The sequence below is a fragment of the uncultured Veillonella sp. genome (genome assembly GCF_963522475.1).
Taxonomy (GTDB): domain Bacteria; phylum Bacillota; class Negativicutes; order Veillonellales; family Veillonellaceae; genus Veillonella.
The window spans coordinates 57,672-154,806 of the sequence record NZ_CAUQYW010000004.1; the positions used below are offsets into that span (position 1 = coordinate 57,672).

94 protein-coding genes, 5 tRNA genes, 1 pseudogene and 1 riboswitch (1 of these 101 running past the window's edge) are annotated in these 97,135 nt (G+C 36.3%); of the genes and pseudogenes, 3 read left to right on the top strand and 97 right to left on the bottom strand.

The genetic code is table 11. From position 1 onward, the window contains the following. From RWP19_RS03520 to RWP19_RS03765, 50 genes and pseudogenes are all read right to left on the bottom strand, one after another. Positions 1–27, bottom strand: partial view of a glutamine synthetase gene (locus tag RWP19_RS03520; protein ID WP_314356491.1) — the 5' portion only. It extends 1,878 nt beyond the left edge of the window; the window shows 27 of its 1,905 coding nt (coding positions 1–27); it begins with the start codon at positions 25–27; the stop codon falls past the left edge of the window. Positions 28–253: 226 nt separating this feature from the next. Next, positions 254–697, bottom strand: coding sequence for a GatB/YqeY domain-containing protein (locus tag RWP19_RS03525; RefSeq protein ID WP_295208677.1), 444 nt, complete (start codon positions 695–697; stop codon positions 254–256). Positions 698–778: 81 nt separating this feature from the next. Then, on the bottom strand, positions 779–958 hold the full coding sequence (rpsU, locus tag RWP19_RS03530; RefSeq protein WP_004695751.1) for a 30S ribosomal protein S21: 180 nt from the start codon (positions 956–958) through the stop codon (positions 779–781). Positions 959–1,115: 157 nt separating this feature from the next. Next, a complete protein-coding gene (locus RWP19_RS03535; protein ID WP_195185744.1) occupies positions 1,116–1,460 on the bottom strand; it encodes a histidine triad nucleotide-binding protein in 345 nt (114 codons plus the stop codon). 11 nt (positions 1,461–1,471) lie between these two features. Beyond that, positions 1,472–2,767, bottom strand: coding sequence for a tRNA (N(6)-L-threonylcarbamoyladenosine(37)-C(2))-methylthiotransferase MtaB (gene mtaB / locus RWP19_RS03540; RefSeq protein WP_314356493.1), 1,296 nt, complete (start codon positions 2,765–2,767; stop codon positions 1,472–1,474). A gap of 24 nt (positions 2,768–2,791) precedes the next feature. Next, positions 2,792–3,523, bottom strand: coding sequence for an RsmE family RNA methyltransferase (locus RWP19_RS03545; RefSeq protein WP_314356495.1), 732 nt, complete (start codon positions 3,521–3,523; stop codon positions 2,792–2,794). After that, entirely contained in the window at positions 3,520–4,383 is an 864-nt protein-coding gene (locus RWP19_RS03550; RefSeq protein WP_314356497.1) for a 50S ribosomal protein L11 methyltransferase, read from the bottom strand. The genes RWP19_RS03545 and RWP19_RS03550 overlap by 4 nt, the downstream gene beginning before the upstream one ends. Positions 4,384–4,438: 55 nt before the next feature. Then, the gene (dnaJ, locus tag RWP19_RS03555; protein ID WP_105085588.1) at positions 4,439–5,596 is read right to left on the bottom strand and encodes a molecular chaperone DnaJ; all 1,158 of its coding nucleotides are present in this window, start codon (positions 5,594–5,596) and stop codon (positions 4,439–4,441) included. 16 nt (positions 5,597–5,612) lie between these two features. Next, complete coding sequence (dnaK, locus tag RWP19_RS03560; protein WP_314356499.1) at positions 5,613–7,454, bottom strand: molecular chaperone DnaK; 1,842 nt, start codon at positions 7,452–7,454, stop codon at positions 5,613–5,615. A gap of 28 nt (positions 7,455–7,482) precedes the next feature. Beyond that, a complete protein-coding gene (grpE, locus tag RWP19_RS03565) occupies positions 7,483–8,028 on the bottom strand; it encodes a nucleotide exchange factor GrpE (RefSeq protein WP_119208672.1) in 546 nt (181 codons plus the stop codon). Next, positions 8,028–9,057: pseudogene (gene hrcA, locus RWP19_RS03570) on the bottom strand (heat-inducible transcriptional repressor HrcA). The gene grpE and the pseudogene hrcA overlap by 1 nt, the downstream one beginning before the upstream one ends. A 397-nt stretch (positions 9,058–9,454) precedes the next feature. After that, the gene (locus tag RWP19_RS03575) at positions 9,455–10,057 is read right to left on the bottom strand and encodes a nitrite/sulfite reductase (protein WP_105094347.1); all 603 of its coding nucleotides are present in this window, start codon (positions 10,055–10,057) and stop codon (positions 9,455–9,457) included. A gap of 81 nt (positions 10,058–10,138) precedes the next feature. Beyond that, positions 10,139–11,323 carry a radical SAM family heme chaperone HemW gene (gene hemW, locus RWP19_RS03580; protein WP_314356501.1) on the bottom strand — a complete coding sequence of 395 codons (1,185 nt, stop codon included), beginning with the start codon at positions 11,321–11,323 and terminating at the stop codon, positions 10,139–10,141. Positions 11,324–11,327: 4 nt separating this feature from the next. Continuing rightward, positions 11,328–13,127 (bottom strand): translation elongation factor 4, encoded by a 1,800-nt coding sequence (lepA, locus tag RWP19_RS03585; RefSeq protein WP_314356502.1) that lies wholly within the window; start codon positions 13,125–13,127, stop codon positions 11,328–11,330. 38 nt (positions 13,128–13,165) lie between these two features. After that, a complete protein-coding gene (gene mnmA / locus RWP19_RS03590) occupies positions 13,166–14,227 on the bottom strand; it encodes a tRNA 2-thiouridine(34) synthase MnmA (RefSeq protein WP_119206401.1) in 1,062 nt (353 codons plus the stop codon). Between the two features lie 199 nt (positions 14,228–14,426). Beyond that, positions 14,427–15,665 (bottom strand): methionine gamma-lyase family protein, encoded by a 1,239-nt coding sequence (locus tag RWP19_RS03595; protein ID WP_314356503.1) that lies wholly within the window; start codon positions 15,663–15,665, stop codon positions 14,427–14,429. Further along, a complete protein-coding gene (gene miaA / locus RWP19_RS03600) occupies positions 15,662–16,591 on the bottom strand; it encodes a tRNA (adenosine(37)-N6)-dimethylallyltransferase MiaA (protein WP_314356504.1) in 930 nt (309 codons plus the stop codon). Before miaA ends, RWP19_RS03595 begins: the two co-directional genes overlap by 4 nt. Continuing rightward, positions 16,588–17,400: a class I SAM-dependent methyltransferase gene (locus RWP19_RS03605; RefSeq protein WP_314356505.1), complete on the bottom strand. Its 813-nt coding sequence runs from the start codon at positions 17,398–17,400 to the stop codon at positions 16,588–16,590. The genes miaA and RWP19_RS03605 overlap by 4 nt, the downstream gene beginning before the upstream one ends. 1 nt (position 17,401) lies before the next feature. Next, entirely contained in the window at positions 17,402–19,465 is a 2,064-nt protein-coding gene (mutL, locus tag RWP19_RS03610) for a DNA mismatch repair endonuclease MutL (protein ID WP_314356507.1), read from the bottom strand. Further along, on the bottom strand, positions 19,465–22,098 hold the full coding sequence (gene mutS / locus RWP19_RS03615) for a DNA mismatch repair protein MutS (protein ID WP_314356508.1): 2,634 nt from the start codon (positions 22,096–22,098) through the stop codon (positions 19,465–19,467). The genes mutL and mutS overlap by 1 nt, the downstream gene beginning before the upstream one ends. A gap of 2 nt (positions 22,099–22,100) precedes the next feature. Then, positions 22,101–23,417, bottom strand: a complete 1,317-nt coding sequence (gene miaB, locus RWP19_RS03620) for a tRNA (N6-isopentenyl adenosine(37)-C2)-methylthiotransferase MiaB (protein ID WP_314356509.1) — start codon at positions 23,415–23,417, stop codon at positions 22,101–22,103. 8 nt (positions 23,418–23,425) lie between these two features. After that, positions 23,426–24,301: an Asp23/Gls24 family envelope stress response protein gene (locus tag RWP19_RS03625; protein ID WP_295209294.1), complete on the bottom strand. Its 876-nt coding sequence runs from the start codon at positions 24,299–24,301 to the stop codon at positions 23,426–23,428. Positions 24,302–24,316: 15 nt separating this feature from the next. After that, the gene (locus RWP19_RS03630; protein ID WP_314356510.1) at positions 24,317–25,144 is read right to left on the bottom strand and encodes a PHP domain-containing protein; all 828 of its coding nucleotides are present in this window, start codon (positions 25,142–25,144) and stop codon (positions 24,317–24,319) included. Positions 25,145–25,261: 117 nt separating this feature from the next. Continuing rightward, positions 25,262–26,980, bottom strand: a complete 1,719-nt coding sequence (locus tag RWP19_RS03635) for a proline--tRNA ligase (RefSeq protein WP_314356511.1) — start codon at positions 26,978–26,980, stop codon at positions 25,262–25,264. Further along, positions 26,974–28,059 carry a flavodoxin-dependent (E)-4-hydroxy-3-methylbut-2-enyl-diphosphate synthase gene (gene ispG / locus RWP19_RS03640; RefSeq protein WP_314356512.1) on the bottom strand — a complete coding sequence of 362 codons (1,086 nt, stop codon included), beginning with the start codon at positions 28,057–28,059 and terminating at the stop codon, positions 26,974–26,976. The genes RWP19_RS03635 and ispG overlap by 7 nt, the downstream gene beginning before the upstream one ends. 18 nt (positions 28,060–28,077) lie before the next feature. Continuing rightward, entirely contained in the window at positions 28,078–29,094 is a 1,017-nt protein-coding gene (gene rseP / locus RWP19_RS03645) for an RIP metalloprotease RseP (protein WP_314356513.1), read from the bottom strand. Positions 29,095–29,102: 8 nt separating this feature from the next. Beyond that, entirely contained in the window at positions 29,103–30,248 is a 1,146-nt protein-coding gene (locus RWP19_RS03650; protein WP_314356514.1) for a 1-deoxy-D-xylulose-5-phosphate reductoisomerase, read from the bottom strand. A gap of 18 nt (positions 30,249–30,266) precedes the next feature. Beyond that, positions 30,267–31,091: a phosphatidate cytidylyltransferase gene (locus RWP19_RS03655; RefSeq protein WP_314356515.1), complete on the bottom strand. Its 825-nt coding sequence runs from the start codon at positions 31,089–31,091 to the stop codon at positions 30,267–30,269. A gap of 3 nt (positions 31,092–31,094) precedes the next feature. Next, positions 31,095–31,859, bottom strand: coding sequence for an isoprenyl transferase (locus tag RWP19_RS03660; protein ID WP_314356516.1), 765 nt, complete (start codon positions 31,857–31,859; stop codon positions 31,095–31,097). Beyond that, entirely contained in the window at positions 31,840–32,091 is a 252-nt protein-coding gene (locus RWP19_RS03665; protein ID WP_295258661.1) for a hypothetical protein, read from the bottom strand. The genes RWP19_RS03660 and RWP19_RS03665 overlap by 20 nt, the downstream gene beginning before the upstream one ends. After that, positions 32,091–32,651 carry a ribosome recycling factor gene (frr, locus tag RWP19_RS03670; protein ID WP_005386731.1) on the bottom strand — a complete coding sequence of 187 codons (561 nt, stop codon included), beginning with the start codon at positions 32,649–32,651 and terminating at the stop codon, positions 32,091–32,093. Before frr ends, RWP19_RS03665 begins: the two co-directional genes overlap by 1 nt. A 5-nt stretch (positions 32,652–32,656) precedes the next feature. After that, the gene (pyrH, locus tag RWP19_RS03675) at positions 32,657–33,382 is read right to left on the bottom strand and encodes a UMP kinase (RefSeq protein WP_024066541.1); all 726 of its coding nucleotides are present in this window, start codon (positions 33,380–33,382) and stop codon (positions 32,657–32,659) included. Positions 33,383–33,444: 62 nt separating this feature from the next. Then, on the bottom strand, positions 33,445–34,125 hold the full coding sequence (gene tsf, locus RWP19_RS03680; protein WP_314356518.1) for a translation elongation factor Ts: 681 nt from the start codon (positions 34,123–34,125) through the stop codon (positions 33,445–33,447). 115 nt (positions 34,126–34,240) lie between these two features. Beyond that, positions 34,241–34,954 (bottom strand): 30S ribosomal protein S2, encoded by a 714-nt coding sequence (gene rpsB, locus RWP19_RS03685; RefSeq protein ID WP_295287291.1) that lies wholly within the window; start codon positions 34,952–34,954, stop codon positions 34,241–34,243. Positions 34,955–35,219: 265 nt separating this feature from the next. Next, positions 35,220–35,870 (bottom strand): ribulose-phosphate 3-epimerase, encoded by a 651-nt coding sequence (gene rpe / locus RWP19_RS03690; protein ID WP_314356519.1) that lies wholly within the window; start codon positions 35,868–35,870, stop codon positions 35,220–35,222. Between the two features lies 1 nt (position 35,871). Then, on the bottom strand, positions 35,872–36,735 hold the full coding sequence (gene rsgA / locus RWP19_RS03695; RefSeq protein WP_314356520.1) for a ribosome small subunit-dependent GTPase A: 864 nt from the start codon (positions 36,733–36,735) through the stop codon (positions 35,872–35,874). Between the two features lie 7 nt (positions 36,736–36,742). Continuing rightward, positions 36,743–38,668 carry a Stk1 family PASTA domain-containing Ser/Thr kinase gene (gene pknB, locus RWP19_RS03700; RefSeq protein WP_314356560.1) on the bottom strand — a complete coding sequence of 642 codons (1,926 nt, stop codon included), beginning with the start codon at positions 38,666–38,668 and terminating at the stop codon, positions 36,743–36,745. A 27-nt stretch (positions 38,669–38,695) separates the two neighbouring features. Then, entirely contained in the window at positions 38,696–39,397 is a 702-nt protein-coding gene (locus tag RWP19_RS03705; protein ID WP_295209380.1) for a Stp1/IreP family PP2C-type Ser/Thr phosphatase, read from the bottom strand. Then, the gene (gene rlmN, locus RWP19_RS03710) at positions 39,390–40,436 is read right to left on the bottom strand and encodes a 23S rRNA (adenine(2503)-C(2))-methyltransferase RlmN (RefSeq protein ID WP_314356521.1); all 1,047 of its coding nucleotides are present in this window, start codon (positions 40,434–40,436) and stop codon (positions 39,390–39,392) included. The genes RWP19_RS03705 and rlmN overlap by 8 nt, the downstream gene beginning before the upstream one ends. A gap of 18 nt (positions 40,437–40,454) precedes the next feature. Continuing rightward, the gene (rsmB, locus tag RWP19_RS03715; protein WP_314356522.1) at positions 40,455–41,810 is read right to left on the bottom strand and encodes a 16S rRNA (cytosine(967)-C(5))-methyltransferase RsmB; all 1,356 of its coding nucleotides are present in this window, start codon (positions 41,808–41,810) and stop codon (positions 40,455–40,457) included. Continuing rightward, positions 41,803–42,585 carry a DUF116 domain-containing protein gene (locus RWP19_RS03720; protein WP_314356523.1) on the bottom strand — a complete coding sequence of 261 codons (783 nt, stop codon included), beginning with the start codon at positions 42,583–42,585 and terminating at the stop codon, positions 41,803–41,805. The genes rsmB and RWP19_RS03720 overlap by 8 nt, the downstream gene beginning before the upstream one ends. Continuing rightward, the gene (gene fmt / locus RWP19_RS03725) at positions 42,569–43,579 is read right to left on the bottom strand and encodes a methionyl-tRNA formyltransferase (protein WP_314356524.1); all 1,011 of its coding nucleotides are present in this window, start codon (positions 43,577–43,579) and stop codon (positions 42,569–42,571) included. The genes RWP19_RS03720 and fmt overlap by 17 nt, the downstream gene beginning before the upstream one ends. Then, complete coding sequence (gene def, locus RWP19_RS03730; protein WP_005386746.1) at positions 43,572–44,060, bottom strand: peptide deformylase; 489 nt, start codon at positions 44,058–44,060, stop codon at positions 43,572–43,574. The genes fmt and def overlap by 8 nt, the downstream gene beginning before the upstream one ends. 13 nt (positions 44,061–44,073) lie before the next feature. Beyond that, positions 44,074–46,257 carry a primosomal protein N' gene (gene priA / locus RWP19_RS03735; RefSeq protein ID WP_314356525.1) on the bottom strand — a complete coding sequence of 728 codons (2,184 nt, stop codon included), beginning with the start codon at positions 46,255–46,257 and terminating at the stop codon, positions 44,074–44,076. Between the two features lie 60 nt (positions 46,258–46,317). After that, complete coding sequence (gene metK, locus RWP19_RS03740) at positions 46,318–47,508, bottom strand: methionine adenosyltransferase (RefSeq protein WP_295209396.1); 1,191 nt, start codon at positions 47,506–47,508, stop codon at positions 46,318–46,320. A gap of 53 nt (positions 47,509–47,561) precedes the next feature. Beyond that, positions 47,562–47,662: riboswitch (SAM riboswitch) on the bottom strand. A gap of 148 nt (positions 47,663–47,810) precedes the next feature. Further along, entirely contained in the window at positions 47,811–49,004 is a 1,194-nt protein-coding gene (coaBC, locus tag RWP19_RS03745) for a bifunctional phosphopantothenoylcysteine decarboxylase/phosphopantothenate--cysteine ligase CoaBC (protein WP_314356526.1), read from the bottom strand. Positions 49,005–49,057: 53 nt separating this feature from the next. Then, positions 49,058–49,273 carry a DNA-directed RNA polymerase subunit omega gene (gene rpoZ, locus RWP19_RS03750; protein ID WP_295209403.1) on the bottom strand — a complete coding sequence of 72 codons (216 nt, stop codon included), beginning with the start codon at positions 49,271–49,273 and terminating at the stop codon, positions 49,058–49,060. Positions 49,274–49,277: 4 nt separating this feature from the next. Continuing rightward, positions 49,278–49,907, bottom strand: a complete 630-nt coding sequence (gene gmk, locus RWP19_RS03755) for a guanylate kinase (RefSeq protein WP_314356527.1) — start codon at positions 49,905–49,907, stop codon at positions 49,278–49,280. An 8-nt stretch (positions 49,908–49,915) separates the two neighbouring features. Continuing rightward, entirely contained in the window at positions 49,916–50,185 is a 270-nt protein-coding gene (gene remA, locus RWP19_RS03760; RefSeq protein ID WP_005386753.1) for an extracellular matrix/biofilm regulator RemA, read from the bottom strand. A 14-nt stretch (positions 50,186–50,199) separates the two neighbouring features. Then, on the bottom strand, positions 50,200–51,081 hold the full coding sequence (locus RWP19_RS03765; RefSeq protein WP_314356528.1) for a YicC/YloC family endoribonuclease: 882 nt from the start codon (positions 51,079–51,081) through the stop codon (positions 50,200–50,202). Between the two features lie 127 nt (positions 51,082–51,208). On the opposite strand from RWP19_RS03765, the gene RWP19_RS03770 reads away from it, so the two are divergent. Further along, the gene (locus tag RWP19_RS03770; protein WP_314356529.1) at positions 51,209–52,924 is read left to right on the top strand and encodes an NFACT family protein; all 1,716 of its coding nucleotides are present in this window, start codon (positions 51,209–51,211) and stop codon (positions 52,922–52,924) included. Between the two features lie 40 nt (positions 52,925–52,964). On the opposite strand, the gene RWP19_RS03775 is transcribed toward RWP19_RS03770, so the two are convergent. From RWP19_RS03775 to RWP19_RS03835, 13 genes are all read right to left on the bottom strand, one after another. Beyond that, entirely contained in the window at positions 52,965–53,432 is a 468-nt protein-coding gene (locus tag RWP19_RS03775) for a hypothetical protein (protein ID WP_005386756.1), read from the bottom strand. 11 nt (positions 53,433–53,443) lie between these two features. Continuing rightward, positions 53,444–53,935: a pantetheine-phosphate adenylyltransferase gene (coaD, locus tag RWP19_RS03780; RefSeq protein ID WP_314356530.1), complete on the bottom strand. Its 492-nt coding sequence runs from the start codon at positions 53,933–53,935 to the stop codon at positions 53,444–53,446. Between the two features lie 4 nt (positions 53,936–53,939). Then, positions 53,940–54,491 carry a 16S rRNA (guanine(966)-N(2))-methyltransferase RsmD gene (rsmD, locus tag RWP19_RS03785; RefSeq protein WP_295202633.1) on the bottom strand — a complete coding sequence of 184 codons (552 nt, stop codon included), beginning with the start codon at positions 54,489–54,491 and terminating at the stop codon, positions 53,940–53,942. A 67-nt stretch (positions 54,492–54,558) separates the two neighbouring features. Further along, entirely contained in the window at positions 54,559–55,557 is a 999-nt protein-coding gene (locus tag RWP19_RS03790; protein WP_295210804.1) for an NAD(P)H-dependent glycerol-3-phosphate dehydrogenase, read from the bottom strand. Between the two features lie 3 nt (positions 55,558–55,560). Then, positions 55,561–56,157 (bottom strand): glycerol-3-phosphate 1-O-acyltransferase PlsY, encoded by a 597-nt coding sequence (plsY, locus tag RWP19_RS03795; protein ID WP_314356532.1) that lies wholly within the window; start codon positions 56,155–56,157, stop codon positions 55,561–55,563. After that, positions 56,157–57,491: a ribosome biogenesis GTPase Der gene (gene der, locus RWP19_RS03800; RefSeq protein ID WP_060924659.1), complete on the bottom strand. Its 1,335-nt coding sequence runs from the start codon at positions 57,489–57,491 to the stop codon at positions 56,157–56,159. The genes plsY and der overlap by 1 nt, the downstream gene beginning before the upstream one ends. 113 nt (positions 57,492–57,604) lie before the next feature. Continuing rightward, a complete protein-coding gene (locus RWP19_RS03805; protein ID WP_314356533.1) occupies positions 57,605–59,503 on the bottom strand; it encodes a bifunctional 4-hydroxy-3-methylbut-2-enyl diphosphate reductase/30S ribosomal protein S1 in 1,899 nt (632 codons plus the stop codon). After that, entirely contained in the window at positions 59,494–60,114 is a 621-nt protein-coding gene (locus tag RWP19_RS03810; RefSeq protein ID WP_295210441.1) for a 1-acyl-sn-glycerol-3-phosphate acyltransferase, read from the bottom strand. The genes RWP19_RS03805 and RWP19_RS03810 overlap by 10 nt, the downstream gene beginning before the upstream one ends. A gap of 1 nt (position 60,115) precedes the next feature. Continuing rightward, on the bottom strand, positions 60,116–60,790 hold the full coding sequence (cmk, locus tag RWP19_RS03815; RefSeq protein WP_314356534.1) for a (d)CMP kinase: 675 nt from the start codon (positions 60,788–60,790) through the stop codon (positions 60,116–60,118). An 8-nt stretch (positions 60,791–60,798) separates the two neighbouring features. Then, positions 60,799–62,046 (bottom strand): NAD(P)/FAD-dependent oxidoreductase, encoded by a 1,248-nt coding sequence (locus RWP19_RS03820; RefSeq protein WP_314356535.1) that lies wholly within the window; start codon positions 62,044–62,046, stop codon positions 60,799–60,801. Then, positions 62,043–62,771: a pseudouridine synthase gene (locus RWP19_RS03825; RefSeq protein ID WP_295993019.1), complete on the bottom strand. Its 729-nt coding sequence runs from the start codon at positions 62,769–62,771 to the stop codon at positions 62,043–62,045. The genes RWP19_RS03820 and RWP19_RS03825 overlap by 4 nt, the downstream gene beginning before the upstream one ends. Position 62,772: 1 nt before the next feature. Then, a complete protein-coding gene (gene scpB, locus RWP19_RS03830) occupies positions 62,773–63,282 on the bottom strand; it encodes an SMC-Scp complex subunit ScpB (RefSeq protein ID WP_314356536.1) in 510 nt (169 codons plus the stop codon). Positions 63,283–63,295: 13 nt separating this feature from the next. After that, positions 63,296–64,021 (bottom strand): segregation/condensation protein A, encoded by a 726-nt coding sequence (locus RWP19_RS03835; protein WP_314356537.1) that lies wholly within the window; start codon positions 64,019–64,021, stop codon positions 63,296–63,298. 166 nt (positions 64,022–64,187) lie between these two features. Between RWP19_RS03835 and RWP19_RS03840 the strand changes: the two genes are divergently transcribed. After that, positions 64,188–66,020 (top strand): phosphoethanolamine transferase, encoded by a 1,833-nt coding sequence (locus RWP19_RS03840; RefSeq protein ID WP_295210453.1) that lies wholly within the window; start codon positions 64,188–64,190, stop codon positions 66,018–66,020. A gap of 94 nt (positions 66,021–66,114) precedes the next feature. Here the strand turns inward: RWP19_RS03840 and RWP19_RS03845 are convergent, their stop codons facing one another. From RWP19_RS03845 to RWP19_RS04010, 34 genes are all read right to left on the bottom strand, one after another. Beyond that, positions 66,115–66,570, bottom strand: a complete 456-nt coding sequence (locus tag RWP19_RS03845) for a DUF523 domain-containing protein (RefSeq protein ID WP_399553579.1) — start codon at positions 66,568–66,570, stop codon at positions 66,115–66,117. A 132-nt stretch (positions 66,571–66,702) separates the two neighbouring features. Further along, a tRNA-Leu gene (locus tag RWP19_RS03850) sits at positions 66,703–66,791 on the bottom strand. 16 nt (positions 66,792–66,807) lie between these two features. Beyond that, positions 66,808–66,882, bottom strand: a tRNA-Cys gene (locus RWP19_RS03855). 12 nt (positions 66,883–66,894) lie between these two features. Next, a tRNA-Gly gene (locus RWP19_RS03860) sits at positions 66,895–66,969 on the bottom strand. Between the two features lie 7 nt (positions 66,970–66,976). Continuing rightward, a tRNA-Phe gene (locus RWP19_RS03865) sits at positions 66,977–67,052 on the bottom strand. A gap of 5 nt (positions 67,053–67,057) precedes the next feature. Beyond that, positions 67,058–67,133: transfer RNA gene (locus RWP19_RS03870), tRNA-Asp, on the bottom strand. 50 nt (positions 67,134–67,183) lie between these two features. Then, on the bottom strand, positions 67,184–67,780 hold the full coding sequence (locus RWP19_RS03875; protein ID WP_314356539.1) for an MBL fold metallo-hydrolase: 597 nt from the start codon (positions 67,778–67,780) through the stop codon (positions 67,184–67,186). Between the two features lie 13 nt (positions 67,781–67,793). After that, on the bottom strand, positions 67,794–69,281 hold the full coding sequence (locus RWP19_RS03880) for a TrkH family potassium uptake protein (protein WP_314356540.1): 1,488 nt from the start codon (positions 69,279–69,281) through the stop codon (positions 67,794–67,796). A 12-nt stretch (positions 69,282–69,293) separates the two neighbouring features. Then, positions 69,294–70,634, bottom strand: coding sequence for a Trk system potassium transporter TrkA (gene trkA, locus RWP19_RS03885; protein WP_314356541.1), 1,341 nt, complete (start codon positions 70,632–70,634; stop codon positions 69,294–69,296). A gap of 5 nt (positions 70,635–70,639) precedes the next feature. Next, entirely contained in the window at positions 70,640–71,548 is a 909-nt protein-coding gene (locus RWP19_RS03890) for a S1-like domain-containing RNA-binding protein (protein WP_314356542.1), read from the bottom strand. A 1-nt stretch (position 71,549) separates the two neighbouring features. Beyond that, positions 71,550–71,912, bottom strand: coding sequence for a ribosome silencing factor (rsfS, locus tag RWP19_RS03895; protein ID WP_005386808.1), 363 nt, complete (start codon positions 71,910–71,912; stop codon positions 71,550–71,552). Between the two features lie 12 nt (positions 71,913–71,924). Further along, positions 71,925–73,046, bottom strand: a complete 1,122-nt coding sequence (locus tag RWP19_RS03900; RefSeq protein ID WP_314356543.1) for an LCP family protein — start codon at positions 73,044–73,046, stop codon at positions 71,925–71,927. A 12-nt stretch (positions 73,047–73,058) separates the two neighbouring features. Next, positions 73,059–73,628, bottom strand: coding sequence for a bis(5'-nucleosyl)-tetraphosphatase (symmetrical) YqeK (gene yqeK, locus RWP19_RS03905; protein WP_314356544.1), 570 nt, complete (start codon positions 73,626–73,628; stop codon positions 73,059–73,061). A 3-nt stretch (positions 73,629–73,631) separates the two neighbouring features. Beyond that, complete coding sequence (nadD, locus tag RWP19_RS03910; protein ID WP_314356545.1) at positions 73,632–74,246, bottom strand: nicotinate-nucleotide adenylyltransferase; 615 nt, start codon at positions 74,244–74,246, stop codon at positions 73,632–73,634. 139 nt (positions 74,247–74,385) lie between these two features. Beyond that, complete coding sequence (locus RWP19_RS03915) at positions 74,386–75,645, bottom strand: glutamate-5-semialdehyde dehydrogenase (RefSeq protein ID WP_314356546.1); 1,260 nt, start codon at positions 75,643–75,645, stop codon at positions 74,386–74,388. A gap of 9 nt (positions 75,646–75,654) precedes the next feature. Then, entirely contained in the window at positions 75,655–76,776 is a 1,122-nt protein-coding gene (gene proB, locus RWP19_RS03920) for a glutamate 5-kinase (protein WP_314356547.1), read from the bottom strand. 66 nt (positions 76,777–76,842) lie between these two features. Next, positions 76,843–77,127: a ribosome assembly RNA-binding protein YhbY gene (yhbY, locus tag RWP19_RS03925; RefSeq protein ID WP_024066152.1), complete on the bottom strand. Its 285-nt coding sequence runs from the start codon at positions 77,125–77,127 to the stop codon at positions 76,843–76,845. Between the two features lie 8 nt (positions 77,128–77,135). Then, positions 77,136–78,407: a GTPase ObgE gene (gene obgE / locus RWP19_RS03930; protein ID WP_295207603.1), complete on the bottom strand. Its 1,272-nt coding sequence runs from the start codon at positions 78,405–78,407 to the stop codon at positions 77,136–77,138. Between the two features lie 17 nt (positions 78,408–78,424). Next, positions 78,425–79,564: a S41 family peptidase gene (locus RWP19_RS03935; RefSeq protein WP_314356548.1), complete on the bottom strand. Its 1,140-nt coding sequence runs from the start codon at positions 79,562–79,564 to the stop codon at positions 78,425–78,427. Position 79,565: 1 nt separating this feature from the next. Next, positions 79,566–80,771, bottom strand: a complete 1,206-nt coding sequence (locus RWP19_RS03940; RefSeq protein ID WP_399553578.1) for a murein hydrolase activator EnvC family protein — start codon at positions 80,769–80,771, stop codon at positions 79,566–79,568. Further along, positions 80,771–81,658: a permease-like cell division protein FtsX gene (ftsX, locus tag RWP19_RS03945; protein WP_295207594.1), complete on the bottom strand. Its 888-nt coding sequence runs from the start codon at positions 81,656–81,658 to the stop codon at positions 80,771–80,773. Before ftsX ends, RWP19_RS03940 begins: the two co-directional genes overlap by 1 nt. Then, positions 81,648–82,334 (bottom strand): cell division ATP-binding protein FtsE, encoded by a 687-nt coding sequence (ftsE, locus tag RWP19_RS03950; protein WP_314356550.1) that lies wholly within the window; start codon positions 82,332–82,334, stop codon positions 81,648–81,650. Before ftsE ends, ftsX begins: the two co-directional genes overlap by 11 nt. Positions 82,335–82,348: 14 nt before the next feature. After that, a complete protein-coding gene (locus tag RWP19_RS03955) occupies positions 82,349–83,281 on the bottom strand; it encodes a transketolase family protein (protein WP_314356551.1) in 933 nt (310 codons plus the stop codon). Next, positions 83,281–84,117 carry a transketolase gene (locus tag RWP19_RS03960; RefSeq protein ID WP_314356552.1) on the bottom strand — a complete coding sequence of 279 codons (837 nt, stop codon included), beginning with the start codon at positions 84,115–84,117 and terminating at the stop codon, positions 83,281–83,283. Before RWP19_RS03960 ends, RWP19_RS03955 begins: the two co-directional genes overlap by 1 nt. A gap of 33 nt (positions 84,118–84,150) precedes the next feature. Then, on the bottom strand, positions 84,151–85,251 hold the full coding sequence (csaB, locus tag RWP19_RS03965) for a polysaccharide pyruvyl transferase CsaB (protein ID WP_314356553.1): 1,101 nt from the start codon (positions 85,249–85,251) through the stop codon (positions 84,151–84,153). Beyond that, complete coding sequence (locus tag RWP19_RS03970) at positions 85,244–87,286, bottom strand: DUF5693 family protein (protein WP_314356554.1); 2,043 nt, start codon at positions 87,284–87,286, stop codon at positions 85,244–85,246. The genes csaB and RWP19_RS03970 overlap by 8 nt, the downstream gene beginning before the upstream one ends. Positions 87,287–87,298: 12 nt before the next feature. Further along, positions 87,299–87,994: a DUF2993 domain-containing protein gene (locus RWP19_RS03975; RefSeq protein ID WP_314356555.1), complete on the bottom strand. Its 696-nt coding sequence runs from the start codon at positions 87,992–87,994 to the stop codon at positions 87,299–87,301. A gap of 8 nt (positions 87,995–88,002) precedes the next feature. Continuing rightward, positions 88,003–89,110, bottom strand: a protein-coding gene (gene prfB, locus RWP19_RS03980; RefSeq protein ID WP_295257555.1) for a peptide chain release factor 2 whose coding sequence is annotated in 2 segments (ribosomal slippage) — positions 88,003–89,052 and positions 89,054–89,110 — 1,107 coding nt in all. Because the reading frame shifts where the segments join, the coding sequence is not laid out codon by codon here. A gap of 121 nt (positions 89,111–89,231) precedes the next feature. Continuing rightward, positions 89,232–91,667, bottom strand: coding sequence for a preprotein translocase subunit SecA (secA, locus tag RWP19_RS03985; RefSeq protein ID WP_314356556.1), 2,436 nt, complete (start codon positions 91,665–91,667; stop codon positions 89,232–89,234). Positions 91,668–91,883: 216 nt separating this feature from the next. Then, positions 91,884–92,411 carry a ribosome hibernation-promoting factor, HPF/YfiA family gene (gene hpf / locus RWP19_RS03990; protein ID WP_295207568.1) on the bottom strand — a complete coding sequence of 176 codons (528 nt, stop codon included), beginning with the start codon at positions 92,409–92,411 and terminating at the stop codon, positions 91,884–91,886. Positions 92,412–92,647: 236 nt separating this feature from the next. After that, positions 92,648–92,845 (bottom strand): cold shock domain-containing protein, encoded by a 198-nt coding sequence (locus RWP19_RS03995; RefSeq protein ID WP_178885080.1) that lies wholly within the window; start codon positions 92,843–92,845, stop codon positions 92,648–92,650. 519 nt (positions 92,846–93,364) lie between these two features. Continuing rightward, on the bottom strand, positions 93,365–94,084 hold the full coding sequence (locus RWP19_RS04000; RefSeq protein WP_314356557.1) for an amino acid ABC transporter ATP-binding protein: 720 nt from the start codon (positions 94,082–94,084) through the stop codon (positions 93,365–93,367). Further along, positions 94,081–94,737, bottom strand: a complete 657-nt coding sequence (locus RWP19_RS04005) for an amino acid ABC transporter permease (protein ID WP_314356558.1) — start codon at positions 94,735–94,737, stop codon at positions 94,081–94,083. The genes RWP19_RS04000 and RWP19_RS04005 overlap by 4 nt, the downstream gene beginning before the upstream one ends. Before the next feature lie 11 nt (positions 94,738–94,748). Continuing rightward, positions 94,749–95,555, bottom strand: coding sequence for a basic amino acid ABC transporter substrate-binding protein (locus RWP19_RS04010; RefSeq protein ID WP_314356559.1), 807 nt, complete (start codon positions 95,553–95,555; stop codon positions 94,749–94,751). Between the two features lie 902 nt (positions 95,556–96,457). Between RWP19_RS04010 and RWP19_RS04015 the strand changes: the two genes are divergently transcribed. Continuing rightward, positions 96,458–97,060 (top strand): HD-GYP domain-containing protein, encoded by a 603-nt coding sequence (locus RWP19_RS04015; protein WP_295207556.1) that lies wholly within the window; start codon positions 96,458–96,460, stop codon positions 97,058–97,060. Positions 97,061–97,135 lie beyond the last annotated feature (75 nt).

Consider the following 97,135-nt stretch of genomic DNA (forward strand, 5'->3'; position numbering starts at 1 on the left):
ATACAATAATTCATTAGTAGTAGACATTTGAGTTCCTCCTAAAACTTATAAAAAAGACTCCAACAAATAGACATATGTATTCATATATCTATTGCGGAGTCTTCATTGACTAATTATTTTGTTGAATTCATAGTATCATATGTTAAAAATATGTGTCAATAACTTTCTATAGAATTTCATTAATCTCTTAAAATTTTATATAAAATTATATGTGCATATCAATCTTATATAATACTTAGTACTTATAAAACTATTAACTAAGTAATTCTTTCACGATGTTATTTACTACCTTACCATCAGCACGACCTTTAGTTTTTGGCATTACATGTTTCATAACATTCCCCATATTTACAGCATCGCCACATGCAGCAATCGCTTCTTTTACAACTGTACGAATTTCGTCTTCTGTTAATTGTGCAGGCATATATTTTTGTAAAACTGCCATTTCCTCTTTAACATGTGTTACTAAATCTTCACGGCCTGCTTTTTCAAACTCAGTTAAAGAATCTTGACGAGTTTTCATTTCTTTCGCCAATATACCAAGAATACCATTATCATCAAGCTCCACTTTATCATTAATTTCTGTATTCTTAATAGCACTATTAACCATTCGAATTACAGATAGAGCCGTTTTACCTTCTTCACGCGCTTTCATAGCAGCTTTCATATCTTCTTTTAATTGATCTTTTAAGCTCATAGTTCCTCCTATTTTATATATAAAGAAACCCTAATTCTGGATTTCATGAAGCCATGAAAAGGCAGAATTAGGGTAATCATCTTATGCTCTGAATTTGCGTTTTCTTGCTGCTTCAGATTTTTTCTTTCTTTTTACGCTTGGTTTTTCGTAGTGTTCGCGTTTTCTTACTTCAGACAAAACACCCGCTTTTTGGCAGGAGCGTTTGAATCGACGAAGAGCACTTTCAAGCGTTTCGTTTTTACCGACTTTGATTTCAGACATCTATATCCCTCCCTCCAAAAATAATCTCGGGAAGTGCTGATAATTTACATACGCACATATAATATTATATGTATAGGTATAGATGTTGTCAATATTTTCCGGTATATTTTATAGGAATTTTAATAAGTATTATGAAAAGAATATATTATACTCAATTTTAAGCTTCTGGCCAGCCCATTTCTTCGCCACCTAAAAGATGTGCATGCATATGGAATACCGTTTGACCTGCTTTTGCGCCAGTATTAAAGATCAAACGATAACCATCTTTAGAAATACCTAGTTCTTTTGCTACATCACGTACAAATGGCAATAAACCTTCTACATAGTCTTCATTTTTTTCAGTAAGATGAGCAATGTTAGCTACGTGATTTTTTGGCACAATAAGAACATGTACTTTTTTCACTGGTTCAATATCATAAAATGCATAAAATTTATCGTTTTCTAATACTTTTTTAGATGGAATTTCACCATTAATAATTTTACAGAAAATGCAGTCACTCATACGATAACTCCTTATTCAATAATTAAATAATTATCTTCTAAACCTACAACAGTGCCTCCGATAAGATCACCAATATTATGTACCCCATCAGATTTAACTTTACCATTTACATACTCATTTGTTAAGCCCATATAGTATCCATTCTCTTCTTTTTCGATGAGAATCTCACCAGGCTTACCAATGCGAGATTTTGCGTATGCTTCATAACCAGATTGGCTAAGACCATTCAAAAGTGCTACACGAGTTTTTTTAACGGCTTCTGGTACTTGATCAGTCATAGTAGCTGCAGGTGTACCCTCACGAATAGAGTATGGGAAGGCATGAATATGGGTAAATCCAATTTCGCGTACTGTATTTAATGTTTCTTCAAAGTCTTCATCTGTTTCTTGAGGGAAACCTGCAATAATATCAGTTGTAATTGATAAATCTTTAATACGAGAACGTAAACTTGCAATCAAGTCTTTATATTCTTGTAATGTATAGTGGCGTTTCATCAACTTTAAAACGTGATCAGAACCAGCTTGTAGCGGTAAATGCAAGTGTGGACATACACGTTTATTAGTAGCCATTAATTCTACTAACTCATCAGAAACCTCTACTGATTCAATAGAGCCGAAACGAATACGGTATAAATTAGGTATTTCTAACAAGGCTTTTACTACATCGGCCAATGTAGGGCGACCTGGTAATTCTACACCGTAATTTCCTAAATGTATACCTGTTAATACGATTTCGTGGAATCCATGTTCTACTAAGCGTTTCGCTTCTTGTACAATATCATCCACTTTACGAGATTTCAATTTTCCTCGAGTATAAGGAATGATACAAAAGGCGCAATAGTTATTACAGCCTTCTTGAATTTTCATGAAAGCACGAGCTTTATCAGACTCATTGCCATATAATGGCATTTCTTCAAAGTTAGACTCATTCATGATATCCCGTACAGCATTGATTTGACGTTCTGTAGATTCTAATTGTTCTACTAGCTCAACAATTTTAGAGCGATTATTTGTACCGATAACAAGATTAACACCATCGATAGCAGCAATCGCATCTGGATCAAGTTGAGCATAACAACCAGTTACAATAACATAAGCCTTTTCATTTTGACGCTTTGCCTTACGAATCAATTGACGGGATTTCTTTTCCCCCATATTCGTAACAGAACATGTATTAATAACATATATATCAGCTTTTTCATCGAAGTCTACAGCTTCGTAATTATTTTGTAGAAATAAACCTTTCATGGCATCAGTGTCATACTGATTAACACGGCAGCCCAAGGTTGTAAAAGCAACGGTTTTCATTGCACCTCTCTATTCTTGTTTAATTTAAAGTTCTAATTCATACTGAATCATTGCTAATGATCCAATAGCGGCTGTTTCAGCACGCAAAATAGTATTGCCTAGCGATACTGATTTGCCACCACTATCTATGATAGCATTGATTTCCTTCTCTTGATAGCCCCCCTCTGGACCAATACAGATAAGAATATCAGTTATAGTTTGATTATTTTGTACTGATTGTAGTGCATTCTTAATAGTATGACCATCTTCATTTTCATAGGCTACCAATTTTAATGTATCAGCTTCGATTGCTAATACTTGTGAAAGCGTTTCACCTACTACAAGCGTTGGCAGTTGATTACGACCACACTGTTGAGCTGCTTCTAGCATGATTTTTTCCCAGCGAGTAGCTTTTGTTTGTAATTTCTTGTTATCATATTTAGTAACACAATTGGCGGTAGATACAAGATAAATGGTATCTACATTTAATTCTGTGGCCTTCTGTAATACCCACTCTAGTTTTTCACCTTTTAATAAAGATTGAACAAGAATAGTACGATATGATGATACGTTTGAATCTAAATATTCAATAAGTTTAGCTTGAGCTTTACCATCTACTTCTTCTGTAATTTGATATGTACCACATCGATTATCACTGCCTGTTACAGTAATGGGTTTCTCCATATTATGACGAAATACATGTAACACATGATGCGTCACATCTTTCGGTAATTCTATTCTTTCATCTAATGGTGTAGGAATAAAAATCTTTTTCATCGCTTTTCTAGCGCAAATGTATGCCAAGGCCCTGCAATGCGCTCCTCAATAATATGCCAATTTGCCTCAATATATGGCATAATCTCATCATACCGATCATCTATAATGCCACTTATAATTAAAATCCCCTTATCCTCTAGTTTTTTACCAATTTGAGGTAGTAGTATTTTAAGTGGATCCACTGTTAAGTTAGCTAAAATTAATTGGGCAGTACCATTAAAAACACTATCCAAATTACCACAAATAATCTCTGCAGATACATGATTATTATCACAGTTAATATGAGCTTGATTGGCAGCATATTCCTCAATATCAATCCCAACCAAATGCTTGATCCCTAAATGTGCTGCTACCAATAAGAGAATACCCGTTCCTGTACCAATATCTAAACAAGTAACTTGATTAAGATCCATGGATTCACTATAAGATTTCAATAGTTCGGCACATGTACGCGTTGTATCATGAGAGCCAGTACCAAAGGAAATATCGGAATCAATTTCTATAATCGTTTTATTGTCGACGTTATCATATTCTTGCCAAGCAGGTTTAATAATCAAATTAGGTAAAATTTCTGTAGGTTCAATATATTGCTGCCAAGAATTAAGCCATGTAGATTCATCTAATATATTTGTATCAACGGATGTGACACTAATATTTGCTTCTGTAAGACGATTTTCTAAGTCTAACTTAATTGTATTAGAGTCCAATGATGGATCTGCATACATAGTAAATTTAATTAAATTTGGATGATTTTCTACATCTTCTTCTATAATTCCATTGTCTGCATAATCGTCAAAAAGAGTAGTCACCTCATCGGTGGCTACTCTTTCACAGACAATGGATACTTCTATCCACTGCATATATGCTCCTTTATAGGGAATGTGACGGAACAAACCATTCCTTCACATGAGCTGTTCATTTAGTCAAAACGTCCTTAATTTTTTCAAAAAGACTTTTGCTCACTTGTAAGTTATTTACATCTTCGTTACTTTCATTTGCAAAGCGTAATAACAATTCACGTTGAGTATCTGTCAACTTCTTAGGCGTTTGGACAGTTACCACAATATGTTGGTCCCCTCGTTGTTTAGGGTTACGCAAATATGGAATACCTTTGCCCTTTACGCGGAATGCCGTTCCCGTTTGAGTACCTTCCGGAATCTTTAACTCTACTTTACCATCTAAGGTGTTAACTTGTATAGTCGCACCTAATGCAGCTTGAGCAAAGCTAATATTTACACGGCTAATAACGTCATTACCATTTCGTTCAAATTCCTTATGAGGACGAACAAAAATATATACATAAAGATCGCCTTTAGGGCCACCTAAAATACCTGGTTCACCTTCATTAGCAACGCGTAAGCGAGAACCACTATCTACACCTGCTGGAATTTTAATAGAAATCTTGCGTTTTGCAAGCATTTCACCTGTACCACGGCATTTAGAACAAGGTTTTTCAATACTTTTACCAGTACCATGACAGCGAGAACAAGTGCGAACGGACTGCATACGTCCAAATGGAGTATTTTGAATAACCGCTTCTTGACCAGAACCATGACAATTTGGACAAGTATCGACACGAGATCCTGGTTCACCACCAGTACCATGACAATGATCACATTCTTCATGACGATGCACTTCTATTTCCATAGATTTACCAAAGGCCGCATCTTCAAAGGAAATATCGATATCTTCGCGCAAGTCATTACCTTTTTGAGGGCCTTGTTGTTGGCGTCCACCGCCAAACATTCCACCGAAAATATCGCCAAAGATATCACCAAAGCCCCCAGCTTGACCACCGAAACCGCCAAAGCCACCTTGGAAGCCACCGGCGCCAGCGCCGCCTCCTTGTTTGAAAGCGTCGTGGCCGAATTGGTCATATTGAGCTTTTTTAGTTTCATCAGACAATACTTCGTAAGCTTCGTTAGCTTCTTTAAACTTTGCTTCCGCTTCCTTTGGATTATCTTTATTTACATCTGGATGGTATTGGCGTGCCTTTTTACGGAAGGCCTTTTTGATTTCATCTTGAGAGGCATTTTTACTGACCCCTAAGATGTCATAATAATCACGTGCCATTAGTTACCAACCCTTCTTATTTCTTATCGTCATCCACTACTGTGTAATCAGCATCAACTACATTGTCGTCAGCTTTTGTTTGTTGTTGACCTTGTTCTGCACCACCAGCTGCTTGTTGAGCTTGTTGTGCTGCTGCATACATTTGTTCAGCTAATTTATGTAATGGTTGTTCCAAAGCTTCACTGTCTTTTTTGATATCTTCGATGTTACCTGCTTCGATAGATTTTTTCAATTTATCTTTTGCTTCTTCAACTTCTTTCAACAAAGCTGTGTCGCCTTTACCATCAAGTTCTTTCAATGCTTTTTCAGCTTGGTATACCAAGGAATCTGCATTATTTTTAACATCTAATTCTTCTTTTCTAGCTTTATCTTCTGCTGCATGTGCTTCAGCTTCTTTAACCATGCGATCGATTTCGTCTTCTTTTAATCCACTAGAAGAAGTGATTGTAATTTTTTGTTCTTTTTGAGTACCCAAGTCTTTTGCTTTTACATGTACGATACCGTTAGCATCGATGTCGAATGTTACTTCGATTTGAGGGACCCCACGAGGAGCTGCTGGAATACCATCCAAGTTAAAGCGACCCAATGTTTTATTATCTGCTGCGAACTCACGTTCACCTTGTAATACATGAATATCTACAGATGGTTGGTTATCTGCTGCAGTGGAGAATACTTGAGATTTAGATGTAGGAATTGTAGTGTTACGATCAATGATACGAGTAAATACACCGCCCATTGTTTCGATACCAAGAGACAATGGAGTTACGTCAAGTAACAATACATCTTTAACTTCACCTACTAATACACCACCTTGAATAGCAGCACCGATAGCTACACATTCATCTGGGTTAACGTTTTTAGTTGGTTCTTTACCCAATACTTTTTTAATAGCTTCTTGTACAGCTGGGATACGGCTAGAACCACCAACTAACAATACTTTATCGATATCGGATGCAGATAAACCAGCATCGTTCATAGCTTTACGAGTAGGTTCAATTGTAGCTTGTACCAAATCAGCAGTTAACTCTTCGAATTTAGCACGAGTCAATGTTACATCCAAGTGTTTAGGACCAGTAGCATCAGCTGTAATGAATGGCAAGTTAATATTTGTGCTAGCCACGCCAGACAATTCAATTTTTGCTTTTTCAGCAGCTTCTTTTAAACGTTGATCAGCTAATTTATCATTGGATAAATCGATACCTGTTTCTTTTTTGAACTCTTCGATAAGATAGTTCATGATACGTTGGTCGAAGTCATCACCACCAAGATGGTTATTACCAGATGTTGCTAATACTTCGAATACGCCATCGCCAAGTTCAAGAATGGATACGTCGAATGTACCACCACCAAGGTCAAATACAAGAACTTTACCATCTTCATCTTTATCTACGCCATATGCAAGAGCAGCTGCTGTAGGTTCGTTGATGATACGAAGTACTTCAAGGCCTGCAATAGAACCAGCGTCTTTAGTAGCTTGACGTTGAGCATCTGTAAAGTATGCAGGAACTGTGATAACTGCTTGTTTAACAGGTTCACCCAAATATGCTTCTGCATCAGCTTTGATTTTTTGAAGAATCATGGCAGAAATTTCTTGAGGAGTATAAGACTTACCTTCTACAGTTACTTTGTAGTCTGTACCCATGTGACGTTTAATAGAAATGATTGTGTTCTCAGGGTTAGATACAGCTTGACGTTTAGCCAATTGACCAACTAAACGTTCGCCATTTTTTGCAAAACCAACAACGGAAGGAGTTGTACGAGCGCCTTCTTGGTTAGTGATAACCGTAGGTTCGCCGCCTTCCATAACCGCAACACAAGAGTTTGTAGTACCTAAATCAATACCAATTACCTTTGCCATAATATATGCCTCCTAAAACCTTTATAATCTATTCAACAACTTTTACCATTGCTGGACGAATACAACGACCATCAACAGTATAGCCAGTTTGCAATACTTCACATACCGTATCAGATTCATATTCATCTGACGGCACTCGCATAATCGCTTGATGGAAATTTGGATCAAATGGTTTGCCCACCGCATCGATAACGGCTAAACCGTGTTTAGATAACATAGCCATCAAGTTTTGATGAATCATGATAAATCCATCAAGGAATACCTTTGCATCACCTTCTACTGGACTTTGAACAGCTCGTTCAAAGTTATCTAATACAGGAAGTAAATCTGTAAGTACATCCCCTTTAACATATCCTGCAAGTTGCTCTTTTTCTTGATTAGTACGACGTTTGAAGTTATCGAAATCCGCTTGTAAACGCTTATAGCGATTATCAAAGTCTGCTTTGAGCTCCTCTAATACTTGAGCTGCATCTGCCACAACTTCTTCAGCTTCCTCAACAGTTGGTTCCTCTACATTCGTAGCTTCCACTGTTTCGTCCACTGTTTCTTGTTTAATGTCTTGTTCTTCAGCCATTATATGCCCTTTCTATTTTTGTTCTTTTACCATAGATTCCATCATATGTTTCATATGAGACAACATACCAATAATACGACCATACTCCATTCGTGTTGGACCAAGAATAGCAAGAGTACCGATAGGCTGATCTTGATTTGTAAAATCAGCTTGTACCACACTCATTGATTGAAGTGCTTCGGTATCATTTTCATTGCCAATCTTTACCTTTACAGGTGTAGGTGAATCATCTTTTAATAGTTGTCCCAATTGATTTTGTTCTTCCACTAATGAAAGCAAGGGTTGTACCTTTTCAACAGACTTAAACTCTGGTTGATTTAACAACTCTGTGGTACCTACAGAATAGAACAACTTACGTTTATTAATTGCTCGTAATAATGTTTCTGAAAGGATCATCAGAATCCCTTGGGGACCTTCCATATGAATCAAAAGTGTTCCTAATGCTTCAGCCGTTACATGACCAATACTTATATTCTGTAAAGCATTGCTAAATTGTATAGCTAAACTTTGTAATATATCAGGCGAAACACCTTCACTAAAGTACATTAATTCATTATCAAGAGCACCAGTTTCAGTAATGACAACCATGACAGCTTGATGTGAATCGAGCGGCAATACATGAATGTATTTAATTAATGCTCTATCATGGGCTGGAGCTAAGAATAAACTCATGCTATGGCTAACTTGTGATAATAATTTAGCCATGTTTAAGAAAAGTTCACTCGTCGATCCATTGGAATGTTTCCATAACATTTCAATTTTTTCAGCATCCTGTAATGGAACAGGTTGTCGACACAACATAGAGTCAACATATAAGCGATAGCCTTTAGCTGAAGGAATACGTCCCGCCGATGTATGAGGTTGCTCCAAATAGCCTAACTCCTCTAAATCGGACATTTCATTTCTTACTGTTGCTGGACTAATACCAAGATTATAATTCTTTGCAATCGTCCTAGAACCTACCGGTTCAGCAGATTTAACGTAGTCCTCAATTATGGCTCGCAAGATGCGCTGTTTTCTTTCATCCATAATGACACCTCTTGTTAGCACTCATAAACTTTGAGTGCTAATCGCATGTATAATATTATCACATTTGAAAAAATTGTCAAGCGAAAAAATCCTTAAAAAGCCAAATAATATCTATTTAGTCAAAAAGACAATTGAATATTTTTAATTAATTAGTCAAAAAATCAAAGTGTAATAATAAAAAAACACTTATACTATCTACATTTATGTCATATCATAAAATCTAAATGTAGAATATGATAGTCTAATAAAATTTTTATTATTAAACCCATAAAACAGTATAAGTGTTTATATATGTAATAATTTTATTGTTACTAAAATCCAGAAAAAACAAATGACTCTCTAGATAAACACACAGATTAAGAATCTATAAAACAATTAGCACTTAAAAAATAGCAACTTATAGTTCTACACCTTCTAATGGATTACCTAGTCGTTCTAATAGTTTTCCCATACGCTCACGGGGCTCTCCATGTTCCGCATACCAATCTACTAAGATATCTACAGCTTTTTTGGATTGCTCAACAGTAAGCTTTCTGGCCAAAATTTTACCAGCCTCTGGTCTCATGCCCGTATTACCTCCAACAGCCAGCATAAAACCTTGGGATGTACCAATAAAGGCAATATCTTTTACCATTGCATCTGGACAATTTCGACCACAGCCACTAATGCCGATTTTACACTTGTGAGATGTTTTGCGGCCGTAATGTTTTCTCTCTACATAATCAGCCAATTCTTTAGTTTCCATTTGGCCATTTTTACAATAACCTTTACCTACACAGGCGATTAAGGAATTAACACCTCTATGAATAACAGTAGTTACCCCTTCAGGCAGTTCAGAGATAAGCTGTTCTTTATCATCTTTTTCTATACCTGTAATTTGAATACCTGTTACAACATGACGGAAGGATCCACCATATTTTTCAGCCAGTTCTATGCATGCTTTCATTTGATCTAATGTAAATTCATTATGTAAACCGTGTAATATTACAGATGTCTTCATCGTTCCTCCTCAAATCTAGCATGCTTATTCATCATCATCCTATTTATACTAACATATTAGATTTTGAGAAACTGTGAGAAATTACTCAGCAATAAATTGACTAAAAACATAATTCCCATGCTTGGCACCTTCAAAGGTTAAATGATAACTACCATTTTGATACTCCAATAGACCTTTAGCAACTAAATCTTTTATGGCAGTACCAAATAAATCATGAACAGATATACCAAATCTATTTTCAAACTGTAACTCATTAAGTCCCCATTTAGTACGAAGTGCTAAGAAACAAAAGTCTTCTTGAGACCGCTCTACAGTAATCGTCTCTGTATCGATAGTGGGCATAATATATCGATCAACGGACTGTATATAAGGCATTACATTGCGGTTGTTACTACGACGAACTCCATCATAGAAGGAATGCGCACCTGCACCAAAGCCTAAATAGTCTACATAGTGCCAATATTTTAAATTATGACGACTATAAGAATTATCCTTAGCGAAATTGGAGATTTCATATCGTTCAAAACCTAGTTCTTTTAAACCTTCCATCATCGTGTCATACATGGATTCATCAATGCTTTCACTAGGAATAGAAATGAGGTTCTTTTTAACTAAATGATATAAATATGTGCCTTCCTCAACTTGCAAACCATACGTAGAAATATGATTAATTGGTAAGTCTTTCAAGATATTTAAATTATGTTGAATATCGTCTAAAGTTTGTCGTGGCAAACCATAAATCAAATCAATATTAATATCTGTAAAACCTGCCTCTTTAGCATCATATACAGCTTGTTTAGCCTTTTCTCCATTATGACTACGATGTAGCATGGTAAGCGCCTTATCATCAAAGGTTTGAACACCAAAACTAATGCGATTAAAGCCCAGTATAACTAATTTAGTTAAGTAATCTAGATCAACTTCACCAGGATTGGACTCGATTGTCATATGACAGTTTTCACTGATGGTAAATGTACTTTTTATTTTATCAATAATCATCTGTAGCTGTTGAAACGATAATTCTGTAGGTGTACCGCCACCAAAGTAAATTGTATCAATCGATTTAGATGTGGATTCTGGATGTTCCGAGGCCCAGAGATCCATTTCTTGTACTAATGCATATACATAGGTTTCGTAATAATCTTGTAAATTTTGATAGGCAGGAAAATCACAGTACATACATTTCTGTTTACAAAAAGGGATATGGACATACAAGCCCATATCCCCAAGTGTAGACAGATTCAAAGCATTAAAATCTGTTTTCATTATATTAGTCCTCAACCTTGAGAATAGCCATGAATGCTTCTTGTGGAATCTCTACAGAGCCCACTGATTTCATGCGTTTCTTACCGGCTTTTTGTTTTTCTAAGAGTTTACGTTTACGAGAGATATCGCCACCATAACATTTTGCTAAAACGTCTTTACGCCAAGCCTTTACGGTTTCACGAGCCACAATTTTCGTGCCCACCGCTGCTTGAATTGGAATTTCAAACATTTGACGAGGAATCAATTCTTTTAATTTTTCAGCTAACGCACGACCACGTGCAGCAGCACGGTCCTTATGTACGATAATAGACAATGCATCCACAGGATCACCATTTAATAGAATATCCATCTTAACCATTGGAGATTGTTTATACCCAATTAACTCATAGTCAAGAGATGCATAACCCTTGGTAGCAGATTTCAATTTATCAAAGTAGTCGTAAATAATTTCACTCAAAGGCAAGTGATACACAACCGATACACGTGTTTCATCCAAATATTCCATGGATTGATATTCACCACGTTTATCTTGGGATAACTCCATAATAGTACCAACAAAGTCTTTAGGCACAATTGTAGTAGCTTTAACATATGGTTCTTCAATGTAATCGATTTCAGTAGGTGGTGGTAATTTAGCAGGGTTATCCACTTCAAACATTTCCCCATTCGTCTTATAAACCTTGTAGTTTACAGATGGAGCTGTTGTAATAAGGGATAAGTTATATTCACGCTCTAATCGTTCTTGAATTACATCCATATGTAACAGACCAAGGAAGCCACAACGGAAACCAAAACCCAATGCTAAAGATGTTTCAGCTTCATATTCTAAAGCAGCATCATTAAGCTGTAACTTTTCTAATGCATCACGAAGATTTTCATAGTCTTTAGAATCTGTTGGATACAAGCCACAATATACCATGGATACGGCTTTGCGATAGCCTGGTAATGGTTCTGGTGCAGGATTATCAGCTAATGTTACCGTATCACCTACGTGACAGTCTGCTACATTCTTAATACTTGCCGCAATACATCCTACAGAACCACATGGTAATTCCTGAACAGGCACAAGATTTGGTGTAAAGATACCGAGCTCTGTTACATCAAAATCCTTTTTGTCGTGCATCATACGAATCGTATCTTTAGCCTTTATAGACCCTTCTTTTACACGAACGTACGCAATAGCACCTTTATAGGCATCAAAACGACTATCAAAGATTAGTGCTCGTGTAGGTTCATGAGATTTATCTGGTGGAGATGGAACTTTATTTACGATGGCTTCCAAAATATCAGGAATACCAATACCAGATTTAGCAGAACATAATACTGCTTCTGATGCGTCTAAACCAATGATATCTTCAATTTCATGTTTAACCCGATCAGGATCGGCAGAAGGCAAATCTATTTTATTGATGACGGGAATAATTTCAAGATCATGTTCTAAAGCGAGATATACATTCGCCAACGTTTGAGCCTCTACACCTTGTGCAGCATCTACTACCAGTAATGCACCTTCACAAGCTGCAAGAGAACGAGATACTTCATAGCTGAAATCCACATGGCCAGGAGTATCGATAAGGTTTAAAGTATACTCTTCTCCATCTTGTGCTTTATACAAAATTCGAACAGATTGCGCCTTAATAGTAATACCGCGTTCTCGTTCCAAATCCATGGAGTCTAGAACTTGCGCTTCCATTTCTCGTTTTTGTAATGTGCCAGTATATTCAATTAATCTGTCGGCAATGGTAGATTTACCATGGTCAATATGAGCTATAATACAGAAGTTTCTAATCTTTTTCGTTGACATACTATGTAAACAAGTTCAAGGAACTTGTATTCTCCTTTCTAACATACGCGATCGATAACAGCACCTCCTAATAGTTGAGTGCCATTATAAAAGGCTACGGACTGACCTGGTGTAATAGCCCGTTGTGGTTCTTCGAAGATAACTTCCATCGTATCATCATCTAAGATACGTGCAGTACAAGGTGAAGGATTTGCTGCATAGCGAATTTTACCTTCTGCTTTTAATTCTTTATGAATTGTATCATCCAGGAAATTATAGAACTTACAAATCATACGATTCGTAAAAAGTCGATCATTAGGACCTACAATGACTTCATTGCGTTCACCATTAAAACCAATTACATATAATGGATGCTTATATGCAATCCCAAGCCCCTTACGTTGACCTATAGTGTAGTTAAATAAACCATTATGCTTACCTAATACCTCACCATCTTCAGTAACGATATTACCAGACTTTGGTTTATCTTTCATTTCTTCTACTACAAGCTTTTGATAGTTCCCATGAGGCAAGAAGCAAATATCTACACTATCTGGTTTTTTAGCTACTGGCAAATCATATTCAGCAGCTAATTTACGTGTTTCAGTCTTACATTGGCCACCTAGTGGGAACATGAGGTGACTCAAAATGCGTTGGTTCATATTGTACATAACATAACTTTGGTCTTTGGTAGGATCAACGCCTTTATGTAATTCATATAAACCTGTTTCTTCATTATAATTAACCTGTGCATAATGGCCAGTAACCATATGTGTTGCACCAAGTTCAAGGGCTCGATTGAGCATCAAATCAAATTTGATATTTTTATTACAGAATACACAAGGATTTGGTGTACGACCATAGGCATATTCTTTTACAAAATAATCTACTACATTATCGTAGAATACATCACGAGCATCAATAACATGATGCTCAATACCAAGAAAATCACACATCTTCTTAGCATCTGTTACAGCAAGAGGCACTGAATCATAAGGTGTACCACTCACCCACAACCATAGGGTAATACCAAATACTTTATAGCCTTGTTTTAGTAGCATTGCAGCAGTTAAAGAACTATCTACGCCGCCACTCATAGCTACAGCGATAACTTTTTCCATACTTTCTCCTTTTAATGATCTCTTGATCATAAAACTAATCAGGGTGAAAGCCTGACGTGTAAAACACTAGTTCGGTGTAAAAGTCCGAGTAGTATTGCTATGAAATTATAGCAACTTATATTATAGCCTAGAATTAGGTATATTGAAAAGATTTGAAATAAAAAGAATCCCTTTCATTAAAAGAAAGAGATCCTTTTTATTATCTATGTTTTAGTAATTCTTCTGCAGCACCTAAAATACCTAGCATAGAATGTTCAAATACAAGTCCACCTTGCATGAAAATCGTATACGGAGAACGAACAGGACCATCTGCACTTAATTCAATAGAAGAGCCTTGAACAAAGGTACCACCGGCCATGATGATTTTATCTTCGTACCCAGGCATATCACCAGGAATAGGATGTACGTGAGCGTCTACGGGAGAATATGCTTGCATACCTACACAGAAGTGCTCCATTTCTTCTCCATTTTTTAGATTAATAGCTTGAATTAAATCATAGCGATCAGCATTTACCTTAGGGAAGACATCATATCCTAACAATTCACCTACTGCAGCTGTATATACAGCCCCTTTAAGAGCTTGTAATACTACATGAGGAGCCATAAACAAGCCTTGGAAGAATAAACGGTAACCAGGCGCATAAGAGCCCATATGATCACCAAGTCCTGGAGCAGTTAGTTGATACGCTGCATCTTCAACTAAGTCTTCACGACCTACGATATAGCCACCTGTTGGTGCTAAACCGCCCCCTGCATTTTTAATGAGCGAACCAGCCATAATATCTGCACCAGCTTCTAAAGGTTCTTGCAGTTCTGTAAATTCACCATAACAATTATCTACAAAACAAATAGTATTCGAGTTTTTAGCTTTTACAGCATCTACAATAATCTTAATATCTGCAATAGATAACGGTTCACGTGTACTATAACCACGAGAGCGTTGAATCACTACTACTCGCGTATTGTCATTAACAGCATTAGCGATGGCTTCTACATCATACGTATTATCTTTTAAAGGCACCTCAGTGTAGGTAAACCCCTTTTCTACGAGAGATCCACGGACCTCACGAGATGCACCGATAACAGATTGCATCGTGTCGTAAGGAGCCCCTACTGCATAGATAAACTCAGTACCCTTAGATCCATTACCCATTAATGCAATAAGAGTTGTTGCTAATGCATGAGTGCCAGATACGAAATGAGGACGAACAATAGCCTTTTCACCTTTAAATACATAGGCGAATACTTCATCTAACTTCTCGCGGCCCACATCGTTATAACCATAACCAGTAGTACCTGTAAAATGATAATCAGATACTTGGCACTCTTTAAATGCTTCTAGTACTTTTTTAGTATTGGCTAACGCAATAGGTTCAAACTTTTTAAATTCAGGTTCAGCCATCTCAAGGGCTTTACTACGTATTTCTTCTAATGTCATGCTAATCCTTCTCTACGAATTAATTCCATAGCTTTATTAAATATAAAATCTTTAGATGTATTATTATCAATATGAATCCATTCAATATATGGCATGCGCTTATACCAAGTAATTTGGCGCTTTGCAAAATGACGAGTGTTTTTCTTAATCAAATCTCTACATTCATCAAGGTTAATAGTACCATTTATATAGTCTACAACCTCTTTATAACCAATCCCCTTAAAGGCTTGGCAATCAGGATTTACACCAGACTTAACAAGTTCTTCTACTTCTTCAATCAAACCTGCATCAAACATCATATCAACGCGTAAATTAATGCGTTCATATAACTGATCACGATCTCTCATAAGACCAATAACAGGCCCTTGATAAGATACACCATCTTTTGTCTGATTACGTAACGAATCTACATCACCATGATGCAATATTTCAATAGCTCGGAACAAACGATGCTTATCATTATATTGAATTTCTATATTATGTTTTCTTCCTAATGTGAAAGCATATTCTCGTAATCCATCAATACCTTTAGTATTAAATAGCTCATCTAGTTCTGATCGTAAACTTTCATCAGGCTTAACATCATTAAAGTTATAGTTCTCTAATAACGATTGAACATATAACCCAGTACCACCAGACAGAATAGGTAGAATATTCCTGTCATTTAGTCTACCAATTATCTCTTTAGCTTGATTTTGGAAAATAGACACTGAATATGAATCATTTGGTTCTAATATATCGATAAGATGATGTTTAACACGGTTAAGTTCATCCACCGATGGTTTAGCGGTACCAATATTGAGTTGTTTATATACTTGGTAAGCATCACCAGAAATAACCTCAGCATGTAGCTGTTCTGCTAAGTCCAAGGTAAGATCTGTTTTGCCTACTGCCGTTGGTCCAACAATGGTAATTAAGGGATTCACATTAACTCCTTCATATATACACCATAGCCTATACGACTATATTTTCCGCCCACCCATTGATGCGGTGGATAGTTTTGAAAGACCGAACTAAATGGTCGTTCTTTAATAATAACACCATACGTGGCAACACGCATAGCCTGTGACAAAATTATATCATCTATATGACTTTCCACAGTATGTCCCCGAAGAGGTTTGAATTGAGGACTTTCCTCTACAGGAACTTCAAACATAGGATCAAAATAAATAATATCAATACTATTGTCAGGTAGGTTTGGTAAATAGTGCTCAAAGGTATCATGATTTACTTTAATACGTCGCAATGCATTTGTTACACTATCATCACTATGAATATAATGAGCTAAACCATGACTAGTGGCAAGCCATATAGGTAAAGACCCTTCTAGGCCAGTTATTTGAGCCTGTGGATAACCATAACTCACTACAATACTGTCACTACAAAGACCAATTGTACAGTCTAAAAACGTAAATCTATCTCTATTAGATAATCCTTTTTTATCTAATATGACTTGTACCGCATTAACTAGATGATCACCTTCACCGCGTTGTAAACGTAATATACGTAATTGAGCCATAGACAAATGAAAGGTATGTTGTTGATTTTCTGGGAAATGAATCGTTAATCCTGAACCAGCAAGAACCGCAATATATTCGCATTGATACTTACCGAATAAGGCTGGTATCGATGTTTTACCTCGTTTAATATATATCATATGCATAGAGGAAGCCAGTGCTTTGGCTTCCTCCTGAATGGCCTCATTAGATTTTTGAGATGTGGTTAGTATATTCATATTAAGACCGTAAGAATAATTTACCTAATTCATCAGGTGTAAACTTGATTATCGTTGGACGACCATGAGGACATACGTACGGCTTCTCAGTACTAAAGAGATCCTCAATTAAGGTAGTCATTTGATACATATTTAAATTATGACCTGCCTTGATGGCCCCTCTACAAGATGCATACGCTAGCATTTCATGTCGCAACTGAGCCTTAGTAGGATGTTGATGATCATGTAAGTAAGAAAATACATATTGGAGAATTTCAAAAGCTTTCGATTCAACTAAATCTACAGGAGCGCCTACAAGTTTTATCTTAGTAGGGCCACCTAGCTCTACATCAAATCCAAGATCAAGTAAGGTATCTCGTTCTTCTTCTACCAAATTCATTTCATCATCTGTAGCCTCATTATATTGAGGCACAAGGATAGATTGCATAGGAATGGATTCAGAAGACTTACAAAGCTTATCATAACGTACACGTTCATGAGCCGCGTGTTGGTCTATTATATAGAGGTCATCACCCTTTTTAGCCAAAATATAACAAGAAGCGACTTGCCCCATAGGTAAGAATCCAGAATTTTGAATGGTACGCTCCTCTGTATTTTCTTCACGAATATCTTGAGCTAAAGACTTAAATTTCTCAACGTCTTCCTTCGTATAACTAGTATATTCAGTAGGAACAGCATCGAAGCTTTCGTCTGTAAAGGACGACTGTTCATAAGTAGCCTTTGGTAGAGGTGGTGTAAAACCCTTAGTTTTAAGACTCTCTACAAACTGTGTAGTCTCACCGCGCATGACTTCATATCCTTTAGTACGGCGACTACCAAATACTTTGTCATAATCTACAGCAGTAGCTATATGCTCAGCAGACTGCATCTCATCTTGTACGACAGAAGGTATTCTATACGAATCATACGTACTACTGCCATGATGAGATAAACTACCATAAGAACTAGAATTAGTAACTGTAGCATTAATCTTAGTATTTACGTCATTACTATTGGTTTCATTATTACGGAAATCAGCTCCATAATTAATTGTGCAATTCATATAAGAGGATGATTCTCGTTCGTATCGCTCATATAGTGGATTATTTAAGGCGTTTAAAATACCATGATAAACTGCTTTAAATATAATCTTATCATCAGAGAATTTTACTTCACTCTTCCGTGGATGAACGTTAATATCAACCATACCAGCAGGTACAGTAATATTAAGTACCACTAAAGGATGACCGTTTTTAGGTAATAATGCATGGTAAGCATTATCTATAGCTTTCATAATAGTTTTATCTGAAATCACTCGATTATTGACGATAATAGTCTGCCAAATTCTCGTACTTTTAAGAAGTGTCGGTTTGCTTACTACACCATCAATATAGATAGAGTCACTTTCATATGCAACAGAGAAAATATCATCTTTTGTTTTATAGCCATATAATGCAGCTACTGTATCACCAATATTGCCGTTGCCAGGAGTAATAATAGCCACACGGTTATCTACGATGAGTTTAAAAGATATGTGCGGATTACTAAGGGCTAACTTTCCAACAATATCTTGAATCTTAGAAGATTCTGTACGTTCTGTTTTCAAGAATTTACGACGCGCTGGCGTATTATAGAACAAATCTCTAATCTCAATTGTTGTACCAGGTGCCGCGCCGTAGGGAATACAATCGGTAAAAGTACCACCATCTACGATAATGCGTGTGCCCAAATCAAAGTTTGCTTTACGTGTAGTCAAAGAAAAATGAGATACAGAGGCAATACTAGCTAAAGCCTCTCCACGGAACCCTAAGGATGCAATATCAAATAAATCCTCTACATGCTGAATTTTAGATGTAGCATGGCGTAAGATTGCTAACCGTGCATCCTCTTCAGTCATACCAATACCATTATCAGTAATACGCATATACGCTACACCACCATCTCCAATTTCTACCTCTATATTAGTAGCAGAAGCGTCAATGGAATTTTCAATGAGCTCTTTAATAACTGATGCGGGGCGCTCAACGACTTCACCAGCAGCTATCTTATTGATTGTAGTTTCATCCAAAACATGAATGGTAGCCATTATTTCCCGCCTCCTTTACGAGCCTCCTCTTGTAGTTCATATAATTTATTTAATGCTTCAATCGGTGTCATGCTCATTACATCTACTTCTAGCAAGCTATCAACTACTGAATGAGTAAACAGATTGCCCAGTGGGGAATCATTCACTTGTTTAACAGATTGTTTAAGTACATTATTAGGTTGACCGCCAATGACACGGTTATTTAAATCACTAGCATCATGACTTTGATCTTCCAAAGATTCCAAAATTACTTCTGCCCGTTTTAATACGGAGTTCGGTAGTCCTGCCAATCTTGCTACATGAATACCATAACTACGGTCTGCACCACCTCTGATGATGCGGCGCAAGAATGCAACATCCTTACCTTTTTCTTTTACAGCCACAGTGTAATTCTTTAATTTACTATAGCTTTCTTCTAAACCAATTAGCTCATGGTAATGGGTAGCAAATAATGTCTTACCGTGAATATGCTTACAAATATACTCAACTACGGCTTGGGCAATACTTAAACCATCAAATGTACTCGTGCCACGACCAATTTCGTCGAGAATAATCAAGCTATTATGAGTAGCATTTTCTAAGATATAGGCTACCTCTTTCATTTCCACCATAAAAGTACTTTGACCAGTAGAAATATCATCACTAGCACCTACACGTGTAAAAATACGATCTACTGGAGAGATAGAGGCTTCACGAGCAGGAATAAAGGAACCAATTTGAGCCATAATCATCAAAATAGCAGCCTGACGCATGTAAGTCGATTTACCTGCCATATTAGGACCTGTAATGAGTAAGAACTCCTCATCATCGTGATTTAAAACAATATCATTCGGTACAAATACCTCTCGTTTTAAGAATTTTTCAATTACAGGATGACGACCATCACGAATATTAATTTGACCATTCATTACAATGGTAGGAGAAATATAATTCTCTTCGTAACCTACTAGTGCCAAAGAACACAATACATCAAGCTCAGCAAGAGCACGTGCTGTTTCTTGTACATCTTTAATAACAAGTTTTATATCATTCCGTAATTGTTGATATAATTCATGCTCTAAAGCGATTATCTTGTCTTTAGCGCTAAGAATTTTGATTTCAAACTCTTTTAATTCCGGTGTAATATAACGCTCTGCATTAGCTAAGGTTTGTTTTCGAATAAAGTAATCTGGTACTTGTTCAGATTTATTATGAGATACTTCAAAATAGTAACCAAACACCTTATTATAGCCAGTTTTAATTTTAGATAAACCAGTAGCTTCTTTAATGTCTACTTCCATCTTGGCTAGCCATTGTTCACTATTAGTAGCTAATGAACGCAGTTCATCAAGATCTGCATTAAAACCATCCTTAATAACTCGACCTTCCTTTAATGTCAATGCTGGTTGATCTGCAATAGCACGACATAACAGATCATATATATCTTTATGGTCTTGAATGCGGTCATTAATAGATGTTAATGATAAACTTGCACATGTACTTAAAAGATTTTTAATATCAGGTAAAACAGCTAATGATTCGCGAAGTGCTGTTAAATCTCTAGGTGAAACAGAACCAGTTTCTACACGACCTACAATACGTTCAAAATCATAAATACAATCTAGTAAGCTACGGATATGAGAACGTTCTGCGCTACGTGTAATAAGTTCAGCTACAGCAGCTTGTCTACGCTGAATTTGATTAACATCAGTCAATGGACTTTCAAGCCATTGTTTTAATAGACGTGCACCCATAGGTGTCAGTGTACGATCAAGTACATCAAGTAATGTACCTTTTTGACCACCATCACGTAAGTTATGAGTTATCTCTAAATGGCGTAAAGAAGATGTATCTAAAATAAGGCGATTACCTACACTTAATTGATGAACATAATTAATATGAGAAATTTCAGACTTAATAATATCCTCTAAATATAAAAGCATATAGCCTAATGCTTCCCATACGTCCTCTTCCATGAGGCCTAGGCTACCAAAGTGGGTAATAGCTTTCTCCGCTACCTCACGCTGCGTATGATGTGTACTAAAAGGAGATAATACAATATTACTAAATTGATTATCCATAAAATCTTTTATATCTTGTGGTAGTACAGTTCCCTCAGGCAATATAATTTCAGACGGTCGATACATGCTAAGTGCATCAAACATATCACTTCGTTTTTCACAATCAGTAATGCGATGCCAAATAACTTCCCCAGTAGATACATCAGAAAATACAAGTATCCATGCATCTTTTACCATATAAAATAATGATAAAAAGTTATTTGACCGAGCATCATTACCATTTTCAGTCATTACGGTGCCTGGTGTAATGACTTTAATAACATCACGCTTAACAATGCCTTTAACAGCTTTAGGGTCTTCTAATTGTTCACAAATAGCAACTTTATAGCCTTTTTTTACCAATGTTTCTATATAACTTTCAGCAGCATGAAAAGGAACGCCACACATTGGTGTGCGTTCCTCATCTCCTGTTGGGCGACCGGTTAAGGTTATATTCAGTTCACGAGATGCAATTAATGCATCATCATTAAATAATTCATAAAAGTCACCTAAACGAAAGAACAGTAATTCTTCAGAATATCTAGATTTAATATCTAAATACTGCTCCATCATAGGTGTTTGCTTTTTTGCCATACTTACCCCTTTTGTATTGTACCGTAGCAAACCCAAGTTTGTGCTTTATCAATATAAGCCGGTACAGTTTCTCCAATTGATAAAGAATCGTCTTTCGGGAATAAAACCATTTTATTACCCGATGTCCGACCAAACCACATATCTTCATCTCGAGGACTTGGCCCCTCTACAATAATATCAAACACTTGCCCTTCCATAGGTTTATTTAGCTCATAAGAGATTTCATTTTGTACATCCATCAACGTTTGCAGACGTACGCGTTTAACCTCTTCTGGAATTTGATCATCCATAGTTGCAGCTGGCGTTCCAGAGCGTTTTGAATAGATAAACGTATATGCCATATCATAACGTACATCTTTTAAGAGTTGTAACGTAGCTTGGAAATCTTCCTCTGTTTCCCCTGGAAAACCGACAATAATATCTGTAGTGAGAACTATATCTTTAATTTTCTTACGACAGTAAGAAAGTAGTTCTTTATAATGCTCTACCGTATAATGACGGTTCATTTTTTTCAAGATGCGGTCAGATCCCGATTGAATTGGTAAATGTAAATGAGTAACGATATTAGAAGAACGACCGAGTGCATCAATCATGGATTTTGTCATATCTTGCGGATGACTTGTCATATAGCGAATACGTTCAATACCTGGAATACCATCAATAGCATCCACTAATGTACCAAAATCTGTACCATCTTTAAAATCTAAGCCATAGGAGTTTACATTTTGCCCTAATAAAGTGATTTCTTTAAATCCTTTTGCACCTAGTTCAGTTACCTCTTTTACAATGGCCTCTACAGGGCGACTAATTTCTCTACCACGAACGTGAGGAACAATACAATACGTGCAGAACTTATTGCATCCATTCATAATAGGTACCCACGCATAAAAAGAGCCATTAGGTTTTGCTTCCAATTCAGGTAACACGGAATTATCCATATCTACATTGATTTGGTGTGTATGACCTCGTTGCACCTCTTCAATCATTTCATTAATATGCTGAATATTATGAGTACCTAACACAATATCAATATGAGGGGCTCGTTTAAACATTTCAGCTTGATTCTTCTGAGCCATACATCCAGTTACGGCAAGAATCAAATTTTTATTTTTACGTTTTAGTCTCATTAGCTCACCTATGCGGCCATAGACTTTATTTTCTGCGTTCTCACGCACTGCACAAGTGTTTAATAAAATTAAATCTGCAGTTTCTACGTCCTCTGTAGGAATATAACCTACGGATTCTAACTGATGCGATAAGCGCTCAGAATCAGCGGTATTCATTTGACAACCATAGGTGTAAATATAATAAGACTTCATTCTAACTCCTATACTTTAACAATCTTACGTTTTGTTTCCACAATACTTTTAACTTTAATAGATATTCGTTCAATAGACATACCCGTAATATATTCTATTTCATTACGAACAGACTTTTGTACCTGTTGCATTAATGCTTTAACAGGATAACCATGTTCAATCACAACAGCCATATCGACGATGAGACCATTTTGACCTTTATCACTCTTTTTAAAAGAAATGACGCTTGATTCATCAACACCTACAACTTTTTTTAAGCCATTACGAATCAATTTAATTATTACAGCATCATCAAAGGTAAGTCGTCCATAATAACTGAAAGCAGGTCGAACAACAGACCGTTCAAATCCTTCTGACCCAATTTGTCCCAATGTAGATTGATCCTGTTTTTTTAACGTACGTCGACGCCACATGGTTTTAATTGGATCAATTAGATAACCTCTAAAATGAGGTTTCAATTCCATCGTTGGAACCGGAATAATATGTTTACCTTCTTTTAGACGTGCATGTTGCGCCTTTTCAATTTCTTTAGGTGTAGCAATATCTTCAATGCGAATATATCGATCAGGATCTTGCAATCCTAATGCTTTAGTAATTTTCTTAACCATATTATCGGATGTACCAATAATCATAAGCTTATTAGGATTGATTTTATCTAATTGTTCACGTACGGATTTTACTTGTACTTCGTCTTGAAAGATAGCACGTCTTACCGCTTTTAGGCGACTAGATTCTTTTTTAGCAGAAAAGCCTGCTACGATTTTATTATCATGAATTAAAATACCATCATCGATAATACATTCAATTTGATTTTCATGAGCCACTACAAGCGCACGATGGCTTTTACCAGTACCACTACTGCCTACAAATGCAACAACTTCCATAGTTTACCTCATCGTTTATAACAAACTAATAAATTCTGATACATCTTGGCTTGAAACTAAATAATCTCCAAAATTATCAGGTTTCTTACCTGGAATACCATGATAATCAGAACCACCAGTAATAAATAGGTTATGTTTTTTCGCTAATGCTTTGTATCTTGCTACATCTTCATCATTATGTTTCGAATGATATACCTCCATACCATCAAAATCATAATCCAACATTTCTACCACATATTCATCACTTGTAACCAATTTAGGATGAGCCATAACAGCAAGACCACCTGCTTTGTGAATGATATCAATAATATATGGTACCTCTACCTTTACTTTAGGCACATAGCATGGGCTATCCTTACGCAATATCCCTTTAAACACCTCATTAATATCCTTAGCATAACCACCATCAATTAAAAGTGCACCAATATGAGGACGTCCATAGGCTTTAGTGTGAGGAAACTGTTTAATAAGCTCTTCTTTTGTAATATGATATCCTTCATTATTACAACGTCTTATAATTTCATCTATACGTTCTTCCCGTTTTGTTTTAAAGTACGTAATAAAGTCAATTAGGTCTTTATTATGCTCATTAAAACGATAGCCTAAAATATGAATTGATTTATCTTTGTAATCAGCACTAAATTCACAACCATTAACAATTTTAATAGTTTTTTTAGGATCTAGTTCTTGTTGAGCAGTACGTAATGCCTTAATACCGTCAATTTCATCATGATCAGTTAATGACATCATAGATACATTACAGTTCAATGCAAATTGAAGTAATTCTTTAGGTGCATTAATTCCATCTGAATAAATAGAATGCATATGAAAATCAACGAGCATATGATACCTCCCATTACAAATATCTTATTTTTTAATTATGACTGATTTAGTCCATTAATTCAAGTTTATAAAGAAAAATTGCGATCCTAATGAGCATTCACTAGAATCGCAATTATATTATAAATCTCGAAGTAATTCTGTTACTTTAGTAGCTACAGAATCAATAGCACATGGAAGTGCTTCACCCGTTTTTCGGATTTGAATTTCTACTTCATTATTTTCGAGAGTATTTTTACTTACTGTAATACGAAGTGGGTAGCCAATTAAATCAGCATCTTTAAACTTAACGCCTGCACGATCTTTACGATCATCTAACAATACATCTACACCAGACTCTTGTAAAGCAGTGTAAATGGATTGACTAGTAGACATCAAAGCTTCATCTTTTGCATTAATAGGTACAATAACTGCTTCGAATGGAGCAATAGAACGTGGCCAAATAATTCCATTTTCATCGTGATATTGCTCAATGGCTGCAGCTAATGTACGAGATACACCAATACCATAACAGCCCATAATCATAGGATTAGGACGACCATTTTGGTCTAAGAATGTAGCTTGTAATGCTTCAGAATATTTTGTGCCTAATTTAAATACTTGACCAACTTCAATACCTTTAGCATGTTCTAATACACCACCACAAGTTGGGCAAACATCGTCATCTGTAATTAAACGAATTGGTGCAACAATAATATCTTCTACATTAAAGTCACGTTTAGGATTGATATTAATATAGTGCGCATCTTTCTTATTGGCACCGCCACAAACATTATAAGTTTCCATAACAGATTCATCCACAACAATAGCAAACTCCTCTGTTTGTTTTAATCCTACTGGACTGATGAAACCAGCTGTTAAGCCAACTTTTTCTAATTCTTCAGGTGTAGCCATTTCAGGTTCTACAGAACCAAGGACTGCATGTTGTACTGCCACTTCATTGACTTCATGATCACCACGAACAATTGCTAATACCACTTTACCATCAATGGAGAATACTACAGCTTTAATAGTTTTATGTAGTGGTAAATTCAACATTTTCGCCACAGCTTCAATAGTACTAGCATTAGGAGTATCTACAACGGATAACTCTTGCAGTGCTTCTTCTTCCTGTTTCATAATACCAGGTTTACCAATTTCAATGTTGGCAGCATAGTCACATTTTGTGCAATATACAATATCAGCTTCACCAGCTTCAGCGATTGCCATAAATTCATGTGTTCCACTACCGCCGATGGCACCACTATCAGCTTCTACAGGACGGAATGTAAGACCACAACGTGTAAAAATACGTGTATATGCATCATACATAGATTTATAAGATTCGTCTAAACCAGCTTCATCTATATCAAAGGAATAAGCGTCCTTCATAATAAATTCGCGGCTACGCATTAAACCATAACGTGGACGACGTTCATCACGGAATTTACTTTGGATTTGATATAAATTTACTGGTAATTGACGGTAGGAGTTAATCTCATTTTTTACAAGAGTTGTAATCATCTCTTCATGAGTTGGTCCCAAGCAGAATTCATTATCATGACGATCATTAATACGCATCATTTCTGCGCCATATGCGTTCCAACGGCCAGACTCTTTCCAAATTTCTGCAGGTTGTAAGATAGGCATCATGATTTCTTGAGCACTAGCACGATCCATTTCTTCACGTACAATAGCTTCAATTTTTTTGATACTTCTCCATCCTAATGGCAAAAAGCTATATAAACCATTTGCAGTTTTACGCATAAAACCCGCGCGAAGCATAAGCTGTTGGCTAACTACATCAGCGTCAGAAGGAACCTCGCGCAATGTAGGTGCATATAATTTAGTGGCTAACATAAAGACTCCTCATTTAAGTTTTCTAAATATTGATCAATTTCTCTAAATAATGTATCTACTAATTCAGCTTCTGGTACAGTCTTGATAACTTCCCCCTTACGGAAAACAATACCTTGACCATTACCACCAGCAATGCCAAAATCAGCTTCACGAGCCTCTCCTGGCCCATTTACAACACATCCCATAACAGCAACTTTAATAGGTGCTTTAATTGATGCTAAGCGCTCCTCTACAATCCCCGCCATATCAAATAGGTTGACTTGGCATCGTCCACATGTAGGACAGGAAATCATTGTAGCACCAAAGTTGCGTAATCCCAAGTTACTTAAAATACTCCGACCTACTTCTATTTCATGTATTGGATCACCCGTTAAAGATACCCGTAATGTATCACCAATGCCGTCCAATAATAAAGCACCAATGCCCATAGCAGACTTAATGGTACCTTGTTTTATCGTCCCAGCTTCAGTAACACCTAAATGCAAAGGATACGGAATCTTATCGGATAACTTACGATAGGCTTCTACCATTAAAGGAACTTCTGTCGCTTTAATAGATAATTTCATTTGGCGATAGTCAAGCTTTTCAAGAATTCTTACATGTTCTAGTGCAGTCTCTACCATGCCGTCTGCTGTAGGATGACCACCATAAGCATCGAGGATATGCTTAGGTAAAGAACCAGCATTAACACCTATACGAATTGGAATCTGTTTAGGTTTAGCTTTTTCAATAACAGCTAAAACCTTATCTTCTCCGCCAATATTACCCGGGTTAATACGTAATCCATCAACATTATTCTCGATAGCTTCTAAAGCTAATTTATAGTCGAAATGAATATCAGCAATTAAAGGAATATTAATACCCGCACGAACCGCTTTTAACGCTTTTGCAGATTCCATTGTAGGAACAGCAACGCGAACTAATTCACAGCCAGCCTCAGCTAAATGGTTTATTTCAACTATAGCCTTTTCTGTGTGAACCGGATCAGTGGTAATCATAGATTGAATGCTTACCGGTGCATAATCACCTATTTTAACTGTACCTACATAGATACCATTTGTTGGTTTACGTACAATCATTCTAATCTCCCATCTATCTTATAGTAATCGGAATATATCCTGAGTTGTTACATATAAGAATAATGCTACCATCAAAGCAACACCAATCATTTGAATATACATAAGTGCCTTAGCAGGTAACTTACGACCTGTGATAGCTTCAGCCAAAATAATAATTAAATGACCACCATCTAATACAGGTAATGGCAAAAGATTAATAACCCCTAAGTTAATACTTAAAAATGCTGCAAAACTTAATAGCGGCGCAAAGCCAGATTGTGCAATAGTACCAGCCATTTGTGAAATACCTACGGGGCCAGATAACTCTGCTGCCTGTGTGCCTCGAATCATATCGTATAAGCCACTTAACATGGCTACAATGGTTTGACCTGTACGAGTAACGGCTAAACTAAATGATTCACCAATACTATAAGTTTCTCGAGTAAAACTAGGATAAATACCAATTTTAGGACTATCCTGTTCCATTTTGGGAATCACTGTAGTTTCTAAATTTTGCCCATCTCTATCTACTACAACAGTAACGCCATGATTGGCAGTACCTTGTAGGCTAGGACGGATTTCATCCCATGTAGAAATCTTTTTACCATCGATAGTTAGAATTCTATCATTAGATTGTAAGTGAGCCTGTTCAGCAGCACTACCAGGGATGATATTACCAATAACAGGATCATTTGTATACGTAAGATTACCTACTGTTGCATTGAGGCCAAAGAATAAAACGATGGCCAATAAAAAATTGAATATAGCCCCTGCAGAAATAACAATAAATTTCTTCCATGCAGGTTTAGTATAAAATGAGCGCTCATTAAGAGGCTCTTCAGGTGTCATACCTGCAATACGATTAAAGCCACCAAGAGGAATGATACGAATTGAGTATAAAGTTTCCCCTTTTTGAACCTTGAAAATGGCAGGTCCAAAACCAATGGCAAATTCATCTACTTGCATACCTGACATTTTTGCTGTAATAAAGTGGCCTAATTCATGAATAAACACGATTAAACCAAATACAAATATTGTGGCTAATGCCGTTGTCATATATACTCCTATATCATCAATGATGTAGCCTTTTCACGAGCCCATCTATCAATGGCCAATAAATTGTCTAACGTAAAGTCATCTTCAGGTCCCATAGATTCAAGGACTAATGTAACGACTTTATAAATATCACCAAAGGCAATTTTATCATCTAAAAATGCATAAACTGCTGTTTCATTTGCAGCATTAAAGACAGCTGGTTTAAAGCCACTTTCTCGTCCTACTTCATAAGCAAGACGAAGGGCAGGAAAATCATCATATCGTGGTGGTAAAAACTCTAAATGTAAGGCTTTAGTAAAATCAAGATGATTCATCCTTAAAACTTCACGTTTTGGATATGTCAAAGCATACTGAATAGGCTCTCTCATATCAGGATTCCCCATTTGTGCTAAGATAGCCCCATCTTTCATTCGTATCATTGAATGAACAATACTTTGTGGATGTACCACTACGTCAATATGATCAAAATCAAAACCAAATAGCCAGTGAGCTTCGATTACTTCTAACCCTTTATTAAATAGAGATGCAGAGTCAATCGTAATCTTGTTGCCCATATTCCAAGTGGGATGACGCAGGCAATCAGCAGCGGTAGCAGTTTGAATCTTATCAGAATCCCAAGTACGTAACGGCCCACCAGAAGCAGTAACTATTAAGGAATCAACATTCTCCCGTTCTTGCCCTTCTAAACACTGGAATATAGCGCTATGTTCACTATCGATTGGTAATATCTGAACATCATACGCTTTAGCAAGCGAAGTAATTAGTGGACCACCAGCGACTAGTGTTTCCTTATTAGCAAGACCAATAGTTTTGCCTTTTTTAATAGCTTCTACTGTTGGTTCAATACCTGCGGCACCAACAATAGCAGTTACAACCATAGTTGCTTCTTGAATCGTAGCAGCGGCTATGAGCGCTTCATTACCGCCCACAAGTTTTGCAGTACCTGTATAACGACATTGTAATTCTTTAAAAGCACTTTCATCAACTAGACCAGCTACTAACGGCTGATATTCTTTAATTTGTTGTTCTAAGAGGTCAATATTATGATGTGCCACTAGGGCAACCACCTTGAATTGATCTGGATGTTGAGACACTACATCTAGTGTCTGAGTACCGATTGAACCAGTACTGCCAATAATACTTAGGTATTTCATAAGCTTACCTCTATTAGATTAGAACGAGAATAGTAATATATAAATCAATGTAATAGGAGCCGTAAATAATAAGCTATCAAAACGATCCAATACACCACCATGACCTGGTAGTAAAGTCCCAGAATCTTTCACATTACATAATCGTTTAATCTTTGATTCAAATAAATCACCTAATGGTGCAAGTATACCGCTAATCATACCAACATGAATACCCATCCACCATGGAATGCCTACGATATACGAAAATACAGCGCCTGTAATAATACAGCCAATAAAGCCACCAATAAAACCTTCTAATGTTTTATTAGGACTAATGGATGGAACAATTTTACGTTTACCAAAAGCACGACCAGCAAAGTACGCAAAAGTATCACTAGCCCAGGTAGTAAACAATAACAACCATAGAATAATTGTTCCCCAATTATATAATTCAAATGGCATTGATAAAGACATATAAATAGAGTCATGACGAATCATAAGCAAAGAAGTCATGCCAATACCAACATACAATAAACCAAATACACTAAAAGAAATGCTAGCTAAGGAATATTTATTTTCACCAAACGTACATAACATATAATTGGCTGATAAACTCAATACTAATATAGCTAGTGTTAAAATATACTGATGACATGCAAAGGCAATTATCAACAATAAGATACTGATATAACCCCATAAAATGGACATGCGCACATGTTTAGCTTTACCTAGTAAAACAAACTCACGCCACCCCAATAGAGCTAATAATGTAATAAGAACATCATACACAGGTTCGCCTAATGTAATGGCCCCCAAGGCAATAATAAAACCTATAACCGCGGTTATAACACGTGTTTTTAACATTTTTTATTCCTCATCACGTAAGCCACCAAATCGGCGTTCTCGTTTTTGATATGCTGCAACAGCCTCTAATAATGTTTCTTTAGTGAATTCTGGCCAATGTAAATCAGTAAACCAGAATTCAGCATAAGCTAGCTGCCACAATAAAAAGTTACTAATTCTAAAATCACTACTTGGGCGAATTAATAAGTCTACGTCGCTAAACTCTTTAGTGAAAAGTTGAGAACTAACATAGTCTTCTGTAATATCCTCTGTAGTAATAGATCCATCTACAACAGAATTGGTGATGTTGCGGATAGTCCTAACTATTTCATCACGCCCACCATAGTTAATAGCTAACTGTAAGGTAAGGCCTGTATTATTCTGAGTTAATAATTCTGCATCGCGAATGATTTTTTGTAGCTCCTCAGAAAGAGCACCAATATATCCAATAAAGCGAATACGTACATTATGTTCATGCATATACTTAACATTATTGTTTAAGTATTCTTTTATGAGAGCCATAAGTAAAGAAACTTCCTGTTCCGGACGCTTCCAGTTCTCTGTAGAGAAACCATATACCGTAAGAGCTCTAATTCCAATCTCATCTGCAGAAATAACAATCTGCTTTAATACGTCGGCCCCTGCACGGTGCCCCATGGATCGTGGCATCCCTCTTCGCTTAGCCCAACGACCATTGCCATCCATAATAATAGCAACATGTTTAGGTATTGCATTACTATCAATAATAGGTGTATCAGATGATTTACGGTTAAATAATTTCTTTAGCATAGTCTACCTCGATATAGTTTCCGAAGTCGCTGGCAATCATTGGTCTATATACTAGTATATGTAAACACTCATCAATCTTGGTAATACGTGCTACATAAAGTCCCTTATCAGCAATATCAAAAAAGCGATTAAAGGATCCTCCAATCATTACCTTAAAAGGAATATGGGCAGCTTGCAAACGAGACTTTGCAAGCTGCCATGGCATTCCAATAAGGCTATTAGAATCTAACATTATACTTCTAATACGTCCTTTTCTTTTACTGCTTTTAACTCATCAATCTGCTTAATTTTAGCATCTGTAAGTTTTTGGATTTGATCTAAACCGTCTTTAGCATCATCTTCAGTAATAGTTTTAGCTTTTTCTTCTTTTTTCAATGCATCATTTACATCACGACGAATGTTACGTACTGCAACTTTTGCATCTTCTGCTTTTTTATGTACTACTTTAACGATTTCTTTACGGCGTTCCTCAGTTAATTGAGGAATAGTCAAACGAATTTGAGCACCATCATTACCAGGATTTAAACCAAGATCAGATTGTAAGATTGCTTTTTCAATTGCGCCAATCATAGTTTTATCCCAAGGAGCAATCACGATCATACGAGGCTCAGGCACGGAGATATTCGCAACTTGGTTAATTGGAGATGGGCTACCATAATAATCCACCATTACTTTATCAAGCAATGCTACACTAGCACGACCTGTACGGATAGATGCGAATTCATGTTTTAAAGCCTCAATAGACTTATTCATGCGCTCTTCTGCTTGCTGCAACAATTCTTTAATTTCCATTTGAATTATTCTCCTCGAACTATGGTACCAATCTCTTCACCTTTAGCGGCTTTAGTGATGTTACCAGGAATGTCCATGCTAAATACAATGATAGGGATATTATTATCTTTACATAAAGTTGTAGATGTTGCATCCATAACTTTTAATTCTTTTGTGATGATATCATTATATGTTAATTCATCAAATTTAACGGCATTAGGATTCGTCTTAGGATCGGAATCATATACACCATCAGCAAACTTCTTCGCCATCAAAATTGCATCTGCTTCAATTTCAGCAGCGCGTAATGCAGCCGTTGTATCTGTAGAGAAATATGGTTTACCAAGACCAGCACCAAAGATTACGATACGTTTTTTCTCTAAGTGACGAATGGCACGTCGGCGAATATAAGGTTCTGCAATTTCTTGCATTTCAATAGCAGTTTGAACGCGAGTATCTACGCCTGCTTGTTCTAATGCATCTTGCAATGCCAAGGAGTTCATTACTGTTGCTAGCATACCCATATAGTCAGCTGTAGCACGATCCATACCTTGGTTACTACCAGCTAACCCTCTCCACAAGTTACCGCCACCAACAACAATTGCGATTTCTAAATCAGTGGATTTTGCTAAAGCAGCAATTTCTTTTGCAAATTCTTCAACAACATCAGGGTTAATACCAAAACCTTGTTCACCCGCTAATGCTTCACCACTCAACTTCAAAACAATACGTCTAAAGTTTCTCTTTGCCATGTGTTTACTCCTCTATTGCAAAATAAGAGAACACTGTACGGTGTTCTCTTATTGTTTCTTAATTATTTACCAACAGATGCCATTACTTCAGCTACGAAGTCATCTTGGCGTTTTTCAATGCCTTCGCCCAAACCGTAGCGAACAAAACGACGTACGTTGATGTTTTCACCGATTTTTGCAATATTTTCATTAATGATGTCTGTAACTGTTTTGTCACCATCTTTAATGAATACTTGTTCTAATAGGCAGTTTTCTTTATAGAATTTTTCAATACGACCAGCAACCATTTTTTCCAAAACAGCTTCAGGTTTTGGTTTACGGCCAGCTTTTACGTCTTCTTCAGCTTCTACTTTAGCTTGTTCCAACAATACTTGTTTTTCGTGTTCGATTATTTCAGCAGGAACTTCTTCACGATTCAAGTATGTAGGATTTACAGCTGCGATTTGCATAGCGATATCGCGTGCCAAGTTTTGGAAGTCATCAGTTTTAGCAACGAAATCAGTTTCGCAGTTAACTTCTACCAATACGCCGATACGACCACCAGCATGGATGTAAGATTGTACTACACCTTCAGCTGCGATACGACCTGCTTTTTTAGCAGCAGCAGCCAAACCTTTTTCACGAAGAAGGTCAACCGCTTTTTCGATATTACCGTCAGTTTCAACCAATGCTTTTTTAGCGTCCATCATACCTGCGCCAGTCATGTCGCGCAATTCTTTTACCAAAGCAGCAGTAATTGCCATTATTTTGTTCCTCCTAGTACTAATTAAGGTAAGGATATAGTCCTTACCCTAATTATATATGTTATAGATTTATCTTTCAAATGCTAATCAGAAATGATTGAGTAGCTTAACAGAATTATTCTGCAGCTTCAGCACCGTCCAAAGATTCGCCTTGACGACCTTCAAGAACAGCGTCAGCCATTTTACCAGCCAATAATTTTACAGCGCGGATAGCATCATCATTTGCTGGGATTGGGAAATCAACTTCGTCTGGATCGCAGTTAGTGTCAACTGTTGCAACTACAGGAATACCCAATTTTTTAGCTTCTGCAATAGCGATTTTTTCTTTTTTAGGATCAACTACGAAAAGAGCACCTGGCATTTTAGGCATATCTTTGATACCGCCAAGGTATTTTTCCAATTTTTCCATTTCATGACGAAGACCGATAACTTCTTTTTTAGGCAATACTTCGAAAGTACCGTCTTCAGCCATAGCTTCCAATTGTTTTAAACGTTTAATACGAGTTTCAATTGTTTTGAAGTTAGTCAACATACCGCCCAACCAACGTTCGTTAACGAAGAACATGTTAGCACGGATAGCTTCTTCTTTAATAGCTTCTTGAGCTTGTTTTTTAGTACCTACGAATAAGATTACTTCGCCTTGGGAAGCAACTTCACGCAAGAAAGAGTAAGCTTCTTCTACTTTTTTAACTGTTTTAGACAAGTCAATGATATAAATACCATTGCGTTCAGTGAAGATGAATTTTGCCATTTTAGGGTTCCATCTTCTAGTCTGATGACCAAAGTGTACACCAGCCTCTAATAATTGTTTCATTGATACTACTGCCATTGTGGCACCTCCTGTTAATTAACCTCCGCCGCTTCATCCTTCGGGTCACCCAAAATTAGGCACAGTACCGAAGTCCACTGACGTGCATATTTTTCATACTTGATAATTTTAACAAAAATTTATGGTAAAAGCAAGCAAGGAGTGAGGAATTCTTAAAGAATTCCTCACTCCTTGAATTTACCAAATTTATAGAGCTAACTATAATATCTTGCTATCTACTATTACTATATACTATTTATATATCTCTAATATATAAATAGTAATATTAGTTATTTCGAATAGCTTCAATCATATGTGCTCGATCATCAGCCCCAAAGACCGCAGACCCAGCAACTAAAACTGTGGCGCCAGCCCGTTTTATAGGTACACATGTAATATCATTGATACCACCATCAACTTCTATTACAGCTGTTGTATTATCTACTTCTTCTAATAGTAATTTTGCTTGTTTAACCTTTTTAATGGCATTTGGTATAAAGGATTGCCCACCAAATCCAGGATTTACAGACATAATTAAAATCATATCAATATCTGCTGCAACATCTTCAAGGAAGGATACTGGGGTTCCTGGGTTAAGAGCCACACCAGCTTTCATACCACATTGTTTAATATGTTGAATCAAACGATGCATATGAGGTACTGTTTCTTGATGGAATGTAAAATACTCTACACCAATCTTTGTAAATTCTTCTACATAGTCACCAGGATTTGTAACCATTAAGTGAACATCAAATGGTAATTGTGTATAAGGACGGATTGCTTTCACAATAGGTGCACCAAATGTTAGGTTTGGTACAAAATGACCATCCATAATATCAATATGCAATAAATCAGCTCCAGCTAATTCAATAGATTTTATTTCTTCGCTTAATGTTGCAAAATTTGCAGACAGCATAGATGGTGCAATTTTAATCATTTTAAAACCTCTTTCGTTGACTTTCTATGTCATTACGTATAGACATATATGCATCATATCGTCCTTGATGAATATGGCCTGCATCTAAAGCATCTTTTATGCCACAAATAGGTTCATGTTCATGATAACAAGGATTAAATTTACATGTATCAACATAATTACTAAATTCAGGGAATAACGTAGGTAACCGTTCTAATGAAACATCGTTAAACTCAATCGCACTAAATCCTGGTGTATCCATAATAAAAGAATCTGAATCCAAACTATATAAAGAAGCATGACGGGTAGTATGTTTACCACGCTTTATTTTGTCACTAACCTCACCCGTTTGGAATGCAAACTTAGGATCAACAGCATTTAATAGACTACTTTTACCAACACCAGAAGGACCTGCAAAGGCAGTTACCTTATGCTCTAACACATGACGTAACTCATCAATACCTGTCATATTATATGTAGATGTCATCAATACTTCATAACCGATAGATTTATAAAGCTTTACTATGGCTTCTGTATCTGGACCCATCAAATCACATTTGTTAATACATAATACAATCGGGATATCTGCATGTTCAATCATGACAAGCATTTTATTTAGTAAAAGCTCATTAATATCTGGTTCATGAGCAGCTACAACCAATACAACTTGATCAATATTAGCTACCGCAGGTCTAACCATGGCATTATGACGATTGAAAATGAACTCAACGAATCCATCTTCCGAAATCGTAACACGATCACCAACGAGTAAACTATAACGTCCCTTTTTTAGTCGTCCTCGTACTTTACATTCATGAATAGTACTTGTGTCATCTTGTACGTAAAAATAACCATTCATATTTTTGACAACAATACCTGTAATCATAATTCCCCTATAATGCAGTTTCTTGTACTAATGCACCATTGAGGTAAACCTCAATACGAACATTACCTACACCAGACACTTTTTTAACAATACGATCCCCAGGTTTATTTGTATCATCGTAAATAACAGCAGAACCTTCATTATCTTTTACAACAATCTTAAGCTCTTGATTTTTAGAGCCCGGTGGAACTGTAATGTCTACTGTACCAGTTGTTTTATTACCGCTACTATCTGATTTTTTATCAGATTTCTTCTTATCATCTTTATATTCGGTAGTTAAATTTACAGTAGAGCCTTCATCAAGTTCGTCCCCGGCTTTAATGCTTTGCTCTGTTACTATAGATTTTTCATCTACAGAACCAGCAACTTGATTAACACCAAGATGAGCACTACTCAATGTATCACGAGCATCTTTTAACATCAAACCAATAACATTTGGCATTTGAATTTTCTTAGCTTTTGCTTTATTTACAACAAGATCGATAGTAGTTCCCTTGGAAACTTTAGAATCACCAGATGGACTTTGAGCAATGATAACGCCATCAGGCTTATTATCAACGGATTGTTGAGTTACTTTTCCTACAACTAACCCCACATCTTTAAGTCGTTGTCGCGCTTGCTCTACAGTTAATCCAGATAAATCCGGCACTGTAATATCACCAACACCTCTAGAAACAACAAGATGTATTGTACGTTGTTCTTTTACCTTTTCCCCAGCACCTGGAGTCTGTGAAATAACTTGACCCGCTGGTACATCAGGATTAGTAACTTCACTTGTAGATACGCGCAAATGCTTGTCTTCTAAAATATTTTTAGCTACAGATACTTGCTTACCCACAACATTAGGTACGTCTACCGTAGTATTACTCCAAAAATTACCATAACTCAAAAAAGCACCTAAAAAGGCTACTAAAAAAATAACCGCTGCACCAAGAACAATATATTTTTGCGGAATAGATGCTATTTTACTTAACATACTCTTCTTTTTACTCTCATCTTCTTGCTCTTCTTGAATGGTGCTAAAATCCTCCATTGCTTCAGGATCTACAGCTGGAATCATTTGTGTTGCAAAATCATATGGTTCATGACGTTGTGTTTTTCCCATTGTAAAACCTTGGGATAATCGTAAGTCACTAATCATATCAGAAATAGAATCAAATCGATCCGCAGGATTTTTCGATAGGGCCTTCATTACAACAGCTTCTAGAAGCGGTGGAATTGACGGATTATATCGAGTAGGAGGAGCTACTTTTTCACGTACATGTTTTAATGCAACTGCAATTGGTGTTTCACCTTCAAAAGGAACCCTTCCAGTAAGCATCTCATATAAAACAACCCCTAAAGAGTAAATATCAGTATTACCATCAACTGGTTTACCACTAGCTTGTTCAGGTGATAAATAATGAGCTGATCCCAAAATGGAATTCGTATACATCACTGTATTAGTTGCATTCATAGCTCGAGCAATACCAAAGTCAGTTACTTTTACACGACCAGTACGTGTGATAATCACATTATGTGGTTTAATATCACAATGTACTATACCCATTGTATGTGCGTGTTCTAAGCCCTCAGCAATAGCAATAGTGAACTTTACAGCCTCATCTATGGATAGTCTGCCATGACGAGTAATGTATTCTTTTAGTGTTTCACCATCTACATATTCCATAATGATATAGTGTAAGTCTTGATCAAACCCTACATCATACATATTTACAATATTAGGATGATTTAGTTTACCTGCCGCTTGTGCTTCTCGTTTGAACCGCGTAACAAACTCATCATCATTTGCAAAGTTAGCATGCAATACTTTAATTGCTACTTGTCTACCTAGTAAGGTATCTTCTCCAAGATATACGTCAGCCATCCCGCCAACACCAATTTTATCAACAATTCGGTAGCGGTTATCTAGAAGTATACCTTTTATATTCATAGTACTCATTATTTCTCCATTTCTAGATTAGATTGTTCCTACCACAATGGTCACATTATCTCCTGCTCCCACATCATATACGGATTCCATTAATGATTCTACAACTTTCATATCATCATCAGTAGATTGTAATGCACTAGCAATAACATCATCTGATACATAACCGCATAATCCATCAGTGCAAAGTAAAATACGATCACCTGGAAGAATAGATTCTACACCACTATCTACCTCTAAAGTATCATCAACACCGACTGCACGGGTTAATAAGTTTCTTTGAGGATGATTTAGCATTTCATCCTTAGTAATCTCTCCAGCAGCTAATAATTCTTGTACCATAGAATGATCTGTAGTAATTTGTCGTAAAAGACCATCTCTATATACATACAAACGACTATCCCCAACACTTGCCCAGTATAATTGATTACCATTAATAGCCGTAACAACAGCAGTGGTCCCCATACCCGCAAGACGCTCTTCATGAGCTACGCGATTGACTATACGTTCATTTGCATGAATAATAGCATCACACAAGTCTTGTTGACCAACCGTTTCAAGAGAGGTCAAATATTCTTTTATTTCATCGACCGCATAGGTACTAGCGATTTCACCACCACTATAACCACCCATGCCATCAGTGACAGCACAAATAGGACCGTCTATAAAAAATCGATCTTCATTGCGCTGACGCACAAGTCCAATTTTACTTAAACCAACAAAATTATTCATGATTCTCCTTTTTCCGACCATGAGCGGCTTTTAACTGCCCACATGCGGCTTGGATGGCATCGCCCATCTCTTTACGTACTGTTACCGATACGCCATAAGAAGCAACAATGTCTTTAAATGTATTCATATTCGTAATAGATGGTTTATATAATTCTATATGTTCATTGCCATTAACAGGTATTAAGTTAACATGGCAATTTGGAAAATCTTTACAGATTTTCCCCAATGCATGAGCCTCTTCCATAGATGCGTTCACCGAATCTATAAGAATATACTCAAAGGTGATACGACGTTGAGTCCTATCATAATAATATTTTACCGCATCTAAGACTTCCGTCAATTCATAACGAGCCCCAACAGGCATAATACTACGACGCACTTCATTATTTGTAGCATGTAACGAAAGTGCTAATGTTATAGGTAACCCTTCATCAGCCAATTTATAGATGTTAGGAACCCACCCACAAGTAGAAATGGTCATCTTACGATAACTAATATTACAAATCATAGGATCATGTAATAGCTGCAGTGACTGAAGAACATTATCATAGTTTTGTAATGGTTCACCTGCCCCCATAACTACAACAGAGTGGATTTGCTCTTTTGTAAGAGCTCCGAAAATAACGACTTGTCCAATGATTTCAGACACTGTTAAGTCACGATATAAACCACCCTGTGTAGAGGCACAGAATACACAGCCCATGGCACAGCCAACTTGAGAAGAAACACATACAGAGTATCCATAATGTTGCTCCATTAAAACGGCTTCTACCCGGCTTTGATCAGTCATCTCAACAAGGATTTTACGAGTCTTCCCATCTGGAGATATAGACTCAGCAATTAATGTTGGTAAAGAAATAACACAGTTATCACTTAACCATTGACGCAACTCTTTAGGAAACTGCGTCATCTCTTCAAAATCAAATATATATCTATGATAAATATAGTCTATCAACTGTTTCGCTCGAAACTTTTGTATATTATGGGTCTTAAAGATAGATTGTAACTCTTCTAAAGACTTACCCAATAATTCTATCATGGTACTCCATTTCTATTATTATGATATGCGTTTTACACGAGCCATAAAGAATCCATCCATCTGATCTCGTGGCGGATATGTTGTAATCATACCCTCTACAGCTTGTGGCAACTCATCAAATGATACAGGATCAATGATAAAGTTTTTATGAGTTGCTAGGAATTTTTCTAGTACATCCTCATTTTCCCCACTATTGATAGTACAAGTAGAGTATACTAAATATCCATCAACTTTAACCATTTCAGCAGCTTTTTCTAATATTTCAAGCTGTAATGGAGGCAAGTCAGTAAGTAAAGATGGTGTTTTACGCCAACGCATATCCAATTTTTTTTGTAATATGCCAAGTCCAGAACACGGTGCATCTACTAAGACGCGATCGAATTGTTCTTTCCAATTATCGGGTAAATTACGACTATCTTGTAGCTTAGTTGAAACTATGGATACTCCAAGTCGTTCAGCATTTTGATTCATAAGCTCTAATTTATGATCGTATATATCACAACTCATAATAGCACCCGTATTATTCATGAGACTTGCCATATGCATAGACTTACCACCTGGTGCAGCACAACAATCTAATATGCGCTCTCCTGGCTGAGGATCAACTACATGAGCAACTAACATAGAGGCTTTATCCATGAAGGTAATATGACCTTCCATAACAGGTTTTGCTTTTTCCAAGTGCCCTTGATGTGCATCAATATAAACTACTTCTGGAATATCATTGTCCTGTTCAACAGTCCAACCTAAATCTCGCAGTTCTTTTAAACAATCCTCAATAGATACTTTTACAGTATTTATACGTGCTGTCAACCGAGGTTGTTCATTAAACCAAGCACAAAGATCTATAGTCTTATCCTTCCCCATTTCATTCATCCATAAATTAACTAACCATAAAGGTTGATTATAAATGAAAGAAATTTCTTCAGCCTCAGACTTGGCAAGTTCACCAATAGAAATACTATCACTTTCACGTAATACTGAACGTAATACGGCATTTACAAAACCAGATAATCCTCTAGTTAACTTTTTTGCAAGTTTTACAGATTCATTGACCGCTGCACTTTCAGGGACTTTATCCATATAGATAATTTGATAAATGCCAAGTCTAAGAATTTCTACAACCATGGACGATAATTTCTTTAATGGTCTTTTCGCGAAATGAACAATAATGGCATCTAAATAATTTTTTCTACGGATGACACCATAGACCAACTCCGTGAAAAATCTTCGATCTAAATCGGATAAATGATATTTTTGTAAATACTCTTGTAACTTGATATTGGCATAAGCACCATTACGATTAATATCACTCAAAGCCTTCACTGCGAGCAATCGAATATTTAGTTGTTGATTCGTTTTAACTTCAGTCATCGTTTTTCCTACCAATTAATTGTTCAACTGCTGCTCGAACACGTTCAGGATCTACTGTAGTATTGCAACAAGGTCCATTAGGTCTTTCATTTAAAACGCCAATGACAGGTATGGGAAATACATCAGCCATGCCACTTGCTAAATCACGTTCACAAGCAATAGCTACAATAGCCTTTGGTCGTGCTTCTTTTACCTTCATTCGCGCTAATGTACCACCTGTTACCACTATAAATTGACAGCCATACTCTTTAGCAATTTGCAATAAACTTCCAACTTGGCATCTACCACATTGCTTACAATTGTATACATCATGTGTAACCTTATGAACACATGAACTTTCTTGTAAACAATGAGGTGTCAATAACAATATACGTTCTGGATCAACTGTATACATATCAAGCATCACTAGATGATTAATCAAGTCAATCATAGACTGACGCAATTGATCCTTAGTAACCCCTCTCACTTTACCAATCAATAGGGATAGTGGAAACAGTCCATATATAAACTGGTTAGCAAGCCTTAAAACAATAGGATGTAACCGTAGTATACCGAAACTAGCAATAATCAAGGATGCGCACAATAACCATATAACACAAATGCATACAGAAAAAATCACTGTACTTATTATGGATGCAATAGGATGTAATTGTGAAAGTCCAGGCTCTAATATATACATCAGAAATCCCATAATTACAGTAATTATGGCACATGTAATTGATGATAATATCAGGTATAACGGATACGTTTCGTACTGCTTATATTGAGTCTCCAAAAACGATACCTTCCTTTATCTGATGTCCATTAATAAAATCAATAGCAGAAATGCGTTTTTTATTTTCTGGTTGGACTTCTGTCAATAGAATTATATTTCCATCACCACAAAAAACACCTAACCCGGCTATTTTAGATACGATTGTACCAGGTATAGTTGTGGCTGATATAGCAATTGGTACATGTTTACCATGGATATCTATCAAACCGTGAGTCGAATCACTTGGAACCACTTCACCAGACCATACTTTTAAACGTTTTCCATTAAGATACGTATAACATCCAGGAGCTGGATTAAGACCTCTAATAAGATTTACAATTTCATGGGCTGACTTAGACCAGTCAATCTGACCCATTTCCTTTGTAATCTTAGCAGTATGTGTAGCCATTGTATTATCTTGTGGCGTAGCCACAATTTCTCCATTAATCCACCGAGTTAATACTGGAACGATTGTTTTTCCCCCTAGTAATGCCATACGTTCAAATAGTTCCCCTGTTGTTTCACCACACAAAATATCAGTCTCAACTATGTCAATAATATCGCCTGTATCAAGGCCATCATCCATATGCATAATTGTAACACCTGTCTTATTATCACCATTTAATATGGCATAATGAATTGGTGCAGCACCTCTATACTTAGGTAAAATAGATGCATGTACATTAATACATCCATATTGTGGTAAACGAATAAGCCATGGCGGCAAAATTTTACCGTATGCAATAACTACTACTACATCGGGATTTAGATTTTCAAGTTCTGCTTGTACTTGTTCATCACGTAATGTTACCGGTTGGAATACAGGTAAATTATGTTTTAAAGCTGCCACTTTTACAGGTGGCATTTGAACTTGTTTACCGCGACCTTTTTGTTTATCTGGCTGACAGTATACACCAACAATAGAGTGACCAGCCTTTATTAATGCTTCCAAAGTAGGAACCGAAAAGTCAGGCGTCCCCATAAATACGACGCGCAATTGTTTTTGATTAGACAATTTCTTTCTCCTCTGGGTGATCAGTAATCAATCGTAAGTTAGTTGCTTTTTCAATAAACAAATGACCTTCTAAATGATCAATCTCATGTTGAAAAATGCGCGCTAAAAATCCTTCAGCTTTAATTGTTACCTTTTTATTATGAGGGTCTATACCTTTAACGGTAATTTTGTCGAATCTTTCCACATCGCCAAAATACCCTGGTACACTTAAACAACCCTCTGGTCCCACTTGAGATCCCTCAGCATGCGTAATTTCAGGATTAATTAATGCAATGAGACCACTACCGGCATGATCATCTACGACGATAATTCGTTTTGACACCGCTACTTGAGGTGCAGCAAGTCCAACACCCTCAGTCTCATACATTGTTTCCGCCATATCATCGATAAGGGCTCTAAGTTTTTTATTCACATGTTCTACAGGTTCTGCAATTTGTTTTAAAACGGGATGACCTGCTTTTACAACATCTAATACTGCCATTTATACTCCTATACTAAACAGGATCTACATCAATCAAAAGTCCTTCTTGTGTGAAAATCCATGAATTATATATATATTCTTTTAAATTTGATAAATTAGTACCGCGAATCATAATTGCTAAGCGATACATATCCCGTATCTTTTTGATACTCGCTTCATAAGGTCCATTAATGAGGATATCAGTATCACCTTTATGAGCCTCTAAGTCGCTTACAATACGATTAGCAGTGGCGTCTAAGGTTTCCATGTTTTGATGACGCACTACCATATGAATCATCTCTCTAAACGGAGGATATCCTAGGGCTTTACGATTTTGAATTTCTTCATTGTAAAAGCCTACATAGTCATGAGCCTTACTCTTTATTATAGCATAATTTAAAGGATTATATGTTTGTATTACTACACTGCCAGTTTTATCACCTCGGCCGGCCCTACCAGATGTTTGGGTAAGTAAGTCAAAAGTTCGTTCAGATGCAGTGTAGACAGGAATATTTAAAACTGAATCGGCTGTTAAAATACCAACAGCCGTTACATCTTTAAAGTCATGCCCCTTTGATACCATTTGAGTTCCCAACAAGATATCATATTTATGAACTCCAAAGTCATGTAAAATATCTTCTGCTAATTGTTTGTTTTTCGTTACATCTTGATCTAGGCGTGCTATACGAGCAGACTTAAAGTGTCGTCGTAACTCTTCTTCCACCTTTTGTGTACCTGATCCAAAGAACTTAATACGTTTACTATTACAATTAGGACATATAGTAGGAATTAATTCATGATGTTCACAATAATGACAACGTAATTCTTCACCCGCTTGGTGATATACCATAGCCACATCACAATGAGGACACATAATAGTTTCCCCGCAATCTCTACACATAACAAATGTATTATACCCACGTCTATTTAAAAGAATAATCATTTGATTATGGTCATTCAATGTTTTTTGGATTAAGCTACTCATAGCATCAGAAAAAACAGAATAGTTTCCATGAAGAATTTCTTCCTTCATATCAACAATAGTTACTTTTGGCATTGGTTGTTCAAAAATTCGATGTGGTAGTTCAAGCAAATGATACTCCCCTTGCTTAGCTTTATAATAGGAAGTAACAGATGGTGTTGCAGAACCTAGTATTACAGGGCAACTATGTGCTTCCCCACGCCATAATGCAACATTTCTAGCATGGTAACGAACCATATCCTCTTGCTTATAAGACGTATCATGCTCTTCATCGACTACAATAAGCCCAATATCTTCAGCTGGAGCAAATACTGCTGATCGTGCACCAATAATAATATGACTGTCCTTACGACGTAAACGCTCCCAGTTATTATTGCGTTGTTGTACCGTTAATTTGCTATGAAAGACAACGACTTCATCACCAAATGTTTCTACAAAGCGCCGTACAATTTGATCGGTAAGAATAATTTCAGGAACAAGTATAATAGCAGTCTTATCTTGGCTAATACATTTTGCTGTAGCTTTTAAATACAGCTGAGTTTTACCACTACCTGTTACACCATGCAACAAAAAAGTTTTATGCTGATGTGTATTCATCACCTCTTGTATGGGTTTATACACAGCTTGTTGGGCATCAGTTAATGGTATATTTACTTCTTCTGTAAATAGTTCATCAAAAGAGGTTTTTGTAGCTTTAAATCTTGCTTCAATAGTAATCCCCTTAGCTTCACTAACTTGTTTAATTACCATTCGTGAAAAACCTTTAGCCAATAATATAGCTTTTGATGCACCCCCTACGTCAAGTAAATATTTTGCCAATTCTCGTTGTTTCTTTTTTCGCTCACTAAATTGTTTTACGGTGAAAGCAGGCGTAACGACAAGCCATTCTTCCTTAGGAGCCTCGTAAGATTTTAAAGTTTTATTAACTGTAAACAAGCGTAATGCATCGCCATAAGAAAATAAATAATATTCATTTAACCGACGAGCAGTGTCCATCATTTCAGGTGTAAACCAAGGTTCATTATCTAATACTTGAACTATATTTCGCAAAGTGAAATCTGGGGGTTCCAATAATTCTTCATAACCAATCAGAATCCCCTCTTCACGACTATTGCCTAACGGAATAAGTACACGTGTACCAGGTAAGACATTACCAAACTTTTCAGGCATTAAGTAGCTTAATGGTTTATGAAGTTGTTTAGCCGGTCTATTAATTATAACTTTTGCGACACGCATACTATATCCTTTCATTTACTATAAAAGGTCTCAGTAGAAATTCTACTAAGACCTTTTGTATTATAAGCCAGCTTCAGCTTTTAAAATTTCTGCTTTGTCAGTACGTTCCCAAGGTAAATCTACATCAGTTCTACCAAAATGACCATATGCTGCAGTTTTGCGATAATGAGGTTTTAACAAATCAAGCATTTCAATAATACCTGCTGGACGAAGGTCGAAATGTTTCTTAACGAGTTCTTGAATTTTAGTTTCCTCAATCTTACCTGTACCAAAAGTATCAACTAAGATAGATACAGGTTTCGCAACACCAATAGCATAGGCTACTTGCACTTCACATTTATCTGCTAAACCTGCAGCAACAACATTTTTAGCTACATAACGAGCTGCATATGCTGCAGATCTGTCAACTTTGGATGGATCTTTACCAGAAAAAGCACCGCCGCCATGACGAGCCATCCCGCCATAAGTATCTACAATGATTTTGCGACCAGTTAAACCAGCATCACCATGAGGGCCACCGATTACGAAACGGCCAGTTGGGTTAATGAAATATTTTGTATTTTCATCAACAAATTCAGCAGGCAATGCTGCATCGATAACAAAGCGTTTCAAGTCTGCTTTAATTTGTTCTTGCGTAACTTCAGGGCTATGTTGTGTAGAGATAACAATTGTATCAATACGTTTTGGTTTACCATCAACATATTCAACAGTAACTTGAGTTTTACCATCTGGACGAAGGTAAGTTAAAGTGCCATCTTTACGAACTTCAGTAAGACGACGGGATAAACGATGAGCCAAAGAAATAGGCATAGGCATAAGTTCAGGTGTTTCATTAGTTGCATAACCAAACATCATACCTTGGTCACCAGCACCAATTTTATCTAGTACTTCACCATTACCGTCTTTTGATTCAAGTGCTTCATCAACCCCCATAGCGATATCAGCAGACTGTTCATCGATAGAAACTAGTACACCACAAGTATCGCAGTCAAAACCAAATTTAGCACGTGTATAGCCAATATCTCTAATAGTATCACGTACAATACGAGGAATATCCACATATGTATTTGTAGAGATTTCACCTACTACATGCACTAGACCGGTAGTAACTAAAGTTTCACAAGCAACACGAGCAGTCGTATCTTTTTCAATAATTGCATCCAAAACAGCATCAGAAATTTGGTCAGCTATTTTATCTGGATGGCCTTCAGTAACAGATTCAGAAGTAAAAAACATATGTTTTTCAGCCATTTATTTAATCCTCCTAATACAAAAAAAAGCCTCTCATGTACTCATGAGAGACCCTCCCATCTAACGACATTTGTCATAGGAATTAGCACCTTTTCCTCTTGGAATGGTTGCTGTAGCTTCACAGGGCCTATCCCTCCACTACTCTTGATGAGTTACAAAAACATTATAGTGTATTTACATTGATAAAGCAAGTCATTATTATATTTCTTTCACTTTTAATAAAATCAAATCATATTTAATCTTATTAATATCAGTATAAAATTTACAATACTTGTAATGTAAAATATTAACATGAATTGAAATTATTTATTTTTTACTAATTCTACAACTTCTTTCATAATATTATGAGCTAGTTCAGATTTTTTCATGTTAGGCATTTCTTTTGGCTCCTTATGAGGATATAAAAAGTAGCCTTCATTTGTATCTACATTAAAGCCTGCATTAGATTTACTAACATCGTTTGCTACAAGCATATCTAAATTCTTTCGAACCACTTTATCTTGACCATATTTAATAATATGTTCAGTTTCTGCAGCAAAGCCCACAAGTATTTGATGCTGCTTCTTCTTGCCTAAATCTTGTAGAATATCTGGATTTTTAACAAGTTCTAATGTCATAGCCTCCATTTTTTTGATTTTTTGTTCTGCCTTATGAAGAACTCTAAAATCAGACACTGCTGCGGCCATAATAACAACATCTACCTCATCATATCGAGATTCCACAGCATGTTGCATAGATAAAGCAGAATCAACAGAAATAAAATTTACTCCACTTGGTACATGTAAGGATGTAGGAGCACTCACTAGAATTACATTAGCACCCATTTGTGCCGCTTGTTCAGCAATAGCATACCCCATCTTACCGCTAGATCTATTACCAATATAACGAACAGGATCGATATTCTCTTGCGTACCACCAGCTGTAACAAGTACTGTAGTACCTTCTAGCTCCTTAGAACTACACATTTGAGCTTCAAGCCATTCTACAATAGCCTCAGGCTCTGGTAAGCGTCCAACACCAGTAACACCACAAGCAAGCCATCCTTCAGCCGGTTCCATAATATGATAACCTAAACTCCGTAATCCTTCTAAATTTCGTTGTGTAATAGGATTTCTATACATTTCTGTATTCATAGCAGGACAGAGATATTTAGGTGCTGTAGTAGCCATTATCGTTGTTGTTAGCATGTCATCTGCAATGCCTGCATATATTTTGCCAATTACATTAGCTGTTGCTGGTACAACCACATATGCATCTGCCCAGGTTGCTAATGCAATATGCTCCACATCCCATTGATGTACTTGTTCAAACATGTCGATAGCTACAGGATGCCCACTAATTTCACCAAATGTTAGAGGTGAAGCTATATGAGTGGAATTTTGAGTCATAACAACCTTCACTTCAGCACCTTTTTTACGAAGTCTGCTAACTACTTCAATTGCCTTATATGCAGCAATACCTGCGGATACAGCGACAATGATATGTTTTCCTCGCATTTTCTTCTCCTTTTAAAAATTCCTTGTATCTAGGATACAAGGAATTTTTGTTCTTATTTAATGCCTTCTTTAGTGCGCTTATAAGTCACTTCACCTTCAGCAATTTCATAGAATGCCAAGGATACAGGCTTGTCAGTTGGATGTGTAGATTCAGCTAAACAAGACTCACCATCTGTTAATTCTCGAGCGCGTTTAGCTGCTAATGTTACCAAAGTATATTTGCTATCAACTTGTTTTTCCAATGTTTTTAATGGAGGTTTTACCATCATACTATCACTTCTCCTTAGACTCTTGATATTGTTTATAAATAAATTGAATTTGTTCTTTATTACGACTTATTTTACACGCTTCAGCTCGTAAAATAGAAGCAACCTTCTCCGATGCCTCTTCTAGATCATCATTAACAACTATATAGTCATATCGATGAGCTAATGCCAATTCAGAGCAAGCTAATGACAACCGTTTGTCTATAACCTCTTTTGCATCTGTACCACGATTATGTAATCGCTCAGACAATTCAGTTAAAGACGGTGGCACTATATAAATAAATACAGCATCACTAAAACGTTCTTTTACTTGCATTGCACCTTGAATATCAATCTCTAACAGTACACTTTTACCATCATCTAATAAATTCATTACATGTTGTTTTGGTGTACCGTAGTAATTATCATATACCTTTGCATATTCTAAAAATGCCTCTTCACTTAATAAAGTCTCAAACTCTTCTTTAGAGCGAAAGAAATAGTTAACCCCTTCCACTTCACCAACACGTGGTGCCCGTGTAGTCATAGACACGGAATAAACTAAATTGGGCATTTCCTTTCGAATATTCGCACAAATCGTACCTTTACCTGCGCCAGATGGCCCGGATATAACGATTAATAATCCTCTGTCTGACATATGTACTCCTATGATTCTACTGTATCTTCGTCTACATCATATTGCACAAGTCGATGTGCTACGGTTTCTGGTTGAATTGCAGATAATACAATTTGACCACTATCCATAACTAATACAGCACGAGTCTTACGACCATATGTAGCATCAATAAGCAGGCCCTTATCACGTGCATCTTGAACCATGCGTTTAATTGGTGCAGATTCAGGACTAATAATAGCCATAACACGATTAGCAGATACCATATTACCAAAGCCTATATTCAATAATTGAATACTCATTTATGGACCTCCTATTACTCTACATTCTGTACTTGTTCTCTAATTTTTTCTAACTCACATTTCAGTTGAACCACAAATTCTGTAATACTTGAATCCATAGCTTTGGAACCAATTGTATTTACTTCACGATTCATTTCTTGCAAAATAAAATCCACCTTACGTCCGATGGAATTCTCATCTACAAGTGTGTTTTTTAATTGTACCACATGTGAGGTAAATCGGACAATCTCTTCCGTAATATCAGTCTTATCAGCCAATAAAGCAATTTCCTGCAAAAAACGATCTTCGCTTATACTAGCATCCAAAGAAACTAAGTATTCTTGGATTTTACCTTTTATATGCTCACGATAGGACTCTACAGCCCCCGCCTTATTCTCATCAATATTTTTGATGATTTCTTCTAATGTAGTGATACGCTCCAATAAATCCTGTTTAATATGTTGACCTTCTACGGTTCTCATAGCAATCAATGCATCTAATGCGAAACTTGTAGATTCTTTCACTATATCTGAAAGCACTTCTTCTGCAATTGGTGTATCTTGCTGCTGAATCCAATCATTAGAGATAGAATTGACCGCTTGTAAAGGAACCTTTTTCGGATCATCATAAAATTCTTCTTGAACAAGCAATTCTTGTATCTGCTTTCTCAATGCACTATTTATTGTAAAAGTTTTAAGTCTCTCCCCTGCATCCTGAATAGAAACAGATACTTCAACCTTACCTCGAGCAATTCGATCTTGTACCAATCCTCGAATAATACTTTCAAAAGGATTTATTTGCTTTGGACTACGTATAAATAAATCCAAAAATCGCGCATTTACGGACTTAATTTCTACCGTACAGGTAATGCCATCTTTGGTTGCCGTGCCAGAACCAAAACCGGTCATACTTTTCATGTAATATCCTCCTTAGCAGTTTTTATTATTGTACCACGAATTATACATTCCGTGTTTAAATACTGAGAATTATATGTACATTATGTTATACTAAACTATACTTCTAAATAGAAATGAAAGGAGTACCATGAATTTAGACGGACTTACCATGTCTGTTCTCGCTAAAGAACTAAACGAGCGATTACAAACGGGTCAAATACAAAAATTATATCAAATAGATAAAACCACATTACTATTTAAGATTCGTGCACTTAACGATGACCAAAACTTGATTATCACTGTTGGTGCAACCCCTGCGATGTATCTCAGTAAACCACTCCAAGACTTACCAAAGGAACCTAGCTCTTTATGTATGTTTCTTCGCAAACATATTGAAGGTAGCCGTATTGTAAAGGTTGAACAAATCAATGGTGACCGAATCATGTGTATCCAAACGGATAAGCTTGAAATGGATGGTTCTATTACGAGTACATTTATCTATGTGGAACTAATGGGCAAGTATTCAAACTGTATCTTTGTTCAAGATGGAGTTATTCTAGAATCATTAATTCATGTATCACCTTTAATGAATCGTGAACGTTCTATAAGTCCTAAACTACACTATGAATTACCACCTAATGCTAATCGTGTAAGTTTAATGGATTTTGATTATAACGAAATCAAAAATTTACTTATCTCCTTCGGTGATGGCACTGTACAACAATCTATACGTGCCATCTTTAACGGTTTTGGTAAACCTTTGTTGGATGAAGTATTATTGACTTCAAATCTTAGTGGTAATGAAATCATAAGTGACTTAATTCCCACGCAAGTTGATGCCTTAGCTAAGGCGTTATATGAGTTAAAAATTAAGCTCAATGAAAGTAATGGTTTGCTTACTTTAATTAATGATAGTAATAAAAAAGCACACGCCACTTTTATCCTACAAAATTATAAAGTACTTAAAGAATATAGTACGATTTCAGAAGCCTTAGAAGAATCGATTCATAATACAAAATCTATTCACACTGCAGATAAAGAACTAGAAAAGATCTTAACAGCAGCCATAAAAAAAGAAGAAGGTCGTCATCAAAAGATTAAAGATGAATTAGATGACACCAATAAAATGGATACATATAAACTATATGGTGATATCTTAATGATTAATGCTCACTTACAAGTTCAATATGAACCTTCTATCCAATTACCAAATCTTCTTTCTGAAGATGGAGAATTATTAACAATTCCTCTAAAGCCAAATCTTACAATTGTAGAAAACGGTCAATGGTATTATAAACTCTATACGAAATTGAAAAATCGTATGGTCAGTGGTGAATATCAACTTAATGCTAGTACTACAAAACTGGAATATCTCAAATCGATTTTGTATAGTATTTCACTAGCTTCCACCCGCGAAAGCTTAGAAGAAATTCGTAAAGAATGTATGGATGCTGGCATCATAAAAAAATCTAAAAAACCTCTCTCTTATAAGTTAGGTAAATCAAACTACATTCATTTAACCATTGATGAAGGTGAAATATTTATTGGCCGTAACAATCAACAAAATGAATATTTAACTCATCGATTTGCCAAACCAACAGATATTTGGTTCCATACACAAGATATTCAAGGTTCCCATCTCATATTAAGACTTAATGTAGAGCCAGATGATATGATTTTATCTAAAGTTGCTCAATACGCAGCATATTTTAGTAAGGCTCGCGAAACTAGTAAAGTGCCTGTGGACTATACATATATTAAAAATATCAAAAAGCCACCTGGGTCTCCTCTAGGATTCGTTATTTTTAATACTCATCAAACGATGATTGTAGAACCTAAAAAACCAGCTAATTATAAGGAATAAAAAAGAAGCGAAGGATTTCCTTCGCTTCTTTTTATTTATATTATTGGTTTTCTTCTGTACGTTGTTCAGTTTGTTTCAAACTTTCACGATTTTGACGTAAGCTTTCCAATGTTTTCTCTAAGTTGTTTTCCACATATTTAAGAACATCGCCAGCATATTGAATAGAGCTAGATTTCAATTCTTCAGAGGATTGGTTAGCTGCATTGATAATTTGATTAGCTTGTTCTTGAGCTTGTTTAACAAGTTCACTTTCAGCAGTTAATTTAGCAATGTAATCTTTAGCTTGATCAATCAAAGTTTCAGCTTGACGTTGAGCATCAGCTAGTACTTTATCTTTATCAGCTACAATACGACGAGACTCTTCAAGTTCCAATGGTAAGGACTCTTGAATGGAATCAATAATACGCATAATTTCGTCTTCCTCAACCATACGTTTTGTAGTCATAGGAATACGGCTGCTAGATTCAATAAGAACCTCTAAATCTTCTAATAATTTTTCTGTTTTCATACATTTCACCCCTATTTATTATGGACCGTATTAAAGCGTTCTTCAAGTTTTTCCTTAACATCATTCGGAACTAAACCATCTAGCTTACCGCCAAATTTTGCAAGTTCACGAATACCTGTGGAGCTGACGAAAGAGTATTTGTTATTTGTCATAATAAATACAGTTTCAATATCATCATCCAAATATTTTGCAAACAACGCACGTTGAAATTCATATTCAAAGTCACTTAAAGCTCGCAATCCTCGAATGATTATAGTCGCATTCTTAGATTTAACATATTGATTAAGCAAGCCGCCTGTACAATCAATTTCAACATTAGGAATATGTTTGACAGAATTTCGAATCATCTCAACCCGTTCTTCCATGGTAAACAAGGAATTTTTATTCGGATTAGAGCTGACAGCAATGATTAATTTATCAACTAATCGACTGCCCCGTTCAAAAATATCAACATGTCCATTTGTAACTGGGTCAAAACTACCCGGACACACACCTATACGCACAGGTTTAGCTCCTTTCAGCTGTGTTTACAAAATAGGAAACCATCGTATAACCAAATTTCTGTTCTTTTATACATTCCCATGACTCAGGCAAGGTAAATACCTCGTCCTTATGGTGTTCTAATAGTAAAACACCTTCAGGTTTTAATAAATCATAGGATACCACTAAATCTATGGTGTCTTGTATAAATCCATTTTCATATGGTGGATCAGAAAAAATATAATCGAACTGTTGTCCCATTATATAGTTTTTTAATTGTGAAAGTTTCCTCGGAATGATTTCTAACCGATCTTCCACATGACAATGTTTGGCATTCTCCAAAATCAATTTTCCTGTTTTAAAGTCTACCGCTACTGCATGTGCTGCACCACGACTTAAGGCTTCAATAGCTACTGCACCAGTACCAGAAAATATATCTAATACATGAGTACCAAATATACCTCTATTAGATAATACATTAAACACACTTTCACGAACACGATCAAGTGTAGGTCTAGTATCTACCCCTTTAGGTGCTTTTATAGTATGTCCCTTTGCAGTTCCGCCAATAATTCGCATACAACCCTCACAAGATTATACTCATTAATTATAGTATATAAATAACCAAATTAAAAGTATCTTTTATTTATGATACTTCAATTTTAATATCTCGTCCCATCAATTCTGCTAATGCCAAAGCAGGAGATTTTTTTTCATATAAAACTTCATATAAAGCCTTTGTTATTGGCATTTCAATATGATGTTCACAAGCCATTTTATAAACAATGTCCGTAGCAAAGAAACCTTCGACAACCATATTCGTATGATTAATAATATAGTCCATTGTTTTACCATCTGCTAATTGTTGTCCAGCAGCCCGGTTGCGACCATGGGGACTCATACAAGTGGCAATCAAATCTCCCATACCAGCTAGGCCCGCATAAGTTTCCTTTTTCGCTCCCAAAGCTACACCAAAACGGGTCATCTCATGTAATCCGCGTGTTAAGAGCAATGCTTTACAGTTATCCCCTAACTTTAGACCGTCTACAATACCAGCAGCGAGAGCAATAATATTCTTTGTAGCCCCCGCTAACTCAACCCCAGTAATATCAGTATTTGCATAAATTCTAAAGTTTTGACTACATAATGATTTCTGTAACATCATAGCCACATCAAGATCTTCTGTGCTTAAAACAGATGCAGCCGGTAAATCTCGTCCAATTTCCTCCGCATGATTTGGACCAGATAAAACAGCGAGATTACATCCAACCGTTCCTAGAACATCTCTCATAACTATAGTCAGCAATTTGCCAGTAGTACGCTCTATACCTTTTGAACAAAGTATATATGATTGTTCTTTATGAGCATATGGTTTAATAGATTCTAAACTAGTACGTACATGTACAGATGGCGTAACCATGAGAATGATATCAGCCCCTTTAATAGAGGTAGCAAGATCTGAACTATATACTAATTCCTTTGGCAATGTTACGCCAGGTAAATACTCTTTATTCTCTAAATCTTTAGCTAATTGATCTGCAAATTCTGGGCGACGACAATATAAAGTTGTAGTATTTCCAGCTAATACGGATTTAATAGCAAGAGCAGTACCCCAGCTACCAGAGCCGACAACAACAACATTCATATATTAATCCTTTTTGATACGTTCTACTTTTAACTCATTACCTGCAAGTAAACGTTTAATATTATCCCAATGGCGAATAATGACAAATAAAGCGGCCAAAGCGCCAAAGCCAACGAACCAATAAGATTCGCCTATAAAGTACATCAAAATTGGTACTAAAGCAGCGGCTATAATTGATCCTAAAGATACGAGTTTAGTGAAATACACAATAATGCCCCATACCAAGAAAGCAATTAACGCCACTAAAGGTGATAAAGCAATTAAAACACCTAGTCCTGTAGCCACGCCACGACCACCTTTAAAGCATAAGAATATAGACCAGTTATGGCCCATCATAGCAAGGATACCACCTAAAATCATATACATAGGTCCATAAGAGGATAATAATACTACCCCAGCAGCCCCTTTTAAGGCATCACAAAGAAATACAGGTAATGCAGCTTTGAGACCTATAACACGATATGTGTTAGTGGCACCTATATTTTTAGAACCATATTGTCTGACATCTGTATTAAAGAAGGTCTTACCAATAATTAAACCACTAGGAATTGAACCAATAAGATATGCCAATACAGCATATACGATAACCATAATATCCATTAGTCTTCATCATCCCGTTTCTTACCACGCAACACTAAACGAATTGGTGTTCCTTCAAAGCCAAAAGACTCACGTAATCTATTTTCCAAGAAGCGCATATAAGAGAAGTGAATCAACTCTGGCTCATTGACAAACAAAATGAATGTCGGTGGCTTAACACTTGCTTGTGTCATATAGTAAATCTTAGGAATTCTACCATTGCGAGATGGTACTGGATTTACTGTTTGCGCATCTTGTAACAATTGATTTAACGTACCTGTAGATACACGGCGATACTGTTGTTCGGATACGAATTTCAACATATCCGCCAATCGATGAATACGTTGCTTAGTCAATGCAGATGCAAAAAGAATCGGTGCAAATTGTAAGAACCCTAATTCATCATAAATATCTTCAGTAAAGCGCAATGTTGTTTTATCATCTTTTTCAACAAGATCCCATTTATTTACAACAATAATTACACCCTTGCCTGCTTCATAGGCATAACCAGCAATTTTTTTATCTTGTTCTGTAACACCATCTTGAGCATCAAGCACAAGAACAACAATATCCGAACGATCTACAGAACGTAAGGAACGAACAATGCTATAGCGCTCAACTGCTTCTTCAATTTTAGACTTACGACGCATGCCTGCGGTGTCTATAAGAACAAACTTTTGATCACCATGAGTCCAATATGTATCGATAGAATCGCGTGTTGTACCTGCTACATCAGATACGATTACACGGTCTTGACCTAATAAGGCATTAGTCAATGAAGACTTACCTACATTAGGACGGCCAATAACAGCTACATGAATAGTATCTTCATCATCAACATTTGTACCAACTGGAGGGAAATGTTTAACCGTATCATCTAGCAAGTCACCTAAATTCATTAAATTCTTAGCGGAAATACCAATTGGATCACCTAAGCCAAGATTATAGAATTCATAAATATTAGGTTCTTGATTAACACTGTCAATTTTATTAACAACTAAAACTACAGGTTTGCCGCTAGCACGTAATATATTTGCAACTTCTTCATCGGCAGGAACAATCCCTTGTTTACCATCAACAACAAATAAAATTACATCCGCTTCTTCAATTGCTAATTCAGCTTGTAAACGCATCATCTTAGGAATAACATGACTATTATCTGTTATGAATTCGATACCACCTGTATCTATCATTGTAAATTCACGATTTAACCACTCTGCGTCAAAGTAAATGCGATCCCGTGTTACACCAGGAATATCTTCAACAATAGAGATCCGTTTATTAACAATGGCATTAAAAAGTGTAGATTTACCTACATTTGGACGACCTACAACGGCCACTAATGGTTTTGCCATGGTCTCACCTCATTATCTAATCTAATACATTGTTATATTTTATCATATTCTACGTATAGTACGCAAAAAGGCTAACCAAGAAAACCTTGGTTAGCCTTATATTAGACAATGAATTATTCAGCGTCTTCTGTAGATTCTTTTGCTTCCATCAATTCAGTTAAAGCCAAACCCAATTTCTTTTCATCTTTGTTAAGAGAAATGATTTTTACTTCAACTTCTTGACCGCGGTTCAAGTAATCTTCAACTTTCGCATTACGTTGTTTTGTAATTTGAGAAATGTGAAGTAAACCTTGGATGTCGTCGTTAACAGCTACGAATGCACCGTAAGCTACCAAACGAACAACTTTACCGTTGATAACATCGCCAACATGCAATGTTTCTTCAGCTACGTCCCATGGGCTCTTAGATAAAGCTTTTAAGGACAAGGATAATTTGTTGCTTTCAGCGTCGAAGGATTGTAATTTAACTTCGATTTCTTGACCAACGGAAAGAACATCTTCCACTTTTTTAATTTTTTGCCAAGAAATATCAGAAATGTGAAGTAAACCTTCAATACCACCGATATCTACGAAAGCACCATAAGGCATGATTTTACGAACAATACCTTTATAGTTGTCGCCAACGTTGATGTTTTTCAATGCTTCAGCTAATTTAGCTTGACGTTCTACTTCCAATACTGCACGACGAGAAAGAACCAAACGGTTTTTCTTTTCATCGATTTCAAGTACTTTAGCTTCGAATTCTGTACCAACCAAATTGTCCAAGGATTTTACGAAATGTACATCGCCTTGGGACAATGGAATGAAACCACGAAGGGATTTAACTGTTACTACCAAACCTGCTGGGATAGCATCAATACCTTTACAAACGATAGCTTCATCTTTTTCTTGTGCTTCGATAACATATTGCCAATCTTCATCTTTAGCCAAGCGAGTCATGGAAAGATAAATAGGATTATCTTCTTTGATGTGGTTCATGATAACTGCTTTAATTTCATCACCATTCTTCAACACATCTTTGGCAGATTCTGGTGCTGGATAAGAAATTTCAGTTCTGTTCAAAATGGCTTCAGTTTTGTAGCCAAAAGATACATAAGCACGTTCATCTTCAACTTGAACTACTGTACCTTCTACAACGTTCCCTTTCTTAAATTCTTCTTGACCTTCGGCTGCTAATAATTCTGCAAAATCTTTCATTGTCTCAATGACCTCCTTAATAATCCAGTCGGGAGTCGATGCTCCTGCTGTTACTCCTACCGTCTGTACTCGGTTAAACCATTCCAGTTGTAATTCAGTAGAAGTTTCAATGTGATATGTTGTACATCCAACGTCGCGACAAACCTCTGCCAATCGGTTTGTATTGCCGCTGTTCTTACCGCCTATCACTATCATAAGATCTACATTACGTGCTAAGTCAACGGCAGAGTTCTGTCGTTCTTGCGTTGCATTGCATATCGTTTTGAAAACCTTAAGATTCTTAGATTTTTTCTCTAATATCTCTATTATACTGTTAAATTTGAATTGTGAAAAGGTAGTTTGTACAACTACACCCATTTTTTCCACAATTTGTAGTTTTTCAGCGGATTCTTCATCTTCGATGATTATCCCCTTATTATTTGCCCATAAATTTATACTTTTGACCTCAGGGTGGTTTTTTTCGCCCAAAATCACCAAAGTCATTCCATCTTCTATGACAGACTTAGCATCTTGTTGCGCTTTTTTAACATGAGGACATGTTGCATCTAAAATATGTAATCCCTTTTCTTCAGCTTCTGCATAAATAGCAGGGCCTACACCATGAGATCGAATAATCATTGTCCCTTCGTCAATATCTGCTACCTCTTGAATAGGGCTGACACCTTTACTTTCAAGGCGTCCTACAACTTGAGGATTATGAATGATAGGGCCTAATGTATAACTTTTACCCTTACCATCGGCAGCTTCATTAGCCATTTCAACGGCTCGTTTAACACCATAACAAAAACCATGGTTTTCAGCCAAAATTATTTCCATAAAGTCTCCTCTATACGATTTTCATGATACGAATCTATCATGCGTTGAATTTCACCTTTAACACGGTCATTAACCTCTGTGATTGCTTCAGGTGTTGGTTTAGCTTTACTTACAGGAACTTGTTTTCCAATAATACAAGCCACTTGATTTTTCTTCATATTATGAGATCCAATAATAGCAACTGGTGTGATACCAATACCTGTACGCAATGCAATTGATGCTGCACCATCATGAAATCTTCCAAGCTTACCGCTCTTTTGACGGTTTCCTTCAGCAAATATCCCCAGTACCTTCTTATCTTTCAATAATCCTAAGGCATGACGTATAGCTACTTTGTCGATAGCACCGCGATTTAGCGGAAACGCACCAAGCCAAGTGCAAAAGAATCGAGAAATGGGATTCACAAATAATTCCTGTTTCGCCATAAAGTGTACATGTCTAGGTAATGCATATCCACAAATAGGTGGATCATTATTACTCAAATGGTTCGGTACAACAATAACGGGACCTTCCATAGGAAAATTATCACGCCCATACACCTTTAGTCCATAGCCGACTTTATAGCGCAACCAAAAGGCAGTACGCCAAAGCCATGTAGAAAATTTATTCATTTTAGATTCGCTCCTGTACAAGATGTAATATATGTTCCACTGTTTCATCAAACGTCATGTTACTAGAATCCACAACAATAGCATCCTCAACGCACACCAGTGGAGATTCATCGCGATTTTTATCCATTTCATCGCGACTTTCAACATTCTTTTTGATGTCTTCTAATGATTGTTCATTAGAAGTGCCTTGAACTTCAAGCCATCTACGTTTTGCTCGTGCATCTACAGATGCTGTTAAGTATATCTTCAACTCAGCCTTTGGTAGTACAACAGAACCTATATCGCGACCATCTAAAATAACACCACCAACAGCAGCCATAGCTTGTTGACGTTCAACTAAGTATTCACGAACACCTTTATAAGAAGCAATGGTTGATACATTCTCATTGATTTGTTGTTGTCGAATTAGATTCGTCACGTCTTGACCTTTTACAAATACTTTGCAAGCATTTGCAGTAGGCTCTAATGTTAAATCTAATGAAGGGAGCAATTCCTCTACATCTTTTTGGTTTTTCACATCAATATGGCTATCGAGAACTGCCCATGTTACACCTCGATACATAGCGCCTGTATCGATATATAAATAACCCAATTCATTGGCCACTACTTTTGAAATACTACTTTTACCAGCCCCTGCAGGACCATCAATAGCAATGGCAATTTTTCTAGTATTCATAATAACCTCTATTCTTCATCACCATGTACAGCATGCATAGCCGCCACATAACCAGTAGAAAAAGCTGCTTGTAAATTATAGCCGCCCGTAAAGGCATCAATATCCAAAACCTCACCAGCACCATATAAACCTTTCACCAATTTAGATTCCATGGTTTTGGGACTAAACTCTTTTAACGAAATACCACCGGCTGTAACAATTGCTTCTGCTACAGGGCGTAACTCCTTTACAGTTAATGTCATATGTTGTAATACATGACATAAGCCCATACGTTCTTCTTTTGTAATTTGATTAATTGGTTTGCTTGGATCTAATTCAGCAAGGTTTATCACAATCGGAATCAGATTGACAGGTAACAAATCTTTCATTCCATTAGCTAATTGTTTTTTTGAATATAAATCAAAATCCTTCTGTAAGCGTTTGTCTAAAACTTCTGCAGTTAATGCAGGCTTAAGATTTATTTCAATAGTGATTTGTGGATTTTTCTTACGCAACAATTTACCTACTGTATGACTTAAAGACAAGATTGTAGGACCCGTAAGGCCGAAATGAGTGAACATCATTTCCCCAAATTGTTTCGCTTGTAACTTATTTTTAGAAATAACGGATACCTCAACATTACGAAGACTAAGCCCCATAATATCTTTTACCCAAGATTCCCCTGTTACAATTGGTACCAATGATGGTCTTATATCTGTAATGGTATGACCAACTTTTTTAGCTAAAGCATATCCATCACCAGTAGAACCAGTTAACGGATAAGAGGCACCACCTGTACAAATGATGGCGGCATCACAAGCATATTGTTCCTTATCTGTTGTAACTCCTACAACACGACCATCCTCAACAGTAATAGATGTAACAGGTTCATTTAAATGAACTTGCACTTTATACTTTTTAAGGATTTTCATGAAGGTATTGCGTACTTCTAAGGCAGAATCAGATTCTGGGAATACACGGCCCCCTCGTTCTACTTTAGTTTTCAATCCCCAACTATGTAATAATTCAAGCAGGTCTTCATTACTAAAGCGTTCATAAGCGCCATATAGGAACTTACCATTACCAGGCGTATTTTTAATAAACTCGGCCATATCCGCACTATTTGTAATATTACAGCGACCTTTACCAGTAATGCCCATCTTCTTACCAACCATATTCATTTTTTCGAGTAAGATGACACGTGCCCCTTCACGACCAGCTATAACAGCTGCCATAAGACCTGCTGCACCACCGCCAATGACTACGATTTGCTTCATTTCTTACCTGCTCCTAACTCTTTTAGAGCTTTCACTTCACGAATTGTAAGTTGGCGAGAACCACCGCGTTTAACACCACCTAAGGTAAGTCCAGCATAAGCAATTCGTTTTAAGTTATGAATACGGTATCCAAAGTGTTCAAACATACGACGAACTTGACGATTACGACCTTCATGGATTGTAATTTCTACTTCATGAACACCATTATGATCATCAAAACCAAGATCTACAATTGTTGCAGGAGCTGTTATACCATCTTCCAGTTCTACACCATTGGCAATAACCTGTAAATCTTCATCACGAACACGCCCTTTAATACGCACTTCATATGTTTTTTCTACGCCCTTAGACGGATGAGTTAAGTTTTGAGCCAACTCACCATCATTAGTCAATAACAATAACCCTTCTGTATATAAGTCAAGGCGACCTATTGGATAGATTCGTTTTGATTCATTTTTTATATAATCTAAAACAGTCTCACGACCTTGAGGGTCAGAAACAGATGTAATAACCCCCTTTGGTTTATTTAACAAGTAATAAACTGGTTTCTCTTGGGCTAATAATTGACCATTAACCTTAACTTTATCTTTTTGAGGGTCAACTTTTACACCTAATTCAGTGATTCTACGACCATTAACCTGAACTTTTCCCTCTGTAATCAATTCTTCTGCCTTACGTCGTGATGCTATACCACAACTAGCAATAAATTTTTGTAAACGTTCCATATTATCCTTCTGTTTCTAAAACTTCTTGATGTAAAGCTTCAATAGATTCTACACCAGCACTTCTTAAAAACTCATCAGTTGTTCCATAAAGAATAGGTCTTCCTACAGTATCTTTATGACCTAGTTCCGCAATAAGAGAGCGATTGAGTAATTGTTTAATAATCTTATCGCTATTTACACCGCGGATTTCTTCGATTTCAGCTTTAGTTATAGGTTGTTTATAGGCTATAACAGCTAATGTTTCCATCGCTGCATTAGATAATTTATCTTCTCTCTTACGGATATGACCTACATAATCAGCACTTTCCATGGCACTAACTAACTCAATACCAGCTCCAGATACTCTCAAACGGATGCCGCGATTTTGCTCTTCTAGTTCACGATATAATGTATCTATATAATCTTGTACTTCCTCTTTTGAAAGTTCAAATACTTCTTCCAGCATTTCTATTGATATAGGTTTTGCCGATGAGAACAGTACGGCCTCTAAATGCATTGTTGGTAAGCTCATATAGCCCCCCTTTCTATACGGTACCTTCTAAAGCTGCAGTGAACATAATATCATCCTCTTCATAGCGCATTTCCATAACTTGTTGCTTCAACAATTCTAAAACAGCCATAAAGATCGTAACCATACCACTTTTTGTTTCAATTGCTACTAATAACTCCCTAAAATATAAACTTTCACCACGTCGAACACGACTAGATAAAGACAAAATCATATCCTCTAGACTATAACTGTCTTTTTCAACCTTAACCTCGCGAATAGGCTCCTCTTCAGGTAACTCCTTAGCGCGTTTTATAGTCTGATAAAAAATCTCATATAATCGGGAAAGTTCTAAATTATATACATTATCTAACCCAAGTACGCTTGTTTCTTCAGGTCTACTAAATATATTGGTGGATACAGCCGTACGTTCCATTAGTAAAGCTGTAAAATCTTTGATTTTTTTAAACTCTACTAATTTTGCTACTAATTCATCACGTGGATCTTCAGAATCCTCTGGCTCAGGTTCAGCTTTAGGTAATAACATACGCGATTTAATCTGTAACAAAGTAGAAGCCATTACAAGAAATTCACTACTATAATGAATATCAAAATAATTCCAATTATCTAAATATTCCAAGTATTGACTCGTAATTTCAACGATAGGAATATCGGTGATTTCTATTTTATGTTTTTCAATAAGATGTAAAAGCAAGTCCAAAGGACCTTCAAAGACATCCAACTTGTAATTATAATCTCCCATAAACCCCAATCCTTAGAAAATATACTTTAACTATATAATTATAAAGCATTTATAGTAGTACTTTCAAATAATTGTTTTTTTTACAGTCATCTGCTATCTTTATTATAGTAATTATTATATATTATAGAAATAAATTATTGTGTATTCCTTCAAGAGGGGATTTATTATGTCATCTAGTTTAAAGCAAATTGGGAGAAACCCCATCTTTCGATTTGGTATCATTGGTATTGTTTTATATATAGCTCTATTTTTCATCTATGAACCTATTACACTAGGTTTAGATGTGGAAGATATAACGATTTTAGCAGTACCAACAATTGTAGGCACTTTTTTATTTCAATACTTTATGGGATGTACCGTTTTTCATAGACCATTTTTGGGATATGGCTTAGTCGGTATTCTTTGGGCCCTTACATTCCCACTTCTGTTCCACTGGTCCTATGTAAAACCTCTATATTTTTATGAGTTCGCTAATGACTTTTTATTTGGCTTATTAATCTTTATGGGTTTATCAGGGATTCAATTTTTATTAAACCAAACGAATCGTCTACATAAAACCACATCATTAATCATGGCTATCATTACCATGATATTGAGCCTTATTCCATTCTTACAAATAGGATACTATCTAACTACATGGCATTGTTTAACGCCAGCTAGTTTACTAGCAGTATATATGACAAATCCTGAAGAAGCATTTGGTTTCTTAAAAAACGCTGCTGGTATTCCTGGTCTTATTGCTGTTGGTATTGGCCTTGTACTATGGACTTATCTACTCTACTGGTCTAATCTTGGAATGAAAGCAGTAGTAAACTTAAATACTACACGACCTATGCGCTCCACATTGCTCATTGTATCCATAGTAGCATTCTTAGTATACGTACCATTCTTCTTATTCCCAAAAACATGTATTGTAGCAAACTGGATTGCAGCTGGTGACTATGTAAAACAAATGCAACAATATAATGATAACCATCATTTAGTATTTGATTCCTTCAATTTGGATACAAAGGAAACCTCTGCGAATAAAACACCAGGGACTATCATATTAGTTATTGGTGAATCTAGTTCTCGTGATTATATGAAGGTATATAATCCAAACTTCTCTTATGACGATACGCCATGGCAAGGCAATATGCGTACAGATAATAAAGATTTTATCTTCTTTGATAACGCATATTCATCATACGTACAAACAGTACCTACCCTCGAACGTGCTTTATCTGAACGTAATCAATATGATGATAAACCATTCCTCGATTCTGCAAATATTTTAGATGTTGCTAAAAAAGCAGGATATACTACTTCTTGGTTTAGTAACCAAGGTGTATTTGGCGAATATGATACAGCTATTTCATTAATGGCTAAAACAGCAGACACCACTAAATGGTCACATGAATCCTATGCTTTCTCTGATCGTTATGATGAATCACTCTTACCATTATTAAAGTCTGTTGATCCAAGTAAAAATAACTTTATTGTCATTCATATTATGGGTAGTCATATTTACTACAATGACCGTTACCCACATGAATTTAGTAAATGGAAACAAGGTCCATATCCAGATGGCAAAGAAGCATATGCTAATAGCCAATTATATACAGACTGGTTATTACAACAGATTTATACTTATGGTAAGGAAAAATTAAACTTGCAAGCCATGGTGTATTTCTCTGACCATGGTGAAAGCTTGGATAAATCTCATAATCCAGATACATTTGACTTTGTTATGACTCATATTCCATTCTGGATATATTTATCACCTCAATATCGTGCTGAGTATCCTCAAACAGCAGAAGAACTTTCTAAACACGAACATCAATACTTTACAAATGATTTACTATATGACACATTGATTGGTCTCATGCACGCACCTAATCAACGGTATGATGCAACAAGAGACTTTAGTAATGGTAAATATAGATTTAATTTACATAACCTTACTACCTTACTAGGGGAACAACCATTAATTAATGATCCTGTAAACGCAGGAAAATAAACTTTAATATTTCTAGTAATACAAAAGCATTTTATTATGTTAGTATAATGTAGTTTAGGTTTCACTAACATGAAAAAAGAGATGAGTTAACAACTCATCTCTTTTTTTGTTCCATTAATAGTTCAATATCTTCTTCCGTATAAACCTCTATATTATTCATTAAAAGGGCCTCTACAGTACATCCATGACCCTCTCGTAGGGTTTTACTAAAGGTACCATCATAAATACGCTTATAACCGCAACTAGGACTTTTTGCTTTCATTAGAGCCTGCTTACACCCCTGTTGAATTGCTTTATGCAATGCAATTTGAGCTCCTTTATAAAATTCTGTGGTTACATCAGTTCCATTAGCTGTACATACACGTTTACCTTGTCGTTCCGCCGGATTACGAGGTGAGCTAAGTCCACCTAATACTTCTGGACATACGGTTACCAGATCAAAATCATCCTTTAACAACGGTAACTGTTCTATAAGATTATCTTTTCCATCATAACGACAGGATACACCACATAAACATTCACTAATTAACAATTTTGGTTTATTATTCATAACTTTATTAAACATAGGGAATCGTATTTAGATATACCATTCTAATAAGAAACTCACACTCATATTTTAGATTATACATATTTAAAATTTAGATTTACATAAGAAAAAAGACTAACCGAAGTTAGTCTTAATTGGTGCCGAGGACCGGAATCGAACCGGTACGGTTGTTTCCAACCGACGGATTTTAAGTCCGTTGCGTCTGCCTGTTCCGCCACCCCGGCATGGGTAACGATTTTGTGGAGGCGGCACCCAGAATCGAACTGGGGAATAAAGGTTTTGCAGACCTCTGCCTTACCGCTTGGCTATGCCGCCATATAAAATTAGTGGAGCGGGAAACGAGATTCGAACTCGCGACCCCCGCCTTGGCAAGGCGGTGCTCTACCGCTGAGCTATTCCCGCATGTACATGGTGCCTCAGGACAGAATCGAACTGTCGACACACGGATTTTCAGTCCGTTGCTCTACCAACTGAGCTACCGAGGCATAAATGGCGACCCCGATCAGATTTGAACTGACGATCTTCGCCGTGACAGGGCGACATGTTAACCGCTACACCACGGGGCCGTATCCAAAGTACTTGCTTAGTATATCGGTTATCAGGACTTTTGTCAACACTATCCTACAATATTTTTGATGAATTCTTCTTCATCTTTTAATGTTGTAGATTCTCTATGTCCTGGCTCGATAATTAAATTCTTTGACAACCTTAATATATGCTTCAAACTAGTGATTAAATCCTCAGAATTACTCTTATAGTTGTCGGTATTCCCAACATTTTGTTTAAATACAGTATCCCCAGAGAATAAATGTCCCTCTATCTCCAAACAAACAGAGCCAGCACTATGACCAGGTGTGTGATGAACGATTATTTTAAATGGTCCTACTTCTAACTTACCAGGCACTAAATCTATACAGTTCGTGTACATCTTTTTTTTATATACACTAGGTCTACGACGAATTAATTGTAATAACTCTTGATCTAAAGGATGTAAATAAGCAGGAATATTATAATACTCACAAACATCATCAAGAGCTGACACATGGTCACAATGGCCATGTGTCAATAATACTGCTATTGGTTCAGAATCTCCTACCATTTCAATTATATGCTTACTATGAAATCCAGGATCAATAATTAAAGATTTTCTATCTTTAACTAATACGTAACAATTTGCTTTATAAAGCCCTAGAGGGCGTTTTATAATATCCATATTATTCGCCCTCCTATAGGATACGATACCGTTTAGAAGATTGTTTTTTTATAAAATACCCTTCCCAGAATTGAGGATGAAGCATAACAAGAATTGTAAATAACTCTAAACGTCCCAATAACATGTCTGCTATGGCAACGCATTTTGCACCATCAGACATACTACCAAATGTATCAGTAGGACCAAAACCACCGAAGCCAATTCCGACATTACTCAAAAAGGCTGTTATAATTTGCATAGCATCATACGTGGACATTCCTGAACAAGTCATAAGGAATACAGATATAACATAAATCATTAAGTATAAAAATAAAAATTGCTGCGCCATCTGTATCCATTTAGTAGGCATTGGTTTACCATTGATACGAACCACTTGTACCATTTCAGGATGAATTGATTTTCTTAGATAAATAATACTGCTCTTAATTAAAATAATGAGACGTATAATTTTTACGCCCCCTGTTGTAGAACCACTACAACCACCAAAAAATGATGAAATAAATAACATCATCTGAGCAGCTGCAGGCCACAAATCATAATCACTAACAGCAAAACCACTGCCAGTTTGAATCGATACAAGATTAAAGGAAGCATCTCTAAAAATTTGAATTGGATCATTAATATTTGATTGTACTGCCAACGAAATTGCTATTATAGCAATCCCAATAAAAATAACTAGCCAATACATACGTGTTTCAAAATCATCAATTAAAACACGAACACCTTTTTGTAGTACATTATAATATACTGCAAAATTACCACCAGCAAGTATCATAAAAAATATAAATACAAAACAGATATAGTTACTTGGTTCATAAATAAATGTGCCTGCAGATGTAGGTGCAAAGCCACCTGTAGCAATAATGGAAAATGCATAATTTAGTGCGTCAAAAGGCTCTATACCACCAGCCCATAACATAACGAAACAAATAGCGGTAAAAGCGACATATAACCGCCAAAGTTTTGTAGCCATTGATTGAATACGAGGCATAACAACACCAGGTTTTGGTACAGATGCTTCTGCGTTAAACATATGAGCCGCATCCGCACCTAAGTTCTTTAAGAACGATAAAATAAGAACAATAATCCCCATCCCACCAATCCAATGCATTAGTCCACGCCATAAAACAAATGTCTTAGGTAAATCATCTACACTATTAATAATGGTAGCACCAGTAGCTGTAATCCCTGATGTAGCCTCAAATAGAGCATCAAATACATTGGTTAATATGCCACTAAGAAGAAATGGTAAGGAACCTAAGATAACAGTTAATATCCATGTAGCTGATACAACTAAAAATCCATCACGGAGACTAAAGCTTTGACTTTCATGACCATAATAGGATAAAAGTCCACCTAAGCCAAATGAAATACCAGTAGTAATCAAAAATGACCAATATGCAGTTTCAAATACGACACCATATATAAAAGGAACTAATGTAAAAATCCCAAATATATATAATAACCGCCCCACTAAGGACATGACAATTTGAATGCGCATAGTCCCTCCATACTAGGTAAGATATTTAAGTAATTTACTTACAGATTCAGGTAACGCAAATAGAACAATGTGATCTCCATCCAAGATTTCAGTATTACCACGTGGTACGATGGCTTCATCACCACGTAAAATTACACCAACTAAAGCCTTCCCTGGTAAACGAATATCTTTTAATTGTTTACCAGCCACAGGTGATTCACTTGTAATGGCAACCTCTATAGATTCCGCTTTTCCACCTTCAAAGGTCGAAATAGATAAAACACCTTCTCCACTACGCACGAAACGTAAAATTTGACTCGCTGTAAATAAACGTGGCGAGAATACAACATCAATACCCACTTGTTCCATAAGCATAATGTATTCTGGTCGACCTACGCGCACAACTGTCTTTGGTATGCCCATATGCTTACCTACAAGAGCAACGAGCAAGTTAAGCTTATCATCATCTGTAACTGCAATAATTACATCACTATCTGCAATTTCTTCTGCTTCTAAGAGATCAAAATCTGTAGCATCACCATTAATAACCATAGATTTATCAACAAGATTAGCAAGCTTTTCACAGCGATCAAGATCCTTTTCAATGACTTTAACAGAGAATCCTGCCTGTTCTAAAAGAACTGTTAAATTTCTACCTAATAAACCAGCCCCAATAATAACAGCTCGTTTATAAAACGTATTATGATTATGGAACCAAAGATTTTCTACTTCTTCAACAGACTCTTTTAAACCCAAGAAAAATACACTATCATCAGTTTGTAGGATACTTTCACCATGTGGAATAATCATTTCGCCATAGCGTAAAATACCTACTAATAAAACACCTTCAGGGAACCTTATTTCTTTCAAAGGTTGACCTATTAATGGAATTTCATCTGTAATCTTAAATTCCATTAGTCGAACTGCCCCTTGTCCAAATTCTTCTACATCAATAGCTGATGGAGTTTCTAGAATTTGTAAAAGCTCTTGAGCCGTAACCATTTCAGGATTGATAAATAAATCAACCCCTAATTTAGCACGCATCTCATCATCCAGATGTTCTGCTACGGTGTTATCTCGAACACGAGCAATCGTTGTAGGAACTCCTGTAATTTTAGCTACAGCACAGGATAACATATTTACTTCATCAGAATCAGTAACAGCGATAAACATTCCTACATCATCCATACCGATTTCATTGAGCAATTGTATATCACTACCATTACCTTGAACAAGGCTAACATCTAGTGTATTCTCAAGATTTTGTATACGTTCTGAAGACCGGTCAATAACATATACATCATGATTATCTTGTATCAAGCGTTGTGCCAAAGAGTAGCCAACCTTACCAGCACCTACAATGACAATCTTCATCGTCTTTATTCCTCTTCTTGTGATTCATTACTAACAGGAGGTGTCCATTGACGTCCTGTTTCAGTTAACAGTGTCCAACCATCATCTTGAACAATCTTTTTCTCTTTCATTAAATGCCCTAAGGCACGTTTAAAAGCAGCTTTGCTGATATTAAATTTATCTTTAATCAGCATCGCAGAAGATTCATCGCTATATGGCATCTTACCTCCACGATTAAGAAGGTACTCCATTATAATGTCTCCATCAGAAATGAGAGCCTTTTCCTTAGTAGGACGCATAGATACATTAATACGACCATCATCACGTTTGAAGGTAACACGACCTTCCACCATTTCCCCAACCTTTAATTTTCTCGTCATTTCTGAACGATGCAAAAAAGCTATCCACCGCTCTGGCGTAATAAAGAAAGCCCCATCACTAGTTAGGTTATAAATAGCACCCTTTACTAATTGTCCTACCTTAGCATCTGTAGCGGCCTTGGAAGCACGACGCATCTCGTCATCAACATCCATAGATACCGCAAATCGACCAGATTTATCTGTATATAGGCGAACCCATACTTTTTCTCCAACTTGAGGACGGCCACGCATCTCAGCGTGAGGCATAAAAATACCACGTTCTGTACCTACTTCAACGAAGCAACCAAAGTTTGTAGTGTTAATTACCTCAACATAACCAATTTGACCTACTTTCATCGCAGGTAGTCGCATAGAAGCAGTCAAACGCCCCTTTGGATCGCGATATAAAAATACCTCTACTTCATCCTCAATGGCAATAGGAGATGTTTGTTGATCTTTATGAAGCAAAATATCATCATTTGTATTGCCAGTTTGACCATCTAAAAAGGCCCCTTGGTCACTAGTGCGCAATACTTTTAATGTGGCAATTGTATTTTCCAACAATTCTGTAGCCATATTATACTCCTTCAAATGGAACTCGAACTGCATCATTCCATAATTCTTCTAAACCGTAGAATTCACGCAACTCATCGCCACCAAAGACATGACAAATAACATCGCCGAAATCAAGTAATATCCATTCACCTTCGCGATAACCTTCTCTATGATTTACTGTCATCCCCAATTCTGCTGCTTTATCTTCCATTTCATCAGCAATACTTTGAGATTGCTTAATATTGTTTGCACTAGCAATTAGGAAGTAATCCCCTAACATAGATACACCTTCCAAATCGAGAATTTCGATATCTCTACCTTTTTTATCAAAAGCAGCTTGTGCTAATTGTAATACGATTTCTTTAATTTCTTCTTTATTTTTCATACTATTCCCCTTTTACCGTTTTTTACTACTCTCATCACCAGGCTCTGTTGGCTTTGTAATAGTACCGCCATTATGTTCCGATTCAGGTGCAACCTTGGCTGTACTATTAGTTGGAGCTGTTACAAATTGTGTCATTTCATTAGCTGGTAAATTTCCCATCGTAATGCCTACTAATCGTTGTGCTTCTGTAGGATTTACCTTCCAATATGTCATATCGCCAACTAACTCTTTTTCACCAGGAAGAATATAGAAATGAATCTCTTCCTTATTAATTTTACTCGCATTATATACAAGCTTAATGGCGTCTAAGGTAGAAATATTACTATCATAATGATCCCAAATTCGCCAAATATGCCATGCATTAGTTAAGAAAAATGCATTATGCTCTTCTTCTACCCAAAGTTTTAAAAAGCGTTCTTGTCGTTGTACACGTGTAAATGTATCATATTTTGGATCAGAATATCGTAAATAGGATAACGCTTTATCACTATCTAATGTTTGATAGCCTCGTTGCAAATCAATATCTTTATTTCCATCTGCATCTACGTGTTCCATATTTTGTTCTACATAGATTTGTTGATTACCTAACACATCGTTAGTCTTTTTGAAAGCATTTTGATTTACCACAATATAATATGGTATTGAGATATGGAACATATCTTCAATAACAGCCTTTGTTAAATCAATACCACCTTTTTCATAGATACTGTTAAGCATACTTGCATCTGTCTGATCTCGATTATCAATTTTACTATTACTAGGAATACCAATAACATCCATTGTTTTTTGATCTAAATTAATGGATAACAAGAATAAACTATCACTTTGACTCGGGTTATTATCATCAGTACCGACAACAAGAATGTATAATGGTTTATCTAACCCTTTTTGTTCTACAGATACAGTATTACCATCTTGTTTATTTCCATTATCTACAGCTGTATCAGTTGTCTCAGTAGTACCTGTAATAGCTCTATACGCATAAGATACGCCAGTGTACAGACCATAGCCTATACCGCCAAGTAGAGCAAGTACTACAATAATAGCTACTATAAATCTAGGCCATTTAACAGATGACTTTTGTTGACGTCTTCTTCTACGACGGCGAGCTCTTGCTCGTTCACGTTCTTCCATATATAAACTCCATTATTTACAAGATTGTAACACATCATTACGACCAAGAATGGTCAACGGATAAATCGATAATTTTTGATCTATAAGATGAATAATAGTATTATCAAAACCAAGCAATACAGCCTTATCTATATCTAGCTCAGAAACGTTACGCAACTCATCCACACCGGGAAAATCTCGATTAGGTTCAATATAGTCAGCTAAAAATATCACCTTATCTAGCGTAGACATATGAATCTTTCCAGTCGTATGAACTCGAATAGCTTCTAAAACCTCATCATCAGATATAGAAAACTCTTTTTTTGCACGAATCATACCAGCTAAGCCATGTAGAAGATTGCCATTACTGAATAATTCTTGATCCACCTCATAAGATTCACTTTTTACAAGATTTTGCATATCCTGTAAAGACAATTCTTTAGCGCAATCATGTAGTAATGCGGCTAATCTAGCCTTTTCAACATCAACATCATAAAGCTTAGCTAAATGAGTAGCCGATTCCACAACGCCAAGAGTATGCTTAAATCGTTTCTTGCTCAGCCATTGACTCACTGTAAGTTGTATTTCATCAAACGATAACATCCTTTATTCCTTCCCATAAATATGGTTTTCCTCTATATATTCCACTACACATTTTGGCAACATATATCGAACTGTTTTACCAGAGCGTAAACGTTCTCGTAAATAAGTAGCAGATAATTTCATCTCAGGAACCTCCATAAGATGTATTTTTTCTCGTGCTTTAGGACCTAAAATCTCTAATGTTTCGTTAATTGCACTTGATCCATCAGGTCTTGTAGCTCCAATAAAGTGGACTTCATCTAATAATTCCTCAATAAACTTCCACGTTGGTAACGCACGAATTGTATCAGTTCCAGCAATAAAGTAAAATTCAACATTTGGCCCATAAAGAACTTTAAAATATTGAATAGTATCAACTGTATACGAAGGGCCTTCTCGGTGCATCTCTACATCAGAAATCTCAAAATTAGGATTATCTGATACGGCTGCAGCCGCCATAGCATATCGATGACGACTATCTATTACATCATGTTGTTTATGAGGCGGAATCCTGGCAGGTACAAAAATTACCTTTTCTAGATTAAAGCTTTCACAAGCTACCTCTGCAATCATTAAATGTCCTAAATGGATAGGATTAAATGTTCCACCTATGATACCTATACGACGTTTCTCTACCATAATAATGTCACACCCTTAATGACAATGACACAAATAATGATAAATAAGAGCAGAGCTTTTCCATAGGATATCCATTCATATTGACCTTTTGGTGTCTGAATATATCTGTAGTATGCCCTTATTAAGTAATATACTGTCTTCACTTTCGAACTTGGCCTTCTCCAAATACAAAGTATTTATAGGATGTTAATGCCTGTAATCCCATTGGTCCTCGAGCATGAAGCTTTTGAGTACTAATACCGATTTCTGCACCAAAACCAAATTCAAAACCATCTGTAAAACGTGTAGATGCATTATGATAAACTGTAGAGCAATCTACTAAGTTCATGAATATCTTTGCACGCATTGGTTCATCTGTAACGATAGCTTCTGAGTGGTGTGTAGAATATCGATTTATATGCTCAATAGCTTCCTCAAGATTTTCAACAACACGTACATTTAAGTCCATATCATTATATTCTGTACTGAAAGAATCATTTGTTAAAGGAATTATATTACCCATATATTGAGCTACAGTATTATCGCCGTGAATTCGTACCCCATATTCTTGTAACGCCTCATCAAAACAAGGTAAAAATGCAGCAGCCACAGCTTGATGTACTAATAAAGTTTCCATAGAGTTACATACAGATGGGCGCTGTACCTTTGCATTAATAGCAATTTTTAACGCCATATCTAAATTAGCATATTCATCAACAAAGGTATGACATACACCACTGCCCGTTTCAATTACAGGAATACTACTTTCATCAACAACACGACGAATGAGTCCTGCTCCACCACGTGGAATAACAACATCAATATATTCACGTTGTTGTAGTAATACGCCAACCATATCACGATCTAAAACTTCAACCAATTGAATCGCATCTGGTGTAATGCCTAAAGACTCGAGCGTATTACGCATAATAGATACAATAGTTTGATTGGTATGGAATGCCTCCTTACCACCGCGCAATATAGTAGCATTTGATGTCTTTAAACAGAGTACTCCAGCATCAAGGGTTACATTTGGGCGAGCCTCAAAAATAATGCCAATAACACCAAAAGGTACAGCTCTCTTTTCAATAGTCAAACCATTAGGACGTATAATTGTTTCTATAATAGCGCCTACTGGACTTTCAAGAGTCGCCACTTGACGAACACCTTCTGCCATTTGAGCAATACGACTAGGTGTTAATGTTAATCGATCAATCATGGTTTGTGGCACATTATAATCGCCAGATTTGTCTAAGTCTAACTTATTGGCAGCCATGATTTCATCAGTTTGTGCTTCTACTGCATCAGCAATTGCCAATAATGCAGAATCTAAAGTACCTTGATCAATTTGAGCTAATTCAAAAGATGCTGCTTTAGCTCTTTGACCCATATCTTTACAAATTTCTTCGTACTGGTTCATAGGATATCCTCAATGTAGTAAAACTAGATTATTACGATGTACTGCTTCATCATAGGTTGTATTAATACCTAAAATTTGAGCTATATCATTTGTATTATGACCTTTAATTGCCTTCATATCTTCAATGCCGTAGTTGATAAGTCCACGGCCAATTTCTTTTCCATCATAGTAAATAGAAATTGTATCACCAGGCCCAAATGCTCCATCTACATCAATGATACCAGCAGGTAATATACTAGCCCCTTTATCCAATACAGCGCGAGCACAACCATCATCAATAGTGATTGACCCTTTCAATCGTTTACCAAAAGCGAGCCAGTGATGTTTGCCTGATAATGCAGCATCATGAGCCTCAAAGAGAGTACCAATTTGTTCACCTTTACACACCCGGCGAACAGAGTCCTCTACTTCACCAGACGTAATTACCATTGGCACACCTGAATTGGTAGCCATATGGGCTGCCTTTATCTTGGTATACATGCCACCGGTTCCCATATTAGATCCAGCTCCACCGGCAATCGCATAGGTCTCATCAGTAATTTCAGAAACTGTATCTATCAATGTTGCATTGGGATGCGTAGCTGGATTAGCTGTATATAATCCTTCTATATCGGACAAAATAATGAGTAAATCCGCATCTACAATTCCTGCTACAGTAGCAGATAAGGTATCATTATCACCAATCTTAAACTCCTCAATGGCAACCACATCATTTTCATTGATAATAGGAATAACATTGAGTTGCAATAATGTATGTAATGTATTGCGCAAGTTAAGATAACTATGACGACCAGTGCTATCCTCTTTTGTTAAAAGAATTTGTCCCACTGTACGACCATATTCACGAAACATACGCTCGTACATATGAATAAGAATACCTTGACCTACCGCGGCTGCAGCTTGTTTCAATACAAGATCTCTCGGTTTTTCTTTGAATCCTAGAGGGGCAAGACCAGCTCCTGTTGCACCAGAAGAAACAAGGATAACCTCTTTACCTTGGTTAGCCAAATCCGATAATTGTCGCACTAATCGTTCAATACGCTCTAAGTTTAAATGACCATTAGCGTAACAAAGCGTACTACTGCCAACTTTAACTACTATTCTTTTTGCGTCGATGATAGCACTGCGCATAGACTAACCTCCTAGGCAAACAGGTTATGAAGTTCCCACTATTATAAAATTGAGTAATATGACGATTTACTTAGGTAGAATAATTTTAGGTTCTTTTTTAGCTTTATATAAAACACCGTTAAAACCAATGACTTGGACTAATTCAGCACCAAGCATATCAGCTAACTCTTGGAAAATCGTCTTATCTTCAGGGCTATTATTATGTAGTTTCACCTTGATTAACTCACGCGCCATTAATGCTGCACGAGCACTATCAATAACGCTGTTTTCTAAACCATTTTTACCAATTTGAACTACTGGTGGCATTGTTGCTGCCAAAGAACGTAAATACCGTTTTTGTTTTCCTGTCATTATTACTCCTACTCTTGGAATGTAAAGCGTTGATCACCAATCACAACTTCATCACCGTCTTTACAACCTTTCTCTTTCAATTTATCATCAAGCTCCATAAAACGCCAAATACGTTGGAATCTACGTAGAGATTGATCATCACTTAAATTTGTCATTGCTACTAAGCGTTCAATACGTTTACCTGTAATATAGAATGCAGCATCATCACCACGGGTAATAACGAATTCTACATCTGGTTTTGCTTCATATACAACTGTATCATCAGTTGCTTCCGGTTCTGGCTCATAATTTTCTACATAATAGTAAGCTCGTTCCATAAGCTCTGGTAAACCTTCACCACTTAATGCATTGATGAGAAATACCTCGTAGCCTTTATCTTCAAAATATTTTTTTGTATCAGGAATTGTTGTATCGTCAAAGACCATATCAATCTTATTAAGTGCAACAATTTGTTTTTTATTAGCTAATTTCTCAGAATACTTACGAAGCTCTTCGTTAATAGCGTCAAAATCAACTTTTGGATCGCGTCCTTCCATACCAGATACATCTAGGACGTGAATCAAAATATTAGTCCGTTCTACATGACGCAAGAAATTATGGCCTAAACCAACACCTTCACTAGCCCCTTCAATAAGTCCTGGAATATCGGCTAATACAAAGCTACGATCCCCAGAAATGGTTACTACCCCAAGTACAGGTGTCAATGTAGTAAAGTGATACGCTGCAACCTCTGGTTGAGCTTTAGAAACCTTACGCAAAATACTAGACTTACCAACAGATGGATAGCCTAATAAACCTACATCTGCCAATACTTTCAATTCTAATTGTAACCAGAACTCTTCGCCCGGTTCACCTTGTTCTGCAAATGTCGGTGCCCGGTTAGCACTTGTTTGGAAACGTGCATTACCACGGCCCCCACGACCACCTTTAGCAATGACAAATGTATCACCATCATTAACGAGGTCACAGAAAATTTTACCCGTTTCTTCTTCTTTAATTACAGTGCCCAATGGAACTGGGATTATAAGTGGCTCAGAACCGCGACCATGCTTGTTAGAGCTTTCACCATTACCACCAGCAGGTGCTTTAAACTGACGTTTATATCTAAAGTCCACAAGAGTATTAATATTCTTGTCCGCTTTAAAAATAACGTCTGCCCCTTTACCACCATCGCCGCCACTAGGGCCGCCATTTGGCACGTATTTCTCACGGCGGAAGCTAGACATACCGTCCCCACCGTCACCAGCTTTAACAAAGACACGCGCTCTATCTATAAACATACTTTAACTCCTATGCATTATTGTTGTAATAACTCTAATGCCTTTTTAATTTGAATATCATCTACTGTACTAGATGGATTTACACCTTTTGGTAGATCAAGTTCTACATCTGGTTTAATACCAATGCCATCAATAACACAGTCATTTGGTGTATGGTATTTAGCTATAGTTACCTTAACGCCTTCATTATCAAGGCTAGGATAAATAGTTTGAACTGTACCTTTACCATATGTATTAGTACCTAAAATAGTACCTAGTTTACGGTCTTGAATAGCACCAGCTATGATTTCAGATGCACTAGCAGATCCTTTATTAACAAGAACTACTAATGGCATAGCCATTTCTGGACCATTCGACTTATAAACATCTTTTTTACCAGCTCGATTTTGTACCGTTACTAGTGTACCTGGAGGCATAATATAGTTAGAAATCTTTTCTGTTGTAGATAACAACCCACCAGGATTATCTCGAAGATCTAACACTAGTTCCTTCATACCTTGAGATTGCAGTTCTTTAAACTGTGTTTCAAAATCATCAGCTGTATTTTCTGCAAATTGACTAATACGAATGTACCCCACTGTACTTGTGAGCATTTTACTTTTAACAGTTGGTAACACAATGGATTCACGAGTGATATCAAAGTGCAATATTTCACCATTGCGCTCTATATCAAGAGCTACAACGGTACCAGCCTCACCACGAATTCGAGAGGATGCTTCTTCTACAGAAATCTCACTTGTGGATTGACCATCGATAGCAATAATATGGTCACCAGGTTTAATGCCTGCTTTGAAAGCTGGTTGATCTTCCATAATACTAACTGCATATAAACCTTTATCATCATGCCCAAGAACCATGCCCACACCTGCATAAGTACCAGATGTTTGCATTTTCATGGATTTAAATTCATCAGCATCTAAATAAATACTATGAGGCTCTCCCAAAGAGCCAATCAAACCTTTTAACATACCATCATAAAGGGTAGTTTTAGACATAGGTGTCATAAAGACTTGACTCGCAGCATAGTAGGCTACAAATAGTCTTGGTAATCCCCAGAATGAACCAGATAAATACCAAAACGTGAGCCACATAATAACGATGCCAGAACCTATATATTTCAATAGGCTCCACAACACCGTACGTGTATCAAATTTCATATTATAAATATCCCATAGGATCAACAGGATCCCCACTTATACGAACTTCAAAATGTACGTGTGGTCCAGTACTATTCCCAGTGTTACCAGCATAGGCAATAACTTGACCTTTAGATACATCTTGTCCTTCAGAAACAGCAAGCTCAGAATTATGGCCATAAAGGGTAGACATACCATTACCATGGTCGATAACTACGGCGTACCCATAGCCGCCCATCCAACCAGACCAAACAACAGTACCACCATCAGCAGCATGAACAGGTGTACCTTCATCAACACCAATATCTATACCAGAATGGTAAATTGTTGTGCCCCAAATTGGATGTGTCCGATAACCAAATGGTGAAGTAATTTCACCACTTACAGGCCACCCAAGTTGACCAGAACCTTGCACCCAAGAGTAGCTTGGTGCAGACTGTTGAGCTGCTGCTGCGGCCGCCGCTTCTGCAGCAGCGCGAGCCGCTGCACGTTCAGCTTGACGTGCTTTTAATAGTGCAGTAATTTGAGCGGAAGAAGCATTGAGTTCTTCCACAGCTTGCATTGCAGTGGCACGATCATTTTGTGCTTTTTGAAGAACGACTTCCCGCTCTTTCTTCTTTTGTTCGATTTCAGCTTGTTTAGCTACCGCTGCCTTTTCAAGCTCCACTAATTTAGCTCGAGATTGTTCAAGAGCTTGCTTACGTGCAGTAATTTCAGCACGCTCTTTTTTGATTTCATCGATTAATTTAATGTCAGAATCAATAATGCGCTTTAAAATTTCTAGTCGATTTGCAAAATCACTAAAGTCTTTAGAACCAATAACAACATCTAAATAACTTAGACGACCATTGATATAAATATCACGTACACGCTTATAAAATACGGACTCACGTCCTTCTAAACGTTTTTGTGCTTCTGCTAATAACTTTTCATTTACAGTAATATCATTTTCAACGGTTACACGTTGCTGTTGAATAGACTCTAACTGTTGTTGAGCTTGACGCAATTGCTCTTCAATTTGTCTCAACTGTTCAGATACACTTACAATGACAGTTTCAGCATCAGCTTTAATAGAGTTTTGTTGATTAACTTGTTGTTGAATCGAATCTAATTGATTCGTTAAATCCTCATCTTCTGCAGCAATATATAGTGGTGTTCCCAGTACTACTATACCTGTTAAAATTGTTGCTACGAATCGGGATTTGATTGTGTTATATTTCATAAACATTACACCTTCATGTATTGTTTTAAAGAAATTGTACTACCAATAGCACCGACTATAATACCGCCACCTAATATATAGATAGCCACATCATAGAAGAATGGGAACATTGGTACTAATGGGAAGAATGCTAAAGACTCAGAAACTTCCATAGTAATGAAATGATAAAACTCACCTACACAAAGTACGGCAATAATAGCCCCAACTAAGCCCAACAACATGCCTTCAATTAAAAATGGCCAACGAATAAAACCATTGGTTGCACCAACATATTTCATGATGGCAATTTCTTTACGACGAGCAAATACAGTCAAGCGAATTGTATTAGAAATGATGAATAATGTAGCTGCTGCCAAGAATGCGATTAATACAATACCACCAATTCTGATAACTTGTGTAATACGGAAAAGTTCTTCTACAATATCTTGACCATAATGTGTACTTTCAACACCTTGGAATGTAGTAGCTAATTTAGCTGTAGCCTTAACATCACTAGGATTATCAAAGGTTAATACATAAGAATTTGGTAATGGATTTACATCACCTAAGGCATTTACTAATTGTTGTTGATCCCCAAGGCGAGCTTTGAATTCCTTCATTGCTTGCTCTTTATTAACAAACTCTAAATGCTTGAGATTTGGTATAGCTTTAATTTGCTTACCTACCGCCATGATTTGGTCAGTTGTTAAACCATCTTTTAAGTAAATGCTCAATTGAACTTGGTTTTCTAAGCTAGATGCCATGTTATTCAAATTGATAACACCGCATAGGAAAACACCAAGCATAAATAAAGATAAAGCCACCGTAGAAATAGATGCTAACGTCATGAGACCGTTACGCTTCATAGATTTGAGGGCTTCTTTAAAAAAGTATTTTAATGTTCTAGGCTTCATTAATTTCTGCACCTCTCATATTATCACTTTGAACGCGACCATCTTTAAGACGAATAACACGTTTATTTAAATACGAAACAAGATCCATATTATGGGTAACCATAATAACAGTTGTGCCAAAATTATTGATATGCTTAAACAAATCTACAATACCTTTACTTGTATCAGGATCTAAGTTACCAGTCGGTTCATCAGCAATGAGTACAGATGGACGATTTACAATAGCGCGAGCAATAGCAACACGTTGTTGTTCACCACCAGATAAATCCTCTGGTAAATCATTTGCTTTATCGGCCAAACCGACAAGTTCTAATACATGACTTACCTTTTCCTTAATTATCTTTGGTTTCTCTTCAATTACTTCAAGAGCAAAGGCAATATTTTCTGATACCGTTTTATTTGGTAATAAACGAAAATCTTGGAATACAACACCAAGTTTTCTACGTAATTTTGGAATTTTACTACGCTTCAGACGCGTAACATCAAAATCATCAACTATAACCGTACCAGAATCAGGTACTACTTCATGAGTTAACAATTTAAATAGAGTTGATTTCCCTGCACCGCTGTGACCACAAATAAGGACAAATTCGCCCTCATTTATAGTTAAACACACATCGTCTAATGCAACAGAACCATTATCATAGACTTTACTAACATTCTTAAATTCAATCATGGGATCCCCTTTGATTATTTACGAGTGATTACACGTTTTACTGCTTCTACAATGTCTTTTGCTGTTAAGCAATATTTAGTCATTAATTCTTTTGGCGTACCACTCTCCCCAAATGTATCTTGGACACCAACGAATTCCATAGGAACAGGCTTATTAGCAACAACAACTTCAGACACAGCAGAACCTAGACCACCAATGATATTATGTTCTTCTGCTGTTACGATAGCACCTGTTTCAGTAGCTGCTTTTACAATTGCATCTACATCGATAGGCTTGATAGATGCCATATTAATAACGCGTGCAGATACATTGGATTCAGCTAATGTTTTAGCTGCCTCAACAGCAGGTCCAACCAAAGCACCACAAGCGATGATTGTTACATCAGAACCATCTACCAATGTAGTAGATTGGCCAGGTACAAATGTATAACCTTCGGATGTTACATCATCTACACCCGCACGGCCCAAACGAACGTATACAGGGCCCTTATAAGATGCAGCCCATTCAACTACTGCTTCTGTTTCACGTTCATCTGCAGGTACTACTACAGTCATATTAGGCAATGTACGCATACAAGAAATGTCTTCTAAACTTTGATGTGTAGCACCATCTTCACCTACTGTAATACCAGCATGTGTAGCACAAACTTTTACATTTAATTTTGGATAACATACTGCATTGCGAATTTGTTCAAATGCGCGACCTGTTGCAAACATTGCAAAGGAAGAAACAAATGGAATTTTACCAGCTGCTGCAAGACCAGCACCAACAGAAATTAAATTTTGTTCTGCAATACCTACATTAAAGAAACGTTCAGGGCAAACATTTTTAAATGTATCAGTTTTAGTAGATTTTGATAAATCTGCATCTAATACGATAATATTTGTATTTTCTTTACCAATGCGAGCTAACGCATTACCATATGCTTCACGTGTTGCTTTACCCATTATTGTACCCCCATAATTTCATTAACAAAGGCTACACCTTGCTCAGCGCTTGGTGCTTTACCATGCCAACCTGCTTGGCCTTCCATTTCTTCAACGCCCTTACCTTTTACAGTATGCATTACAATACAAGTTGGACCAGCTGTGAAAGCTTTAGCTGCTTCAATAGCATTATGAAGTTCATCAAGATCATGACCATTTACTTCAATAACATTCCAGTTAAAAGCTTTAAATTTCTCAGGAATAGGCAATGGAGAAAGAACTTTAGTAATATCCCCATCAATTTGAAGACCATTGAAATCAACAAAAGCAGTCAAATTATTGAGTTTATAATAGCCAGCAAACATTGCAGCTTCCCATACTTGACCTTCTTCAAGTTCACCATCACCAAGAATAGAGTAAACACGGTAATCTGCATTGTCGATTTTACCAGCTAATGCCATGCCGCATGCTGCAGAGATACCTTGACCCAAGGAACCTGTAGACATATCTACGCCTGGTGTATGTTTCATATCAGGATGACCTTGTAACATATGGTCAATTTTACGTAAATTCAAAAGTTCTTCTTTAGGGAAATAACCTTTTTCAGCCAATGTAGCATATAAAGCAGGCGCTGCATGACCTTTAGAAAGTACAAAACGATCTCTATTAGGAGCTTTTGGATTTGCTGGATCTACATTCATTTCTACATAGTACAACAAGGCCATCACATCGGCGATGGATAGAGAACCACCTGGGTGACCGGATTTCGCTGCCGTTACAGACTGAACAATACTAACGCGAATAGCTTTTGCCTTCTCTTGAACTAGTTGTTTAACATCTTGTGTTAATGTAGCCATAGAGACCTCACTTTCTGGATCAGATCCAATATATTAATAATCTTTAAGTAATGAAATAGCGATTTCTGCATTGCGTTGAGAATTAACCCGCAATGCTTCAATTCGATCATAAGATGCTTGGTACTCTTCTCTTGAATTTAAAAGCTTATGACATCGCTGATATAAAGCCTCTTCTCTAAGATGAGTCATTGTACCGATTGGTTCTTGACCAATCATATGTAAGAAACTAGTAATTTTAGGATCGTAGGAAATACCAATTACAGGTTTCCCCATTAAAGAGCTGAATACTAATGCATGAAGACGTATGCCAATCATAAGGTCTACATTACCGGACAAGGATACTTGTTCCTCTGTAGAGAATGGTCCTTCAAGAACAATAGCTCCTTTTGGCATATAACTAGCAATAATTTTAGCTTCTTTCGTATCCTCTGGATGAGACATAGGAATAAATATAATCTCTACATTATCCTGTTCTTGCAGTCGACTTAACACATTGGCTAGTGATTCACGGTATTCTGTATCAGCTTTCCAACTACGAACAGCTACTCCGATTCGTTTTGGAGCTTCTGTAGATATAGGTAGCTTTGATGTATAGCCGTCTAGAAGGCGTTTACCAATAGACAAATCAGCTGGTTGCATTGCTAATACAGCATCAGCCGTAACCTCTACATCTTCAATTCCTAAAGAATCTAATTCAGATTTAGAAATAGAATCACGAACTGTTATAGTATCCACAAAACGTAAAACAAAGCTAACAGCTTTCCTTGTAGAAGGGCGATTTAAAGGTCCAATACCTTGTGAGTACAGCATCACCTTTTTCCCCATCATTTTTGCTAAAGCCATAATACTTAAGTAGTAATACGTATTGCGAATACTAGTAGCATCTTGTAAAAGACTCCCTCCACCACTGATCACTAAATCAGAATTTGAAATAGCCTTTAGAATACCGAATGCAGAAAAGGTTCCCACCGCATGAATATTGTGCTTTTTGCTCGTCTCTGTAGGATTACCAGAAATAACAGTAATATGCGCATCTGCTTCCTCTTTACGAATAGCATCAATAATAGCACAAAGCATTGCTTCATCACCAGCATTACCAAAGCCATAATAACCAGAGATAACAATATTACTCATGGTCAACCTCCCGAGCTTGGAACCATTGTGTTACATACATCATAAAACGTACAGCAATGATAAGAAGCAAACCTAAGAGCGCACCAATTAATAAACCATCATATCCACGACTAATAGACATGAACACAGGAGTTCTAATGTGACAGAATGTTTCGACCATAGAAGCTATACCGATAACACCAGCAATAGTTAATAAAAAATGAATCACAGTAGGCCATTTACGTAAGAATGCAAATGTAGCCAACATTAACGCAGGATGTCCAATAATAAACTCTTTTTCTCTAGGCCTTGCATACATTGTATTTTCTAGGAATCGACGTAGCATAAGTTCAAAACCTGGCACAGGAACACCTGCAGTATGACCGCTACGACCTACGAATACCCAAGCTACACCACCAAGAGCAGCCATTACAAAGAATACGTAAAATTTAACATCCATTGTTAAAAATTCAACTACAAATTTCTTTGCTTCTTCTTTAGAGTTAATCATACGACCTTTCCAAAGTGGGAAGCGTTGTAAGTATGCAATCATTACAAGAATGATTGGCAATACAAAGGTTAATTTAACACCTCTAAAGATAGCAAACTCCATAAAGAATTTTGTATTACCTAATAAGGATGCTACATACATACCTCCTATAGCCGCAAACAATGCAGCAATCACAAGGTATAGCAATGCAAGTAATGTGGATTTAACAGCGCCTAATGGACGAGCCCCATCATAACGACGCCACTCTTCCATGAGACGAATCATAGCACCTACAGGAGCCATGATAGCACTAGATAATGCCCAAATTTGAGTAATCAGTGTGCCACTTGTAATGATGAACAATACAATAGATAGTAATGAAATGCCGAAAAATGCTACCAATTGTGTATGTTTACTCATTGGAATTAGCATTTGACCAACGTAAACGAAAAGTGCAATAGCACCTATCATAGTAAGAACTACTAACAATGGATTAGGTGTATATGCTGGATAAATATCAGCAGGACCAAATTCATAACCTTTTGTAGATAATTTTTCAGTAGTCATACCAATATAGTTAATGGTAGTTTGTAATACTGTTTCATTATTTACACCTGTTTCATACATAGGGAATAAATTGAAACGAATATTCCGTTCCATATCACTAATATAGAAACGTTGTGATGCCTCTTCAGGCGTAATTTTCTTTAATTCATCCTTAGCAATTGTATATACACGGCCCACACTATAGTTTTCCTTAGCAGCCATTTCCAAAAAACCTTGTTGTGGCTCGTATTGTAGCTGGTTAACAGCTTCGATACCAACTAAAGGAATGTGATTTTTATGTAAAAGTTCTAAAGTCTCATCTGTTAAATTAGGTGCACCAAGAGACTCTTTCCCAGCAAAAATCATGCCAGTTACATGTGGAATTCCTTCAAGACGCTTAAATACATATTGAAGGTCTTCAGACGTTACATTTCTATAATTTGTAGGACGAACAATAATATTAAACCCACGATTAGCAACTTCTTGTGCTTGTAACTTGGAAATGCCAAGATTCATTTTTAAATAACTATCTGCAGTGGCACCATATAGTTCAAGAACTGGACCAATACTAGTATTAAGCTCTTTAACTTTATCTTTACCAATACGATGATATAAATCCTCGCGAATCTCTTTATAATAGCCTTCTTTACCAGAAATTAAAGCTACATAAGTTGCACCGTGTTTAACGGACGCGCCATTGACACGAACAGAATCCATTTCTTCGGAGGTTAATACCTTAACCTGACCTGCATCTTTCGCTTTTTCTAAGGTGCGATCATAAATAGCAAATGCGGTTACACCTGCATTACGAAGTGCATCAAAAGCCTCTTGCTGACTACGCTTTTCAAACGCATTAGCTCGTAAAACAGCATCATAATCTACGATATTCTCTATATGGTTTTGAGATTTTTCTATCTGATGGCGTTCAAATACTAAGTATAAAGAGGATACAAGTCCTACAATAATACATAATATAAGAATCCAAGAGTACTTACTTTTTTGGGTGTTCCGATGATTCACGACAAATCCTTTCTAGTTAAGCACTGGTTTAACTTTAATGTGAATTTCACCATTATCAATAGTTAAGCTTTCGGCTTTTACAGGAATTGGGAAGTTATTGAAATTATAAATTTCAGTTGCCTCTAATACATTAGATGTTAAGCCTGGAATTGTAGCACCATTAATGGTGAACTTTTTAGGTGCAAATAATAAAGTATTATCTTTTAATTCTAAATTACCATCTAATTTAACAGACCCTTTAAATACCATCCCTACATTCATCTTGCCAGTTAAACTAATATTGTCTTTACTAATATTTACTTGTACATCTTGAATTTCACTGCCCGCTTGAGTACTTAAAAATGTTGTTAAATCTTCATTAGTCACTGTACCATCAATACTAGAATTTCCTACACTGACAACATCAATTTCTTGGCTTGCCAATAGAGAAATTGGATTAACAAGAATTTTGGATGCATCATATTTGAAGTTTGCAAAATTCAATTTACCGAGTTTTACATCATCTAAAGACCCATATACACGATCAGCTTCACCATATAACAGTTTAAAGCCCGGTTGAGACTCAACATTTACAGTTTGAGCAGATGGTTTTAAAGAATCATTTAGCTGTTTTTCGATACGCGAGCTTATATAAGAAGGTAATAAAAATTGAGTTGCTGCTGCCAAAGCAATAATCAGCACTAATAGGAATAGTAAAAACTTTTTCATAGGAACTCCTAAATTGTTAAATTTGCTTCTTTTTTCAAGAAACCTTCCATAAATTGATCTAAATTACCATCCATAACGGATTGGACATTCCCTGTTTCAACCCCTGTACGATGATCCTTAACGAGATTATAAGGGTGGAATACGTACGAGCGAATTTGACTCCCCCACTCAATCGCTTGATATGTGCCACCAATTTGTTCTTTAAGCTCTGCTTGTTTTTCTAATTCTAATTCAAATAATTTAGCGCGCAATAAACGTAGAGCTTGTTCCCTATTTTGCATTTGAGAACGTTGCGTTTGACATTGAACTACAATACCTGTTGGTCTATGTGTCATACGTACAGCAGAATCAGTTTTATTAATATGCTGACCACCAGCTCCGCTCGCTCGATACGTATCTACTTGTACATCCTTCATATCAATATTAATTTCTACTGTATCGTCAATCTCTGGCATTACATCAACAGCTGCAAAAGATGTATGACGACGTGCAGCGGCATCAAATGGTGATATACGTACAAGGCGATGTACACCTTTTTCAGATTTTAAATAACCAAAAGCATTTTCACCTTTAATTAAAAATGTAGCAGACTTTGTACCTGCCTCATCACCTGGTTGTTCATCCATCAACTCAATAGAGAAACCTGTTTTTTCAGCCCAACGCAAGTACATACGAATTAACATGGAGCACCAATCTTGTGCTTCTGTACCACCTGCTCCAGCATGGAATGTTAAAATCGCATTATTAGCATCATACTCACCACTAAGCAACAAAAGAACCTCTTGTTTTTCTACAGTTTCATCTATTTGGTGAACATAATCCTTTATCTCTCCTTCCAGAGAGCGGTCATCTTCCTCTATTGCCATTTCAAGCATTACATTAGCATCTTCAATATCACTAACAAGTTGTTTATAGCTTTCTACAGCATTCTTTAATTGTGTGGCTTCTTGAGAAATCTCACGAGCCTTATCTGGATCATCCCAAAATGTAGGATCGCTCATTTGTACATCTAGTGTAAAAATTCGATCTTCCTTCTGAGCGATGTTAAAGTGAATCCCTCATTCCATAAATTCGTTCTTCTAGATTAGAAATAATTGGTTTTAAATCTTCTAACAATTTATGTTCACCACCTTTAACCTATTAGCTTATTACATCGATAAACTTTCACCTTAATAAAATAGAAAAATGGCCGTTGCCCAGAAGGAATTCCCCTTGAGCAACGTGCCATTCACAAATCTTAATCTATGTTTTGTGGCTCCAACACATCTTCATGATGGGGTTGTGCACCTTCTAAGTGGTCAACTGGTTCTTCAATTTCTTGAATCAATTGTGCACGAATTTTGTATAACGCCATGATTGTTTCATCTTGAATAGCAGCAATCATATTTTGGAACATATCAAAGGCTTCAAATTTATATTCCACCAATGGATTTTTTTGTCCATATGCACGAAGGCCAATACCTTCACGCAACATATCCATATTATCCAAATGCTCCATCCATTTATTATCAACAACGCGCAACATAATAGCCTTTTCAAGTTGGCCAAACATAGCATCACCAAGCATATCAACGCGATCTTGATACTCAGCATGAGCAATTTCAAGTAATCGTTCTAATAATTCTTGGCGACTATATTCTTCCATATCTTGAGAGGACATAATCTCTTCTGTTAAGAAGTATTGACTTAAATGCTTATAAAGACCTTCATAATCCCATTCTTCAGGATATAATTTTTCATCTGCATAAGCATCTACAGATTCAGTAACAAGTTTATCAATCATTTCATTGATTGTGTCACGTAAAGATTCATTACGTAAAATACGACGGCGTTGTTCGTATAATACTTCACGTTGTTGATTCATAACATCATCATATTCGAGTACATATTTACGAATATTATAGTTATGATCTTCTACTTTCTTTTGAGCACGTTCAATAGATTTAGTAATCAAAGAATGCTCGATAGGTTCATCTTCTTCCATGCCAAGTTTATCCATGATACCTGTAATATTATCAGCACCAAAGATACGCATTAAATCATCTTCTAAGGATAAGAAGAATTGGGAGGAACCTGGATCACCTTGACGACCAGCACGACCACGCAACTGATTATCGATACGGCGACTTTCATGACGTTCAGTACCTAGGATAGCCAAGCCACCTAATTCAGGTACCCCTTCGCCTAATGTAATATCAGTACCACGACCAGCCATGTTTGTAGCAATAGTTACCATGCCCATTTGACCAGCATCTGCAACAATTTCCGCTTCTTTCTCATGATGTTTAGCATTCAACACTTTATGAGGTACGCCTGCACGTAATAACATATCTGAAAGTTCTTCAGATTGTGTAATAGATGTAGTACCAATCAAAATCGGTTGACCAGTTTGATGGCGTTCTACAGCATTACGTACTACGGCACGATATTTAGCTGCTTTTGTTTTAAAGATTTGATCAGGCAAATCTACACGGGCCAAAGGTTTATTTGGCGGAATAGGTAATACTTCCAAACCATAAATATCGATAAACTCTTTTTCCTCTGTTTTAGCTGTACCAGTCATACCAGCAAGCTTATTATACATACGGAAATAGTTTTGGAATGTAACAGAAGCTAATGTTTGACTTTCACGTTCAACCTTCAAGCCTTCTTTAGCTTCGATTGCTTGGTGTAAACCATCGGAATAACGACGACCAAACATCAAACGACCTGTAAATTCATCGACGATAACAACTTCACCATCTTTAACTACATAATCAGTATCGCGATGCATCATAGCATATGCACGTAAAGATGCACCAAGCAGATGATTTAACTCAATATTTTCTGCATCATACAAATTTTCAACACCAAGCATTTGCTCTACTTTAGCAATACCAGAATCTGTAGGCGCAATAGTTTTTTGTTTTTCATCAATTGTATAATCTTCATCTTTCACAAGATGAGGAACAATTCTAGCTAACTTATAGTAATTATCAGTGGAACGTTGACCAGGACCAGAAATAATTAATGGAGTTCTTGCTTCGTCGATAAGGATAGAGTCGACTTCATCGACAATTGCATAATTCAATGGACGTTGTACCATTTGAGATACATCAGATACCATGTTATCGCGCAAATAATCAAAGCCAAACTCATTGTTTGTACCATATGTAATGTCGCACGCATATGCTTCTTTACGTTGGTTAAAATCGAGATTAGCTACAATAAGTCCCGTAGAAAGGCCTAAGAAGTTATATAAACGACCCATTTGTTCGCTATCGCGAGTTGCCAAGTAATCATTTACTGTAACAACATGTACACCATTACCTGTCAATGCATTTAGATATACCGGCAATGTAGCAACTAATGTTTTACCTTCACCAGTACGCATTTCAGCGATATTACCCCTATGAAGGCAAATACCACCAATCAACTGCACATCGAAATGACGCATGCCTAATACGCGTTTAGATGCTTCACGAACTACAGCAAACGCTTCTGGTAAAATGTCGTCTAACGTTTCCCCTTTTTGCAAACGACGTTTAAACTCATCAGTTTTTGCTACTAAGTTAGCATCACTTAATTTAACATAATTCGGTTCAATTTCATTAATATGATCAGCAATAGCACGCATTTTTTTTATTTCTTTTGCGTTATTATTACCTAATAGCCTTTGTAAAAAGCTTAACAAACAAATCACTCCTCTATAGGAAATCTTACATTATTTTATCTAATTTATTATAACGAAAATGCCTTGAATAGTCAAAGAATTCAAGGCATTTCACGATTATTTACAGAGTTTTATAAAAAAAGGTGGATGACTCAAAACAATCATCCACCTTTATATAATAATCGGCTGATTTAAAAGTAGAAAGGAGTTAGAATTATTGTCAGCCGATATTATAAATTATTGTAATTCTGGTTCAATCAACCCATAGAATCCATCATGTCTGCGATATACTACGTTCATGGCTTCTGTTTCAGCATTAAAGAACATAAAGAAGTCATGACCAATAAGATTCATTTGCAAGATAGCTTCTTCTACATCCATAGGGCGTACTGCAAAGTGTTTGCGCTTTACAACCTCGATAGTTTCTTCTTCTACAGGAGCTGGTAAAGCTTCTGGATGGAAAGCCTCTTGTTTTTTAAAGCGTTTTGCTAAACGAGTTTTATGTTTGTGAATTTGGCGTACAATCTTATCTACTACTAAATCAATAGCAGCATACATATCATCATTTGTTTCTACACCACGAAGAACAATCTTATCAATGAAACATGTAAATTCTACAGTAGATTTATCTTTTACAACGGATAAAACCGCTTGTGCATCTAACTCATCATCGAAGTAACGAGTTAATTTACTCAATCTTTTTTCAATATATGCTCTTAAAGCATCTGTCACTTCAATGTTTTTACCTCTGATTGCTACTTTCATAAGTCAACACCCTTTCTAAATATCATCCACAAAATATAAGTGTATAGTATTTCCACTTATTTTTCGTGTTATATTATTAGTTCTACATCAATCTATAAAACTCCTTTTTTTATTGAAACATTTTTATATTTTTTGTAGAAATATAAATCTTATTTTTAAGAATAATAAAAAACTCCGATATCATGCGATATCAGAGTTTTATTTTATGTTACTTTTATGTATTTTTTAGTATGTAATTACGCTTTTACAACGTTAGCTGCCTGAGGGCCACGGTTACCATCAACGATATCAAACTCTACATTTTGACCTTCTGCCAAAGATTTAAAACCTTCATCTTGGATCGCAGAGTAATGTACAAATACATCGCTACCGTCTTCACGTTCAATAAATCCATAACCTTTTTCTGCACTGAACCATTTTACTTTACCTAACATGGTAACATCCTCCTAAAAATATATTTATTGTCTTACTGTCTTGCACTACACTTGTATCATAACACAGCATGTATAAAATTTCAAACAATAACAGTAACACTTTTAATGAATATACAAATATGTTTTTTTAGAGTTCAAACCATCAATAACAGTTAAAAGCTTTTATTTATCTATATTATTAATATTTTTGAACAACATATAAAATTATTGCATATTTTTATGATTATAAAAATATACGAATTAAAAATTATTAATCTAAAATATATATGTATAAAATATTTGCATATCACAAATATTTATAGCAATAATCGTTTTTTATAGATTATCAAATACCTAAAAGAGCTTATTTACAAGGGTTTAACGGGTATAACAAAAACAGTTATAAAATATATTAATAGGTATAAACCAATTTATCTATCAAAAAATTTAATATGGATAAATTTAGCTATCTTTAAAAATAGAAAAAAGGAAGTAACCTCTGATTCTAGAAATTACTTCCTTTTATATTAGAAAATATTATTATAAGATTTTCGACAAGAACAGTTTTGTTCTCTCATTAGTAGGATCATCAAAGACTTTTTTAGGAGTATCATCTTCCAAAATTAATCCACCGTCTACAAATAATACACGGTCAGCTACTTCTTTGGCAAAACCCATTTCATGAGTAACGATAACCATCGTCATTCCTTCTTCTGCAAGAGACTTCATTACATCCAGTACCTCACGAACCATCTCTGGATCGAGTGCAGATGTAGGTTCATCAAATAGCATTACTTTCGGTTTCATCGCTAAAGCTCGAGCAATAGCTACACGTTGCTTTTGACCACCAGACAAAGAGTCAGGATATGCGTTAGCTTTATCTCCTAGCCCAACGCGGTCTAATAAAGTTTGTCCGATTTTTTTTGCTTCCTCATTAGAGGTTTTACGCACCTTAGTTTGAGCTAACGTTAGGTTTTCCATTACAGTCATATGTGGGAATAGATTAAAATTTTGGAATACCATCCCTACTTCGGTACGAACTTGGTTAAGTTTAGACTTATCGGAAAGATCCATACCATCTACAATTACCTTACCAGATGTAGGCTCTTCTAGATAGTTCATAGTACGTAATACTGTACTTTTACCAGAACCTGAAGGGCCAATAATTACTACAACTTGACCTTTTTCAATATGTAAATCAATACCCTTTAATACTTCATTTTTACCAAAGGATTTATGTACATTTTCTAACTTAATCATTTAATGCTATATTTCCTTTCAAGGTAACCAACTAGTTGTGAAATCGTTACTGTCATAATAAGGTAAATAACAGCAACTGTGCCCCAGATTTCAAATGATGCATATGTTTTAGCAATAATCAATTGACCACGACGTGTTAACTCCTCAAAACCAATGACAGAAACTAAGGAAGAATCCTTCAACATAGCAATAAATTCATTACCCAATGGTGGGATAATTGCCTTAAAAGCTTGTGGCATAATAATATACCGCATAGTTTGGCCCCAACTCAAGCCAAGAGATCTACCTGCCTCCATTTGACCTTTATCGATAGACTGAATGCCAGCTCGAAAAATTTCAGACACATAAGCACCAGAGTTAATACTACATGCAGTAACAGCAGCAATAAAAGGATCAATACGTTGTCCTGTAATCATTGGCAATGCAAAATAAATCAAAAAGATTTGTACCAATAGCGGTGTACCACGAATGATATCTACATAGCATTTTGCTAACAATCTAACTATAGAAAATTTAGATAAATTTGCTATAGCTACTAATAGACCAATAAAGAACCCACAGCCTACAGACATAGCTGTAATTTCAACGGTTACTAGTGCACCTTGTAATAAAAGCGGTAAATTGTCCGCAATTAACCCCCAATTAAAACTCATAATCTCTCCTATTATTTTAATTCTAAAACTACCGGCATATCAGCAGGTGCATCTACATTAAACCATTTTTTATATAATGTATTAAATTCACCATCAGCCTTCATATCAGCAATCGCTTTATTAATTTGTTCTTGTAAGTCTTTATTATCTTTATTAATCGCTAAGCCCAAATATTCTTTTGTATTTGGATATGCCATAAATTTAATATGTTGGTCTGGATGTTTAGTACTGTAATATTGAGCCACAGGCAAGTCAATAACAGTTGCATCAGCACCACCATTTTGTAATTCTAACAAAGCTTCATTACTATGGTCAAACTCTTTTACAGTAGTACCTTCGATTTTATGGGCTAAATCCGCACCCGTAGTACCTAATTGTGCAGCAATTTTTTTACCTTTAAGATCATCAAGAGATGTGATATTTGTACCATCTTTAAATACTACAGCAAGGGCATTTTCGTAATATGGAGAAGAGAACAATACCTTTTCACTTCTTGCTTTTGTAATAGTCATACCTGATGCAGCTACATCGATATCACGAGTGTTTAATGCTGGAATCAAAGCATCAAACGCAATATTCTTAAGTTCTACATCTTTATTGATACGTTTACCAATTGCACGAATCAATTCAATATCAAAGCCTGTATAATCTTGAGTTTTTTCATCTTTAAATTCAAATGGTACAAATGTTGCATTAGTACCAACTATTAGTTTATTAGATGTTGTTTGTGTAGAAGATCCACAACCACCAATTATAGTACCAGCCATTACTAACAGACAACCACCAATGATTAATTTTTTTAACTTGCTATTCAACATCGAATCACCCTCATTTATTAAACTAACTATTTTATTACACTAGTATAACACTTAGTATAATTATGTCAACAATTTTGTATAGAATCATCTGAAATATCAATTAATCACTATATTTATACTTAATTTTTATACACACTTTGTATATTTATAACAATTATGTATAATAACTTTCCCATAGTCATCGCCCTTTTCACGATTTTAAAATATACAGATGTATAAAAGAAAAAAGCACATGAGAAAAGCCTCATGTGCCCGTATACGGCTGACCTGGTCTTTGCCCCCACACTCGCCTGCTGGAAGGTTCGCTCATAAGTCCAAGACTCCCCACTACTACTTCTCTCGGTTTTACCGGCAGGACTTACACCTAAGCCGCACCATGCTCACAACCCCGTGGGTTGCTTATGTGGATCGTTTTGCCTGCGACTGGCATCGACTTTCAACCACAGACCCGTATAGACGTATTATAATGAATAACATTATAACTGTCTAGATATACAATTATATGTACATTTTAAAAATACATAAGATGTAGATATTAAATTAAATTTCAGAACATATAATCGCTTATTTCTCATTGAAATGAGAATGAATTTTTCAATCTTTTTTTTGATGTATAGAAAATTGTCATAGAAAACCTAAAATATTCTTCATATTATTTTAATATTTATAAAATTAATATTTAAAGATACTATATTTAGTACATTCCAAAAATGTCAATTATTTCTTGTATGATAAATATGAATACACCGTCAATAATAGAACATACGTATCATACACAAATTATTATTTATGGTGTATAATTTGTATACTATTTAAAAAGAACGGCCTAAAGTTGTACGATATGAACATTAGTACGAGGGGTTGTACCATAATGTTCTACATGTGAGTTAAAGGGGTTTATTATGTTTATGTTATCATTAATGCAACCATCAGGGTTGTACGAACTGGAGAAGGACAGTTTAGAAGCCATTAGCGCTCAACTTTTACAGATGATACAAATGAAAAGCTATCATTTGTATACTCATTCTATCCAAGTTTCAAACTATGCAGTTAGTATTGCAGCCAAAATGGGGTTGCCATTAAATGAAATCGAACAAATACGTCACGCGGCTTTACTCCATGATGTAGGACTTTTAATGGTACCTAATGCACTAATTCAAAAATCTCCATATCTTAACAAGCAAGAAATGTCAAAGTATAAACAACATCCAGCAAGTGGTGCCAATATTATTGAGAATTATCCTTGCTGCCAACAAATTTTGCCTTATATTCGTTACCACCATGAAAAATGGGATGGATCTGGTTACCCTAAACATTTGCGTGGTGCAAATATTCCGCTAGGAGCCAGAATTATTGCTGTTGCAGATTATTACGATACAACTGTTAATCCATCTACTGAGTTTTGGGCAAAGACAAAAGCTAAAGCCAAAGAAGAACTCTTTAGTGCATCCGGTTCTCTTTTCGATCCAGATGTAGTAAAAGCATTTATAGATGTTTTAGGTTAATATTATAATTAAGCGTTCACAATGATATGTACCCATTTTCCTGGACACATATTATTTACTAGCCTAAACACATGG

Excerpts from the sequence above, each read along its gene's own strand:
- rsmB (WP_314356522.1), bottom strand. The coding sequence starts at position 41,810 with ATGACTGAAGTTAAAACGAATCAACAACTAAATATTCGATTGCTCGCA.
- remA (WP_005386753.1), bottom strand. The coding sequence starts at position 50,185 with ATGAGTATTCAATTATTGAATATAGGCTTTGGTAATATGGTATCTGCT.
- RWP19_RS03960 (WP_314356552.1), bottom strand. The coding sequence starts at position 84,117 with ATGGCTACATTAACACAAGATGTTAAACAACTAGTTCAAGAGAAGGCA.
- mtaB (WP_314356493.1), bottom strand. The coding sequence starts at position 2,767 with ATGAAAACCGTTGCTTTTACAACCTTGGGCTGCCGTGTTAATCAGTAT.
- mutS (WP_314356508.1), bottom strand. The coding sequence starts at position 22,098 with ATGGCAAAAAAGCAAACACCTATGATGGAGCAGTATTTAGATATTAAA.
- ispG (WP_314356512.1), bottom strand. The coding sequence starts at position 28,059 with ATGATTGTACGTAAACCAACAAATGGTATCTATGTAGGTACAGTTAAA.
- lepA (WP_314356502.1), bottom strand. The coding sequence starts at position 13,127 with ATGTCAACGAAAAAGATTAGAAACTTCTGTATTATAGCTCATATTGAC.
- def (WP_005386746.1), bottom strand. The coding sequence starts at position 44,060 with ATGGCAGTATTAGATGTTGTAAAAGCAGGTCATCCCGTTTTAAAACAA.
- RWP19_RS03890 (WP_314356542.1), bottom strand. The coding sequence starts at position 71,548 with ATGGCTACAGAATTGTTGGAAAATACAATTGCCACATTAAAAGTATTG.
- RWP19_RS03900 (WP_314356543.1), bottom strand. The coding sequence starts at position 73,046 with ATGGAAGAACGTGAACGAGCAAGAGCTCGCCGTCGTAGAAGAAGACGT.
- RWP19_RS03995 (WP_178885080.1), bottom strand. The coding sequence starts at position 92,845 with ATGTTAGGTAAAGTAAAATGGTTCAGTGCAGAAAAAGGTTATGGATTT.
- nadD (WP_314356545.1), bottom strand. The coding sequence starts at position 74,246 with ATGGTAGAGAAACGTCGTATAGGTATCATAGGTGGAACATTTAATCCT.
- cmk (WP_314356534.1), bottom strand. The coding sequence starts at position 60,790 with ATGAATACTAGAAAAATTGCCATTGCTATTGATGGTCCTGCAGGGGCT.
- RWP19_RS03545 (WP_314356495.1), bottom strand. The coding sequence starts at position 3,523 with ATGAAAAAGATTTTTATTCCTACACCATTAGATGAAAGAATAGAATTA.
- RWP19_RS03635 (WP_314356511.1), bottom strand. The coding sequence starts at position 26,980 with ATGTTAGCCACTAAATTATATGCACCTACATTGCGCGAGGTTCCTTCT.
- RWP19_RS03525 (WP_295208677.1), bottom strand. The coding sequence starts at position 697 with ATGAGCTTAAAAGATCAATTAAAAGAAGATATGAAAGCTGCTATGAAA.
- rpsB (WP_295287291.1), bottom strand. The coding sequence starts at position 34,954 with ATGGCAGTAGTATCAATGAAACAATTATTAGAGGCTGGTGTACACTTT.
- rpe (WP_314356519.1), bottom strand. The coding sequence starts at position 35,870 with ATGATTAAAATTGCACCATCTATGCTGTCTGCAAATTTTGCAACATTA.
- scpB (WP_314356536.1), bottom strand. The coding sequence starts at position 63,282 with ATGAGCTTACCAACAATGCATTTAGAGGCCGTACTGTTCTCATCGGCA.
- RWP19_RS03845 (WP_399553579.1), bottom strand. The coding sequence starts at position 66,570 with ATGAATAATAAACCAAAATTGTTAATTAGTGAATGTTTATGTGGTGTA.
- rsfS (WP_005386808.1), bottom strand. The coding sequence starts at position 71,912 with ATGAAAAATAAAGAAGAAATTAAAGAAATCGTATTACAATTAGCACAA.
- pknB (WP_314356560.1), bottom strand. The coding sequence starts at position 38,668 with ATGAATATAAAAGGTATACTTCTAGATAACCGCTACCGAATTGTTGAT.
- der (WP_060924659.1), bottom strand. The coding sequence starts at position 57,491 with ATGGCAAAACCATTAGTGGCCGTTGTAGGTCGTCCAAATGTAGGTAAA.
- RWP19_RS03770 (WP_314356529.1), top strand. The coding sequence starts at position 51,209 with ATGAATTTAGACGGACTTACCATGTCTGTTCTCGCTAAAGAACTAAAC.
- RWP19_RS03535 (WP_195185744.1), bottom strand. The coding sequence starts at position 1,460 with ATGAGTGACTGCATTTTCTGTAAAATTATTAATGGTGAAATTCCATCT.
- proB (WP_314356547.1), bottom strand. The coding sequence starts at position 76,776 with ATGCGCAGTGCTATCATCGACGCAAAAAGAATAGTAGTTAAAGTTGGC.
- trkA (WP_314356541.1), bottom strand. The coding sequence starts at position 70,634 with ATGAAGATTGTCATTGTAGGTGCTGGTAAGGTTGGCTACTCTTTGGCA.
- RWP19_RS03655 (WP_314356515.1), bottom strand. The coding sequence starts at position 31,091 with ATGTTAAAAACACGTGTTATAACCGCGGTTATAGGTTTTATTATTGCC.
- RWP19_RS03650 (WP_314356514.1), bottom strand. The coding sequence starts at position 30,248 with ATGAAATACCTAAGTATTATTGGCAGTACTGGTTCAATCGGTACTCAG.
- RWP19_RS04015 (WP_295207556.1), top strand. The coding sequence starts at position 96,458 with ATGTTTATGTTATCATTAATGCAACCATCAGGGTTGTACGAACTGGAG.
- ftsE (WP_314356550.1), bottom strand. The coding sequence starts at position 82,334 with ATGATTGAATTTAAGAATGTTAGTAAAGTCTATGATAATGGTTCTGTT.
- grpE (WP_119208672.1), bottom strand. The coding sequence starts at position 8,028 with ATGGCTGAAGAACAAGACATTAAACAAGAAACAGTGGACGAAACAGTG.
- rlmN (WP_314356521.1), bottom strand. The coding sequence starts at position 40,436 with ATGATAGAATTATTGGGTAAGTCTTTAGAAGAGTTACAATCTATCTTT.
- RWP19_RS03605 (WP_314356505.1), bottom strand. The coding sequence starts at position 17,400 with ATGAATATACTAACCACATCTCAAAAATCTAATGAGGCCATTCAGGAG.
- RWP19_RS03955 (WP_314356551.1), bottom strand. The coding sequence starts at position 83,281 with ATGGGTAAAGCAACACGTGAAGCATATGGTAATGCGTTAGCTCGCATT.
- RWP19_RS03880 (WP_314356540.1), bottom strand. The coding sequence starts at position 69,281 with ATGCGCATTCAAATTGTCATGTCCTTAGTGGGGCGGTTATTATATATA.
- RWP19_RS03820 (WP_314356535.1), bottom strand. The coding sequence starts at position 62,046 with ATGAAGCAAATCGTAGTCATTGGCGGTGGTGCAGCAGGTCTTATGGCA.
- frr (WP_005386731.1), bottom strand. The coding sequence starts at position 32,651 with ATGGAAATTAAAGAATTGTTGCAGCAAGCAGAAGAGCGCATGAATAAG.
- dnaJ (WP_105085588.1), bottom strand. The coding sequence starts at position 5,596 with ATGGCACGTGATTATTATGACATCTTAGGGGTCAGTAAAAATGCCTCT.
- pyrH (WP_024066541.1), bottom strand. The coding sequence starts at position 33,382 with ATGGCAAAGAGAAACTTTAGACGTATTGTTTTGAAGTTGAGTGGTGAA.
- mnmA (WP_119206401.1), bottom strand. The coding sequence starts at position 14,227 with ATGGAAAAAGTTATCGCTGTAGCTATGAGTGGCGGCGTAGATAGTTCT.
- RWP19_RS04005 (WP_314356558.1), bottom strand. The coding sequence starts at position 94,737 with ATGAGTTTTAATTGGGGGTTAATTGCGGACAATTTACCGCTTTTATTA.
- hemW (WP_314356501.1), bottom strand. The coding sequence starts at position 11,323 with ATGAAAACAGATTTTAATGCTTTGAATCTGTCTACACTTGGGGATATG.
- miaB (WP_314356509.1), bottom strand. The coding sequence starts at position 23,417 with ATGAAGTCTTATTATATTTACACCTATGGTTGTCAAATGAATACCGCT.
- yhbY (WP_024066152.1), bottom strand. The coding sequence starts at position 77,127 with ATGACAGGAAAACAAAAACGGTATTTACGTTCTTTGGCAGCAACAATG.
- RWP19_RS03805 (WP_314356533.1), bottom strand. The coding sequence starts at position 59,503 with ATGGAAATAATTTTGGCTGAAAACCATGGTTTTTGTTATGGTGTTAAA.
- RWP19_RS03630 (WP_314356510.1), bottom strand. The coding sequence starts at position 25,144 with ATGCTCGTTGATTTTCATATGCATTCTATTTATTCAGATGGAATTAAT.
- RWP19_RS03875 (WP_314356539.1), bottom strand. The coding sequence starts at position 67,780 with ATGGATATTATAAAACGCCCTCTAGGGCTTTATAAAGCAAATTGTTAC.
- priA (WP_314356525.1), bottom strand. The coding sequence starts at position 46,257 with ATGCGTGTCGCAAAAGTTATAATTAATAGACCGGCTAAACAACTTCAT.
- RWP19_RS03550 (WP_314356497.1), bottom strand. The coding sequence starts at position 4,383 with ATGCAGTGGATAGAAGTATCCATTGTCTGTGAAAGAGTAGCCACCGAT.
- gmk (WP_314356527.1), bottom strand. The coding sequence starts at position 49,907 with ATGTCAGACAGAGGATTATTAATCGTTATATCCGGGCCATCTGGCGCA.
- RWP19_RS03935 (WP_314356548.1), bottom strand. The coding sequence starts at position 79,564 with ATGAAATTTGATACACGTACGGTGTTGTGGAGCCTATTGAAATATATA.
- obgE (WP_295207603.1), bottom strand. The coding sequence starts at position 78,407 with ATGTTTATAGATAGAGCGCGTGTCTTTGTTAAAGCTGGTGACGGTGGG.
- plsY (WP_314356532.1), bottom strand. The coding sequence starts at position 56,157 with ATGGATATTATGGTTATCGTATATGCTGTATTGGCATATCTTATTGGT.
- csaB (WP_314356553.1), bottom strand. The coding sequence starts at position 85,251 with ATGAGTAATATTGTTATCTCTGGTTATTATGGCTTTGGTAATGCTGGT.
- RWP19_RS03660 (WP_314356516.1), bottom strand. The coding sequence starts at position 31,859 with ATGCTAAAGAAATTATTTAACCGTAAATCATCTGATACACCTATTATT.
- RWP19_RS03810 (WP_295210441.1), bottom strand. The coding sequence starts at position 60,114 with ATGAATAAATTTTCTACATGGCTTTGGCGTACTGCCTTTTGGTTGCGC.
- RWP19_RS03790 (WP_295210804.1), bottom strand. The coding sequence starts at position 55,557 with ATGAATGTTGTTGTTGTCGGCTCTGGTAGCTGGGGTACTGCTCTTGCT.
- RWP19_RS03705 (WP_295209380.1), bottom strand. The coding sequence starts at position 39,397 with ATGAATAATTTTGTTGGTTTAAGTAAAATTGGACTTGTGCGTCAGCGC.
- RWP19_RS03575 (WP_105094347.1), bottom strand. The coding sequence starts at position 10,057 with ATGAAGACATCTGTAATATTACACGGTTTACATAATGAATTTACATTA.
- RWP19_RS03840 (WP_295210453.1), top strand. The coding sequence starts at position 64,188 with ATGTCATCTAGTTTAAAGCAAATTGGGAGAAACCCCATCTTTCGATTT.
- RWP19_RS03595 (WP_314356503.1), bottom strand. The coding sequence starts at position 15,665 with ATGACATTAGAAGAAATACGTAGTAAAGCCCTTGAGATGGCTGAACCT.
- RWP19_RS03775 (WP_005386756.1), bottom strand. The coding sequence starts at position 53,432 with ATGAAAACAGAAAAATTATTAGAAGATTTAGAGGTTCTTATTGAATCT.
- rseP (WP_314356513.1), bottom strand. The coding sequence starts at position 29,094 with ATGACAACGGCATTAGCCACAATATTTGTATTTGGTTTAATCGTGTTT.
- RWP19_RS03765 (WP_314356528.1), bottom strand. The coding sequence starts at position 51,081 with ATGAAAAGTATGACCGGTTTTGGTTCTGGCACGGCAACCAAAGATGGC.
- hpf (WP_295207568.1), bottom strand. The coding sequence starts at position 92,411 with ATGAAAGTAGCAATCAGAGGTAAAAACATTGAAGTGACAGATGCTTTA.
- yqeK (WP_314356544.1), bottom strand. The coding sequence starts at position 73,628 with ATGTTATCGTTTGATGAAATACAACTTACAGTGAGTCAATGGCTGAGC.
- RWP19_RS03665 (WP_295258661.1), bottom strand. The coding sequence starts at position 32,091 with ATGTTAGATTCTAATAGCCTTATTGGAATGCCATGGCAGCTTGCAAAG.
- RWP19_RS03915 (WP_314356546.1), bottom strand. The coding sequence starts at position 75,645 with ATGAACCAGTACGAAGAAATTTGTAAAGATATGGGTCAAAGAGCTAAA.
- mutL (WP_314356507.1), bottom strand. The coding sequence starts at position 19,465 with ATGGCTACCATTCATGTTTTGGATGAAACTACAATCAATAAGATAGCT.
- rpsU (WP_004695751.1), bottom strand. The coding sequence starts at position 958 with ATGTCTGAAATCAAAGTCGGTAAAAACGAAACGCTTGAAAGTGCTCTT.
- RWP19_RS03835 (WP_314356537.1), bottom strand. The coding sequence starts at position 64,021 with ATGGGAGATTATAATTACAAGTTGGATGTCTTTGAAGGTCCTTTGGAC.
- RWP19_RS03940 (WP_399553578.1), bottom strand. The coding sequence starts at position 80,771 with ATGTTTATGAAATATAACACAATCAAATCCCGATTCGTAGCAACAATT.
- rsmD (WP_295202633.1), bottom strand. The coding sequence starts at position 54,491 with ATGCGAATTATTGGCGGAACTGCAAAGGGACATACTATAAAAGCACCT.
- ftsX (WP_295207594.1), bottom strand. The coding sequence starts at position 81,658 with ATGAAGCCTAGAACATTAAAATACTTTTTTAAAGAAGCCCTCAAATCT.
- rsgA (WP_314356520.1), bottom strand. The coding sequence starts at position 36,735 with ATGATTACAGGTATTGTTGTCAAAAATATGAATGGTTATTTTTACGTA.
- RWP19_RS03825 (WP_295993019.1), bottom strand. The coding sequence starts at position 62,771 with ATGGAACGTTTACAAAAATTTATTGCTAGTTGTGGTATAGCATCACGA.
- RWP19_RS04010 (WP_314356559.1), bottom strand. The coding sequence starts at position 95,555 with ATGTTGAATAGCAAGTTAAAAAAATTAATCATTGGTGGTTGTCTGTTA.
- RWP19_RS03625 (WP_295209294.1), bottom strand. The coding sequence starts at position 24,301 with ATGGAAGTTGTTGCATTTGTAGGCAGTAGTGGTACTGGTAAAAGCCAT.
- dnaK (WP_314356499.1), bottom strand. The coding sequence starts at position 7,454 with ATGGCAAAGGTAATTGGTATTGATTTAGGTACTACAAACTCTTGTGTT.
- tsf (WP_314356518.1), bottom strand. The coding sequence starts at position 34,125 with ATGGCAATTACTGCTGCTTTGGTAAAAGAATTGCGCGACATGACTGGC.
- RWP19_RS03975 (WP_314356555.1), bottom strand. The coding sequence starts at position 87,994 with ATGAAAAAGTTTTTACTATTCCTATTAGTGCTGATTATTGCTTTGGCA.
- rpoZ (WP_295209403.1), bottom strand. The coding sequence starts at position 49,273 with ATGATGGTAAAACCTCCATTAAAAACATTGGAAAAACAAGTTGATAGC.
- metK (WP_295209396.1), bottom strand. The coding sequence starts at position 47,508 with ATGGCTGAAAAACATATGTTTTTTACTTCTGAATCTGTTACTGAAGGC.
- RWP19_RS04000 (WP_314356557.1), bottom strand. The coding sequence starts at position 94,084 with ATGATTAAGTTAGAAAATGTACATAAATCCTTTGGTAAAAATGAAGTA.
- coaBC (WP_314356526.1), bottom strand. The coding sequence starts at position 49,004 with ATGCGAGGAAAACATATCATTGTCGCTGTATCCGCAGGTATTGCTGCA.